At 66.4% G+C, this 113,185-nt stretch carries 106 protein-coding genes, 2 tRNA genes and 1 riboswitch (1 of these 109 cut by a window edge); of the genes, 58 read left to right on the top strand and 50 right to left on the bottom strand.

Annotated features, from left to right (window positions below):
• The 5 genes from ftsZ to MGN01_RS12085 form a co-directional block, all read left to right on the top strand.
• On the top strand, positions 1–1,198 hold the 3' portion of the coding sequence (ftsZ, locus tag MGN01_RS12105; RefSeq protein ID WP_147046871.1) for a cell division protein FtsZ. It extends 494 nt beyond the left edge of the window; the window shows 1,198 of its 1,692 coding nt (coding positions 495–1,692); its start codon lies off the left edge, out of view; it ends in the stop codon at positions 1,196–1,198.
• A 316-nt stretch (positions 1,199–1,514) separates the two neighbouring features.
• Complete coding sequence (lpxC, locus tag MGN01_RS12100; protein ID WP_147046870.1) at positions 1,515–2,462, top strand: UDP-3-O-acyl-N-acetylglucosamine deacetylase; 948 nt, start codon at positions 1,515–1,517, stop codon at positions 2,460–2,462.
• Between the two features lie 192 nt (positions 2,463–2,654).
• On the top strand, positions 2,655–3,551 hold the full coding sequence (locus MGN01_RS12095) for an outer membrane protein assembly factor BamD (RefSeq protein WP_147046869.1): 897 nt from the start codon (positions 2,655–2,657) through the stop codon (positions 3,549–3,551).
• 134 nt (positions 3,552–3,685) lie between these two features.
• Positions 3,686–5,359, top strand: a complete 1,674-nt coding sequence (gene recN / locus MGN01_RS12090; RefSeq protein ID WP_147046868.1) for a DNA repair protein RecN — start codon at positions 3,686–3,688, stop codon at positions 5,357–5,359.
• Positions 5,360–5,489: 130 nt separating this feature from the next.
• Positions 5,490–5,696 (top strand): hypothetical protein, encoded by a 207-nt coding sequence (locus MGN01_RS12085; RefSeq protein WP_147046867.1) that lies wholly within the window; start codon positions 5,490–5,492, stop codon positions 5,694–5,696.
• A 9-nt stretch (positions 5,697–5,705) separates the two neighbouring features.
• Here MGN01_RS12085 and MGN01_RS12080 read toward each other — a convergent pair whose 3' ends face one another.
• Positions 5,706–5,993 (bottom strand): hypothetical protein, encoded by a 288-nt coding sequence (locus tag MGN01_RS12080; protein WP_238257962.1) that lies wholly within the window; start codon positions 5,991–5,993, stop codon positions 5,706–5,708.
• Positions 5,994–6,302: 309 nt separating this feature from the next.
• Between MGN01_RS12080 and pstS the strand changes: the two genes are divergently transcribed.
• The 6 genes from pstS to phoB all read left to right on the top strand — a co-directional run bounded on the left by pstS (position 6,303) and on the right by phoB (position 11,861).
• Positions 6,303–7,337 carry a phosphate ABC transporter substrate-binding protein PstS gene (gene pstS / locus MGN01_RS12075; protein WP_147046866.1) on the top strand — a complete coding sequence of 345 codons (1,035 nt, stop codon included), beginning with the start codon at positions 6,303–6,305 and terminating at the stop codon, positions 7,335–7,337.
• 276 nt (positions 7,338–7,613) lie between these two features.
• On the top strand, positions 7,614–8,588 hold the full coding sequence (pstC, locus tag MGN01_RS12070; RefSeq protein WP_147046865.1) for a phosphate ABC transporter permease subunit PstC: 975 nt from the start codon (positions 7,614–7,616) through the stop codon (positions 8,586–8,588).
• A 19-nt stretch (positions 8,589–8,607) separates the two neighbouring features.
• On the top strand, positions 8,608–9,513 hold the full coding sequence (gene pstA / locus MGN01_RS12065) for a phosphate ABC transporter permease PstA (RefSeq protein ID WP_147046864.1): 906 nt from the start codon (positions 8,608–8,610) through the stop codon (positions 9,511–9,513).
• 56 nt (positions 9,514–9,569) lie between these two features.
• On the top strand, positions 9,570–10,367 hold the full coding sequence (pstB, locus tag MGN01_RS12060; RefSeq protein WP_373319182.1) for a phosphate ABC transporter ATP-binding protein PstB: 798 nt from the start codon (positions 9,570–9,572) through the stop codon (positions 10,365–10,367).
• Between the two features lie 44 nt (positions 10,368–10,411).
• The gene (gene phoU / locus MGN01_RS12055) at positions 10,412–11,125 is read left to right on the top strand and encodes a phosphate signaling complex protein PhoU (protein WP_147046862.1); all 714 of its coding nucleotides are present in this window, start codon (positions 10,412–10,414) and stop codon (positions 11,123–11,125) included.
• Between the two features lie 37 nt (positions 11,126–11,162).
• Complete coding sequence (gene phoB, locus MGN01_RS12050; protein WP_147046861.1) at positions 11,163–11,861, top strand: phosphate regulon transcriptional regulator PhoB; 699 nt, start codon at positions 11,163–11,165, stop codon at positions 11,859–11,861.
• A gap of 122 nt (positions 11,862–11,983) precedes the next feature.
• Here phoB and MGN01_RS12045 read toward each other — a convergent pair whose 3' ends face one another.
• On the bottom strand, positions 11,984–12,523 hold the full coding sequence (locus MGN01_RS12045; protein WP_147046914.1) for a GcrA family cell cycle regulator: 540 nt from the start codon (positions 12,521–12,523) through the stop codon (positions 11,984–11,986).
• Positions 12,524–13,092: 569 nt separating this feature from the next.
• On the opposite strand from MGN01_RS12045, the gene MGN01_RS12040 reads away from it, so the two are divergent.
• The 6 genes from MGN01_RS12040 to MGN01_RS12015 all read left to right on the top strand — a co-directional run bounded on the left by MGN01_RS12040 (position 13,093) and on the right by MGN01_RS12015 (position 19,576).
• Entirely contained in the window at positions 13,093–13,968 is an 876-nt protein-coding gene (locus MGN01_RS12040; RefSeq protein WP_147046860.1) for a cell envelope integrity EipB family protein, read from the top strand.
• Positions 13,969–14,073: 105 nt separating this feature from the next.
• On the top strand, positions 14,074–14,409 hold the full coding sequence (locus MGN01_RS12035) for a hypothetical protein (protein ID WP_147046859.1): 336 nt from the start codon (positions 14,074–14,076) through the stop codon (positions 14,407–14,409).
• Between the two features lie 192 nt (positions 14,410–14,601).
• Positions 14,602–15,546 carry a DHH family phosphoesterase gene (locus MGN01_RS12030; protein ID WP_147046858.1) on the top strand — a complete coding sequence of 315 codons (945 nt, stop codon included), beginning with the start codon at positions 14,602–14,604 and terminating at the stop codon, positions 15,544–15,546.
• A gap of 140 nt (positions 15,547–15,686) precedes the next feature.
• Positions 15,687–16,163: a VOC family protein gene (locus tag MGN01_RS12025; RefSeq protein WP_147046857.1), complete on the top strand. Its 477-nt coding sequence runs from the start codon at positions 15,687–15,689 to the stop codon at positions 16,161–16,163.
• A 176-nt stretch (positions 16,164–16,339) separates the two neighbouring features.
• Positions 16,340–18,607, top strand: a complete 2,268-nt coding sequence (locus tag MGN01_RS12020) for a putative bifunctional diguanylate cyclase/phosphodiesterase (protein ID WP_147046856.1) — start codon at positions 16,340–16,342, stop codon at positions 18,605–18,607.
• 171 nt (positions 18,608–18,778) lie between these two features.
• Entirely contained in the window at positions 18,779–19,576 is a 798-nt protein-coding gene (locus tag MGN01_RS12015; protein ID WP_147046855.1) for a cobalt-precorrin-6A reductase, read from the top strand.
• 54 nt (positions 19,577–19,630) lie between these two features.
• Here MGN01_RS12015 and cobJ read toward each other — a convergent pair whose 3' ends face one another.
• The 9 genes from cobJ to MGN01_RS11970 form a co-directional block, all read right to left on the bottom strand.
• A complete protein-coding gene (gene cobJ, locus MGN01_RS12010) occupies positions 19,631–20,389 on the bottom strand; it encodes a precorrin-3B C(17)-methyltransferase (RefSeq protein ID WP_147046854.1) in 759 nt (252 codons plus the stop codon).
• Complete coding sequence (locus tag MGN01_RS12005; RefSeq protein ID WP_147046853.1) at positions 20,386–21,174, bottom strand: precorrin-2 C(20)-methyltransferase; 789 nt, start codon at positions 21,172–21,174, stop codon at positions 20,386–20,388. The genes cobJ and MGN01_RS12005 overlap by 4 nt, the downstream gene beginning before the upstream one ends.
• Positions 21,174–21,806, bottom strand: coding sequence for a precorrin-8X methylmutase (locus MGN01_RS12000; RefSeq protein WP_147046852.1), 633 nt, complete (start codon positions 21,804–21,806; stop codon positions 21,174–21,176). The genes MGN01_RS12005 and MGN01_RS12000 overlap by 1 nt, the downstream gene beginning before the upstream one ends.
• Before the next feature lie 20 nt (positions 21,807–21,826).
• Positions 21,827–23,290 (bottom strand): ferredoxin-like domain-containing protein, encoded by a 1,464-nt coding sequence (locus MGN01_RS11995; protein ID WP_147046851.1) that lies wholly within the window; start codon positions 23,288–23,290, stop codon positions 21,827–21,829.
• Positions 23,287–26,679 carry a cobaltochelatase subunit CobN gene (cobN, locus tag MGN01_RS11990; protein ID WP_147046850.1) on the bottom strand — a complete coding sequence of 1,131 codons (3,393 nt, stop codon included), beginning with the start codon at positions 26,677–26,679 and terminating at the stop codon, positions 23,287–23,289. Before cobN ends, MGN01_RS11995 begins: the two co-directional genes overlap by 4 nt.
• Positions 26,680–26,687: 8 nt before the next feature.
• Positions 26,688–27,725: a cobalamin biosynthesis protein CobW gene (cobW, locus tag MGN01_RS11985; protein WP_147046849.1), complete on the bottom strand. Its 1,038-nt coding sequence runs from the start codon at positions 27,723–27,725 to the stop codon at positions 26,688–26,690.
• Complete coding sequence (locus tag MGN01_RS11980; RefSeq protein WP_174804583.1) at positions 27,722–28,114, bottom strand: DUF1636 domain-containing protein; 393 nt, start codon at positions 28,112–28,114, stop codon at positions 27,722–27,724. The genes cobW and MGN01_RS11980 overlap by 4 nt, the downstream gene beginning before the upstream one ends.
• Complete coding sequence (locus MGN01_RS11975) at positions 28,107–28,847, bottom strand: CbtA family protein (protein WP_147046847.1); 741 nt, start codon at positions 28,845–28,847, stop codon at positions 28,107–28,109. Before MGN01_RS11975 ends, MGN01_RS11980 begins: the two co-directional genes overlap by 8 nt.
• 139 nt (positions 28,848–28,986) lie before the next feature.
• Positions 28,987–29,169: a CbtB domain-containing protein gene (locus MGN01_RS11970; RefSeq protein ID WP_147046846.1), complete on the bottom strand. Its 183-nt coding sequence runs from the start codon at positions 29,167–29,169 to the stop codon at positions 28,987–28,989.
• Between the two features lie 32 nt (positions 29,170–29,201).
• Positions 29,202–29,399: riboswitch (cobalamin riboswitch) on the bottom strand.
• Between the two features lie 81 nt (positions 29,400–29,480).
• Between MGN01_RS11970 and cobU the strand changes: the two genes are divergently transcribed.
• Both cobU and cobO read left to right on the top strand, forming a co-directional pair.
• Complete coding sequence (cobU, locus tag MGN01_RS11965; RefSeq protein WP_147046845.1) at positions 29,481–30,002, top strand: bifunctional adenosylcobinamide kinase/adenosylcobinamide-phosphate guanylyltransferase; 522 nt, start codon at positions 29,481–29,483, stop codon at positions 30,000–30,002.
• Positions 29,999–30,598 carry a cob(I)yrinic acid a,c-diamide adenosyltransferase gene (gene cobO, locus MGN01_RS11960; RefSeq protein WP_147046844.1) on the top strand — a complete coding sequence of 200 codons (600 nt, stop codon included), beginning with the start codon at positions 29,999–30,001 and terminating at the stop codon, positions 30,596–30,598. The genes cobU and cobO overlap by 4 nt, the downstream gene beginning before the upstream one ends.
• Positions 30,599–30,646: 48 nt before the next feature.
• Here cobO and MGN01_RS11955 read toward each other — a convergent pair whose 3' ends face one another.
• Complete coding sequence (locus MGN01_RS11955; RefSeq protein ID WP_147046843.1) at positions 30,647–31,027, bottom strand: nuclear transport factor 2 family protein; 381 nt, start codon at positions 31,025–31,027, stop codon at positions 30,647–30,649.
• A 119-nt stretch (positions 31,028–31,146) separates the two neighbouring features.
• Here MGN01_RS11955 and MGN01_RS11950 point away from each other — a divergent pair, with 119 nt between their 5' ends.
• Positions 31,147–32,607, top strand: coding sequence for a cobyric acid synthase (locus tag MGN01_RS11950; protein ID WP_147046842.1), 1,461 nt, complete (start codon positions 31,147–31,149; stop codon positions 32,605–32,607).
• A gap of 86 nt (positions 32,608–32,693) precedes the next feature.
• Here MGN01_RS11950 and MGN01_RS11945 read toward each other — a convergent pair whose 3' ends face one another.
• The 3 genes from MGN01_RS11945 to cbiB all read right to left on the bottom strand — a co-directional run bounded on the left by MGN01_RS11945 (position 32,694) and on the right by cbiB (position 35,986).
• A complete protein-coding gene (locus tag MGN01_RS11945; RefSeq protein ID WP_170245959.1) occupies positions 32,694–33,821 on the bottom strand; it encodes an acyltransferase family protein in 1,128 nt (375 codons plus the stop codon).
• 166 nt (positions 33,822–33,987) lie between these two features.
• The gene (locus tag MGN01_RS11940) at positions 33,988–34,953 is read right to left on the bottom strand and encodes a glycoside hydrolase family 26 protein (RefSeq protein WP_147046840.1); all 966 of its coding nucleotides are present in this window, start codon (positions 34,951–34,953) and stop codon (positions 33,988–33,990) included.
• A gap of 28 nt (positions 34,954–34,981) precedes the next feature.
• Positions 34,982–35,986, bottom strand: coding sequence for an adenosylcobinamide-phosphate synthase CbiB (gene cbiB, locus MGN01_RS11935; RefSeq protein ID WP_147046839.1), 1,005 nt, complete (start codon positions 35,984–35,986; stop codon positions 34,982–34,984).
• A gap of 4 nt (positions 35,987–35,990) precedes the next feature.
• Here cbiB and cobD point away from each other — a divergent pair, with 4 nt between their 5' ends.
• On the top strand, positions 35,991–37,019 hold the full coding sequence (gene cobD, locus MGN01_RS11930; protein ID WP_238257981.1) for a threonine-phosphate decarboxylase CobD: 1,029 nt from the start codon (positions 35,991–35,993) through the stop codon (positions 37,017–37,019).
• Here the strand turns inward: cobD and MGN01_RS11925 are convergent.
• Positions 37,006–38,193: an MFS transporter gene (locus MGN01_RS11925; RefSeq protein ID WP_238257983.1), complete on the bottom strand. Its 1,188-nt coding sequence runs from the start codon at positions 38,191–38,193 to the stop codon at positions 37,006–37,008. The genes cobD and MGN01_RS11925 overlap by 14 nt on opposite strands.
• Before the next feature lie 312 nt (positions 38,194–38,505).
• Between MGN01_RS11925 and MGN01_RS11920 the strand changes: the two genes are divergently transcribed.
• From MGN01_RS11920 to MGN01_RS11845, 16 genes are all read left to right on the top strand, one after another.
• Positions 38,506–38,712, top strand: coding sequence for a hypothetical protein (locus MGN01_RS11920; RefSeq protein WP_147046838.1), 207 nt, complete (start codon positions 38,506–38,508; stop codon positions 38,710–38,712).
• Between the two features lie 131 nt (positions 38,713–38,843).
• Complete coding sequence (locus tag MGN01_RS11915) at positions 38,844–40,250, top strand: malonyl-CoA decarboxylase (protein ID WP_147046837.1); 1,407 nt, start codon at positions 38,844–38,846, stop codon at positions 40,248–40,250.
• Positions 40,251–40,482: 232 nt separating this feature from the next.
• Positions 40,483–41,055, top strand: coding sequence for a ubiquinol-cytochrome c reductase iron-sulfur subunit (gene petA / locus MGN01_RS11910; RefSeq protein WP_373319183.1), 573 nt, complete (start codon positions 40,483–40,485; stop codon positions 41,053–41,055).
• Positions 41,056–41,089: 34 nt separating this feature from the next.
• On the top strand, positions 41,090–42,415 hold the full coding sequence (locus tag MGN01_RS11905) for a cytochrome b (RefSeq protein WP_238257984.1): 1,326 nt from the start codon (positions 41,090–41,092) through the stop codon (positions 42,413–42,415).
• Positions 42,416–42,434: 19 nt separating this feature from the next.
• A complete protein-coding gene (locus MGN01_RS11900; protein WP_238257993.1) occupies positions 42,435–43,325 on the top strand; it encodes a cytochrome c1 in 891 nt (296 codons plus the stop codon).
• A gap of 120 nt (positions 43,326–43,445) precedes the next feature.
• Entirely contained in the window at positions 43,446–44,321 is an 876-nt protein-coding gene (locus MGN01_RS11895) for an S-methyl-5'-thioadenosine phosphorylase (protein ID WP_147046835.1), read from the top strand.
• Positions 44,322–44,670: 349 nt separating this feature from the next.
• Entirely contained in the window at positions 44,671–45,258 is a 588-nt protein-coding gene (gene hisB, locus MGN01_RS11890; protein ID WP_147046834.1) for an imidazoleglycerol-phosphate dehydratase HisB, read from the top strand.
• 25 nt (positions 45,259–45,283) lie between these two features.
• Positions 45,284–45,763: a DUF2628 domain-containing protein gene (locus MGN01_RS11885; RefSeq protein WP_147046910.1), complete on the top strand. Its 480-nt coding sequence runs from the start codon at positions 45,284–45,286 to the stop codon at positions 45,761–45,763.
• Positions 45,760–46,422, top strand: coding sequence for an imidazole glycerol phosphate synthase subunit HisH (hisH, locus tag MGN01_RS11880; protein WP_147046833.1), 663 nt, complete (start codon positions 45,760–45,762; stop codon positions 46,420–46,422). Before MGN01_RS11885 ends, hisH begins: the two co-directional genes overlap by 4 nt.
• Positions 46,423–46,480: 58 nt before the next feature.
• Complete coding sequence (gene hisA / locus MGN01_RS11875) at positions 46,481–47,218, top strand: 1-(5-phosphoribosyl)-5-[(5-phosphoribosylamino)methylideneamino]imidazole-4-carboxamide isomerase (protein ID WP_147046832.1); 738 nt, start codon at positions 46,481–46,483, stop codon at positions 47,216–47,218.
• 20 nt (positions 47,219–47,238) lie between these two features.
• Positions 47,239–48,012, top strand: coding sequence for an imidazole glycerol phosphate synthase subunit HisF (hisF, locus tag MGN01_RS11870; RefSeq protein WP_147046831.1), 774 nt, complete (start codon positions 47,239–47,241; stop codon positions 48,010–48,012).
• Positions 48,013–48,110: 98 nt separating this feature from the next.
• Positions 48,111–48,434, top strand: coding sequence for a phosphoribosyl-ATP diphosphatase (locus MGN01_RS11865; RefSeq protein WP_147046830.1), 324 nt, complete (start codon positions 48,111–48,113; stop codon positions 48,432–48,434).
• A complete protein-coding gene (coaA, locus tag MGN01_RS11860) occupies positions 48,431–49,444 on the top strand; it encodes a type I pantothenate kinase (RefSeq protein ID WP_147046829.1) in 1,014 nt (337 codons plus the stop codon). Before MGN01_RS11865 ends, coaA begins: the two co-directional genes overlap by 4 nt.
• Before the next feature lie 248 nt (positions 49,445–49,692).
• Positions 49,693–50,838, top strand: coding sequence for a transglycosylase SLT domain-containing protein (locus MGN01_RS11855; RefSeq protein ID WP_147046828.1), 1,146 nt, complete (start codon positions 49,693–49,695; stop codon positions 50,836–50,838).
• 199 nt (positions 50,839–51,037) lie between these two features.
• Complete coding sequence (locus tag MGN01_RS11850) at positions 51,038–51,547, top strand: response regulator (RefSeq protein ID WP_147046909.1); 510 nt, start codon at positions 51,038–51,040, stop codon at positions 51,545–51,547.
• A gap of 206 nt (positions 51,548–51,753) precedes the next feature.
• Positions 51,754–52,416, top strand: a complete 663-nt coding sequence (locus MGN01_RS11845; RefSeq protein ID WP_147046827.1) for a L,D-transpeptidase — start codon at positions 51,754–51,756, stop codon at positions 52,414–52,416.
• Between the two features lie 113 nt (positions 52,417–52,529).
• On the opposite strand, the gene MGN01_RS11840 is transcribed toward MGN01_RS11845, so the two are convergent.
• Positions 52,530–52,865: a hypothetical protein gene (locus MGN01_RS11840; protein ID WP_147046826.1), complete on the bottom strand. Its 336-nt coding sequence runs from the start codon at positions 52,863–52,865 to the stop codon at positions 52,530–52,532.
• Between the two features lie 206 nt (positions 52,866–53,071).
• The gene (locus tag MGN01_RS11835; protein ID WP_147046825.1) at positions 53,072–53,536 is read right to left on the bottom strand and encodes a phasin; all 465 of its coding nucleotides are present in this window, start codon (positions 53,534–53,536) and stop codon (positions 53,072–53,074) included.
• Between the two features lie 215 nt (positions 53,537–53,751).
• Here MGN01_RS11835 and MGN01_RS11830 point away from each other — a divergent pair, with 215 nt between their 5' ends.
• From MGN01_RS11830 to MGN01_RS11810, 5 genes are all read left to right on the top strand, one after another.
• Positions 53,752–56,421 carry a sensor histidine kinase gene (locus tag MGN01_RS11830; RefSeq protein ID WP_147046824.1) on the top strand — a complete coding sequence of 890 codons (2,670 nt, stop codon included), beginning with the start codon at positions 53,752–53,754 and terminating at the stop codon, positions 56,419–56,421.
• A gap of 131 nt (positions 56,422–56,552) precedes the next feature.
• A complete protein-coding gene (gene acs, locus MGN01_RS11825; RefSeq protein WP_147046823.1) occupies positions 56,553–58,502 on the top strand; it encodes an acetate--CoA ligase in 1,950 nt (649 codons plus the stop codon).
• A gap of 147 nt (positions 58,503–58,649) precedes the next feature.
• Positions 58,650–58,997, top strand: a complete 348-nt coding sequence (locus tag MGN01_RS11820; protein ID WP_147046822.1) for a DUF485 domain-containing protein — start codon at positions 58,650–58,652, stop codon at positions 58,995–58,997.
• A 559-nt stretch (positions 58,998–59,556) separates the two neighbouring features.
• The gene (locus MGN01_RS11815; RefSeq protein ID WP_147046821.1) at positions 59,557–61,239 is read left to right on the top strand and encodes an MFS transporter; all 1,683 of its coding nucleotides are present in this window, start codon (positions 59,557–59,559) and stop codon (positions 61,237–61,239) included.
• A gap of 176 nt (positions 61,240–61,415) precedes the next feature.
• Positions 61,416–62,507: a glycosyl transferase family 90 gene (locus MGN01_RS11810; protein ID WP_170245957.1), complete on the top strand. Its 1,092-nt coding sequence runs from the start codon at positions 61,416–61,418 to the stop codon at positions 62,505–62,507.
• Between the two features lie 48 nt (positions 62,508–62,555).
• Here MGN01_RS11810 and purH read toward each other — a convergent pair whose 3' ends face one another.
• From purH to MGN01_RS11795, 3 genes are all read right to left on the bottom strand, one after another.
• On the bottom strand, positions 62,556–64,154 hold the full coding sequence (gene purH / locus MGN01_RS11805) for a bifunctional phosphoribosylaminoimidazolecarboxamide formyltransferase/IMP cyclohydrolase (RefSeq protein WP_147046819.1): 1,599 nt from the start codon (positions 64,152–64,154) through the stop codon (positions 62,556–62,558).
• Positions 64,155–64,348: 194 nt separating this feature from the next.
• Positions 64,349–66,073, bottom strand: coding sequence for a heparinase II/III family protein (locus MGN01_RS11800; RefSeq protein WP_147046818.1), 1,725 nt, complete (start codon positions 66,071–66,073; stop codon positions 64,349–64,351).
• Between the two features lie 144 nt (positions 66,074–66,217).
• The gene (locus MGN01_RS11795; protein WP_147046817.1) at positions 66,218–67,594 is read right to left on the bottom strand and encodes an RsmB/NOP family class I SAM-dependent RNA methyltransferase; all 1,377 of its coding nucleotides are present in this window, start codon (positions 67,592–67,594) and stop codon (positions 66,218–66,220) included.
• 93 nt (positions 67,595–67,687) lie between these two features.
• Between MGN01_RS11795 and MGN01_RS11790 the strand changes: the two genes are divergently transcribed.
• The gene (locus MGN01_RS11790; RefSeq protein ID WP_147046816.1) at positions 67,688–67,900 is read left to right on the top strand and encodes a DUF1674 domain-containing protein; all 213 of its coding nucleotides are present in this window, start codon (positions 67,688–67,690) and stop codon (positions 67,898–67,900) included.
• 12 nt (positions 67,901–67,912) lie between these two features.
• Here MGN01_RS11790 and MGN01_RS11785 read toward each other — a convergent pair whose 3' ends face one another.
• The 3 genes from MGN01_RS11785 to bluB form a co-directional block, all read right to left on the bottom strand.
• Positions 67,913–68,428 (bottom strand): L,D-transpeptidase, encoded by a 516-nt coding sequence (locus MGN01_RS11785; protein ID WP_147046815.1) that lies wholly within the window; start codon positions 68,426–68,428, stop codon positions 67,913–67,915.
• A 269-nt stretch (positions 68,429–68,697) separates the two neighbouring features.
• On the bottom strand, positions 68,698–69,213 hold the full coding sequence (locus MGN01_RS11780) for a L,D-transpeptidase (RefSeq protein ID WP_147046814.1): 516 nt from the start codon (positions 69,211–69,213) through the stop codon (positions 68,698–68,700).
• Positions 69,214–69,391: 178 nt separating this feature from the next.
• Positions 69,392–70,027, bottom strand: a complete 636-nt coding sequence (gene bluB, locus MGN01_RS11775) for a 5,6-dimethylbenzimidazole synthase (RefSeq protein ID WP_147046813.1) — start codon at positions 70,025–70,027, stop codon at positions 69,392–69,394.
• Positions 70,028–70,411: 384 nt separating this feature from the next.
• On the opposite strand from bluB, the gene MGN01_RS11770 reads away from it, so the two are divergent.
• Positions 70,412–70,786, top strand: coding sequence for a DUF2794 domain-containing protein (locus MGN01_RS11770; protein ID WP_147046812.1), 375 nt, complete (start codon positions 70,412–70,414; stop codon positions 70,784–70,786).
• 59 nt (positions 70,787–70,845) lie between these two features.
• Here the strand turns inward: MGN01_RS11770 and MGN01_RS11765 are convergent, their stop codons facing one another.
• The 6 genes from MGN01_RS11765 to recQ form a co-directional block, all read right to left on the bottom strand.
• The gene (locus tag MGN01_RS11765) at positions 70,846–71,748 is read right to left on the bottom strand and encodes an NAD(P)/FAD-dependent oxidoreductase (RefSeq protein ID WP_147046811.1); all 903 of its coding nucleotides are present in this window, start codon (positions 71,746–71,748) and stop codon (positions 70,846–70,848) included.
• A gap of 119 nt (positions 71,749–71,867) precedes the next feature.
• Positions 71,868–72,209, bottom strand: coding sequence for a Grx4 family monothiol glutaredoxin (gene grxD / locus MGN01_RS11760; RefSeq protein ID WP_147046810.1), 342 nt, complete (start codon positions 72,207–72,209; stop codon positions 71,868–71,870).
• A gap of 33 nt (positions 72,210–72,242) precedes the next feature.
• On the bottom strand, positions 72,243–72,479 hold the full coding sequence (locus MGN01_RS11755) for a BolA family protein (RefSeq protein WP_147046809.1): 237 nt from the start codon (positions 72,477–72,479) through the stop codon (positions 72,243–72,245).
• A gap of 32 nt (positions 72,480–72,511) precedes the next feature.
• The gene (purL, locus tag MGN01_RS11750) at positions 72,512–74,737 is read right to left on the bottom strand and encodes a phosphoribosylformylglycinamidine synthase subunit PurL (protein ID WP_147046808.1); all 2,226 of its coding nucleotides are present in this window, start codon (positions 74,735–74,737) and stop codon (positions 72,512–72,514) included.
• 158 nt (positions 74,738–74,895) lie between these two features.
• Positions 74,896–76,086, bottom strand: a complete 1,191-nt coding sequence (locus MGN01_RS11745; RefSeq protein WP_147046908.1) for a hydrolase — start codon at positions 76,084–76,086, stop codon at positions 74,896–74,898.
• Positions 76,087–76,313: 227 nt separating this feature from the next.
• On the bottom strand, positions 76,314–78,173 hold the full coding sequence (gene recQ / locus MGN01_RS11740) for a DNA helicase RecQ (RefSeq protein ID WP_147046807.1): 1,860 nt from the start codon (positions 78,171–78,173) through the stop codon (positions 76,314–76,316).
• Between the two features lie 71 nt (positions 78,174–78,244).
• Between recQ and MGN01_RS23555 the strand changes: the two genes are divergently transcribed.
• On the top strand, positions 78,245–78,418 hold the full coding sequence (locus tag MGN01_RS23555) for a hypothetical protein (RefSeq protein WP_170245955.1): 174 nt from the start codon (positions 78,245–78,247) through the stop codon (positions 78,416–78,418).
• 160 nt (positions 78,419–78,578) lie between these two features.
• Here the strand turns inward: MGN01_RS23555 and recF are convergent, their stop codons facing one another.
• The 4 genes from recF to rpsT all read right to left on the bottom strand — a co-directional run bounded on the left by recF (position 78,579) and on the right by rpsT (position 83,717).
• Positions 78,579–79,739 carry a DNA replication/repair protein RecF gene (recF, locus tag MGN01_RS11735; RefSeq protein WP_147046806.1) on the bottom strand — a complete coding sequence of 387 codons (1,161 nt, stop codon included), beginning with the start codon at positions 79,737–79,739 and terminating at the stop codon, positions 78,579–78,581.
• Positions 79,740–79,782: 43 nt separating this feature from the next.
• Complete coding sequence (gene dnaN, locus MGN01_RS11730; protein WP_147046805.1) at positions 79,783–80,904, bottom strand: DNA polymerase III subunit beta; 1,122 nt, start codon at positions 80,902–80,904, stop codon at positions 79,783–79,785.
• Positions 80,905–81,103: 199 nt separating this feature from the next.
• Positions 81,104–82,618, bottom strand: coding sequence for a chromosomal replication initiator protein DnaA (dnaA, locus tag MGN01_RS11725; RefSeq protein ID WP_147046804.1), 1,515 nt, complete (start codon positions 82,616–82,618; stop codon positions 81,104–81,106).
• 832 nt (positions 82,619–83,450) lie between these two features.
• On the bottom strand, positions 83,451–83,717 hold the full coding sequence (rpsT, locus tag MGN01_RS11720; protein ID WP_147046803.1) for a 30S ribosomal protein S20: 267 nt from the start codon (positions 83,715–83,717) through the stop codon (positions 83,451–83,453).
• Positions 83,718–83,978: 261 nt separating this feature from the next.
• On the opposite strand from rpsT, the gene MGN01_RS11715 reads away from it, so the two are divergent.
• Positions 83,979–84,053: transfer RNA gene (locus tag MGN01_RS11715), tRNA-Thr, on the top strand.
• 232 nt (positions 84,054–84,285) lie between these two features.
• On the opposite strand, the gene MGN01_RS11710 is transcribed toward MGN01_RS11715, so the two are convergent.
• The 8 genes from MGN01_RS11710 to MGN01_RS11675 all read right to left on the bottom strand — a co-directional run bounded on the left by MGN01_RS11710 (position 84,286) and on the right by MGN01_RS11675 (position 90,665).
• The gene (locus tag MGN01_RS11710; RefSeq protein ID WP_147046802.1) at positions 84,286–84,549 is read right to left on the bottom strand and encodes a hypothetical protein; all 264 of its coding nucleotides are present in this window, start codon (positions 84,547–84,549) and stop codon (positions 84,286–84,288) included.
• A gap of 104 nt (positions 84,550–84,653) precedes the next feature.
• A complete protein-coding gene (locus tag MGN01_RS11705) occupies positions 84,654–84,962 on the bottom strand; it encodes a hypothetical protein (protein WP_147046801.1) in 309 nt (102 codons plus the stop codon).
• 103 nt (positions 84,963–85,065) lie between these two features.
• Entirely contained in the window at positions 85,066–85,299 is a 234-nt protein-coding gene (locus MGN01_RS11700) for a DUF2171 domain-containing protein (protein ID WP_147046800.1), read from the bottom strand.
• A 344-nt stretch (positions 85,300–85,643) separates the two neighbouring features.
• The gene (locus MGN01_RS11695; RefSeq protein WP_174804584.1) at positions 85,644–86,372 is read right to left on the bottom strand and encodes an amino acid ABC transporter ATP-binding protein; all 729 of its coding nucleotides are present in this window, start codon (positions 86,370–86,372) and stop codon (positions 85,644–85,646) included.
• A gap of 196 nt (positions 86,373–86,568) precedes the next feature.
• Entirely contained in the window at positions 86,569–87,261 is a 693-nt protein-coding gene (locus MGN01_RS11690) for an amino acid ABC transporter permease (protein ID WP_147046798.1), read from the bottom strand.
• The gene (locus MGN01_RS11685; protein WP_147046797.1) at positions 87,261–87,983 is read right to left on the bottom strand and encodes an amino acid ABC transporter permease; all 723 of its coding nucleotides are present in this window, start codon (positions 87,981–87,983) and stop codon (positions 87,261–87,263) included. The genes MGN01_RS11690 and MGN01_RS11685 overlap by 1 nt, the downstream gene beginning before the upstream one ends.
• Before the next feature lie 10 nt (positions 87,984–87,993).
• Positions 87,994–88,905 (bottom strand): amino acid ABC transporter substrate-binding protein, encoded by a 912-nt coding sequence (locus MGN01_RS11680; RefSeq protein ID WP_147046796.1) that lies wholly within the window; start codon positions 88,903–88,905, stop codon positions 87,994–87,996.
• A 119-nt stretch (positions 88,906–89,024) separates the two neighbouring features.
• Positions 89,025–90,665, bottom strand: coding sequence for a porin (locus MGN01_RS11675; protein WP_147046795.1), 1,641 nt, complete (start codon positions 90,663–90,665; stop codon positions 89,025–89,027).
• 525 nt (positions 90,666–91,190) lie between these two features.
• Between MGN01_RS11675 and MGN01_RS11670 the strand changes: the two genes are divergently transcribed.
• Complete coding sequence (locus MGN01_RS11670; RefSeq protein ID WP_147046794.1) at positions 91,191–92,474, top strand: dicarboxylate/amino acid:cation symporter; 1,284 nt, start codon at positions 91,191–91,193, stop codon at positions 92,472–92,474.
• Positions 92,475–92,497: 23 nt separating this feature from the next.
• The gene (locus MGN01_RS11665; protein ID WP_147046793.1) at positions 92,498–93,424 is read left to right on the top strand and encodes an amino acid ABC transporter substrate-binding protein; all 927 of its coding nucleotides are present in this window, start codon (positions 92,498–92,500) and stop codon (positions 93,422–93,424) included.
• A 10-nt stretch (positions 93,425–93,434) separates the two neighbouring features.
• Here MGN01_RS11665 and MGN01_RS11660 read toward each other — a convergent pair whose 3' ends face one another.
• Together MGN01_RS11660 and MGN01_RS23550 are read right to left on the bottom strand one after the other, a co-directional pair.
• Positions 93,435–93,752, bottom strand: coding sequence for a hypothetical protein (locus MGN01_RS11660; RefSeq protein WP_147046792.1), 318 nt, complete (start codon positions 93,750–93,752; stop codon positions 93,435–93,437).
• 39 nt (positions 93,753–93,791) lie between these two features.
• Complete coding sequence (locus MGN01_RS23550) at positions 93,792–93,941, bottom strand: hypothetical protein (protein WP_170245951.1); 150 nt, start codon at positions 93,939–93,941, stop codon at positions 93,792–93,794.
• A 167-nt stretch (positions 93,942–94,108) separates the two neighbouring features.
• On the opposite strand from MGN01_RS23550, the gene MGN01_RS11655 reads away from it, so the two are divergent.
• Positions 94,109–94,426 (top strand): hypothetical protein, encoded by a 318-nt coding sequence (locus MGN01_RS11655; protein ID WP_147046791.1) that lies wholly within the window; start codon positions 94,109–94,111, stop codon positions 94,424–94,426.
• A 136-nt stretch (positions 94,427–94,562) separates the two neighbouring features.
• Complete coding sequence (locus MGN01_RS11650; protein WP_147046790.1) at positions 94,563–95,771, top strand: GNAT family N-acetyltransferase; 1,209 nt, start codon at positions 94,563–94,565, stop codon at positions 95,769–95,771.
• Here the strand turns inward: MGN01_RS11650 and MGN01_RS11645 are convergent.
• The 6 genes from MGN01_RS11645 to MGN01_RS11615 form a co-directional block, all read right to left on the bottom strand.
• Positions 95,743–96,951 carry a glycosyltransferase family 4 protein gene (locus MGN01_RS11645; RefSeq protein WP_238257986.1) on the bottom strand — a complete coding sequence of 403 codons (1,209 nt, stop codon included), beginning with the start codon at positions 96,949–96,951 and terminating at the stop codon, positions 95,743–95,745. The genes MGN01_RS11650 and MGN01_RS11645 overlap by 29 nt on opposite strands.
• Entirely contained in the window at positions 96,948–98,198 is a 1,251-nt protein-coding gene (locus MGN01_RS11640; protein WP_147046789.1) for a glycosyltransferase family 4 protein, read from the bottom strand. Before MGN01_RS11640 ends, MGN01_RS11645 begins: the two co-directional genes overlap by 4 nt.
• A gap of 32 nt (positions 98,199–98,230) precedes the next feature.
• A complete protein-coding gene (locus tag MGN01_RS11635) occupies positions 98,231–99,040 on the bottom strand; it encodes a polysaccharide deacetylase family protein (RefSeq protein ID WP_170245949.1) in 810 nt (269 codons plus the stop codon).
• Complete coding sequence (locus MGN01_RS11630; protein WP_170245947.1) at positions 99,037–100,209, bottom strand: O-antigen ligase family protein; 1,173 nt, start codon at positions 100,207–100,209, stop codon at positions 99,037–99,039. Before MGN01_RS11630 ends, MGN01_RS11635 begins: the two co-directional genes overlap by 4 nt.
• A 311-nt stretch (positions 100,210–100,520) precedes the next feature.
• Positions 100,521–103,844: a glycosyltransferase family 2 protein gene (locus MGN01_RS11625; RefSeq protein WP_238257988.1), complete on the bottom strand. Its 3,324-nt coding sequence runs from the start codon at positions 103,842–103,844 to the stop codon at positions 100,521–100,523.
• A 226-nt stretch (positions 103,845–104,070) separates the two neighbouring features.
• Positions 104,071–104,964, bottom strand: a complete 894-nt coding sequence (locus MGN01_RS11615) for a class I SAM-dependent methyltransferase (protein ID WP_147046786.1) — start codon at positions 104,962–104,964, stop codon at positions 104,071–104,073.
• A 154-nt stretch (positions 104,965–105,118) separates the two neighbouring features.
• Between MGN01_RS11615 and MGN01_RS11610 the strand changes: the two genes are divergently transcribed.
• The 8 genes from MGN01_RS11610 (at position 105,119) to eutC (ending at position 112,910) form a co-directional block, all read left to right on the top strand.
• Positions 105,119–105,195 (top strand) — tRNA-Arg (locus MGN01_RS11610).
• 41 nt (positions 105,196–105,236) lie between these two features.
• Positions 105,237–105,836 carry a cysteine hydrolase family protein gene (locus MGN01_RS11605; protein ID WP_147046785.1) on the top strand — a complete coding sequence of 200 codons (600 nt, stop codon included), beginning with the start codon at positions 105,237–105,239 and terminating at the stop codon, positions 105,834–105,836.
• 80 nt (positions 105,837–105,916) lie between these two features.
• Positions 105,917–107,677: a ubiquinone-dependent pyruvate dehydrogenase gene (poxB, locus tag MGN01_RS11600; RefSeq protein ID WP_147046784.1), complete on the top strand. Its 1,761-nt coding sequence runs from the start codon at positions 105,917–105,919 to the stop codon at positions 107,675–107,677.
• A gap of 113 nt (positions 107,678–107,790) precedes the next feature.
• Positions 107,791–108,534: a (Fe-S)-binding protein gene (locus MGN01_RS11595; RefSeq protein WP_147046783.1), complete on the top strand. Its 744-nt coding sequence runs from the start codon at positions 107,791–107,793 to the stop codon at positions 108,532–108,534.
• Entirely contained in the window at positions 108,531–110,096 is a 1,566-nt protein-coding gene (locus MGN01_RS11590) for a lactate utilization protein B (protein ID WP_147046782.1), read from the top strand. Before MGN01_RS11595 ends, MGN01_RS11590 begins: the two co-directional genes overlap by 4 nt.
• Positions 110,093–110,683, top strand: a complete 591-nt coding sequence (locus MGN01_RS11585; RefSeq protein WP_147046781.1) for a LutC/YkgG family protein — start codon at positions 110,093–110,095, stop codon at positions 110,681–110,683. The genes MGN01_RS11590 and MGN01_RS11585 overlap by 4 nt, the downstream gene beginning before the upstream one ends.
• 68 nt (positions 110,684–110,751) lie before the next feature.
• Positions 110,752–112,134, top strand: coding sequence for an ethanolamine ammonia-lyase subunit EutB (locus tag MGN01_RS11580; protein ID WP_147046780.1), 1,383 nt, complete (start codon positions 110,752–110,754; stop codon positions 112,132–112,134).
• Positions 112,131–112,910 carry an ethanolamine ammonia-lyase subunit EutC gene (gene eutC / locus MGN01_RS11575; RefSeq protein WP_147046779.1) on the top strand — a complete coding sequence of 260 codons (780 nt, stop codon included), beginning with the start codon at positions 112,131–112,133 and terminating at the stop codon, positions 112,908–112,910. The genes MGN01_RS11580 and eutC overlap by 4 nt, the downstream gene beginning before the upstream one ends.
• The last annotated feature ends 275 nt before the right edge of the window (positions 112,911–113,185 follow it).

Genomic DNA, 113,185 nt, shown 5'->3' with positions numbered 1-113,185 from the left:
CGTGATCCCGAACCAGAACCTGTTCCGGGTCGCCAACGAGAAGACCACCTTCGCCGACGCCTTCGCGATGGCCGACCAGGTGCTCTACTCGGGCGTTGCCTGCATCACCGACCTGATGGTCAAGGAAGGCCTGATCAACCTCGACTTCGCCGACGTGCGCGCCATCATGCGCGGCATGGGCAAGGCCATGATGGGCACCGGTGAGGCGTCCGGCGAGAACCGCGCCCACCGTGCCGCCGAGGCGGCCATCGCCAACCCGCTCCTCGACGAAGTCTCGATGAAGGGCGCCCGCGGCCTGCTGATCTCGATCACCGGCGGCGCCGACCTCACCCTCTACGAACTCGACGAGGCCGCCACCCGCATCCGCGAGGAGGTTGATTCCGAGGCCAACATCATCCTCGGCGCGACCTTCGACGAGAGCCTGGAAGGCATCATCCGCGTGTCGGTGGTCGCCACCGGCATCGAGCCGGCCCTGATCTCGGCAACCTCGCCGAACAGCCAAGTCGTTGCCGAGACCGAGCAGCGTATCGCCGAAGTCGCAGAGAAGCTGCGCGCCGAGGCCCGGGCCCGCGCTGCCCAGGCTGCCCCGCAGATGGCCCCGGCTCCTCGGCCGGCCGCCGAGCTCCAGGCGCCGATGGCCTCCGCGCCGCAGCCCGTCGCCGCCGAGCCGGCGCCGGTCGCCGCTCCGGTGGTGCGCGATGACGTCGTCCTGACCCAGGCGCCCCCGCGTGCCCCGGTCGCCTACGAGCCGCCTCAGGTTCAGGCGCCCGTCGCCGAGCCGGCTCCTGCCCAGTCCGGCCCCTTCGTGCCGCCGCGCCCGCAGGTCGCCCGCGCTCCGCGCATGCCGCAGATCTCCGACCTGCCGCTCCACACGCAGGCTCAGATCCGTCAGACCCGCGGCGAGGCACCGGCCGAGCCCGAGCAGGACTCCAAGCGCATGTCGCTGCTGCGCCGTCTTGCGACGGTCGGCTTCGGCGGCCGTCGCGAGGAGGCCGAGGCCGCTCCGCTTCCGCAGATGCGCGCTCCGGCTGTCCCGGTCGCTCCGCCGGCCCCGGTCCGCGCGCCTGCCGTACAGGCGCCGCAATATCGCCCTGCTCAGGGCAATCTCGACGCGCAGGGACGAGTCGCCCCGCAGCCGCGGCTGATGGACGACGATCACCTCGAGATCCCGGCTTTCCTTCGCCGCCAGGCGAACTGAGCCGTACTCGGCGGATCGTCTGAAGCCTTTCTGCCACAGGCCCGGGACCGAAAGGTCTCGGGCTTAACCATTTTGTAAGAGCTTGAACGGGCTCGGTTTTCGGTACTTTGTGGCGGAACCGTGGCTGTAACAGAACGTAAGAAACCGTGATTTGGCCGGCCTGTGCAGCGCAGCTATAAATTTCCCCGGAACGAAAAGGCGCGACGGTTTTCGGACGGTCAGCGCTCGCAGGGGCTTCAAGCAGCGGACGGACTGAGTAGGCGCCATGCTCTCATGCGAGGGTGTGCGTGCCGGGTCCTGGCCGAGGGCTAAGGGAATGCGGACGAACCAACAAACGACGCTGAAAGCGTCCATCTCCTTGAGCGGTATCGGCGTCCATTCGGGCAACCCGGTCGAGATCACGCTCCATCCGGCTCCCGCGAATGACGGGATCTGCTTCCTCCGAACCGGAATGCCCAACGGCAACGACCGGCTCATCAAGGCTCATCACGCCTGCGTCTCCGCCACCGAACTCTGCACTGTGATCGGCGACGTCGAGAGCGGCGCGGTCGCCACCATCGAGCATCTGATGTCGGCCCTGTTCGGCCTCGGCATCGACAACTGCCTCGTCGAGATCGACGGCCCCGAGATGCCGATCCTCGACGGAAGCGCGCTTCCCTTCGTACGGGCTATCGATACCGTAGGCATCGCAGCCTGCGCCGCCCCGAAGCGCTGGATCAAGGTTCTCCGCCTCGTCCGCATCGAGGCCGGCCGCGCCTTCGCCGAGCTTCGGCCGATCGACCGTGGCTTCCGCCTCGACGTCGAGATCGATTTCGAGAGCCCCGTCATCGGCCGCAGCCGCAAGGCCATGGATCTCAGCCCGGCAGCCTACCGCCGTGAGATCGCCGGTGCCCGCACCTTCGGCATGATGAAGGACGTCGAGCGCTACTGGAAAGCCGGCTTTGCTCTCGGCGCCTCGCTCGAGAACACCGTCGCCGTGGGTGACACCGACGTGGTGAACCCCGAGGGTCTCCGCTTCGCAGACGAGTTCGTCCGCCACAAGATTCTCGATGCCGTCGGCGATCTGGCGCTGGCCGGCCTGCCGATCCAGGGCGCCTACCGCTCCTATTGCGGCGGTCACCGCATGAATGTCGGCGTCCTGTCGGCTCTGTTCGCGGACCGCGCCAATTACCGCATCGTTGAGGCCCAGAACACGCGCCGCGAGGCTTCCCTGGTGGAGCTCGGTGCCGGCCTCGGCATCGCCGCCTTCGCGGCCGATCTGTAACCTTCGCGACACATGTGGCAGCGACCGGGTATGTTGCCCCCTGGCGCCGCACCACTGCCGTTTTCACGCCCGAATCTGAAGCCACGGTTCACCGAACGTTAGGAGATGCGGTTTTCACCGCCCTCCGCAACGAGACGGTTTGAGGGACGCCGCCCGCCGCAGAGGCCGCGCCCGTACAAGGACGTGATAGGGATGCCTCTGACCTTCGCCAAGAAAGCCGCTGGCTCCGCTGCTCTCGCAGCCGTGCTCGTGTCGCTCAGCGCGTCTCCGGGCCTCTGCGCCTGGTACGACTCGCTGGACCCGAGCCAGTGGTTCGCTGAGAAGTACAAGCCGGAGGTCCAGCCGGACATCCCGGCCGACAAGCTCTACAGCGATGGCCTCGCCAACCTCGAAGATCGCAATTTCGAGATCGCGACGCAGAAGTTCGAGGATCTCGACAAGCGTTATCCGTCGACGGATTGGTCGCGCAAGGCGATCCTGATGACGGCCTACGCGAACTACGAGGGCCAGAAATACGACGACGCGATCAACGCCTCGAAGCGCTACCTGCAGCGCCATCCGGCCACCAAGGATGCGGCCTACGCGCAGTATCTGATGGCGATGTCGCAGTACAAGCAGATCCCGGACGTCACGCGCGACCAGGACCGCTCCGAGAAGGCGCTCATCGCCCTGACCGAGCTGGTCCAGAAGTATCCGACCTCGGAATACGCTGCCGACGCCAAGGCCAAGATTCAGATCACCCGCGACCAGCTCGCCGGCAAGGAAATGGAAGTCGGCCGCTTCTACCTGGAGCGCCGCAACTTCCCGGCCGCGATCAACCGCTTCCGCGACGTGGTCTCGAAGTACCAGACGACCCGGCACGCCGAAGAGGCGCTGGAGCGGCTGGCCGAGGCCTACATGGCGCTCGGCATCACCAGCGAGGCGCAGACCGCCGCCGCCGTGCTCGGCCACAACTACCCGGACAGCCAGTGGTACAAGGACGCGTACGCGCTCCTTCAGAATGGCGGCCTGCAGCCGCGCGAGGAGAAGTCCTCGTGGCTCTCCAAGATCTATCGCGGCGTGATCGGCCGCACGGCCGCTGCCGAATAAGCGGCGGGTCTCGCGAAATCGGAGAGGGTGGGAGCGGCGACGCTTCCACCCTTTCTCATTTTGGGCGTGAGTTCCGTGTTGGTTCCGCCTAAACAGCAGCAATTATCCCTCACAGCCAAGGCACGCCGCGCGGCATGCTGGTCCAGCTCGCGATCCGCGACATCGTTCTCATCGATAAGCTCACGCTGAATTTCACCGAGGGACTGAGCGTCCTCACGGGCGAGACGGGCGCGGGGAAGTCGATCCTGCTCGACGCCTTCGCCCTGGCCCTCGGCGGCCGCGGCGATGGCGGGCTCGTGCGCCATGGCGAGGCCCAGGGTGCGGTCACGGCGGTGTTCGACGCCCCCATGGACCATCCTGCGCGACGGATCGCCCAGGAAGCCGAGATCGATACCGAAGGCGACCTGATCCTGCGCCGCACGCAATTCGCGGATGGCCGCACCCGCGCCTTCGTCAACGACCAGCCGGTCGGCGTGCAGGTGCTGCGCGCCATCGGCGCAGCCCTCGTCGAGATCCATGGCCAGCACGACGACCGCGCGCTTGCCGACCCGGCGACCCACCGCGCCATCCTCGACGCCTTCGGCGGGTTGCAGAAGCCGCTAGCCGCGACCGGTCAGGCCGCCAAGCGCGTTCGCGCCGCCCGCGAGAAGCTTACGGAACATCGTGCCCGCGTCGATGCCGCGCGCAAGGAGGCAGACTTCCTGCGCCACGCCGTCGACGAACTCGCGGCTCTCGATCCGCAGGATGGCGAGGAGGCCTCGCTCGCCGAGCGCCGCACCGTGATGCAGCAGGGGGAGAAGGTCGCCCGCGAGCTGAACGAGGCGGTCGAAGCGGTAGGCGGCCCGAACTCCGCCGTGCCTCATCTCTCGGCGGCCGTACGCAAGCTCGAACGCCGCGCGGCCCAGGCCCCGGCCCTTGTCGAACCCTGCGTCGCGGCACTCGATGCCGTACTCACAGCCCTCGACGAGGCCCGCGCCGTTCTCGACGCGGCGATCCTCGAGGCGGAGTTCGATCCGCGCGAATTGGAGCGGGTCGAGGAGCGACTGTTCGCGCTGCGCGCCGCCTCACGGAAATACGACGTTCCGGCGGACGAGCTGGCGCGCCTGCGCGAGCGCTATGTGTCGGACGTCGCGGCAATCGACGCCGGCGAGCAGGCGCTTGGCGGCTTGGAGCGCGACCTCGACGAGGCCGAGGCGGCTTACGCAAAGGCCGCCAAGAATCTCAGTGACGGCCGCATCCGCGCCGCGAAGGCCCTCGATGGCGCCGTGAAGGCCGAGCTGCCACCGCTGAAGCTGGAGCGTGCCCGCTTCGTCACGCAGATCGTCACCGACCCAATTTCACGCGATGCCGCCGGCATCGATCGCGTCGAGTTCCACGCGCAGACCAATCCCGGCACCAAGCCCGGCCCGATGATGAAAGTCGCCTCGGGCGGCGAGCTCTCGCGCTTCATGCTGGCGCTGAAGGTGGTGCTCGCCGATAAGGGGTCGGCCCCAACCCTGATTTTCGACGAGATCGATACCGGCGTCGGTGGTGCCGTGGCCGATGCCATCGGCCAGCGCTTGGCCCGTCTCTCCGACCAGGTGCAGGTGGTGTCGGTCACCCATGCCCCGCAGGTCGCGGCACGTGCCAGCACCCATTTCCTGATCGCCAAGGATGCCGTGCGCGGCGCAAACCGCGTCGCCACCCGCGTCGCTTCATTGGCGAGCGAGGCAAGGCGCGAGGAGATCGCCCGTATGCTGGCCGGCGCGACGGTCACCGACGAGGCGCGTGCGGCCGCCGCCCGGTTGCTGCAGACAGCCGAGATCTGAACTGATTTCCCGTCGAAACCGAACCTTAACCATAAAACTTTGTTAACTATGTTCCGCGACCTTGATCCAGGACGAGTTTAGTCACGCGGGCCATCACCGCGCCGTCGGGAAGAAACAAGGTCACGGGTTCATGGCACAGGTTGCGCTGCAGACTGACGCCGGCATCACCGAACAGAAGCATCCCGCTCTCTGCGGAGAGGCGCGGGAGCGCCTCGGCGTCGCGCTGCGCGCCGTCTATGAGGGTGCCGTCGAGACCCAACCAATCCCCGATACACAAGTCGACCTGCTGCTTCGCCTGCGTCACAAGGAGCGGGACCGGCAGCGTTCAGCCGCCTGAGCCGGCCGGCTACCAGCGTCGGGCGCCGGGCTGCCGCTTGTACTCGGCAGCACGAATCAAGGTCATGACCCGGTCGAGATCCTTCAGCAGCGATGCTTCCTGCTGGCGCGCCTGCTGGATCTCGCCGTCATCGGTACCGTAGCGCTGCCGCTGCTGGGCCAGGGTCAATTCGCGCTCGATCATCTCCCGCTCGTTGTGAAGCGCGAGAAATGCCGCATCCTGCGGCTCGAGCCGCGGCGCGGACTTGCTCGGCGGAGGCGGATTTTCCGCCACGTCTGCCTTCTCCGATTCCCGCATCCAATGCACCGCTTCCTGCCCGGGGGTCGAGCCGGTCATCGACGCCAACGAGCCTGACCACTCTCAACGCATGGGTATGCAGACGGGTTCGGATCTTCCGTAACGCTGCGCACAAAGAGGCTTTTTCAAGCGCGTTCTTCGCGCGCTCACGAACGGACACCCCTGATGTCATCCAGCTGTCATGTCGCCGTCATATGGCGGGCAGCGTCGAGAGACGGAGGCCGCTCCCGCAAAACAGGGCTCGAGCATCCGCTGGCGAGAGTTCGGCGAGAACGCCGCGGCCCTTCGCCGACATGACACGGAGAAGCAATGAAACCCCTCGCATTCGCGCTGTCCCTCGGTCTCGCAACCGTCCAGCTCGTCTCCTCGGCTCTCGCTGCCGACATCACGGGCGCCGGCGCCACCTTCCCCTTCCCGGTCTATTCGAAGTGGGCGGAAGCCTACCGCAAGGAGACCGGAAACGGCCTGAACTACCAGTCGATCGGTTCCGGCGGTGGTATCAAGCAGATCCAGGCCAGGACTGTTGATTTCGGCGCGACCGACGCACCGCTCAAGGGTGAGCAGCTCGCCAAGGATGGCCTCCTACAGTTCCCGACCGTCATGGGCGGCGTGGTGACCGTGGTGAACATCGCCGGTCTCGAGCCGGGCAAGCTCAAGCTCACCGGTGAGATCATCGCTGACATCTACGCGGGCAAGATCTCGAAGTGGTCGGACCCCAAGATCGCCAAACTCAACGAGGGGCTGAAGCTTCCCGAGGCGAATATTACGCCGGTCTACCGCTCGGATGCCTCCGGCACGACGAACATCTTCACCACCTACCTGTCGTCAGTCTCGGAAGGCTGGAAGAAGGAGTTCGGTGCTGCGACGACGATCTCCTGGCCGGCCGGTCAGGGCGGCAAGGGTAACGAGGGCGTCACCGCCAACGTCAAGCAGATCCCCAACTCGATCGGCTACGTCGAGTCCGCCTACGCCAAGCAGAACAAGCTCGCCTACGCCCTGATCCAGAACAAGGCTGGCAAGTACCCCACGCCTGACGACAAGGCCTTTCAGGCCGCTGCTGCCAGCGCCGACTGGAAGGCCGCTCCGGGCTTCGCCATCTCTCTGACCAACCAGGCCGGCGACGAGGCTTGGCCGATCACTGCCGCGACCTTCATCCTGGTCCACAAGGAGGCCGCCGACGCCGCCAAGACCGGCGACGTGCTCAAGTTCTTCGACTGGGCCTACAAGAACGGCGGCAAGCTCGCCTCCGATCTCGACTACGTGCCGCTCCCGGCCAACGTCGTCGGCCTGATCCACGAAGAGTGGAAGACCATTACGTCCAAGGACGGCAAGCCCGTTCTGTAAGGTCGTCAAACGTCGAGCCCACCCGGCCGAAGTCGGGCCTACCTGGCTTCGGCACCTCGGTGAAGATCTCGGGCGAGCCTGAGATCTGAAGGAAAAGGGTACTTGCGAAGAAGGCGCGAGAGGGCGCGGCTCAGGATAGTCCTGACAGGTCCCTCCCTCTCCCGACCGCGCCGATGCCAGGGCCACCGTTTCCCGCAGGGGGAGAGGGAAATCCGGCCCGCACTCGCATCACGAATTCGCCCGCGCTAGACGCCCCTTACCCGAGAGCATCAGCGGATGACCGCTTTGACCGAACAGATCGCCCTGGCCAGCGAGACCCGTGTGAGCCGCACCGCACCGAGCAGGGGCCTCGACCGCGTTTTCCAGTTGGCGGCCGTGGGTTCCGCGCTTCTGGTGCTGCTGGTGCTCGCTGGCATCCTCGGCTCGATCATCCACGGCGGTTGGCCAGCCTTCCGTGAGTTCGGCTTCGGCTTCATCACCTCGAGCGCCTGGAATGTCGGCACCGAGCAATACGGCGCTCTCGTCGCCGTCCTCGGCACCCTGGCCTCGGCCGTCATCGCCCTTCTCATCGGCGTGCCGATCTCGCTCGGCATCGCCGTCTACCTGACGCAGCTCTGTCCCGGCTGGGCCCGCAAGCCGGTTGCCATGACCATCGAGCTGCTCGCCTCGGTGCCGAGCATCATCTACGGCATGTGGGGCCTGTTCATCTTCGCGCCGCTGTTCTCGCGCTTCGTGCAGATCCCGGTCTCGAACCTGGTCGAGGGCCTGCCGGTCGTCGGCACCATCCTCTACGCCCGCGTGCCATCGGGCGTCGGCGTGCTCACCGCCGGCATCATCTTGGCAATCATGATCGTGCCGTTCGTGGCCTCGATCACCCGCGACATGCTAGACCAGATCCCGACCGTGCTGCGCGAGAGTGCCTACGGCATCGGCTGCACCACCTGGGAGGTCGTGCGCCATGTGCTCGTGCCGCAAGCCTCGGTCTCGATCATCGGCGCGATCATGCTCGGCCTCGGCCGCGCACTGGGCGAGACCATGGCGGTGACCTTCGTGGTCGGCAATGCCAACCGCCTCTCGGCCTCGATCTTCGACCCGAGCTCGACCATCGCCTCGCGCATCGCCAACGAGTTCAACGAGGCCGATGGCATGCAGCTCAACGCGCTGATGGCGCTCGGCTGCCTGCTCTTCGTCATCACCTTCATCGTCCTGATCATTGCGCGGCTGCTGACGCGCCGTGCCAAGGTCGCCTGAGCGACAGGAGTCTCGACCGATGGACGCCCAGAACCCCCTCCTTGCCCCGGCACCGGCCGGCGCGCCATCGCTCCGCGCCAACCGCGTCCGCCCCGGCCGCCGCGTGGCCGACAAGATCCTGATCACAGCGAGCACCCTGGCGACGCTGCTCGGCATCGTCGTGCTCGGCTCGATCCTGCTCATGCTCATCGTCGAGGGCGTGAAGGGCTTCTCGCCCCTGCTGTTCACCCATCCGACGCCTGGACCTGGCTCGGAAGGCGGCGGTATCGCCAACGCTATCGTCGGCAGCATGGTGCTGACTTTCCTCGGCATCGTGATCGCGACACCCGTTGGTGTGATGGCGGGCACCTTTCTCGCCGAGTATGGCCGCGGCTCGCGGCTCGCGGACCTGATCCGCTTCCTCAACGACATCCTGCTCTCGGCGCCGTCGATCCTGATCGGCCTGTTCGTCTACACCCTGATGGTGCGGCCGATGGGGACCTATTCGGGATGGGCCGGCGGCGTGGCGCTCGCCATCATCGCAACCCCTGTCATCGTGCGCACCACCGAGGACATGCTGCGTCTCGTCCCGAGCCAGATGCGCGAGGCTGGTGCCGCGCTCGGCGCTCCGCCTTCCTACGTCATCAAGACAATCACCTGGCGGGCCGCTTCGGCCGGCATCGTCACCGGCATCATCCTGGCGCTCGCCCGCATCGCCGGCGAGACGGCGCCGCTGCTCTTCACGGCGCTGAACAACAACAACTGGTTCAATGCCAACCTGCTCGGCGGCATCCCGAACCTGCCGGTGATGATCTATCAGTTCGCGCTCTCGCCCTACGGCAACTGGCAGAGCCTGGCCTGGGCCGGCGCACTGCTGATCACCATTGCCATCCTGGCGCTCTCGGTCGTCGCGCGCCTCGTCATCAAGGATCAGCGGGCGCGCTGAGCCCGTCCGCCCTGCAGCCCGCCAAGGACTCCGATATCATGAGCCCGACCAATACGATGAGCAGCCAGCTCGCAGGCCGTAACCCGGCCGACGAGACTGCGCCCGTCCGCATCGCGGTCAAGGATCTGAACTTCTATTACGGCCAGTTCCACGGCCTTAAGAACGTCAACCTGAACTTCCACGATCGTCAGGTTACGGCGCTGATCGGGCCGTCGGGCTGCGGCAAGTCTACTCTGCTGCGCACCTTCAACCGGATCTACTCGCTCTATCCGGAGCAGCGCGCTACCGGCCAGATCCTGCTCGACGGCCAGAATGTGCTGGATCCGAAGGTGGACCTCAACGAGCTGCGTGCCCGCGTCGGCATGGTCTTCCAGAAGCCCACGCCTTTCCCGATGTCGATCTACGACAACGTGGCCTTCGGCCTGCGCCTCTACGAGCGTCTGCCGAAGTCCGAGCTCGACGGCCGCGTCGAGGACGCCCTGCGCAAGTCGGCGCTGTGGGACGAGGTGAAGGACAAGCTCAAGCAGCCCGGCACCGGCCTCTCCGGCGGCCAGCAGCAGCGCCTCTGTATCGCCCGCTCGGTCGCCCAGCGCCCCGAGGTCATCCTTTTCGACGAGCCGACCTCGGCCCTCGACCCGATCTCCACCAGCCGGATCGAGGAGCTGATCGAGCAGCTGCGCAGCGAGTTCACCATCGTCATCGTCACGCACAACATGCAGCAGGCCGCCCGCATCTCGCAGTTCACCGCCTTCATGTATCTCGGCGAGCTGATCGAGTTCGCGCCGACGACGAAGATGTTCATGAACCCCGAGAAACGTCAGACGCAGGACTACATCACCGGCCGCTTCGGCTGAGCCTGTCGCTTCCTCATCGAACTGGCCCGCGCCGGAGCCCGTACATGTCCGAACACATCGTCTCTTCCTACGACCAGGATCTCGAGGACCTTCGCCGTCAGATCGCCGAGATGGGCGGCGTGGCCGAGAAGATGATGGCCGACGCCACTGTCGCGCTGGTCCGCCGCGATACGGGGTTGGCCGAGAAGGTCATCGCCTCCGACAAGCGCCTCGACGTGCTGCAGCGTGAGATCGAGGAGCGCTCGGTGCTGCTCATCGCCCGTCGGCAGCCGCTCGCCATCGACCTGCGCGAGACCATCTCGGGCATCCGCGTCTCGGGCGACCTGGAGCGGATCGGCGATCTGGCCAAGAACATCGCCAAGCGCGTCGTCGCGATCGCCGATCAGACCCAGCCGCAGAAGATCGTGCTAGGAGTCGAGCACATGAGCGACCTGGTGCAGGAGCAGCTCAAGGACGTGCTCGACGCCTATGCCAGCCGCAACCTGGACGCTGCCCACGATGTCTGGGAGCGGGACGGCCAGATCGACGCGCTCTACAACTCGCTGTTTCGCGAGCTGCTCACCTACATGATGGAAGATCCGCGCAACATCTCGTTCTGCACGCACCTTCTGTTCTGCGCCAAGAACGTCGAGCGCATCGGCGATCACACCACCAACATCGCCGAGACGATCCACTACCTCGTCACCGGCGAAACTCTGGCGGGAGAACGCCCGAAGAACGATGCGTCGAACTATGCGACGGTCACGCCGGGTGCGTAACGATTAAAGCCCTCCTCTCTCCGTAGCCGGCCGGCCGATGCACGCCAGAATCCTGATCGTCGAGGACGAGGAATCCCTCACGACGCTGCTCCGTTACAACCTCGAAGCCGAAGGCTTCGAGGTGACCTGCGCCGAGCGCGGCGACGAGGCCGACTTGCTGCTGCGCGAGCAGCTTCCCGACCTGATCCTGCTCGACTGGATGGTGCCGGGCCTGTCCGGGATCGAGCTGTGCCGGCGCATCCGCGCCCGCCGCGAGACCGAGCAGCTTCCGGTCATCATGTTGACCGCACGTGGCGAAGAGGGTGACCGTGTCCGCGGTCTTGCCACCGGCGCCGACGACTACATCGTCAAGCCGTTCTCGGTACCGGAGCTGCTGGCCCGCGTCCGCGCGCTGCTACGCCGAACGAAGCCCGCCCATGTTTCCGGGACGCTCTCGGCCGGCGACATCGAGCTCGACCGGGTCAGCCACCGCATCCGCCGCTCGGGCCGCGAGATCCATCTCGGGCCGACCGAGTTCAAGCTGCTCGAATTCCTCATGCGCAGCCCCGGCCGCGTCTTCTCCCGCGAGCAGCTTCTCGACGGCGTCTGGGGCCATGACGTCTATATCGACGAGCGCACCGTCGACGTGCATGTCGGCCGCCTGCGCAAGGCGATCAACCGGCCCAAGCAGAGCGACCCGATCCGCACCGTGCGCGGCTCCGGCTACTCGTTCGACGAGATGTTTTCGGAGGCGTGAAGCCTCACGTCATCGCGGGCATAGCGAAGCAAGGACGGGTCGATCCAAGAAAAAAGCCGCCGGATCTTCACCCGACGGCCCACGAACCAGCACCGAAGCGCCGGAGCATCCCTCAGAACAAATCAGCGGATGCCGGCGACGCGGCGGTCGCGCTTGCGCTCGGCGGCCGGCTGGTAGGCGATCTGGGCGTGCTGGGTGCAGTAGGGCAGGCCGGTGATGGAGCGGCCGCCGCAGAAGCGGAAATCCGGCGAGGTCGGGTCGCCGAGCGGCCAGCGGCACATCGACTCCCGCAGATCCATGATGGTGACCCGCTCGGATACGGCGAGACCGTTCTGCTCCGGCTTCGCGGCCGGCTGCGTCAGCGGGAAGCTGGGCGCGGGCCGGTGCGAGATCACCGCCGGCGGCTCGGAGATCGTCTGCTCGCTGCCGAGCGCGATGGCGGCCTCCGACTCCGTCTCGATCTTCTTGCGGCCCGTGACCTGCCCAGCGCCGTTCGGCTTGACGCGGCCGGCGAGGCCGAGGCGGTGCACTTTGCCGATGACCGCGTTGCGGGTAACTCCACCGAGCTGCGACGCGATCTGGCTCGCGCTCAGGCCTTCTTCCCACAGGCGGCGAAGCAGCTCGACGCGCTCATCCGTCCAGCTCGGAATCGCTTCCACCATGGCCCCCTCCGATTCAATCGCGCTCATCGATGGCCCGGTGCTCCGCGCAGACGTCGTGGTTGGCGATACGCAACAAGCCCGCCACGCGCGTTCCGGCGACCTGTCGACAGCGTCCGCCGAGCCCCTCTCTGCGGATGGATGAACCCTACAGGAGCGCCCGTTCCCGGCGCAAGCGTCCCGTTCGGCGCGGTGATGGTTTTCACCGTGGAAGCTGGTTACTGCACGTGGAAACAATCAGCACAACAAGCCTTAGAGCGCGTTTTCATGCGTCAAGAGCGTCTGCGCAACGATCCACATCGGAAGTAATGTAGTTTTCGATTTACTCGAAAAAGAGCAGATAGTTCGATCGTGTGCTGCGCTTAGGTGAGAATATCGTCTTCTGTTGCGGAATAGCGCGGGCATCAGGCTCGCAGTTGTGAGCGGATAGTATTTCCGGCAGACACAACGCTGGTTTGTCGAGCGCGTTCAAGCGCCTATGTGAGGCTCGAACGACGGTTCAAGCCGGCCGCAGAATTCCCATGATCCGCCGTTTAACTGATATCACGACCCATTGTCCTCCGGGAGATGTCATGCGCCTTCGCTACGCGACCGCCCTCGTTTTCCTCGCGTCCGCGATGCCCGCCGCCGCCGCACCGGCGCAAGGTACGCCCGCTGCACCGGCCGAGGCGCCGATCCGGCTCGCCAACCATCGCGCCGTGTACGACCTGTCGCTCGCCAAGAGCGAGGGCACCCGCGCGGTCGAGGCGGCTCAGGGGCGCATCGTCATCGATTTCGCGGGCGACGCCTGCAAGGGCTACACGATCCAGACCCGGCAGGTGACGATCCTCTCCTCTGGCGAGTCCGGCGAGCGCATTTCGGACCTGCGTAACACCACTTACGAGACCGGTGACGGCAAGAGCCTGCGCTTCAAGACCGGAGCCGTCCTCAACAACGTGCCGTCCCCCGCAATCGACGGCACCGCCGAGACCTCGGCCGACGGCGTGAAGGTCAAGCTGAAGGAGCCCAAACGCGACCAGTACACGGTCGACGGCACGGTGCTTTTCCCGAGCCACCACATGCTGAGACTGATCGAGGCGGCGCGGAAGGGCGAGACCACCGTCTCCGTGAAGGTGTTCGACGGCTCGGACGACGGCCGTAAGGTCTACGACACCCTCGCGGTGATCGGCCGACCTTCCGCCACGCCTGCCGCCGCCAATGCCGATCGCGACAAGCCGCTGCGGGAGGGCGACATGGCCACGATGCGCCGCTGGCCGGTGACGTTGAGCTACTTCACGCAAGGTGATGGCGAGCGCACCCCGATCTACACGCTGAGCTTCGACCTCTACGAGAACGGCGTCAGCGGAGCGATCCACCTCGACTACGGCGATTTCGCCATCGACGGCACGGTGAGCCGCTTCGACATGGCCAAGGCCGATCCGAAAGCCGAAGGGGAGTGCGGCAAGTAGGCAATTGCAGTGCGGAGCGGTTCTCTACGCACTGGTGAGACATAGGGGAGCAATGTAAGCGCGTCAGTGAGGGGCTGGACGACGTCGACCGAAAGATCCACCGACATGACGCTGCTGAGTTCTGGTGCGCTGGCGCTCGCTGCAGCGCTCATCATCGTCTTGGTCGGCACGATGAGACCGCGGTCTCAGGGAGGCTCCGAGAGGCGCCCCTGCCTATTTCGGCTCGTGCTCCTCGTCACGCTGGCATCCGTCGTGGCGCTCGCGGCGGCTTCGCCGTCTCTCGCGCGCCGCTCGCGAAACGCGCAGGCCACCGCAGCAAATCCCACTCCGGCCAATGCCGGGGAAGCCGTCTGCCGTTCGCGGGCACGCGACTACGCCTACGAAAAGCATGCCGATACGGGCCAGGAACTCGTCTTCTTCGATAAATGCATGGGTCACTGACAAGAGATCCGGTCATGGACCGAGGATGTCGCGCCCTGTGCAGCCTTGAAGGAACCTTGCCCCAATCCTGGGAAGGCGGGGCGCGGTAGTTTCTTTTCGTTTTCCAAGTTTCCAACCCGATCGATCTTCTTACTTCGCCTTAAGACACGCCGGACAAAGTCTTTTCCACGAACGGGAAGGGACCGATCCACCATGTCCAAGCAGACCTACAGGTTGGTGACGCGCAGTGATTTCGATGGGCTCGTATGTGGCATGCTGCTGCGCGAGGCCGGCCTGATCGACGATATCAAGTTCGTTCATCCCAAGGACATGCAGGACGGCATCGTTCCGATCACCGATCGCGACATCATCACGAACCTGCCCTACGTCGCGGGCTGCCACATGGCCTTCGATCACCATTCGAGCGAGGCTAAGCGCGCCTGCGGCGAGACCCGCGCCAACCACGTCATCGACCCGAACGCCCCCTCGGCCGCGCGTGTGGTCTACGATTACTACGGTGGCGCGGCCGCCTTCCCGAAGATCGGCGCTGACCTGATGGCCGCCGTCGACAAGGCGGATTCCGCCCAGTTCAGCCGCGAAGAGATTCTCGACCCGCAAGGTTGGGTCCTCATGAACTTCCTGATGGATTCCCGCACCGGCCTCGGCCGTTTCCGCAGCTTCCGGATCTCGAACTACGAGCTGATGATGCAGCTCATCGAGAATTGCCGCGACCTCACCGTCGACCAGGTTCTCGCGCTCCCGGACGTCCAAGAGCGTGTCGAGATGTACATGGCGCACCGGGATCTCTTCCGCGCCCAGCTCCAGCGTTGCGCCAGGGCACACGGCAAGCTCGTCGTGCTCGATCTGCGCAACGAGGACGTGATCTACGCGGGCAACCGCTTCATGATCTACGCGCTGTTCCCCGACTGCGATATCTCGGCTCACGTGATCTGGGGCGTGAAGCAGCAGAACACCGTCTTCGCGATCGGCAAGTCGATCCTCGACCGGGGATCGCCGGTCGACGTCGGCTCGGTCTGCCTCAGCTACGGCGGCGGCGGTCACAAGGCGGCCGGCACCTGCCAGATCGCCAACGATCAGGCCGAACGGGTGAAGAACGAGCTGATCGCCGTGCTGAACCCGATGATGCAGGCCGCCTGAGCGCGTTTCTCCGACTGCATCGAGAACCGGTCATTCGAAGGCCGCGAGCGGACAGCGCTCGCGGCCTTGCGCTATGATTGCCGGGCGCAAGCAGGCATCCTCGGGTCGGGCCAAGAGACGATTCGAGGGGGGACGCCGCAATGGCGAAGGTCAGCACCTGCCTCTGGTTCGAACGTGACGCCGAGGAAGCAGCCCGCTTCTACACCTCGCTGATCCCGGGCTCCGCCATCGAGCATGTGCAGCGCTCGCCGGGCCCTTGGCCGGCAGGGGAGACCGGCGACGTCATCCTCGTCGTCTTCAACCTCGCCGGGCAGAGCTACCAGGGCCTGAATGGCGGCAACCGGGCCGATTACGGCACGGCCGCCTCGATCTCCGTCACGTGTCAGGATCAGGCCGAGGTCGATCGGCTCTGGGCCGCGCTCACCGCGGATGGCGGATCGGAGATTCAGTGCGGCTGGCTGCGCGATCGCTGGGGCGTGCCGTGGCAGATCGTTCCCGAGATCATGATCCGCCTGCTGGCCGATCCAGACCCGGCCGTCGCCGGCCGCGCCTTCGCTGCGATGACCACCATGGTCAAGCTCGACGTGGCGGCTTTGGAGAGGGCGGCAGCCGGCTGAGCCGGACGGCAGACCCTCTACGAACTGTTCCGGTTGAACTCTTCACGATGCAACGCAACCATCGGGGGGAATCCTCGGCAATTGTGCAGCAATGAAAATCTCAGTTCCAAGATTCGCTGTGTCTGCGCGTCCGATTAAAACCAGTTGTTTCCGGGTCATTCACATGGTTGCCGCTGATGCTCGTCTCCGGAGCTGTCACGACGGGAGCCAACGTCACTCTCATGATGCGCGCGGCATTGGCCAAACGACGACCGCTCAGTTCGGGAAAGAGTTCTGCCGTCCAGGAGATGGAGCAGCTCTACAAGCTGCTGGCCGATAACACGACCGACATCGTCGTCTGGCTGGAACTCGATGTCCGGCGTCGCTTTATCTCACCGGCCGTGAGAACTGTGCTCGGCTACGAGCCCGAGGCGCTCCTCGGCACCCACCCTCTCGACACGGTCCATCCTACCGAGAAGGACGAATTCCGGCGCATCCTCGATGATCTGGTGCAGGGCAAGCACGAGGAGGCCCTGACGGTCCAGCGCTACCGGCACAAGGCCGGACACTGGGTCTGGGTCGAGGCGTCCTTCAAGCTCACGCGCGATTCCTCTGGCCGGCCGACAGGGTATGTCGCCTCCCTGCGCGATATCTCCGCGCGCCGCGCGGCGGAGGAGGCGCTTCGCTTGAGCGAGGAACGCCTGTCGCTGGCGCTCGACAGCGGCAGCGACGGCTTGTGGGACCTCGACCTCACCACCGGGGAGATCGAGCTGTCGAGCCACTGGTTCGACATGCTCGGTTACCGGGCGAACGAGATCGTCCCGCACATCAACACGTGGCACCATCTCGTTCACCCCGAGGACGCCGAGCGTTCGCGCCGGCTGTTCTTGGATCATCTCGCCGGTCTCACGCCCGCCTACGAGTGCGAGTATCGCCTGAGGCGAAAGAGCGGCGGCTATGTCTGGACGCTGGCGCGCGGCAAGGCGGTCGCGCGCGATCAGAACGGGCGGGCGCTGCGCGTCGTCGGCACCCACATCGACATCACGCGCCGCAAGGAAGCCGAGCTGAAGATCGCGCATATGGCGAACCACGACGCGCTGACGGGCTTGCCGAACCGAGCCCTGTTCCGCGAGCGCCTCGACGATGCATTGGCAGCCGCGCGCCGGCAGGGAGGCGGATTCACGATCCTCGCCTGCGACCTCGATCGCTTCAAGACGGTCAACGACAGCCTCGGTCACCCGGCCGGCGACGAACTGCTTCGCATCATCGCGAAGCGTCTGACCTCGGCGGTGCGCGACACCGACACGGTGGCCAGGCTCAGCGGCGACGAGTTCGCGATCATCCTCAGCACGACACGGGATGCAGACTCCGCCAGGGCCACGGCGCGTCGCATCATCGATATCGTGGGTGAGCCGGTCGATCTGTGCGGACACTCCGCCTGCGTCGGGGTCAGCCTGGGGATCGTGCAGGGATGCGGAGTATCGGACGGCGCAGACGGGCTCTTCCGGCAGGCCGACATCGCGCTCTACAGGGCCAAGAAAGCGGGGCGCAACACGTTTTGCTTCTACGATGACGGCATGGGCTCCGACGTTTCGGAGCGAACCCTGCTCGAACTCGACCTGCGCGACGCGGTGATGCGCAGCGAGTTCCTGCTGCACTATCAGCCGATCGTTGATGCGGCGAGCCGAACGGTACGGGCATTCGAGGCGCTGATGCGCTGGACGCACCCTGTACGCGGCACCATCCCTCCAACCGAGTTCATTCCGTTGGCCGAGGAGACCGGGCTGATCGTGGCGCTCGGCAGCTGGGCGCTGCACGAGGCCTGCCGCGAGGCCGCCTCCTGGCCGGGCGACCTACGGGTTGCCGTGAACGTCTCGGCGGTCCAGTTCGCGCGGCCCGGCCTCGAGAAGGTCGTGGGAGATGCTCTCTCGGCATCGGGCCTGCCCGCCCACCGCCTCGAGCTCGAGATCACCGAGAGCGTGCTGATGAGCGATGCAGAGAGCGTCGTGGCCTGCCTGCATCGGCTTCGTGACCTCGGTGTGCGCATCGCCCTCGACGATTTCGGAACCGGATATTCGAGCCTGAGCTATCTGCGCCGTTTCCCCTTCGACAAGATCAAGATCGATCGCAGCTTCATCCGCGACATCAGCGACGGGAATACGGCGGCGATCGTGCGCGCCATCGTCGGCCTCGGCGAGCGAACCGGGGCGACGATCACGGCGGAGGGCGTAGAGACCGCCGAGCAGTTCGAGGGTGTCTGCCGGGAGGGCTGCAACCAGGTGCAGGGCTATCTCTTCAGCGAGCCGCTGCGCGCGTCACGCGTGATGAACTTCGTCGAGGAACTGGCGCTGCGTTCATCGACGCCGAGCTTTGTCTGCGCCAGGTCGACTGCAGCGCGGCCCCCGTCGACCCGGTCGCCGCGAGGCATCGCGGGTGTTTCGGGCGCTCGACGTCCCGCCTCGTAATTGCCCCGACCGGCTGAAACGTCAGCATGGCTGGTCGGTCAGGCCGTCGCCGCGGAACGGCGTCGCGAGCATTTGGCGTCGCCGCGGCAGAGGCAGTGGCGACGATCCGAACGTCTCGGGCTATGTGGTCGAAGGCTGGTAGGGTGCTGCCGCAAAATCAAGGCGTCGAAAATGGAGGCAAGGCAGGGTTTGCCGGTGCTGATCCTGGGCGGCACGAGCGAAGCCTCCGCGTTGCTAAGGATGCTCACCGGAAACATGATGTTCGCGCTGACGCTGTCTCTTGCCGGGCGCACCTCGAAGCCTGCCGTGAGCAGCGTTCCCACACGCATCGGAGGCTTCGGCGGCGCGGAGGGGCTGACGGCCTGGCTGATCGAGCACCGGATCGCCCGCGTGATCGACGCCACACACCCCTTCGCCGCTCGCATTTCGCGAAACGCCGCAACGGCTTGCGCGCAGTCCGGGGTGCCGCTTCTCGCGATCCGTCGCCCCGCCTGGCAGCCCATTGGGGGCGACGACTGGACTGAGGTCGCCGACATGGAGGAAGCCGCCGCCGCCCTCGGCCCCGTACCTCGCCGCGTCGTTCTCACCATAGGCCGTCAGGAACTCGCCGCCTTCGCCCGCGCGCCTCAGCACGACTACCTCGCCCGGACGATCGAACCTGTCGGCGACATTGTCTCTCTGCCAAGGTGGACCGAGGTCTCGGCGCGCGGCCCCTTCACCTTGGACGACGAGATCGCATTCCTGAGAGACGCGAAGGCGGATGTGCTGGTCACCAAAAACTCCGGCGGTGCTGCCACCTCCGCCAAGATCTCCGCAGCGCGCGCACTCGGCATCCCGGTCGTCATCGTGAAGCGACCGGAGATGCCCAACGTGCCCTCAGTGGCCGATGTCAAGGAGGCTTTGCGGTGGCTGGCCGAGCCGCTTCCCTCATCGCACGCACAACAAACCAATCCAGGACCAAATCTCTGACGGCGCAGGTCTATTCTAGATTGCTTCGTTGTGGTCGAGATGACAGTCGAAGCTTCAACCCGGTACGCTGCGCGGCGTGTAAACGAAGGGTATCCCGCTCTCCCGCGCAATGAACCGCGTACCGGACGCGCCGATGATGACCACCGTCGCCATGTCAGCGGTGGCCTCGCGCGCCTCGTCAAGGGTCATGACGCGGATCGCCTCGTCTGGGCGAGACACGGCTCGCGCGAAAATCACAGGCGTGCTGCCGGCGCGAAATTCCGCAGCAAGCCCAAGCGCGTGCCCGAGCTGCCAGGGCCGTGCCGAGGAGATCGGATTGTAGAGTGCTGCCACGAAATCCGCTTCGAACACCGCTCTCAGCCGAGCTGTAATGACGTCCCAGGGCTTGAGGTTGTCCGAGAGCGAGAGCGCGCAGAAATCGCCGCCCAAGGGGGCGCCGAGCTGCGCTGCTGCGGCTAACATCGCCGTGATGCCGGGCTCGACGGTGATGTCGAGTTCGCGCCAGCTTGGCTCGCCATGGTCGACCGCTTCGAACACCGCTGCTGCCATCGCAAAGACGCCCGGATCGCCGCCCGATACGACCGCAACCCGTCGACCCGACGCCGCAAGCTGCAGCGCGTGCCGGGCGCGGTCGACCTCGACGCGGTTATCGCTGGCATGGCGCACGAGCCCCGGCCGCTCCGGCACACGGGCGACGTAGGGAAAATAGCCGATCAGATCCTCGGCCTGGGCAAGGGCCTCGCTCGCTGCCCCGGTCAGCAGGCGCGGGTCTCCGGGGCCGAGGCCGATGATGGTGACCGAGCCTCGGCTCACGGCCGGCGGCCCTCGCCGGGCACCAGCACCATGGAAAAGTATGGCGCCCTGTCGTCGCCCTTCTCCGCGAGCGGCACGATGCTCTCGCCGGCCATGGTGCCCCGCTCGACATACACGGCACGGTCCAGGAGGCCTGTCGCGGAAAGGGCTGCGCGCACCTTGGGCAGGTGCCGTCCCAGCTTCATTATCACGGCGGCGTCGGCGTCGTGGAGGCGGGCGAGGAGCTTTTCGTTGGGCAGCGTCGCCGGAAGCACCGTGAGCACGTCGTCGCCCCAGGTGATTGGGGTGCCGGCACGCGTCCAGCAACCGGACATGCCGGTGACTCCCGGGATCACCTCGATGGGGAAGCGCCCCTTCAGGCGCCGCCACAGGTGCATGAAGGAGCCGTAGAAGAACGGGTCGCCCTCGGAGAGGATTGCCACGTCGCGGCCGGCGCCGAGATGGTCCGAGAGCCGGGCCGCAGCATCGTCGTAGAAGGCGGCGAGCGCCGACACGTACTCGGCGTCATCGGGTGCCAGCTCGGTCGTGTAGGGGTAGATCAGCGGGAATTCGCGGCCTGGATCGGTCACGACTGCGTCGGCGATCGTTCGTGAATTGCCGCGCCGGCCCTTCTTGCAGAAGTGGACGAGCACCGGCGCCCGCTCGAGCACGCGCAGGGCCTTGAGCGTCAGCAACTCCGGATCGCCGGGCCCCATGCCGACGCCGTAGAGCGTTCCGGTCGTGATCACGCGCGTCATGTTCGGCGTGTTCACCTGATCGCCTTCGATGCGCTCGCTCGCCTCCATCACTCGACCTCGCTGGCGAGTGCGTTGACCGCGGCGGCGGTCATGGCGCTGCCGCCGCGGCGGCCGTGGACGACGATGAAGGGTACGCGGCCATCGCGGGCAAGCGCCTCTTTCGACTCGGCCGCGCCGACGAAGCCGACGGGGATGCCGATCACGGCGGCGGGTGGCGCGATGCCCTCGTCGAGCAATTCGAGCAGGCGGAAGAGCGAGGTCGGCGCGTTGCCGACGGCCACGACGCTCCCCGGCAGGTGCTCCCGCCACAGCTCCATCGCGGCGGCGGAGCGGGTGGTTTGCATCTTTGCGGCGAGATCCGGCACACGCGGATCGCCGAGCGTGCAGATGACCTCGTTGCGGGCCGGAAGCCGGCTGCGGGTAACGCCGTCGGCGACCATGCGGACATCGCATAGGATCGGCGCGCCGGCCTTCAGCGCGCGCTCGCCGGCCTCAGCGAAATCGGAGGAAGCCTCCACGTCCTTCGGCAGGTCGGTCATGCCGCAGGCATGGATCATCCGCACCACGACGCGCTCGGCGGTGCCGGCGAAGCGGGAGAGATCGGATTCCGCGCGGATCATGGCGAAGGAGCGCGCATAGATCGCGCTGCCGTCGCGGATGTAGTCGTGCCGGGGCCGCATCGTCCTCGAAATCCTGGCGGTCATGACGGGAAGGCACCGGCTAAGGATCGCGCCGGAACGGCCCTCCTTACGCGGTCGAGGGCCGCCTCGAAAGTCAGGCATGGCGCCTGCCCCCCGTCGCCCGGCGTGCCGTCGAGGACGATGCGGTAGTGGCCGCCCTCGCCCACGAGCGTGAGACTGGCAGGGCGGGGATGGGCGCAGCCCTTGGCGCAGCCCGAGACATGGGCCGTGAGGCCGCGGGCGGCGAAGGGCGCGAAGGCTTGGGCGAGACGGGTGGCGTGCTCGGGAACCGGAGTCGTTCCCGAAGCGCAGGCGGGCGCACCGGGGCAGGCAGCGATGGCACGACGGGGATCGGCCGGGTCGGTGATGAAGCCGGCGGCGGCGAGGGCATCACGCGCGGCCGTGGCCATGGCTCGTGGGAGAACGAGAACCAGGCCGCGTGAGGCCGTCAGCTCGATACCGTTGCAGCCTCCGAACTCCTCGTCGTTCCAGGCCTCACCAGGGGCGGGCAATCCGTCCGAGATGCCGCACCGAGCCTCGTGCTCCGTCGTGGATGTCGGGTTCGGTTGCGCGGCCCCGGAATGACGGCTGTTGGGCTGCGAATGATGGGGCATCGTTTCCGCAGGCAGTAATCCTGCAGCGGCATCGAGGCCTTCGGCGGTAGAGCGGCCGAATGGGGCCTCCACGACAATCGCGACTGTGTCTGAAGTCAGGGGGATCGTGCCGGGAGCCGGTGCATCGATCGGCTCGTCCCAGCCATGTTCCTCGCGATGAGCGGCAGGGAGGGGCGTCAGGGCGGCACCCCGCGCTGCCCCGGCAACCCGCTCGCGCTCGGCGTCGTCGAGATCGTGCATGCGGCGGCGTCCGGTCGCCGCGAAGGCGGTCAGCGCCCGGTCCATCGCGGCGGGTGCATCGTCAGCGGCGATGTCATCGCACCAGAGCGGACCCATATCCGTCGCCAAGCCGATCACGACGCGATTCCTGCCGATCGGACGGACGAAGAGATCGGGCTCCATCGCGCCGAGTCCCCAGCGCCCACCGCTCTCGATCGCCACGAGCGTCTTCGCCGGAAGGCCGTGTATCGTCAGGCCGACGGCCTCGATCGCCTGCGCCATAGCCGTGGCGTCGATCAGCGCATCGGAATCGCAATCCGCCAGCGGGCTCGTCAGCGTCAGGCGCAGCGGGCCGCCATCGGCGCGGACGTCGCCGAGGCCGGCAGCGGTGAGATGGGCCGCCAGCGGGCAGGCGGTCTCCTCGCTCACGCCACGGATCTGCAGGTTGCCCCGCGCCGTGATGTCGATGTGGCCGTTTCCGTAACGGCGAGCGCCCTCGGCCACGGCGCGCAGCTGGGTGGCGCTCAGGATGCCGAGCGGAGGGTGGACGCGGGCGAGCAGGCCGTCGCCGGTGGGCATCGGCCGTGCGAGGCTGGGGCACCAGCCGCGACGGCTGGCCTCGGCGGGAGGTTGGCGCCGCGCGACGCTCATTCCGCGGCCTCCTGCATCAGCGCCTCGGCTGGCGCCGTGTTGCGGCGGCTCTGCCAGAGGCCGCGGTCGCGCAACTCGTCGAAGCGGTCGAGGATGGCGCGGGTCGCGTCGGGGTTGGCCGCGCGCAGGCACTCGAAGACATCGAGATCCCCGATCCAGGCAGCGTGGAGCCGGTCGAGGTCGGCACTCGAGACGGCATCGGTCGTGGCGGCAAGCACGAAGACCGCGTCGATTCCCTGCGCGAGTTCTTGCGCGCCGCGCCAGCCATGGCGGAGCTGCCCGTCGATCCAGCGCCGATGGGCGAGGCGGCCATGGATGAGCCGCGTGACGTCCTCGCGCGCCGTCCGGGCGCGGGGCTTCTCGGGGTCGGATGTGTCGAGGCTGTAGAGCGCGGGCGGCGCGTCCTGGTGGCCGGCTGCGGCGAAGAAGCCGCCCATGGCGTCGGCCGCGGCATCGCCGTCGAGCAGGTCGCGCTCGGCGACGTCGAAGGCGTGGATATAGGCGTCGGCGGCAGCCACGCGCTCGGCGAAGCCCGCATCACCGCCTTCGGCATCGCCGAAGGCGTGCGAGGTCGCCGCGAGATAGGCCTGGCCGAGATCTGCGCGGTCCTTCCACGCACCGTCGAGTGCCATTTCGGCCGCGCCGGCACCGTATCGCCCAGGGGCTGCGCCGTAGACGCGGGCAACGGACTCGCCGCGGCGGCGGGAGGCGGCGAGGGGATTTTCGCCATCCTCCTCATCCCTTGCGGCGACAGCGCGGGCTGCGCGGTCGAGCAGGGCCAGGGTGTCCGGAAACGTGTCGCGAAACGCTCCGGAGACGCGGCAGGTCACATCGATGCGGGGGCGATCCAGGACGGCGAGCGGCAGCACCTCGAAGCCGGTGACGCGGGTGGTGGCGTTGTCCCAGGTCGGCCGCACGCCCATCAGCGAGAGGGCGTGCGCAACGTCCTCGCCGCCGGTGCGGAGCGTCGGCGAGGCCCAGAGATCCATCACGATCCGGGCCGGATACTCGCCCTCGTCCTGCAGATAGCGCCGGACCACCGCATCGGCCGCCTTGGCACCGAGCATGGTCGCGGCGCGGGTCGGCAGGCTGCGCGGGTCGAGGGTGGTGAGATTGCGGCCTGTGGGCATCACGTCGCTGCGCCCGCGAGAGGGCGAGCCAGCGGGGCCGGGGGGGACGAAGCGCCCATCGAGGGCCGCGAGCAGGCCAGCGCGCTCGGCCTCGGCGCAGGCGCGCATCGCGTCGCAGGCATCCGGCGCGGCGCGACCGAAGACGTGGAGACCGTCGCGGATCGGGGTCTCGCCGAGATCGCAGAGATGCGCGTCGAGCGTGGTCAGGGCGTCGGCCATGGGCGTGTCGGGGGCGATCCCCGCACCCGCGAGCAGGCCGGCCCGCGCGGCCTCGTCGAGGATCGCGCTGGCGATCAGGCCGGCGCGGCGCGGATCGAGCACACTCGCGGACGAGTATTCCTCGACAAGCTCGCGCAAGGCCGCCGCCTCGGGCGTCAGGCCTGAGGCCTCGACGCTCGGCGTCAGATGCCCCAGCGCGATCCCGCCGAGGCGTCGCTTGGCCGGCGCCGCCTCGCCCGGGTCGTCGACGATGAAAGGATAGACCACGGGTAGCGCGCCGATGGCGCGGGCCGGCCAGCAATCGGGTGAGAGCGCCACGGCCTTGCCAGGCAGCCATTCCGTCGTGCCGTGCGTGCCGAGATGGATCAGGGCATCGAAGCGGGTGCGCAGACCGATATAGAAGGCGAGATAGGCGTGCGTCGGCGGCTCGTCGGGGTCGTGATAGCCGGCCTTCCGGTCGGCCGCGCGTCCGCGATCGGGTTGAAGGAAGACGGTGAGATGGCCTTCACCGCCGTCACTGCCAGCGCAGCGGGGCAATCCAGACGTTTCGGACGCGGAAACGTCGCCTGGATTGCCCGGCTGCGCTGGCAGTGACGGAAGGGACGAGATGGCTCGGAAGCGAAACGCGCCATCGGTGCAGGCGGGGTCGGCCTCGGGCTGTCCCCATCGCGCCACGAGTTCGTCCCGCAACTCGGGGGGCAGACCGTCGAACCACTCTTGGTAAGCTGTAAGCGGGACCGAAAAGCCGGCCTCGCCCTCTGTCAGCGCACGCATGAGGTTGCGCGCGACGGGAAGCTCGGTTGCCGGGTACCCTGCCTGCGCCAGATCCTCGGCGATTGCGCGCGCGCTTTCCGGCGTGTCCAGCCCGACAGCGTAGCCGGCACGCCCGCCGCGTGCGGGATAGTCCGACATCACCAGCGCGATCCGGCGCTCCGCGCGCGGCGTCGCTGCGAGGTGGATCCAAGCGGCAGCGCGGTCGGCGAGGGCGGCGATGCCCTCCGCGTCGGCCATGGCGCGTCGACCGACGAAACCGTCGACGACGTCGGTCTCTTCCTTGAAGGAAACCGGGAAGCCGGACAGGCGGCCATCGAATTCCGGCAGGGCGATCTGCATGGCGAGGTCAGCCGCGTTCATGCCGCGGGTGGAAGCCGCCCAGGCCTCGCGGGAGGCGCCGATCGTGTAGGCCTGCAGCACCGGGCAATCCGCCACGTCGAGGACGAAGCCGGCATCCTCGCGTGCCGAGAAGGCGGTGGCGGCGACGATGACGTCCGGCCGCCTCGCGCCGATCGCGGCCCGCACCACGGCGACGGCTTCCGGGTCCTTGAGGCTCGAGACCGCGAGTGTCACGCAGCCGATGCCGCGCTCGCGGAGGGCCGCGACGACCGCCGTGGCAGGCCCGGTCTCGCCGGAAAGGACGGCCGAACGGTAGACCAGCAGCAGCGCGCGCGGTCCAGGACCGGCGGCAGCCTCGGCGGCTTCGAGCGAGCAGGGCCCGCTTGCGGGATGCCACGGAAAGCCCCGGGGCAGCGCTTGCGGCGGCTCGAAGGGGAGCGCGTGCCCGGCCTCGGCCGCGAGGCGGCGCAGGAGGTTGCGCAGGTTGCCAATGCCGCCCGCGCGAAAATACGCGTCGAGGGTCTCCGACAGTTCGGACGGCACGGTCGAGAACGCGTCGAGCCGTGCATCCGGCCGGTCATCGCCCGGCAGCACCGCAAGCCGCACGCCATGAGCGCGGGCGGCGGCCGCGGCACGCTCGATGCCGTAGCGCCAGTAATCGAGGCCGCCGAGGCAGCGGATCAGGCAGACCTTTGCCTGCGCGATCACCGCATCGACGTAGAGATCCACGGACATCGGGTGACGCAGGGTAGCGAGCTTGGCGAGCCGCAGCGAGGGCAGTTCGGGCTCGGCGGCGTAGGCATCCGCGATCGAGGACAGGTCGCTGTCGGTGAAGGACAGCACGACGAGGTCGCCCGGGCTCTGCCCGAGATCGACCGCCGCTTCGCCCTCGTCGAGGGAGACCGTGTCGACGCGCAGTAGGTGCATGAGCCCCTCTATCCCCCGGCCAGGGCGGCAGCGACGGCCTTCTGGTCGAAGTCCTTGAGGCCGATCACCACGAGGCGGCCGTCGCGGTGCTCGCCTGCCTTCCACGGGCGGTCGTAGTGATGGGCGATGCGGCGGCCGACGCCCTGGACGACGAGGCGCATCGGCTTGGCCTTCACCTCGGCGAAGCCCTTGATGCGTAGCACACCGCTGACCTCGGCGGCCTTGGCGACGCGGGCGGCGAGATCCTCGGCCGTCGTGACGGTGCCGACCAGCATGGCGACCGACTCGAAATCGTCGTGGTCGTGGTCCTCACCTTCGCCGTGATGAGAAGGTCGGGCGTCGAGATCGTCCTCGGCCGCGGCCTTGATGCCGAGGAGCAGGCGCGGATCGATGCGGCCGTGCTCTGTCTCGACGATCTCGACGGCGCGGGGCAGGTGCTCCTCGATCTCGGCGCGCACCCTGTCGCGGGCACCCTCGTCGATGAGATCCGCCTTGTTCAGCACGACGAGGTCGGCGCAGAGGATCTGGTCCTCGAACACCTCCTCCAAGGGGTTGTCATGGTCGACCGCCTGATCGGCGGCGCGCTGGTTGGCGAGGGCGTTCGGATCATCGGCGAAGAAGCCGCTTGCCACGGCCGGTCCATCGACCACCGCGATCACGCCGTCGACGGTGACGCGCGAGCGGATCGCCGGCCACTGGAAGGCCTGGACCAGCGGTTTCGGGAGGGCGAGGCCCGAGGTTTCGATCAGGATATGCTCGGGCGGGTCGGCGCGGTCGAGCAGCGTGTTCAGCGCCGGCACGAAATCGTCGGCGACGGTGCAGCAGATGCAGCCGTTCGGCAGCTCGACCACCGAATCCTCGTTGCAGCCCTCGATGCCACACGAGGAGAGGAAGGAGCCGTCGAAGCCGAGGTCGCCGAACTCGTTGACGATGATCGCCAGCCGGCGACCGGGCGAGCGCTCCATGACGTGGCGCACCAGCGTGGTCTTCCCCGCGCCGAGGAAGCCGGTGACGATCGTGCAGGGGATCTTGTCCACGATGCTCATGGCGTGTCCGTCGGGTTGGTGAAGGAGGGGATGCGGGCGACGACGCCCTTCCGGAAGGCTTCCGGCCGCTCGCGCCAGGGCACGATGCCGTCGCTCGTGCCGGCATAGAGGCCGATGCCGGTGAGGATGGTCCGGGCCGAGGCCTCGGCGTCGAGGTCGCCATAGACGTAGGTCCAACGGCCGGGCGAGGCGACGGCGACGGTGCAGGGCCGCTTGCAGACCGAGAGGCACTCGACGCCCTCGATGCGCGGCGCCCCCGCGCCGGTTGCCTGCTCCCTCAGCGCTGCCAGAAGGCGGGTGCCGGCGCGGGTCTCGGAGGTGTCGCCCTCCGCGCGGCAGGTCGTGCAGACGTAGAGAATGGTGTCGTTCAAGCCGGCCTCGTCAGGCATGGGAACGCCTGGCCACGGCCCTCTCGCCGAACAGGTGCCAGGCCCAGCCATAGGCCAGGCCGATCACCGCCCAGAATACGAGGCTGATCCCGAGGGAGCGCGCGGCGAACTGCGCGGCAAGGGCTGCCGGCAGCCGAGATTCCTCGACCACGAAGGGCGCGCCGACGAGATGCGGTGCCACGATCAGCACGAGCCCGCCGACGATGGTCAGCGCCACGCGCCGGACCGCGATCAGATAGATGCCGACGGCCGTGGCGAGCGCCGTCATCAGCCACCAGACTTGCCGTACCGCGAGGGCGGCCGAGCCCATGCCGGGCAATTCGGGTGGCAGGCCCATGGCCGGCGCCAGGGCGACGCAGAGGAACCCGGCGACGCCGAAGGCGAGGCCGGTCTCGGGCGTCGGCTGGCGCTGCAGGGCGAGCATCACCGCACCGAGCAGCAGGGCGTAGCCGACGCCGCCGACCAGGGTCGCGAGGCCGGTATAGGCCATGCGCTCGAAGCCGGGTGCCGGCTGCCACTCCGCGGCCGCTCCAGGCTCATGATGCTCGCCGCCATGGGCGTGAATGATCACCCCGGCGAAAGGGGAGGCCAGTGCGGCCTGCTTGCCGGCCTGCTCCTCATAGACCTCGGCCTTGAGGATCAGCGGCGAGGTCAGCGCGAATTGCAGGCCCGTCGCGACGACGGCCGCGAGAAAGCCGGCGACGAGGGCCGCCGACAGGAGTCGAATGATCATGGTGCTCTGTCCGGCGCTGGATCATGCCGCGTCTCGACCGGTCCGGTCGAAAGACGGAAAACATGACCGGTTCTGAAGTGTGAGAGCAGGCTTCGCGCGTAAGACCGTGGCGGCTCTTCCGCCGCCTGCTCCTGCGCCGTCAGTGGCAGGGAAAGTTCTGCGTGTGCCGGAAGTCGTGCGCGGCGTTGTGCAGGGCCGTCGCCGGGGCGAAGCCCGTCATGAACACCAGGCCGAGGCCGAGCAGGGCAGCGATGGCGACTGCGCGGGTGCGCTCGCTGGTGCCGGTGGTCGCGGCGGTCTGAAGGGTGGCGCTGGTCGACATCGCAATTCACTCCGGCCGCCCCGCCGGCGGCATCGAGAACACGGGGGACGGCAGGTCTCCTGGCTCGCGGGTCGATGCGCCTGCCGCCTTCCCGGATGGCTCCGGTGGCCGATGGCAGAAACTCGCCGCTCACAGTTGCGGGGGCAGCCACGGGATCGAGATCCTTTCGGTTCTCTCACCGCATTCCCTTTTCACCCCGTCTCCAGGGCACCGTCGGCATTGCTTCTAGCCTGCTCACGGGATGGTTGCAAAGCGCCATTGCGCCTGTGCTGCGCCTTCTGGCACAGGGTCGGTTCATGCAGCCTGCGCGCATGACCCTGGTCCTCGGAGGAGGCCGCTCCGGCAAGAGCCGCCATGCCGAGCGGCTGATCGAGGCGTGCCCCGCCCCCTGGACCTACATCGCCACCGCCCAGGCCTGGGACGACGAGATGCGTGAGCGGATCGCCCTTCACCGAGAGCGGCGCTCCGGTGACTGGATCACGCAGGACGTGCCGATCGCTCTGCCCCAGGCGGTTCGGGAGGCCCCTGGGCCCGTCCTCGTCGACTGCCTGACGCTGTGGCTCACCAACGTGATGCTCGCCGAGGCCGATCTGCCCGCAGCTGCGAGCGCGCTCACCGATGCCTGCGCCGCCGCGCGCGGCCCCCTCGTGCTGGTCGGCAACGAGGTCGGCCTCGGCATCGTGCCGGACAATGCGCTGGCCCGGCGCTTCCGCGACGAGGCGGGACGCCTTCATCAGCGGCTGGCGGCGCAGTCCGACCGCGTCGTCTTCATGGTCGCGGGGCTGCCGATGACCGTGAAGCCTTCGTCAGAGAATCCGGGAAACCCCTCATGACCGACGACGATCGTCACCGCGAGAAGATGGCCAAGCGCAAAGCCGTGCAGGACGCCGAGGTCGCGCAGAAGACCATCGAGAAGGGGCTGCTGATCGTCCATACCGGCCCGGGCAAGGGCAAGTCGACGGCGGCCTGGGGGCTGATGCTGCGCGCCCTCGGCCGCGGCTGGCGAGTCGGCGTCGTGCAGTTCATCAAGGGCGCCTGGGACACCGGCGAGAAGCACGCCCTGAAAGCGTTCGGCGACCGGATCGACTGGCACACCCTCGGCGAGGGGTTCACCTGGGAGACACAGGACAAGGCCCGCGACATCGCCGCTGCCAAGGCAGCCTGGTCGGAGGCGGAGCGGCTTCTCGCCGACAACAGCATCCGCCTCGTCATCCTCGACGAGCTCAACATCGCCCTGCGTTACGACTATCTCGACATCGATGCCGTCGTGGCCGCTCTGCAGGCGCGCCGGCCCGACCTTCACGTCGTCGTCACGGGCCGCAACGCCAAGCCGGCGCTGATCGAGGCCGCCGACCTCGTCACCGAGATGGGCAATGTGAAGCATCACTTCTCGGCCGGTGTGAAGGCGCAGGAGGGAATCGAGTTTTGAGAGCTGCCGTTTCGGCTGGGTGTCAGGCTCCCTGAACCGCGGCGAGCTTCAATTAATCTGCTCGACCCACCGAGCGCGCGAAGCCCCTGGCTTAAACGGATCCCCGAAATATTGCGTCTCGCGGACAACCTGCGCGTCGAGGAACTCCATGATGCTCACGGTGTAGGACGGCCGGCCGTCATACGTCAGGACGTACTCGGTGACCCAAAGGTCGCCCGCGCCCGTGATTCGGCGAATGGCGAAGCGTTTCTGGTTTGGCTGCGCTGCACGGGACGACTGGATGTTCCGCCGGCCGCGAATACGCTCGCCTGACTGTGGGTAATCCAGCACAGCGTCATCCCTGTAAATCTTGTGCTCCTCCTCGAAGTCGTTCACGTCGGAAGCTGCCCAGTGGTGATCCAGAGCCGCTCGAATCTCCTGATCGCTCATGTGGACCTCGCTGACCTTGGTCGCGGAGCTGCGGCTGACCATGCGGTTGGCGACCGTGACGCGTCGCAGCGGCTGCTGAGATGAGGCGCGAGTGTGTCGGTTGGGAGCACTGATTGGCAATGACCCGCGCCCTCATGATCCAGGGCACCGGCTCCGACGTCGGCAAGTCGCTGATCGTCGCCGGGCTGGCGCGCGTGTTCACGCGGCGCGGCCTGCGCGTGCGCCCGTTCAAGCCGCAGAACATGTCGAACAACGCCGCCGTGACCGCCGATGGCGGTGAGATCGGGCGTGCGCAGGCGCTTCAGGCCAGGGCCGCCCGTGTGCCGCCCTCGGTCCATATGAACCCGGTCCTGCTGAAGCCGCAGAGTGATGTCGGGGCACAGGTCATCGTGCAGGGGCGCATGGTCGGCACGGCCAAGGCACGGGAGTACCAGTCCTGGAAGCCGCGCCTGCTCGCGTCGGTGATCGAGAGCTTCGATCACCTCAAAGGCGAGGCCGACATCGTTCTCGTCGAGGGTGCCGGCTCGCCGGCCGAGATCAATCTGCGCAAGGGCGATATCGCCAATATGGGCTTTGCTCGGGCGACGAGCACGCCTGTGGTGCTCGTCGGCGACATTGATCGCGGCGGCGTCATCGCCAGCCTCGTCGGCACCAAGACGGTGATCGAGCCGGATGACGCCGCGATGATTCGCGGCTTCATCGTGAACCGCTTCAGAGGCGATCCGACGCTCTTCGCCGAGGGCATGGCGATGATTGCGGAGGCGACGGGCTGGACGGCTTTCGGACTCGTCCCGCATTTCAACGCCGCCGCCCGGCTTCCGGCAGAGGATGCCATGGCGCTCGGGCCGCTGGTCGCACGGACGGGGCAGGGGGCCGTCGTTGCCGTGCCGATGCTGCCGCATATCGCGAATTTCGACGATCTCGACCCGCTCCGGCAGGAGCCGGGTGTCGAGGTGGTTTGGGTTCGGCCCGGCCAGGCTTTTCCAGGCAACGCCGATCTGATCCTGCTGCCGGGCTCGAAGACGACGATCGACGACTTCCTGTTCCTGCAGGGGCAGGGCTGGGACATCGACATCCGCGCGCATGTGCGCCGCGGCGGACGGGTGCTCGGCCTCTGTGGCGGCTTCCAGATGCTGGGCCGGCGCATCTCCGATCCCGACGGGATCGAGGGCGAGCCGCGGAGCATCGCAGGCCTCGGCCTGCTCGACATCGAGACCGTGATGACCTCGGCCAAACGTGTCGTTGCGGTGACGGGTTCGAGCGTCGCGGACGACGTGAGCTTCGCGGGCTACGAGATGCATGTCGGCGATACGGCCGGCCCCGATGCCGCCCGGCCGCTCCTGCGATTTGCGGACGGTCGGTCCGACGGCGCCGTGTCGGCCGATGGACTTGTCTGCGGGACCTACGTCCACGGGCTGTTCGCAGACGATTCCCAGCGCGCAGCTTGGCTCATGCGCCTCGGCGCACCTCCTGGGAGCGCATCCTATGAGGCGGGCATCGAGACGGTGCTCGATGCCTTCGCCGACCATCTCGAGACGCACCTCGATTGCCACGGGCTTCTGGCCTTGGCGGGAGGTTGATACGGTCTTCGCCGAGGTAGTTATTCCGCCTTAGCCCTCTGTCCGAGGCGGTTTCGCTGCGCGGACGACAATTGCCAGGAACGCGCTTAGAGCAGCCGCGCGCCCTGCACGGCCGGGACGATGGGTGCCTCGGGCGGTTGTGGCTCAGACCCATCGCGACGCTCGGCATAGAACCGACGGATGGCGCGCTGCGCGGGACGCTCGACGCCAAAACAGACGGCCGCAGCCAGCGTGAGCACGACGGTCAAGGCAAGCACGATCGCTACGTTCGCATGAACCCCGCGCTCGACGAGAACGCTGATGACGTACACCCCGATGACCTGATGCAGCAGGTACAGGCTGTATGAGATCGCCCCCAGGAAAATCATTGGCCGGTTGCGCAGGATCCGTACCCGTCCGGACGCGGCGATGCCGACCAGGCCGACATAGAGTGCGGCTTTGACCGCGAACATTGGCTGGAAGCCCTGGACTGGCCAGAATGAGACGCTGCCGGCCAAGATCGCGGTTACGAGCGTAATTTTCACCAGAGCCGAGCGATCGCCTGCATGGAGCCGGTGGAGCATCGCTCCCGCCGCGAAAAGATAGGCGAAGGTGGCGTTGAGAAGGATTGCCCCGCAGCTGGCGCCGCTGCGGCATCCATAGACGTTCTGGTCCATGACGAGGACGTTGTAGGCCGACGTCGCCAGCACCCAGCCCAAGATGATGGCGGTGAGTCGACGCGAGCCCGCACCGTAAAAAGCCGCGGCCATGAAGGCGTAGAAGAGGAGCTCGCGCGTCAGCGTCCAATAGGATGGATCGACGAACGGTTGGTCGATGAGGCCGTTCGCCATCGTCAGGGTGGCAAGAAAGCCCGATGCGGTCAGGTGGAACGGGTTGAAGCCGGTGACCGCGATCAGAGCCGTCGTCATCAGCGCGCAGGTCCAGAACGGCGGGTAAAGCCTCGCAAACCGGCTGAGCGCGAAGTCGGACACCGTTTTCGATCGCTCGAGCGTCATCGCGATGACGAATCCGCTTATCACGAAGAAGATCGAGACACCGATCTGCGCCGAGGAGAACATCAGGCTCGGAGGCGAGCCGGGCCAGCCGAACTCGGCGCCATAGCCCACCGTGAAGTGGTAGAGGACAACGAGCATGGCAGCGAGGCCGCGCAGCGCGTCGATCTCCAGCAGACGCGGCTGGCGAGCCGGAACCGTCGAGGCTTGGGCTAGGGGCACAGGTTCGCTCCGGACGGCTGACTCGTCAGCGGCCATCATGCGACGAGCGCAGGTTGTGGCGGCTTCGCCAAGAAATTAGCAGAGGTTCGGAGCGGCTTCGACGGATCGAGCCGAAGTTTCGCTTAGTACCGTTAACCGCGAAGTCGCCGTGGACTTGTGCTGATCTTCAGCCTCTACCTGAGAAGCGCTCCCGTAAGGTGTCCGCGGATCGCGGAAAACGGCCATTATCGATCCGCGTCGGCCAGGCGCCGTCGACGTTGAAATACAGCGCGTAGGCGATCTCGTCCGAATGCTGGAGGAGCCAGTCGGCCATCCGCTGAACGAAGACGGGGTTGTCGCCGGACTGACCCACGCCCCACTCGGGATAGCTCATCAATTTGCGGTGACGGCGTGCGAAGGCCTGGTGCCAGGTCAAGCCGAATGGGCCTTCCAGATCCTCGGCTTTCCAGCGTGCCTCGGCCTCTCGCTCGCTGCCAAAATCATAGATGTCGAGGCCGACGACATCGACGACGTCGTCGCCGGGATAGGCTTGGTCGGCCGGCATTGCTTGCGCTCCCCAGCCGGGACACCAATCGAACCGAAAACGGGAGGAGGCCTGCCGGAAGAGTTGCACGACGTGCCGGTAGGCGCGGATGTAATCGCGCTCGCGGTTGGCCGCGAGCCACAGGCTCCCCGCCACATTCATCTCCCAGCCGATGCGGATGGCCGCCTCGGGCTGCGACTCGGCAATGGCCTGTACCGCGACGCGGAACGGCTCGTCGTGCAGGCCCTCTCCAACTGCGATCAGATCCGTCCCCGCCACCGTCAGCGGGATCGACCACACCAGCTTTCGTCGGGGATTGGCCTTGGCCCAGAAGGCGGGAAGCCAGGCGAACTGCCGGAAATCGTCCCAGGTGGCCTGCCCATAGAAATCGATCGCGGGCACAGAGGAGGCCGGCTGCCTCAGCGAGGCTTCCCAAAGCCGAAGGTTGGTCTCCCGCCCGCCCGTTCCCCAATCGACGAACGCGCCCGCGCATTTCGCCGGCATCGCCGGTGACAGCGGGCGCGCCAGCGAGGGTCCACTCGCCAGCACGCTGCCCATCCCGAGAAGAGCTTGGCGGCGGGTTCGGTACGAGGGAGTGGCTGCAGCCATGGGTGCAGGGTCTATCTGCAGCCTGGCTTCAGAGTCGATCGGCAAGAAATGCTGCAGCCGCCAGAAGACCGGCCATGGTTGCCAGCAGCAGACAGCTCGTACGGTACAGGGTCAGCGCACGCTCGATGTCACTGGGCTGGGCCTCAGCCCGCCCATCGCCCATCCAGGCATCCTCGACTCGCGTGTCGCCGTAGATTCGCGGCCCGGCCAGACGCAGGTCGAGCGCGCCGGCCATGGCCGCCTCCGGCCAGCCGGCATTGGGTGAGCGGTGGAGGCCAGCGTCGCGGCGTACGGCGCGCCAGGCGCCGGACGCCGAGGCGTCACGGTGGATTGCCGCCGCCGCGATCAGCAGCAGCGCCGTAAGCCGCGACGCCGGCAGATTGACGAGATCGTCGAGGCGGGCCGAGACCCAGCCGAAGGCCTCGTGGCGCGGGGTGCGGTGACCGATCATGCTGTCGGCGGTGTTGATTGCCTTGTAGAGCACGCCCCCCGGCAACCCGCCGAGCCCGAGCCAGAAGGCCGGTGCGACGACGCCGTCCGAGAAGTTCTCGGACAGGCTCTCGATGGCCGCGCGGCAGACCGCGGCCTCGTCTAGCGCATCGGGATTGCGGCCGACGATCATCGAGACGGCGGTACGGCCCCCGGCGAGGCCCTCGGTGCGAAGGCCGCGGGCAACGCGAGCGACGTGATCGTGCAGGCTGCGCTGGGCCGGCAGGCTCGCGGCGAGGATCGCGAGAACCAGCAGCGATATCCCTCGGCCGAAAGCCGCCGCGAGCATCGTCGCCATGAACGCTGCGAGCGCGCAGAGCAGGATCAGCGCCAAAAGCGCCGCGACGCCGCCCACCCGCCGCCGCGCCTCGCTGCCGCGGTTCAGCCTGGCCTCGAGGGCCGCGATCAGCCGGCCGATCCAGGTGACAGGGTGGCCAAGCGCCCTGTAGAGCCGGTCCGGATAGCCGGCCGCCGCCTCGATCACCAGCGCGAGGCACAGGATCGCGAGGGTGTCCGGCGGGTGCGTGAGGCTGGTCCAAGGCATCGAAGTGTCTGCGATTCCCGCAAACGAGACGGATGAGAACGATCCGCTCCCGGTGTTCCACGGCGGCGATCTCGACGCGGCGCGGAAGGACTTTCCGGACGCGCCGGAGCCCTGGATCGACCTGTCCACCGGGATCAATCCGGTCCCCTATCTGCTGCCGCCCTTCGAGGCCAGCGCGCTCCAGCGACTGCCGTCAGCCGGCGACCTGCTCGCCCTGAAGCGTGTGGCGGCCGAGGCCTACGGCGCAGGGGGGGCGGAGAACGTCGCCGCCGCCCCCGGCTCGCAGATCCTGATCGAAACACTGCCCCGCTTGCGGGCGAGAGCCCGTGTCGCCGTGGTCGGGCCGACCTATGCGGAGCATGCCGCAGCCTGGGGGAGGGCAGGACACGCCGTCGAGACGGTCAGGGATCTGCCGGCCGGCGGGCACTTCGAGATCGTGGTCGTGGTCAACCCGAACAACCCGGACGGGCGTGTTCACGATGCGGCGAGGCTCGCGGACGTGGCGCGCGACCTAGCGACCCGCGGCGGCCTGCTCATCGTCGACGAGGCCTTCGCCGATTTCGAGCCGGGCTTATGCGAGCCGTGCGATCTCGGCCCTGCGGCCGTGCGGCTGCGCTCCTTCGGCAAAAGCTACGGCTTGGCCGGCCTGCGTCTGGGTTTCGCGCTGGCGGCGCCCGCCCTGGCGCGACAGGTCGAGACGGCCCTCGGCCCCTGGGCAGTATCGGGCCCGGCGCTGGCCGCCGGTCTCGCGGCTCTTCCCGATCGGGCGTGGCGCCGAGAGGCGGCGCTGGCGCGGGCGCATGACGCGGCGCGGCTCGATCGCATGATCCGGCGCGGCAGCGGGCTGGTCGTCGGCGGGACGGCTTTGTTCAGAACCGCCACGTTCGACGACGGGCCGGCCCTGTTCCGGCGGCTCGGCGAGGCGGGCATCTACGTGCGTCGGTTTCCCGATACGCCGGCTCAGCTCCGCTTCGGCCTTCCGCCCGATAAGGCCGCGTGGTGCCGGCTCTCTCGCGTGCTCAAGCCGGCCTGACCCGGCCACCGAGCCACGAGACGGCGAGCGCGCCGAGGGCACAGGTGCCGCCGACGGCGCAGACGCCAGGCCAGCCCGCCATCAGGAAGGCCCGCGAACCGGCGAGCGCACCGAACGCGCCGCCGAGGAAGACCGACGTGAACAGGACCGTGTTGATCCGTCCCCGCGCGCCGGGGACCAGCGCGTAGGCCCGCGTCTGGTTCGCGATGAGCGCGGCATTGATGCCGAGATCGATCAGCAGCACGCCGACGACGATGGCGGCGAGCGACCAGGTGCCGGCGGCCGCGAGCACAATGAACGCCGCGAGCATGGCAGCGCTGCCGGCGATGACGACGGGACGCGCACCGCGCCGGTCGCTGTACCGGCCGGACACCGGTGCGGCCAGTGCACCGCACACGCCGATCACCCCGAACAGGCCGGCTCCGGCCGGAGACAGGTTGAAGGGCGGGGCCGTGACCAGCAGGGCCAGCGTGGCCCAGAACGCATTGAAGCTCGCGAAGAGCAGCCCTTGCGAGAGGCTGGCATTCCGCAGGACCGGCTGCGAGCGCAGGAGATGCAGCAATGACAGCATGAGGGCGCGATAGCGGACCCGTTTGGCGGCACCGCCCCCGGGCAGGGTCGCTGCCGCGATGCCGGCCATGGCGATGGCGACGCCTGCTGCCGCGACGAACACGGAGCGCCAGCCGAACTGGGCGCCAACGAAGCCGCTCACGGTTCTCGCCAGCAGGATGCCGGAGAGCAGCCCGGTCATCACCTGGCCGACCATGCGGCCGCGCGTGGCGTCGGGCGCCAGCTCGGCGGCGAAGGGCACGGCCTGCTGGGCCGCGGAGGCGAGCACGCCGATGGCGAAACTGGCGAGGCCGAGCACGGCGAGGTTCGCGCTCAAGGCCGCCGCGACGAGCGCGACCGAGAGGCCGAGCAGCTGGCCGATGATGAGGCTTCGTCGCGACAGCGCGTCGCCCAGCGGGACGAGACAGAGGATGCCGAGGCCGTATCCGACGAGGCATGCGGTCGGCACGACCAGGGCCGCGCGCTCACCGAACTCCGCCACCATCAGCGCGAGCAAGGGCTGGTTGTAGTAGATGTTCGCGACCGCCCCACCGGCGATCAGGGTGAGGCCGAGCCGGGTCTTCACCGTGAAGCCGTGCGAGGCCGCGTCTCGCGCGTCCGTCACGAGCGTGCCGCCGTGGATGGCCGGGGCCGCGATCCGGCCTGGCCGGCGAAGTCGAGCTTGGGCATCCGTTCCGGCTAGACGTGTGGATGAGCCTTCGCAAGCCGGCCGTTACTTTCGATCTAGCTCGGACGGCTTTTGTGGACACCGGCTCTCAGAAGGCACCTCTCCGTAAAAACACTGTCGAATCAGGCAGTCATCCCCATATCCTCTGATCTGTGGCATGGGGGCTGCTCGTATTGGCATCGTTCAGGTCCAGGATGCGAAGCCTTCATCACCGCAGCAAAGGTCCTGTTTGCAGGAATGGAGTCGTGCGTGGCCAATTACCGCATACACTTCGCCAAGGAGATCTTGGGAGTTCCTTTCACGGTCGGTTCCGTCGAGATCGCCAAGGCGCGTGATCCGGGCCGGGCATTGCGCGCCGCCGAGATACGCTTCGCGCGCCAGCATCGTTTGAGCGATTGGCGCGAGCGCGCCGACACGGTCGACATCGCCGCGTCGGAGGGCGCCGCGCAGGGCTGAGCGATCCAGCATTGAGCGAAGCGCTGGCCTGGAGCGCCGGTCGGCCCTAGAATCTCAAGCTGGGCAGCGAGGTCCCGCCAGCGCTCTGCCCGGAGTGTTGCGGTCAGGGCTGGGGAGTCGGACGGCGTTCCATGGCGACGATCTCATTCCTCGGTGACCTCCTTCAGACGATCGGGGATCGCGGGCGCGAGCTGATCAATTTCGGTCGGGGCGATATCGCCCGGGCAGCGAGCGCAACCGATCTGCTGAAGCTTTGCGAGGACCTGATCTCGCGGCGCGGCGAGGCGTCCGGGGTGGCCCTGGCTCGCTTGATCCTCGAACGTTACGCAGCGCTTCCCCGTGAGGAACGCCTCGCTTTCCTGAGGCTCGTCGCCGCCGAGTTCGACGCCGACCATGAGGCCGTCGACGAGGCGATCGCTGCCTACCACGCCAATCCGACCCGTGCGCAGCTCGGGCTCCTGCACGAAGCCGCCGAGCCGCGCGCCCAGGAACTCATCCGCCGGCTGAACCTCGCTCGCGGCGCCACCCTCGCGCTGGTTCGCATGCGGGAGGACCTGTTCGAGCTTCGCAAGCAGCTCAAGAGGGAGGGTGCGGATCCCGATCTGATCGACGCTGCCGGCAGTCTCGACAACGACTTCCAGCACCTGTTCGCGTCATGGTTCAACCGCGGCTTCCTGGTGCTGCGCCATATCGACTGGAATTCGCCGGCCGGCATCCTCGAAAAGATCATCCGCTACGAGGCCGTCCACGAGATCCGGGACTGGGACGACCTGCGCCGTCGGATCGAGCCGCCGGATCGCCGCTGCTTCGCTTTCTTCCACCCGGCTCTGCTCGACGAGCCCCTGATCTTCGTCGAGGTGGCGCTGACCTCGGGAATCGCATCCTCGATCCAGCCGATCCTGGCCGACGAGCGTGAACCCCTGCCGGTTCGTGCGGCGACCAGCGCGATCTTCTACTCGATCTCGAACTGCCAGGCCGGGCTCGCCGGGGTCACGTTCGGCAATTTCCTGATCAAGCAGGTGGTCGAGGACCTCGCCCGCGAGATTCCGACCTTGAAGAACTTCGTGACGCTCTCGCCGGTGCCTGGATTCCGCTCCTGGCTCGACCGCGAACGCGCCTCCGACGCGCCGCAGGGACTGACCCGCGAGGATGTCGAGACGCTGCGCATGCTCGACACGGAGGATTGGCAGTCCGACAAGGCCAAGTGCGAGGCGGTGCGCCGGGCGATGCTGCCGGCGGCGGCAGCCTATTTCCTGCGCGCCAAGAATCCCAAGGGCCGTCCGCTCGATCCGGTGGCGCGGTTCCATCTCGGCAACGGCGCCAGGCTGGAACGCATGAACTTCCTTGGCGACGTCTCGCGCAAGGGCCTCGGGCAATCCTACGGCCTGATGGTCAACTATCTCTACGACCTCTCGGCTATCGAGAAGAACCACGAGACCTACGCCAATCTCGGCACCGTCGCCGCCTCGTCGGCCGTCAGCCGGGAGCTGCGCGCGAACCTGCCGCCGCCGCGCAACCTCGTGCTTGCGGATGCGTGAGCGCGCAACGGCGCGACACTTCCGTCAAACTGCGGGAAGCGGTGCTTTGCCAGTCTAGACACGTTCGCATCTGTCATGTCACAGAGCCCCGCGATAGGTGTGCGATCCGGCCGAGGCCGACCGCCCGCCGCGCTGATCATCACGCGCAGGGTTTCGCTAGGCGCCGCCCCGGCAAGAGGCCGGAGGGAATCTCGCCGAGACGGTTGCGCCTCCTCCGTTCGGAGCTTGAGTCTTGGCGAACATCCCGGCCACCACCGCTGGCGCACAGGATCAACACGGTAACCGCCGCGACTTTCTGTTCCTCGCCACGGGCGCCGGTCTCGCCGTTGGCGCGGGGTTCACGGCGTGGCCGTTCGTCTCGTCGATGAAACCCGACGCGGCGACCGTCGCCGCCGGCGCTCCCCTCGAAGTCGACCTCTCGCCGATCACCGACGGCCAGATCGTCAACGTGTTCTGGCGCGGGAAGCTGATCTTCGTCCGCAAGCTCACGGAGAAGGAGATCACGGACATGAAGGCGGTCCCGCAATCCGATCTCTCCGACAAGGCGACCTTCGACTCGCGCGTGAAGTCGGGCCACGACAACTGGCTCGTGGTCTACGGCAACTGCACGCATCTCGGCTGTGTGCCGATCGGCCATTCCGGCAACTTCGAGGGCTGGGCCTGCCCCTGCCACGGCTCGCAGTTCGACGCGGTCGGCCGCGTGCGCCGGGGTCCCGCGCCGATCAACCTGCCGATCCCGCCCTACACCTTCGCCTCCGATACCAAGATCAAGATCGGCGAAGAGGGCGGCAAGGCCGCAGCCTGACCATAACGATAAGCGGAGCCGAGCGGGTCACCTCATGAGCGCGCACGCCACCTCGACCTACGTTCCCAAGAGCCGCATCGCGAAGTGGTTCGAGTCGCGCCTGCCGCTTGTCGGCTTGGTGCACTCCTCCTTCATCGCCTATCCGGTCCCGCGTAACCTCAACTACTTCTGGACCTTCGGCGCGATCCTGTCGGCCTTCCTCGGCATCCAGATCATCACCGGCGTCTGGCTGGCGATGCACTACGATCCGTCGGCGGCGAACGCCTTCGAGAGCGTCGAGCACATCATGCGCGACGTGAACTACGGCTGGCTGCTGCGCTACGCGCACGCCAACGGCGCCTCGATGTTCTTCCTCGCCGTCTACATGCACATTTTCCGCAACCTCTATTACGGGTCGTACAAGGCCCCGCGTGAGGTGCTCTACCTGCTCGGCGTGATCATCTACCTGTTGATGATGGCCACCGCCTTCCTCGGCTACACCCTGCCGTGGGGCCAGATGAGCTTCTGGGGCGCCACCGTCATCACCAACATCCTGGCCGCGATCCCGATCGTCGGCGACTCGATCCAGAGCCTGCTCTGGGGCGGCTACTCGGTGGGCAACCCGACCATCAACCGCTTCTTCTCGCTGCACTACCTGCTGCCGTGGATGATCGCGGGCGTCGTCGTACTCCACGTCTGGGCGCTGCACGTCACGGGTCAGAACAACCCGGCCGGCATCCCGATCAAGTCCAGCAAGGATGCGGTTCCGTTCACGCCCTACGCGACGATCAAGGACGTGTTCGCCACCGTGGCGTTCATGATCATCTTCGCCTGGTTCATCTTCTACCAGCCGAACTATCTCGGACACGCCGACAACTACGTGCCGGCCAACGCCTCGGTGACGCCCGCGCATATCGTGCCGGAATGGTACTTCCTGCCGTTCTACGCGATCCTGCGCGCAGTGCCGGACAAGCTCGGCGGCGTGGTGCTGATGTTCGGCGCCGTGGCGATCCTCGCCTTCGCGCCGTGGCTCGACACCTCGCGGGTCCGCTCGACGAACTACCGCCCGGTCTACAAGGTGTTCTTCTGGCTCTTCGTCGCCAACGCCATCCTGCTCGGCTGGCTCGGTGCCAAGCCTCCGGAAGGCGGCTACGTGATCGTCGGGCGCATCTGCACGATCTACTACTTCGCCCACTTCCTTCTGGTGATGCCGCTCTGCGGCCTGTTCGAGACGCCGAAGCCCCTGCCGGGCTCGATCCTCGAGACGGTCACCGGTCCGCGCCACACCGCGAACGAGGGACTGACCGCGGGCGTGCCCGTCGAGAACGCGAACAAGAACATTCCGGGTGGGGCCAAGCCCGATGCAGTCAAGAGTCACTGAGCGGCGGGAACACAAGATGATGCGTTACCCGACACTCCTCGCGGCAGCCTTCGTTGCCGTCCTCGGTATCGGCCCCGTGGCCGCAGAAGAGCACGGCACCAACCCGCCGCGCCAGCACTGGAGCTTTGCCGGCGTATTCGGCAAGTTCGACGAGGCGCAGCTCCAGCGCGGCTTCCAGGTCTATAAGGAGGTCTGTTCAAGCTGCCACTCGATGAAGCTCGTCCGGTTCCGCAACCTCTCGGAGGAGGGCGGTCCGGGCTTCAGCGCGGCGCAGGTCAAGGCGCTGGCCGAGAGCTATCAGATCAAGGACGAGAACGATAAGGGCGACGTCATCGAGCGCCCCGGCCGTCCGGCCGATGCGTTCCCGCCGCTGCATCCGAACGAGAAGGCTGCTGCCGCAGCCCATGGCGGCAAGGCGCCGCCGGACTTCTCGGTGCTCGCCAAGGCCCGCACCTACGAGCGCGGCTTCCCGGCCTTCGTCTTCGATGCCCTGCCGTTTACCGGATATTCCGAGCAGGGCGTGGACTACATCCATGCCCTGATGATCGGCTACGGCGATCCGCCGGAAGGCAAGGAAGTGCCGGACGGGGTGTACTACAACAAGTACTATCCGCAGGGTCAGGTCATCGCGATGCCGCCGCCCCTGAGCGACGGCGCCGTGACCTACGCCAAGAACGACAAGGGTGAGCCGGTCGTGCCGGAGACGGTGGACCAGTATGCGCGCGACGTCGCGGCCTTCATGGCCTGGGCGGCCGAGCCGCACATGATGGCCCGCAAGGCCCTCGGCTTCCAGGTGATCCTGTTCCTGATCGTGCTGTCCGGCCTGCTCTATTACGTGAAAAAGCAGATCTGGAAGCGGATCGGCGGCGAGGTGCACGGCCTGCAGCCCGAGCTTCACAAGACCTCGTGAGGCGGCGCCTCATCTTCTGATCCATGTGTCAGACGGGCCCTTCGCGGGCCCGTTTGCTTGCGCGAAGCCGGGCGCCGCGGCAGAACGGCCGCTTATCAATCCAGCGAACGGAAATCGGCCATGACCGCAGCGGTTCTCGGCGTGATCGGTGGCTCGGGCGTCTACGACTTGCCCGGACTCGAAGACATCCGCGAAGAGGCGATCAGCTCGCCGTGGGGCGAGCCCTCGGATGCGCTCAGATTCGGCCGGATCGGCAAGACGCAGGTGGTATTCCTGGCCCGGCACGGGCGCGGCCACCGGCTCTCGCCTTCGGGCATCAACTACCGGGCCAACATCGATGTGCTGAAGCGCGCCGGGGTTACCGATCTCGTCGCGATCTCCGCCTGCGGCTCGTTCCGCAACGAGCTGCATCCCGGCCTGTTCGTCCTGGTCGATCAGTTCGTCGACCGCACGCATGGCCGCGCCTCGTCGTTCTTCGGCAATGGCTGCGTCGCGCACGTGCCCTTCGCTCATCCCGTCGGCCCGGTCCTCCAGCGGCGCATCGTCGACGCCGCCGTCGCCGAGCAGATCGCAGTCCACAAGGGCGGCACCTATGTCTGCATGGAGGGGCCGCAATTCTCCACGCTCGCCGAGTCCAAGGGCTACAAAGCCGCCGGCTACGACGTGATCGGCATGACCAACCTGCCGGAGGCCAAGCTCGCCCGCGAGGCCGAGATCACCTTCGCCACAATCGCCATGGTCACGGATTTCGATTGCTGGCACCCGAACCACGATGACGTGGACGTTGCCTCGGTCGTGGCCGTGGCCCGCGCCAATGCGGACAAGGCCGCCCGCCTCGTCGCGCGGCTCGCCCGCGATTTCCCCGCTGAGCGCGAGGAATGCCCTGCCGGCTCGCACCGCGCCCTCGACGGCGCGATCATGACCGCCGAGAGCCACCGCGACCCCGAACTCGTCGCCAAGCTCGATGCCGTCGCCGGACGCGTGCTGAAGGCCTAGGCCTTTCGAAGGGGAAGCGACCGGCTCGGCTCCCGACTAGAACCGCGGAGGTCGAGCCGATCGCCAGAGAGCCCGACGATGGCGGAGGCGTTATCGGCCCGCGGCGCCCCCGGCGAGAACGGTCGTTCGGGACGGCATGACGTGCTTCTCAGTGGCCGCAAACAGCACAACCGAGCTGCACACGGCCGGAAGGCTTCAGCCGAGGTGAGGCGCGGGCAGACCCAACTTCCTGAAGCCCTGCCGCGTTTTCGCAGGGCAGGAGCGTTTGAAACCCTTCCCCCCGCAACCGGAACCGCTCTAAAAGGCAGCCCCGGCCGCGTACGGCCTCTTTCGAAAGCCTTCACCAGCGATGCGCGCCGCGAGCATCAGCCGCCGGACGGCGGAGACCGACGTCAACGTTTCGATCGGCCTCGACGGAACCGGCAAGGCGACCGTCGCCACCGGCGTGGGGTTCCTCGACCACATGCTGGAGCTCTTCGCCCGCCATGGCTTGTTCGACCTCGACGTGCAGGTCACGGGCGATCTGCATGTCGATCAGCATCACACCACCGAGGATGCCGGTATCGCGCTCGGCCAAGCCTTCGCCCAGGCGCTTGGCGACAAGCGCGGCATCCGGCGCTACGCGGACCTGCACCTGCCGATGGACGAGGCACTGACCCGCGTCGCCGTCGACATTTCCGGCCGCCCGTTCCTGGTCTTCAAGACCGCGTTTCACGTCGAGAAGATCGGACAGTTCGACACCGAGCTGGTGCGCGAGTGGTTCCAGGCCTTCGCCATGAATGCCGGCATCACGTTGCACGTCGAGACGCTGTACGGCGACAACGCCCACCACATCGCCGAGAGCTGCTTCAAGGGATTGGCCCGGGCTTTGCGCGAGGCAGTCGCGGTCGATCCGCGCGAGGATGGTCGCGTGCCGTCGACCAAGGGGTCGCTCTAGAGCGCGGAAGGGGAACAGGATGCGTCTGCGAAACTACACCCTCCATCTGCCTGATGGGGCCCTGCGCGGTGACGCCCGCGCCTTCGACGACGCCGTGATCGTACCGGACGGCTTCTCCTGGGCCGCCTTCGCCTTCTCGGTGCTGTGGTTCCTGTATCATCGGCTCTGGCTGGCGGCGCTGATTGTCCTGGCCCTGCTGGCCGGACTGGTCCTCGGTGGCCGTCTGCTCGGATTGTCGCCGTTCGCAGGCGCGGCGATCGCGTTCCTGGGTTCGCTGCTGATCGGTCTCGAAGCGTCGAGCCTGCGGCGCTGGACCTATGCCCGCAATGGCCGCCCGGCACGTGATGCCGTTGTCGCCGGCTCCTGCGACGAGGCGGAGGCGAAGGCCGTCACGCGTTGGCTCGACCCATCATCGGCCCCACGCACGACGGTCGCACCGACAGCGGTTCGGCGCTTCGACGACTCGGTGATCGGGCTGTTTCCGCTCAGCGAAGGACACCGGTGACGCCCGTGACCGTAGCGATCATTGATTATGGGTCCGGCAACCTGCACTCGGCGGCCAAAGCCTTCGAGCGCGCCGCTCGCGAGAGCGGCCTCGATGGCACGCGGATCCTCGTTACCGACAAGCCCGATGACATCGCCCGCGCGGAGCGCATCGTGTTGCCGGGCGTCGGTGCCTATGCCGATTGCCGGCGTGGTCTCGATGCGGTGCCCGGCATGGTCGAGGCGATGACCGAGGCCGTGCGCGGTCGCGGAAGGCCGTTTCTCGGCATCTGCGTCGGCATGCAGCTGATGGCGAGCCGCGGACTCGAATACGAGACGACGGCGGGGCTCGACTGGATTGCGGGCGACGTCACGCCGATCACGCCGGCCGACCCGTCGCTCAAGATCCCGCATATGGGTTGGAACACGCTGACGATCCATCGGCCTTCGCCCTTGCTCGACGGCATCCCAACGGGCGAGGCCGGCCTGCATGCCTATTTCGTGCACAGCTATGCACTGAAGCCGCTCGACCGGGCCGATGTCGTCGCGCACAGCGACTATGGCGGGGAGGTCACCGCGATGGTGGCGCGGGACAACATCGCCGGCACACAGTTTCACCCCGAGAAGAGCCAGCGTCTCGGCCTGGCTCTGATCGCCAATTTCCTGCGGTGGACGCCGTGATGTCCGGGCGACGGACCGTCACGACCTCCACCTCCGCAATTGATCGACGAGCGCTTCCTTGATCCTCTTCCCGGCAATCGACCTCAAGGAAGGACGCTGCGTCCGCCTGGTCCAGGGCGACATGGCGCAGGCCAAGGTGTTCAACGACGACCCGGCGGCGCAGGCAGCCGAGTTTGAGCAGCAGGGCTTCGCCTGGATTCACGTGGTGGATCTCGACGGTGCCTTCGCAGGCGCCCCCCAGAACGCCTCGGCTGTCGAGGCCATCCTGGCGCGGGTGCAGGTGCCTGTTCAACTCGGTGGCGGCATCCGGGAAATGCGCACGCTGGAGGGTTGGCTCGACAAGGGTGTGAGCCGGGTGATCATCGGCACGGCCGCCGTGCGCGATCCGACCTTCGTCCGTGAGGCCGCGCGCCGGCATCCGGGCAAGATCGCCGTCGGGATCGACGCCAAGGACGGCCGCGTCGCGGTCGAGGGCTGGGCGCAGACATCGAGCATGACGGCCGAGGAACTCGGCCAGCGCTTCGAGGATGCCGGCGTCGCCGCGATCATCTACACGGACATCGCACGCGACGGCATCCTCAAGGGCCTCAACATCGAGATGACTCTGGCGCTTGCCAACGCCGTGACCATCCCCGTCATCGCCTCGGGTGGCCTCGCCTCGATCGACGATGTCCACCGTATCCTGCAGCCGGACTGCGCCGTGCTCGCCGGTGCGATTACCGGCCGTGCCCTCTACGATGGCCGCATCGACCCGCGGGAGGCGCTCGACGCCATCCGGCAGGCGCGGCAGGCCTGAACGAGATCCGAAAGCGCGCCGTGCTCAAGACCCGCATCATTCCCTGTCTCGACGTCAAGGACGGTCGCGTCGTCAAAGGCGTGCAGTTCCTCGAGCTGCGCGATGCCGGCGATCCGGTGGAGTCTGCGAAGGCCTATGACGCGGCCGGTGCCGACGAACTCTGCTTCCTCGACATCGCCGCGAGCCATGAGAACCGTGGCACGCTGCTCGACGTGGTCAGCCGCACGGCCGAGGCCTGCTTCATGCCGCTCACAGTTGGGGGCGGCGTGCGCACGGTCGCGGACGTCCGCACGCTCCTGCTGGCCGGCGCCGACAAGGTCGGCATCAACACGGCCGCCGTGAAGAATCCCGATGTGGTCGCGGCGGCGGCAGAGAAGTTTGGCGATCAGTGCATCGTCGTGGCGATCGACGCCAAGCGCGTCTCCGGCCCTGGCGAGACCCTTCGCTGGGAAATCTTCACCCACGGTGGCCGTACGCCCACCGGAATCGACGCCATTGCTTTCGCACAAACGGTCGCGAAGCGCGGCGCGGGCGAGTTGCTGGTGACGTCGATGGACAAGGACGGCACGCGGTCGGGCTACGACATCGAGTTGACGCGCGCGATCACCGACGCCGTTACGGTCCCCGTGATCGCCTCGGGCGGTGTGGGTGGCCTCGACGATCTGGTCGCCGGGGTTCGCGACGGGCACGCGAGCGCTGTGCTGGCAGCCTCGATCTTCCATTTCGGCCAGCACACGATCGGGGAAGCCAAGGCCCACATGGCTGCAGCCGGCCTCGACATGCGCCTTTCATGAATTTTCGCCCAAGTCTCGGCTCCCTTGACCGTAATCCTCGCCCTAGACCAGGGTCCGAAGCCGGCGCTCTTTCGCAATCAAGCCGCTCCACGGACCGAATGACCTCCTTCTCCCTTCAAGATCTGGCCGATCTGGTCGACGCGCGCGCCGACGCGCCGGCCGAGACGTCCTACACGGCCAAGCTCTTGTCCGGAGGTCCGGCCAGACCCGCCAAGAAGCTCGGCGAGGAAGCCGTCGAGGCCGCGATCGCTGCGGTCCAGGGCGACCGCGCGGGTCTCGTCGGCGAGGCAGCGGACGTGCTCTACCACCTGCTGGTGGTGCTGAAGGCAGGCGGTGTTCCCCTCCAGGAGGTGATGGCGGAACTCGAGCGTCGGACGGCGCAGAGCGGGATCGCCGAAAAAGCATCGCGGAGGCATACGTGATCGGGGCGCCGATTCCCGCCAGCGGCATCGCCGATGACGAGCGCCAGAATCCGGTGACGGGCGAGGGGCCGGATCGTTTCTCGCCCTATCGCCTCTTCAGCCGAGCCGAGTGGGCGCAACTGCGCGCCGATGCCCCGCTGACTCTCGACGTCGACGACATCACCCGTCTGCAATCGCTCAACGACCCCATCTCCATCGAGGAGGTGGTCGAAATCTACCTGCCGCTCTCGCGCCTGCTCTCGCTCTACGTCGCGGCGACGCAGGGGTTATTCAAGGCGACGCAGCGCTTCCTGATGGCCGAGCGAGAGGCGAAGGCTCCCTACATCATCGGCCTCGCGGGCTCGGTGGCGGTCGGCAAGTCGACGACCGCGCGCGTGCTGAAGGCCCTGCTGGCGCGTTGGCCGAATACGCCGAAGGTTGATCTGATCACCACCGACGGCTTCCTGCACCCCAATGCCGAACTGACGCGCATGGGTGCGATGGAGCGCAAGGGCTTCCCGGAGAGCTACGACACTGCGGCGCTGCTGCGTTTCCTCACCGACATCAAGGCCGGCAAGAAGCGCGTTGCGGCTCCCGTCTACTCCCACCTCGTCTACGACGTGGTGCCCGGCGAGGAGCAGGTCATCGAGCAGCCGGATATCCTGATCGTCGAAGGGCTGAACGTATTGCAGCCGGCGCGCCTGCCGCGCGACGGCACGGCGATCCCGTTCGTGTCGGACTTCTTCGACTTCTCGATCTACCTCGACGGGCACGAGGACGACCTGCACCGCTGGTACGTCAACCGCTTCATGCGGCTGCGGCAGACCGCGTTCCGCAACCCGCTCTCCTACTTCCGCAAGTACGCTGAGGGCAGCGAGGCCGAGGCACTCGAGAATGCCGATCGGCTCTGGATGACGATCAACCTGCCCAACCTGCGCGACAACATCCTGCCCACGCGCCAGCGTGCCAGCCTGATTCTCGCCAAGGGCGCCAGCCACCGAATCGAGAGCGTCGCCCTGCGCCGCCTCTGACCGGATCGGCTGCCGCGAACGGCCCCTAAAGCGTGGCCGTTGTGCCACGCTTGTCCGCAAACGTCGCGCTTCGGCTCAGCTGTCCCGCCCAAAGCGTGGTCGTACGGCTGGTCTCGCCGGTGAATTTTCTCTGCACTGCCTTCGGTCTGCCACAAGCACAGCCGTGTTGTCGCCACACCGGTCAAGAAAAGATCAGCCATCGACATGAGGCCGTGAACAGCGGCAATTCAGGGGATAAGCGACCGATCATGCAGGGCCGCGCGAACCGTTCGCAGACGACCACTCCCGTGCGCCGCTTCGGTGCTGGCGCTCAGCACGATGTCATCGCTCTCTCGACCAAGGTCGGCCGTAACCATGGCAGCCGCACCGCGCTGATCCGTTCCGTGCTCTCGGTGTCTCTGGTTGCGGGCGGCCTCGGTGCCGTGCTGCTCAATGCCGGTACCGATTTCGGCCGCGCCGAGGCATCGACCAAGGTCGGTCACGAACTCGCCATGCCCAAGCCCCGCGTGCAGGCCTTGGCGCCCGAGGCGCCCCAGCCGCCGATCGCCCTGGCCGCTGCGTCGAGCTTCGCTCCTGTCCACGATCTCGACACCGAACTCGGCGGCAACAGCGTCGACCGCGTCTCCTACGACTTCCTGCTCTCGCAGACCGCCACCGGCGACCCGAACGACATCCTCGAATTTGGGCCGATGAAGATCCGCCGCCATATCGTTCAGACGATCGTCAAAGCGGCTCAGGCGGTCCAGACCGATCCCGTCCTGCTGATGGCGATTGCGGACAAGGAATCGAGCTTCATCACGGCCGTGCAGGCCAAGACCTCGTCGGCCACCGGTCTCTACCAGTTCATCGAGCGCACCTGGCTCGGCGTGATCCGCGATTTCGGTCCGAAATACGGGCTTGCCCAGGAGGCGGCGCTCGTCACGAACGATGCCAACGACAAGCCGGTCATCACCAACCAGGCCGACCGCAACCGGGTCCTGGAACTCCGCCGTGACCCATACCTGTCGGCCCTGATGGCTGGCGAGATGCTGAAGCGCGATGCAGGGCGCATCGCACAGACCATCGGCCGCGAGCTCTCCCTCGGCGAAGTCTACCTCGCGCACTTCCTCGGCCCGAACGACGCCGAGAGCTTCCTCTCGAAGGTGGTCGACAAGCCGGATGCCGCCGCTGCCGCACTTCTCCCCGGTCCGGCCCGCGCCAATCGCTCCATCTTCTTCGCTGCCCATGCCGGCCGCACCGGTCGCGGGCGCCACGCCAAGAAGAAGGCAACGAGCCTTTCCGTCGCCCAGGTGCACGAGAAGTTCGAAGCGATGATGAGCACGCGCGGCGACCGCTACCGCGATGTGACCTCGGTGGCAGGTGTGATGGCCTATGCCGACGCGGCGGGTCAGTAACGTCATCCTTTTCGGGCCAATGAAAACGGCTGGCGGACGCAACTGACGGCCTGCTGGCGACATTCACATCAGAATCGCCGCGCCATTCCGCGGTAGCGAGATGTGAGGACATCACGTGCAGAAGCCGAACTCAGCGTCGCTCGATGGATCGCGCCGGAGGGCCGGCCATAGTCATACGCTCGATCCGCTCCTGCCCGGTATGCCGCTCGACCAGATTGGGCAGGCCCTTGCCTCGGCCTACGACGCGCTCGTCGCCGAAGGTGTCCCGGAACACCTCGCCGCGCTCGTGCGGCAGGTCAAACACAGCGATCTCGACAGCGTGTCCAAGTGTGGCCGACTGGCCCTCGTGGTCGAGGATGATCCGGACGTGCGCGGCCTCGCCGAGACGCTGCTCGAGGAGACCGAGCTCTCGGTCGTGGGCTGCGACAGCGCCGAGGAAGCGCTCTCAGTTCTCCGGGAGTCTGGGGGCGACGTCGCGCTGGTCTTCGCCGACATCCGCCTTGCTGGCCAGATGGACGGGATCCAGCTTGCCAATGCCGTCGCCACGCTTTGGCCGAAGGCACGGCTCGTTGTCACCTCCGGTGTCGCTCCGGAGCGCTGCGACGAAATTCCGGACCGGGCCGTGTTCATCCCGAAGCCCTGGCGCCCGATCGACGTGCTCGTCGAGGCAGGACGGGCAGCGAGCGAGGCCCCACCCGCCGTCGCGTGACGATGCTGAGGTGCCGGCTACGACCGTCGGCTAAGGCTGCTATCCTGCTGCTCTATCCGTAACAGCAAAGTGATCGCGGAAGCTTGCCGGTAAGCGTCGTGTGAGTTCGCACGGCGTTACGCACAAATTCATCCAACAAGCGTGGAACCGCGTGGCCACGGTCACGCTTGTAAAGTCAAGATAAATGCACAGGTAGGCATCAACCCATGAAGACCCTGGCCTCTGCCCTCGCCGGCGTCATCGGCGTCTGTGTTCTTGCAACAGCACCCGCGATGTCTGCGCCCTACGACCCGTTCGGGACGAACGACGCCGACGAGTACTATTCCGGTCAGACCTATGGTCGCTCCGGAGCTCAGCAATATGATCCGTACGGCAGCCAATACGGCTACGGCCAGGGCGCTCAGGCCGCTCCCCAGGCACAGGTCGCGCCGATCCCGCGCGAGATGGTTCGTTTCGATTCGCGGTACCCGGCCGGGACCATCGTGGTCTCTACCTCCGAGCGTCGCCTCTACTTCGTGACTGCGCCCGGCGAGGCCATCCGCTACGGCGTTGGCGTCGGCCGCCCCGGCTTCGAGTGGTCAGGCGTGAAGAAGGTCGTCGCCAAGAAGGAATGGCCCTCGTGGGTGCCGCCGAAGGCGATGCTTGCCCGCCGTCCCGACCTGCCGCGCTACATGGCCGGCGGTGTCGAGAACCCGCTCGGCGCCCGCGCCATGTATATCGGCGGCACGGAGTATCGCATCCACGGCTCCAACGAGCCAGACACGATTGGCCAAGCCGTTTCCTCGGGCTGCATCCGCATGACGAACGAAGATGTCACCGATCTGTACGAGCGCGTCCGCGTCGGCGCCAAGGTCGTCGTGCTGAACTGATCTCCCTGATTCGAACAACAAGAAGCCCGCTCCGGTCCAGACCGGGGCGGGCTTTTCGATTCCGTCGGGCTGTCGATGCGCTCTTCGACGAATGAGCTGTCGGGGCGGTGTCGTTACGGAACGACGCGGCCTGCAACGGTATCGCCGCCGCTCAGGGGGGCCACCGGGGTATCACAGAAGCAGCGGGCGCCGAGCGGGCGCGGACCGGGGAGGGGGCACGAGAACGGCTTCGGCCCGAACATGCCGGGCTGGATCGCATCGCAGTTCAGGCCGACGGCTCGACGCGATGGCGGCGGCGGGCGGCGCTCGTAGCGGGACTCGTAACGGCCACGGGGCGGAGGCGGCGCATCATAGTAGCCGTCATCGTCGTACTGCGCGCGAGCACCTTGAGAGCCGAGCGCACCGAGGACGATCGCGGCCGCGACGCTGAGACGATAGGCAGGGCGCATGGAGGTCGATCTCTCTCAATGGCGTGAGCCCGCGCCGGGTCGCGGCACAGGATACGCTTCGCTAAGAGCCGGGATCGGCCGAAAGAAGGCAGCCTACCGCCAAAGCGGATAGGGCTTGGCCGCAGGAAATCGGCCCGCCTGCACGGGGGCGAGCCGATCTCGTTGACCTGAATGGCCGCTCATTGGAGAGCGAGCGACCTGTACCGTCAGGCGGTGGGCTTTTCCTTGGCTGCCGCGGCGCCCTGTTCGAAGGCCTGGCGCGCCTCGTTCTGGCCTTGCTGCACGGCGCTCTTGGCGTTCTCGGCACCCTGCTGAAGCGCGCTCTGCGCGAGGCCACCGAACTCCTTGGCCTGCGCCTGAATGTTGGCGAACTGCGAACGCACGAACTCGGCCTGGTGCTGCATCGCCTCTTGGACGTCCTTGGACCGGACGAGCTTCTGCGCGAGATCGAATGCCGCGTTTACGTTCTGCTCGGCGAACTCGAAAGACCGCGAGGACAGTGTGGACGTATTGGTTCGGGCGAGCTCAGCAGAGCCCTTCACGGTGTCGGCGGTGCGGCGCGCGGCGCCCAAGAACGAATCGAACGCCTTACGCGCCTGATCGACACTCTTCTCGGCGAATTCGCGCATTTCGGCCGGCACTTCGTAGTTAGGATTCGGGCTGCTGCTCATGGTCGTTTCCTTTCTAGATGCCCACGATTTCATCATTGTGCGGTGCACAATAACATATAATTCATGCGGCGCCAGCCCTGCTGCGGCTGCAGGCCGCGTGTTAGGGTTAAGCATTGATTAACGTGTGTCAGATCGCCTTCGTGTCTATGACAGCCTCGCTGGAAGTTTAAGACTGCAGCCTGTTTCCCACCTTGTGATGGACCTCTAGGCTCTCGATGTCCGACCGCGCACAGCAGTCCGATGGCGACGACGTGACGCTCGCCGCTGACATCGCGCGCTGGTCTGCCGATGCACGTCTCGCCCCTCTCTTCGCGGTGCGCGGCGGCGCGATCCTGATCCTCGATCGAGCCGCGCAAAGAGTGCTCGGCTCCCATGGCGACGCGGTGCCTGTACGGGCAGCGATCGCGCGCCCGGACGGCACCGTCGACCCCGGATTGAGGCTACCGCAACAGGTTCGGTCCGTCGGCGAGCCGGGCACTGGTCCACGCCTCGTCCGGCTTCGCCTCGATACGCGGGGCATACGTCGGCCGATCACCTGCCTGATCATGTTGGTGGTGAGCGCGAAGGGCGAAACCCTCCTGCTTCTCGCGCCGACCGAAGCCCTGCCGGCGCGGCGCAGTGCGGGCGAGCGCCCGCCGACCAAACCGGCACCCGTTGCGGAGGTCGTTCCTCAACAGACGGTTCCGGGGCCGCCCGTCTCGAAGCGGTTCGTCTGGCGCAGCGACGAGAACCACCTCGTCACGCAGCTATCGGGCGGATCCTCCGAGATTGCCGCGCATCTCCTTGGCAAGTCCTGGACAACGCTCGGCGAAACTGGAGCCATCCTAGGGCCGAGCCTGCTGGAAGCGCTGGGGGCCCATCGCACTTTTCGCGCCCTTTCCGTCGTCCTTCGCCCGTCCGGAACCGACCAGGAGATCGAGGTCGAATTGTCCGGAACGCCCTCCGGGCGCGCATCGCAGCCGTTTTCCGGCTTCTCGGGGTTCGGCGTCCTGCGCGGGATTCGCACCGCTCAGCATGACGTGGCTCCCGTACCGGTTATCACTGCGGACGACTCGTCGTTGCCATCGACCAACGAAGGAAACGATGAAGTCCTGACACAGACAGCCGGCGAAGAGGCGGACGTGGAAGCTGCGGTGCCGGCCACGGGCGACGTCGCCACAGCCGCCTCGCCGAATGACACGGATGCGGGCGCTTCGCCCGATCGGCAGGCCGGTTTCACTGTGGACGTCGCCGTCGACGACGAGGACGTGCGTGAGGAACGCGCGCCGCCGCAGCCGAATTCGGATCTCTCGACGCACGAGCATGCGGCCTTTCGCGAGATCGCGCGTGCGCTAGGAGCTCGCTTCGCGGGAGACGACGACGCCGAACGGACTGAGCCGCAGCGCGGCGGCTCGGTAATGGCCTTCCCGGTGAGTGCGCCAGCAAGCGTAGCCTCGTCCATCGACGTGGCGATCGTCGCCGCGCTCGATCGGCTGCCGGTGGGCGTTCTTGTCCATCGCGGCAGCGCGATCCTCTACGCGAACGGCAGGTTCCTCGGTCTCACCGGATATCAGGACCGCGAAACTCTCCAGGCGTCCGGGTGCGTCGTGCAATTGTTGGCGGAGTTGCCTCCCCTGAGAGACGGTATCCTCCCCGATACGCTTGTCACAATGACCACTGCGAGCGGCCTGCCGCTGTCGTTGCTGATCGAGCGCTCGCGGGTCGATTGGGATGGCAGCTCGGCCGAACTGCTTCTGGCCCGGGTCGCAGTCCAAGCCGATCATGCGCGCGAGCAGATCGCGCGAGGGCTTTTGGAGGCGCGCGACACGGTGCGCGAGCGCGACGCCCAGCATCTTCTCGACCATATCGAGCAGGGCGTCGCCTCGCTCGACGTTGGCGGTCGCATCCTGAGCCTCAACGCGAGTGCACGCGCCATGCTGTCGAGCGAGGCGCGAGAGGTGGTCGGCGGTCGGCTCGCGGACCTGTTCACGGCCGATAGCGAGCCGGCCATCACTGCCTGCCTCGAAGAGGCGCGAGAGTCCGGCACCGGCGCGACCTGCAAAGCGACCCCGCGCACGGGGCCGCAGGACGGCGCGCTTCGCCTGCGCGTTGCACAGCTCCCGGCAACTGCGACGGCCCGATTCTGCGTGACCTTGAGCGAACCGGCTTCGTTACCGTCGGCCGGCACGCCGAGCCTTGAGCCGGAGAGGCGTTTCCGGACGGACTTCGCTGCAATCGTATCCGATCAGATCCGTGCGCCGATCGTGCGGATTGCCGACCGCACGGAGATCCTTCTCTCCGAGCCGTTCGGGCAGCCCGGAAGCGGGCGCAGCAGCGACTACCTTCACGAGATCCATCACTCCAGCCAGCACGTCGTCGGCGTGATCGACGACCTCCTTGATCTCGTCCGGATCGAAGCAGGACGGGATGCACTGACCTTCACCGATATCGCCCTCAACGACGTGGTGTCGGGTTGCATCGCGCTGATGCAGCCGCAGGCAGCGCGCGACCGCATCGTCGTGCGCACCAGCCTCTCGCCCAATCTGCGGCCGCTCGTTGCCGACGAGCGCTCCATGCGTCAGGCCACCCTCAACGTGATCGCCAACGCGATCCGCCTCACCGAGGCCGGCGGACAGGTGATCGTCTCGACGACCGACGAGCGCGGTGAAATAGCCTTCCGCGTGCGCGATACCGGCGTCGGCATGACGCAGGAGGAGATCGAACGGGCGCTGATGGCGAGCGGCAGCGGGGACATCTTGGGCGGACGCGCCAGCATCGGCCTCGGACTGACAGTGACCAAGGCGCTCGTCGAAGCCAATCGCGGCCGCTTCCGGATCTCCAGTCGCAAGAACGAGGGCACACTCGTCGAGATGCTGTTTCCGCTGCTGCAGGCCCGGAGCGCTTGATGGTCACCCACGGTTCTAGACCTTTTGGTGCTTGTCCCGGCGTTTGGGGCGGTGCAACTAGTTAGCGATTGGAAGTCCCGGCTGCGCGAACCTTTGCGATACGATCGGGCGCCTCGAAGGGAAGAAACGGCATGACTGAACGGGTGGTGGACGTTCAAAGCGCGTGGCGCGAGCGCGGGCTCGTGGACGATGCCAAGTACCAGGAAATGTACAAGGCCTCCGTCGCCGACCCCAATGCATTCTGGGCCGAGCACGGTAAGCGCATCGACTGGTCGACACCCTTCACGAAGGTCAAGAATACCAGCTTCGCGCCGGGCAACGTCTCGATCAAATGGTTCGAGGACGGGAAAACCAACGTTTCGCACAACTGCATCGACCGCCATCTCAAGAAGCGCGGCGATCAGGTCGCCATCATCTGGGAAGGCGACGACCCGAACGAGCAGAAGCACATCACTTACCGCGAGCTGCACCGCGAGGTGTGCCGCTGGGCGAACGTCCTGAAGAACCGTGGCGTCGAGAAGGGCTCACGGGTCATCCTCTACCTGCCCATGGTGCCGGAGGCGGCCTATGCGATGCTCGCCTGCGCGCGTCTCGGCGCGATCCACGCCATCGTCTTCGGCGGCTTTTCCCCGGACTCGCTGGCGCAGCGCATTAAGGGCTGCGAGGCCAAGGTCGTGATCACGGCCGACGAAGGCCTGCGCGGCGGCCGCAAGGTGCCGCTCAAGGCCAATGTCGACGAGGCGATCAAGCGGCTCGACGATGCTTCTGTCGATCACGTTATCGTCGTGCGCCGCACCGGAGGCAGCGTAGCCATGGAGCCCGGTCGCGACGTCTATTATGACGAAGCTGCCAAGCAGGTGACCGACGATTGCCCGGCGGTGGCCGTCGAGGCCGAGCATCCGCTCTTCATCCTCTACACCTCCGGCTCGACTGGCCAGCCGAAGGGCGTGGTCCACACCACCGGCGGCTATCTCGTCTACGCATCGATGACGCATGAATACGTCTTCGATTACCACGAGGGCGACATCTACTGGTGCACGGCCGATGTGGGTTGGGTCACCGGCCACAGCTACATCGTCTACGGCCCGCTCGCGAACGGCGCGACGACGCTGATGTTCGAGGGCATCCCGACCTATCCGTCGAATTCCCGATTCTGGGAGGTCGTCGACAAGCACAAGGTCAACATCTTCTACACCGCTCCGACCGCGATCCGCTCCCTCATGGGTGGCGGTGAAGGGCCTGTGAAGAAGACCTCGCGCAAGTCCCTGCGCGTGCTCGGTTCGGTCGGCGAGCCGATCAACCCGGAGGCCTGGGAATGGTATTACAAGGTGGTGGGCGACGAGCGCTGCTCGATCGTCGATACCTGGTGGCAGACAGAGACCGGCGGCATCCTGATCACCCCACTGCCGGGCGCCACCAAGCTCAAGCCCGGCTCGGCCACCCGGCCATTCTTCGGGGTGCAGCCCGTGATGGTCGATGCCGAGGGCAAGCAACTCGAGGGCAAGTGCGAGGGCAACCTCTGCATCGCCGATTCTTGGCCGGGCCAGATGCGCACGGTCTACGGCGACCATGAGCGTTTCGAGCAGACCTATTTTTCGACCTACAAGAACCTCTACTTCACCGGCGACGGCGCCCGCCGCGACGAGGACGGCTATTACTGGATCACCGGGCGCGTCGACGACGTCATCAACGTCTCGGGGCACCGCATGGGCACGGCCGAGGTCGAATCCTCTCTCGTGGCACATCCCAAGGTCGCCGAGGCGGCAGTCGTCGGCTACCCGCACAATGTCAAGGGCCAGGGCATCTACGCCTACGTCACTCTCAACCAGGGCGAGGAGGGCGACGACGCTCTGCGCAAGGAACTCGTGGCCTGGGTCCGCAAGGATATCGGCCCGATTGCCTCGCCGGACCTGATCCAGTTCGCGCCGGGCCTGCCCAAAACCCGTTCGGGCAAGATCATGCGCCGCATTCTGCGTAAGATTGCCGAGGACGATTTCGGTTCGTTGGGCGATACTTCGACGCTCGCCGAGCCGGCGGTTGTCGATGATCTCATCGAGAACCGTCAAAACCGCGCCAAGTAAACGCAACTCGGGCTGGATGGGCGCGCGGTCCATCCGCCCAGCTCTCCTGAACGTGGCACGACACGAGACGGGAAATCGGCGGGCACGTTCGACGAGGCTGAAGCCGCTGGATGCCGCGAAGAGCGTCCATGTCGGCGGGAGGAATTCATGAGCGTCACACAGGCGGCGGGTACCGCCGCGACATCCAAACGTGCCGCGGCCGCCAATACACCCGATCCCAGGCTCGACCGCGTCACCACCAATTCAGTAGTCCAGACGCTGGTCCGCGAACGCACCAGCTTTGGCTGGCTCCTGACGATTCTGATGCTGACCGTCTATTTCGGCTTCATCGGCCTGATCGCCTTCGACAAGCAGCTGCTCGCCACTAACTTCTCTGGCGCGACGTCGCTCGACCTGTTCATGGGGTTCGGCGTCATCGTCTTCGCCTTCATCCTCACCGGCATCTACGTCACGCGAGCCAATTCCCGCTTCGATCGTCGGTCGGCTGAATTCTGACGAAGCTTGGTCCGATGACCCGCCCGCACATCCTGGGTTGTCTCGGCACCGCGCGCATCACCGGGCTCACGACGGCGGCTTTGTCGACCTTCTAACGGCGGTGCTCCCGAAGTTGGTCTGGATGACAACCTTTGGCATACCGGGGCGGTGTTCCAGTACTGCCGCCTGACGCTGTTCTCGGTGCCTCGCGTCTTCCTGACCATTTTCGTTGTGTCGAAGCCCGGCAATACGCGGCCGACCGACGAGAGCGGGCGGCCTTCGACGCGCAGTTCCAGCGCTCGGAGACTGGTGTCGGCGCCAGCGGCCTCCATGCCCTCTGAAAAAGAATCTTGCTTCGAGAGGAATTAAAACGGTCCGGCGGGAGTCGCGCTTTTTCTATTGTAAATGTGTGTTTAAGCGCGTTCGCGCCGTTGTTGTTGCTGTTTTGTCCTTGGCATCGCGCGACACTAAAGTAACAATGGAAGGCACGCTCGTTTGCCGGTTGAGCAATCACGAGCGTCGGGAACGATAAAAGCGAGCGGGCTTGCGCAAGACGCCCCGCCGAGTGGAGGAATATGTAATGGCTGTGGCAGCAGCAGCGTCGCAAGCGGGAGGCGCCGCGCGACCGATGACGGCGTCCGAGAAGAAGGTCATTTTGGCCTCTTCACTCGGTACCGTATTCGAATGGTATGACTTCTATCTCTACGGATCGCTTGCTGCGATCATCGGTGCGCAGTTCTTCTCAGCGTATCCCGAATCGACCCGCAACATCTTCGCTCTGCTCGCCTTCGCAGCAGGCTTCCTCGTGCGTCCCTTCGGCGCCCTGGTCTTTGGCCGGGTTGGTGACCTTGTCGGCCGCAAATATACCTTCCTCGTCACCATCCTGATCATGGGCTTGTCGACCTTCATCGTCGGCATTCTGCCCAATGCCGAGAGCATCGGGATCGCGGCCCCGATCATCCTCATCACGCTGCGACTGCTCCAGGGCCTCGCGCTCGGTGGTGAATATGGCGGTGCGGCGACCTACGTCGCTGAGCACGCTCCGCAGGGCCGTCGCGGCTTCTACACGAGCTGGATTCAGACGACGGCCACCATGGGCCTGTTTTTGTCTCTGATCGTGATCCTGGCCACCCGCACCTTCACCGGCGAGGACGCGTTCAAAGCCTGGGGCTGGCGCATTCCGTTCCTGGTGTCGGTCCTGCTGCTCGCCGTTTCGGTCTGGATCCGGACGAAGCTCAACGAATCTCCGGCCTTCCAGAAGATGAAGGAAGAGGGCACGACGTCGAAGGCGCCGCTGACCGAAGCCTTCGGTCAATGGAAGAACGCCAAGTTCGCGTTGATCGCGCTGCTCGGCCTCACCGCCGGCCAGGGCGTCGTCTGGTACACTGGCCAGTTCTATGCGCTGTTCTTCCTGCAATCGATCCTGAAGGTTGACGGCTATACGTCGAACCTGCTGGTCGCTTGGTCGCTCCTGCTGGGCACCGGGTTCTTCGTGTTCTTCGGCTGGCTCTCGGACAAGATCGGCCGCAAGCCGATCATCCTGGCCGGCTGCCTGATCGCTGCAGTCTCCTACTTCACGGTCTTCCAGCAGATCACGACGGTCGCCAATCCGAACCTGGAGAAGGCCGTCGAATCCGTGAAGGTCAGCGTGATCGCTGACCCGAAGGAATGCGGCAGCCTGTTCAACCCGGTGGGTACCCGCAAGTTCGAGACGCCGTGCGACCTCGCCCGTGACTATCTTGCCAAGTCGTCGGTGAAATACACGACCGAGAACGGCCCGGCCGGTCAGCCGACCAAGATCAAGGTGAACGACACCGAGGTGGTCTACACCGCTGGCATGCCGGCAGCGGATTTCGCCAAGTCTGCGGCGGCTGCACTCCAGGGTGCTGGCTATCCGAAGGCGGGTGACCCCGCGATCGTGAAGATGTCGAGTCCCTTCGACATCTTCAGGCCGCAGGTTGCCAAGGTCATCGGCCTGCTCTTCGTGCTCGTGCTCTTCGTGACCATGGTCTACGGCCCGATCGCTGCCGCCCTCGTGGAGTTGTTCCCAACCCGGATCCGCTACACGGCGATGTCGCTGCCCTACCACATCGGCAACGGCTGGTTCGGTGGCCTTCTGCCTGCCACCGCCTTCGCGATGGTGGCCGCCACTGGCGATATCTACTACGGCCTCTGGTACCCGATCGTGATCGCGGTGATGACTTTCATCATCGGCCTCATCTTCGTGCCGGAGACGAAGGACCGGGACATCTTCGCCGAGTGATGACCGGCGCGAGCATGTAACAGAAGCCGAGAAGGCGCCCTTTCGGGGCGCCTTCTTCATTTTAGACGCTGTGCTTGCCGCCGTTTGCTCGCGATCCTCTCACCGATTGTGCGGCCGATGGGCGGTGCCGCGATCGGCGTGTGTGAATAGGGCCTCGAATGCAGGACGTGAAACGGTTGTGGCAATCGTTCGGTGCGGCTGCGCGCAAGCGTAAGGCCACCGCACTGGAACGGGATCCCGCCTATGTCGAAGCGGAAACTCGACGCCTCCTCACCACCTTCGTGGACGGTGACCCGCGGCCGTTCAGCGCCACGCTGTCCGCCTATTTCGGCAGACCGGCGACGATCACCTACGACGAGACCGAACGCTTCGGCAGACTGAGCTTCCGGCTGCGCTACGAGAACGACCAGCTGGAATTCGTGTTCTTGCCCCAGCCGAGTCTCGACGACGTCGCCAAATGTCTATTCGAGCGTTTCAAGGGATCGATCGCGCTCTTCGCTGCGCTTGCGAATACGAGGCTGCCGCTGCCGATCGATGCTGTCTTCAACATGAACGATGACGGCTGCGACGATGGCTTCGCCTTCTGCGCCAACCACGAGACCTTCACGCTGATCCCCGACAACTTCTTCCTCGATTCGCGAGGCTATGCCGATGCGCGCGAGCATTTCCAGGCCCGCGCCGTTGCCTGGGATGACCGGCGCGACGCGGTGGTGTGGCGGGGCATCTCATCAGGGCAACTCGTCGGCACGAACCCGGAGCTGCCGCGGGTCGCCCTCTGTCGGATGTGCCGGGCCGACACGTCCGGCGTCTTCGACGTCGGGTTGACTGCGATCGCAGCGCAGGGGGAGGCGGATCGCGAGCGCATCGAGCAGTTAGGGCTCATGGTCCCGCCCATGCCGTGGACCGAGTTTGGGCAGTACCGCTACCATATCGACATCGACGGCCATACGAATTCGTGGCCGGGTTTGATGCTCAAGCTCCTGACCGGCGGCCTCGTGTTCAAGGTCGATCCGCCCTTCGGTCATCGGCAGTGGTTTTACGATCGCCTGCGCCCGTTCGAGAACTACGTCCCCGTTCGCAGCGATCTCGGCGACCTGTTCGAACTGGTCGCGTACTTCAGATCGCGCCCCGAACTTGCCCACGAAATCGGGCGCCAGGGACAGCAATTGGCGCTGTCCATGACGATGGAGGCGGAACTCGACTACGGCGTCCGAGCGATCATCGGGCGGCAGATCCGAGACGCCGTCCGATCAGGAGCGGCTTGCTGACGAAACACAACGGGCGATCCACCGACCGGCTTTGCGTCGATCGGGTCTTCAATGCCGGAAATGGCGCGTCCCCGTGAAAACCATCGCCAGCCCGGCCTCGTCGGCAGCGCGGATGACCTCGTCGTCGCGCATCGAGCCGCCAGGCTGGATCACGGCAGTGGCGCCGGCCTCTGCGGCAGCGATCAGGCCGTCGGCGAAGGGGAAGAAGGCGTCGGAGGCCACCACCGAGCCTTTGGCGAGGCTTTCCGCGGCGCCGATGCGCTTGGCGCCCTCGGCAGCCTTCCAGGCGGCAATGCGAGAGGAGTCGACGCGCGACATCTGCCCGGCACCGATGCCGACCGTGGCCCCGGCGCGAGCATAGACGATGGCGTTCGACTTGACGTGCTTAGCCACCTTGTAAGCGAAGCGCATGTCCGCGAACTCAGCCTCGCTCGGCTCCCGCCGCGTCACGACACGCAGCGGCATGTCGTCGACCACTGCGCTGTCGCGGCCCTGGATCAGGAGGCCGCCCGCGAGCGTGCGCACGATCTCACCCGCCGCGCGAGGATCGGGGAGGGCACCGGCCAACAGGAGCCGGAGGTTCTTTTTCGTGCCGACGATTGCCATGGCCTCGTCCGAGGCGTCCGGAGCGATGATCACTTCCGTGAAGATCTCGACGATCTTCTTCGCAGCCTCGACGTCGAGCGTCCGGTTGAGCGCGACGATGCCGCCAAAGGCTGATGTCGGATCGCAGGCCAAGGCCTGCTCGTAGGCTTCCAGCAGGCTCGACGCCTCCGCGACACCGCAGGGGTTGGCGTGCTTGATGATCGCCACGGCCGCCGAGCATGCCGGGTCGAACTCGGCAACGCATTCATAGGCGGCGTCGGTGTCGTTGAGGTTGTTGTAGGACAACGCCTTGCCCCGGATCTGGCGTGCGGTGGCGATGCCGGGACGCGCGATGCCGGGCGAGCGATAGAAGGCCGCCGACTGGTGCGGGTTCTCGCCGTAGCGCAGGCTCTGGCCGAGGTTTCCGCCGAAGGCCCGGAAGGCGGGAGCGTCCTCTTTGCCGATCTCTCCGGCGAACCAGTTGGCGATCGCGGCGTCGTAGGACGCGGTGCGCGAGAACGCCTTCTGAGCGAGCCTGCGGCGCATCTCGGAGCCGATGGCGCCGTCATGTGTCTGCAACTCGGCGAGAACGGTAGCGTAATCCGCCACGTCGACCACTACAGCGACGTCGGCGTGGTTCTTGGCTGCGGCGCGGATCATCGCGGGGCCACCGACGTCGATGTTCTCGATGCACTCGTCGAAGGGCCGTCCGGCCTCCAGGGTCGCCTCGAATGGGTACAGGTTGACCACGAGCAGGTCGATTGCCTGCAGACCATGAGCGGCAAGCGCGGCCTGATGCTCGGGATTGTCTCGGATCGCCAGCAGTCCGCCATGCACGGCCGGATGCAGCGTCTTGACCCGCCCGTCCATCATCTCGGGGAAGCGGGTGAGCTCGGAGACTTCGGTGACGGGCAGGCCGGCTTCGGCCAGCGCCTTATGCGTTCCGCCAGTCGAGACGAGGGCGATGCCACGTTCGGACAAGGAGCGAGCGAAGTCGACGAGCCCGGTCTTGTCCGAGACCGAGAGGAGGGCGCGGGTAACGGGGGTTGTGTCGCGCGGCATCGGGCGTGTCCGGTCGTCGGTCCATCGGTGATGCGCGCCGGTAACACGAAACCCACCGGCGGAACCAGCGCGTGCGACGCAACATGAGCGGCGTCCTGTCATTATGGGGCCAAGTGACGGCCTGATTCGTCACTTCAGAGTGCGTTCGGCCTTCCTTTTTCTATCTGCGCAGAGGAGGTGGTGCCTTCGCGAGATCAGGCGGCTACCGGCTCCCTGTGTTCGAATGCCCAGTGCACGCGAGCCTCGTTCGCCAATCCCAGGTGCAAAACGATCTGCTTGCTGCGTTGAGGGCCGGCGACGCCGGCAAAGAAGACGCTGCTCTCAATCGCAACCTCCGCGCCTTCCGACGAGAACATCCAGGTCCCGCCGAGCGGCGTCGTCAGCACCAGACGCCCGTTCTCGCCACCCTCGACGCTGACCGTCGGATGCAGATGGAAACGGATGGCGACGTCGCGCGCTCGGGGTCTACCCCGACCTTCGCGCAAAAAGGAGTCCTCGCCTTGGAGGCGGTTGCCGTCGGTCGACAGCTCCCAGCGCCGCTCGTGGACCACCCCGAACGGATATTGATAGCCATCGTGGCGGCCCGCGAGGATGGAGCGCCCGGGCTCATTGCGTCGGTCGATCGCTACGGGGCTTGGCCCGCGCAGGATAATCGGCCCCCAACGCCTCAGAAGCCACCGTCCGACCAGCCGGCGACCCCACCAGCCGTCTTCGTCGGTGAGGAAGCGACAGGAGGAGGTCCCCGCGACAGTGGCCGTGGAGTGGGCCGCCGTGCTCCGTGACATGCGACGCTGTTCGCCTCCGCTGGCTGGTGCGCCGCAATTGACAACGATCCGTTGCAGGCCGCTCGACATCTCAAAGGAGAGGCAGCCCGCGCAGGCCAACTTGGAATAGGATTGTCGGGGCGGCCCGCCGACGTCGGCCACGAGCACGACCCGGCCACCTTCCAGCCGCTCGTAGCCGGAGAAGGGCGCGTGCCGCATGGTTTCGACCATGGCGCCGTCGTAGATGAGCAGCGTGGTGAGATGGTCGGCATCCGTGGTGCCCATGCCGTTGAAATGGCTGAGCGACGCGTCGGGATGCCGCATCAGGCGCAGCATCGGCAGCATCCGGTCAATGGCGCGCAGCAGCGCCTCCGGCGGCTCCAGACTGCGGCTGAGGTAGCTCTGGCGCAATGGCAACAAGTCGAGCAGCAGCTCGACCGCGAAGCGCGCATTGCGGCTGCGGTGGCCGCCATCGGGCAGGATCTGGCGGTCGAGCTCCCGTGACAGCACGCGCGTCGCCCGCCGCAGGATCGGTTGTAGCCCTTCGCAGCACAGGCCAGCATAGCAGAGAGCCACCGCCGCCAGCAGGCGCGATGGCCGCTCGGTGCCGCGCCGTATGGCGCGCTCCAAGTCGCGCGCGCTGCGCCCGATCGCCTTCAGGAAGGCCTGGTAGAAGGTGTGGTCGGCCCCCTCCAGCACCAACGGGGACTGGCACAGGAATGAGATCAGCCGCCGCGCGGCGATCGGAACCGGCCGGGCGAGGGCGGGATCGCCGCGGTTGGCGAGGAAGTCTGAGACAAAGGCGCGGGCATTTGCGCGAGCGAGCGCGGTGTCGGCGGCGCGCAGGTGGCGTAGCCATCCGAAGCCGTAGAGAACCTCGGCCCATTCGGGAGAGGGCGGGTCGTAATCGAAGGGCGAGCGGCCGCTGACCGAGAGCGAGCGACCGGCAAAGACGAACAGGCCGGAATAGATGTCGTCGGCGAAAGTCGCGTCGCTGGTGCGCAGGTCGTGCGGCGCGATGACGAGCGCCGTGACGCGTGCGCCCGCGAGCAGGTCTGGAGGAGCGGTAAGGCGCGCAATGGCGCCGCGCATCGTGCGTACCGCCTCGCGCATGGCGAGCCGATACAACACCCAGCGCTCATGGCCGCGCGCCACGTCGTACCCTCTCTCTGGTGTGTCGGGATTGCCCCGTCGGGACGCTGACGACCGGCCTTCCGGCCTTTCCCTCAAACTAGCGCCTGCCTCTTAACCATCGGCTAACGCTGTGTCTTCCCAGGGGCGCCCCTCGGAAGACGACCATCATGCAATCCGCCGGAGACGTGTCGCGAAGAAGCCGTCGAGGCCACCGCGGCGCGCAACGGTCTCGCCGCTGGACAAGAGCGGAAGATGGCAGGGGAGAGTGCGCAGATCGCCGTGCCTGCCGACCATCTCGGTCTGTCCCGCGACCTCATTCGCGGTCACGGGGATCCGCTCGAAACCGGGGTGCCGGCTCAGGAAGGCGTCTGCCTGGGCTTCACCCTCCTCAGGCTCCAGCGAGCAGGTGCAGTAGACCAGCCGCCCGCCTGGCTTCACCAGGGCGGCGGCCTTGTCGAGGAGGCGGCGCTGCAGGTCGGCGAGGCGGCCGAGATCGGCTTCGGTCTTGGTCCAGGCAACGTCGGGGTGACGGCGGATCGTGCCGGTGGCCGAGCAGGGCGCGTCAAGCAGTACGGCGTCGAACGCGCCATCCTCGTTGAGAGCGAGAGCATCCCCGACGCGGACCTCCGCGCTCAGGCCGAGGCGTTGGAGGTTCTTTCGCAGACGGTCGAGGCGCGCGCCCGAGCGATCGACGGCGACGACTGTAGCGCCGGCGGCAGCGAGCTGCGCGGTCTTGCCGCCCGGCGCGGCACAGAGATCGGCAATCGTCTCTCCCGATACCGCCCCGAGCAGACGGGCCGGCAGTGCCGCGGCGGCATCCTGCACCCACCAGGCGCCCTCGTCGTATCCGGGCAGTGAGACGACCGGCGCATCGACATCGGTGAGCCGGACGCTGCCGAGGCCGAGCGCCACTCCGCCGACCCGCTCTGCCCAGGCGGCCGTATCGGCCCGGATGGTGAGATCTACCGCTGCGCCTTCGAGATGAGCGGCCGCGATTCGGCGGGCGGCATCTTCGCCGTAGGCCGCTCGCCAGCGGGCGGCGAGCCAATCCGGCGTGTTGGTGTCGAGCGGGTCGCCGCCGGCCGCGAGGATAGCATTACGCTCGCGCGTAAGGCGCCGGAGGATTGCGTTCACAAGGCCCGCCAGATGGCCGAGATCCGGATCGGCCTTGGCGAGCCGCACCGAGAGATCGACCGCAGCGTGGTCGGCCACGGCGAGATCGAGGATTTGAGCGGCGCCGGTGGCAAGGAGTGCCAGGAGGCGTGGCTGATCCTCCGGCAATCCCTGGCTCATGCGCTCGGCGAGCACGCTCCGCAGGAGGCCGAAGCGCCGGAACGTTGCCGTCGCGATAGCGCGTGCGAGCGCCGCCTCGCCCGGATCAAGCCTCCCGCCGGCCTGGGCAAGCGCGTCCTCTAGGGCGAAGGCGCGTCCCTTCCCGAGCAAAGCAGCGACGGCCTCGTGGGCGGTGCGACGCGCTGCGAGTCCGGCCACGGCCCCGTCCGATGTGTCGCTCGACGAGGCCGCGTTGCGGCGAGGGGTCATGAATGCCACTTTCGGGGTGCGTGCTGCGATGTCTTGCCGGACGCACTCCCATCCGCAGCCGCGCGATGCAAGGGATCGATGACGAGGACTTCGATGAATGACGAGACCTTGCCCCGCGAGGAGGCCGCGCCGCGCAAGCTGAGCCCGGCGGCGCAGCGCGCCCTTGCCGAGGCAGCCGAGCGGCGCGCGGCGATCGATGCCCGCGCGGCTGAGATCGCTGCCAAGCGCGAGACCAGCGGCCGCGGCGGCCTTGAACCGGTCCGCTACGAGGATTGGGAGGTCAAAGGCATCGCCGTCGACTTCTGACGGTGATGGTTCTCAGCGCACCACGGTAACCTGTGTGCCCACCGAGACCCGCTCGAACAAGTCGGTGATGTCCTGGTTCAGCATGCGGATGCAGCCGTAGGATGCGAAGCGACCGATGGATTCCGGTCGGTTGGTGCCGTGGATCGCATATTGGCCACCGCGCAGGGTCATCGCAGCGACGCCCATCGGGTTGCCCGGCGTTCCGCCGCGGATCAGGTTCGGTAGATGGGGATGGTCGCGCTTCACCACGGCCGGCGGCGACCAGTCGGGCTGGTAGTACTTGCCGTCGATCATGGTCTGACCCGCCCATTGCTTGCCCGGCTTGCCCACGGCGACGGGATAGCGGATTGCGGTGCCGTCACCGTTGACGAGGTAGAGCCGCCTCTCCGAAGTCCGCACCACCACAGTACCGGGCATGCCGCTGCCCGTGAACGGAACGACTTCTCGTGCCTGCGCCGGAGCGGCTACGAACATCCCGGACCACAGAGCGGCAACCAGGCCCGCGGCCGGCAAAGACTTCCCAAACATCGAACTCAACCCTTCGAACACAGTGTCATTCGTAGAATTGTGTTCGATCAAGTTTGAGATTTGCTTGCTAGCGATTTGTTCGACAGCAAGGACTCGCTATTTTTTGTTCATTGATAAGGCGATGCGCGCAATTTTTGTCGATCAATACAGTTTAGTGAAAGGCATTGTTAATACTAGTGGATTGATTTTCTATTGATGTCCCAAAAGCAAAAACACCGCGAGCGAGGTATCGCCCTCGACCGCGGTGCCAATGTTAAAAACCGTGAAATCTAACGAGTGACGTAGACCTGCGTGCCGACAGAAACGCGCTGGTAGAGATCCGTGATGTCCTGGTTGTACATACGGATACAGCCGTAGGACGCAAAAGTGCCGATCGAGTTCGGACGGTTGGTGCCGTGGATGGCGTATTCACCCCCACGCAGCGTCATGGCGGCGACGCCCATCGGGTTGCCGCGCGTTCCACCGCGGATGATGTTCGGCAGGCCAGGATGGTCGCGCTTCACGTCAGCGGGCGGTGACCAATCCGGCTGAAAATACTTGCCGTCGATCTCCGTGCGTCCGGCCCATTGCTTGCCGGGCTTGCCGACGGCGACGGGGTAGCGGATCGCCGTGCCGTCCCAGTTCACGAGGTAGAGCCGGCGCTCGGAGGTCCGCACGACCAGCGATCCAGCCAGTCCCGGCTCGTTGAACGGAACAATCTCGCGCGCCTGGACCGGCGCGGTTGCAAAAAAGCCGGCAGTCATCGCGCCGGCGACACAAACGGCCAATCTCCCTGTCCCGAACATCGGATTTCGTCCTTCAAGCGTGACCTTACGCGACGGGACAATTCGCAGCGAAGCTTGTCGTTCCTGTTACCCGGCATGGTTACGCGTCGGCGAATTACGTAATTCCAGGTGGAGGGCTAACAAGCCGTAGTCGAACTCAGTCGAGTCCGGCCAAACCTGAGTCGAAGACTCGTAAGATTCAGCGTTCGGTCAGTCGAGCAGAACCCGGCAGCCGCTCCTGCCACCCATGCCGGACGAGCTCAGGGTCGCAATGCTCCTCCACCGGATAGCCGACGCAAAGATAGGCGACGAGCCGCCAGGAGCGGGGTAGGTCGAGGAGCTGCGTCACCGCCTCGGGCTCGAGGATCGAGACCCAACCGACCCCAATGCCGTGCGCCCGGCTGGCGAGCCAGAAGCTGTGGACGGCAGTCACCACCGAGTAGCGCAGCATCTCCGGCATCGTGTCCCGACCGAGGCGATGGCCCGCCTCCGTCGCCTCGTCGCAGAACACCGCCAGATGCACGGGCGCCTCGCGCAGACCTTCGAGCTTCAGGCTGGCATAGAGGTCGCGCCGCTCATCCGCGTAGGAGGCGCAGGCCGCCGCATTGCAACGGGCAAAAGTCTCGACGACGGCCGCGCGGCGACCGGGATCTGAAACCCGCACGAAACGCCAGGGCTGGCTGTTTCCCACCGAAGGAGCGAGGCTCGCCAGAGCGAGGCAGGTTGCGAGCGTGCCCTCGTCGATCGGATCGCTGCGGAAGCGGCGCACGTCCCGGCGCCACGCGAACAGGTCGGCGAGACGGTCGCGAAAGGCGGCGTCGAATTCGGGAGGCAAGGTCTTTGGTTCCGACGGGCGGGATGTCCGACGGTTCAGTCTAACGAATTCGTGAGCGGTACGTCGGACAAAAAAGAGGCGGCGCTCCGGAGAGGCCGCCTGAAGTCCTTGGGTCTCGAAACCTCGGAGTGTCGGACGCGAGCCGTATCCTCGGCGACCGCCGCGGGCTGGGGAGCTGGGGTGCGGGGCCGCCTCGGGGCCCGAGGCCGACGAGGTTCCAAGTGACAGTCAATCGTTTCAGCAAGGCGCTGCGAGGGCGAGAACGCGGCGACACGATGGCCGAGTGTTTCGCCTCGTTGCGGGCGCCCGACGGGCTTGCGAGCCAGCAAAGGTAGCCCCATCATCCCGGTCCGGCCGCTGCGGCGGCCTCGCACGGGAGAGACGATGAGCGAGTGGCACAGCGTCGATACGCAGAGCGAGGACCCGAGTTCTCGCGTGATCCCGTTCCCGTCCGGTGCGTCAACTCCGCAAATCGCCTTCGATCGTACAGAGTTGAGAACCATCTTCAATCTTTACGGCCGCCGCGTGGCCGAGGGCGAATGGCGCGACTATGCCCTCGACTTTCGTAGGGACAAGGCGGTCTTCTCGATCTACCGGCGCAGCTCCGAGATGCCACTCTACCGGATCGAGAAGGATCCGAAGCTTGCCCGCCGGCAGGGTGCCTATGCCGTGATCGCCGCGAGCGGACTGGTGCTGAAGCGCGGGCACGACCTAGCCCGCGTGATCGCCGCGCTGGAGAAGCCGCTGCGGGCGGTGTGAGACGGGTTTGTCGGTTAGGCGCGCATCTCGGATGACGCCAGCCGCATCGCTATCGGCCTTTATGCCGTATCCTCCGCAATCAGCTCCATGTTGATCGCGAACGCCGCCATGGCGCCCTCGGCCGCCGCGACGACCGCGAACTGGACCCGGCGTGAGGCATCGCCGGCCACGAACAGGCCAGGCACGTTGGTCTTCTCGTAGTCGTTCTTAGTCGGCACCACGCCGGTCTCTTTGATGTCGCAGCCGAGCTGCCTTAGGAGATGCGAGGGCTCACAATCGACCGGCATGAGGAAGACACCCGAGCAGGGGATCGTCTGTCCGTCCTGGAATGTCAGCCTCTCCGCCTGCTGCCCGTCGCCCGATAGCCGTGCGATCGGCGTCTCGACAATCCGTATGCCGTTGCGCGCGAGCCGTTCACGATCCTTCGCGTCGAGGCTCTCGTCAGCGCCGTCCGTGCAGAGCGTGACGTTACGGCTCCAGCAGCTCAGCTCCAGAGCGAGCCCGCAGCTGGCATGGCCACGGCCATAGGCGACGATGGCCTGATCGCGGTTCTCGTAGCCGTCGCAATATGGGCAGGAATGGACCCCGGTGCCCCAGTAGGTCTCGAACCCCTCGACTTTGGGCAGATCCTGCCGAAGTCCTGTGGCGAGGATCAGCCGCCGCGCGCTCTCGCGGGTGGCGTCCGCAAGCTCGACCTCGAAGCCTCGTTCTCCACGCCGTGCCGCGACCACTTCGATCTCGCGGCGCTCGACCGTGTCGTAGCGGTCGAGGTCGGCATGCGCCTGTTCGCGCAGGGTGAAGGGTGGCGTGCCGTCACGCGTGAAGACGCCCCATGTCAGCGGGGTCGCCGCATTGCGCGGGTTTCCTGCATCGCAGAGCAGCACGTCGCGGCGGCAGCGGCCGAGGATCAGCGCCGCATTGAGCCCAGCCGGGCCTCCACCCACGATGATGACATCGCGCATTGCTCAGTCCTCCCTCGCGCAAGGGACGCCGGAGGAGCCTGTTTCGTTGCCTCGTAACCTGATCCTCGCACGAAAAAAGGCGCCGAAGCGCCCTTCTCGTTCTTGCTGATGCTCTTCGATCAAGCGGCGGCGCTGTTCTTCACCGGGATGCCCTTCTCGGCAAGAAAGCTCTGCAACTCGCCGGACTGGAACATCTCGCGGGCAATGTCGCAGCCGCCGACGAACTCGCCCTTCACATAGATCTGCGGGATGGTCGGCCAGTTGGAATAGGCTTTGATGCCCTCGCGGATGCTCATGTCATCGAGCACGTTCACGCTCTTGAACGGCACTTCCAGGTAATTGAGGATCTGCACGACCTGACCTGAGAAGCCGCACATCGGGAACTGCGCGGTGCCCTTCATGAACACGACCACGTCCTGTGACTTGATCTCGTTCTCGATCGCGGTGTTGACGTCGCTCATCGTCTTGTCCTCGTGTGCAGCTCGGTTTCTGACCTAATCCTGGGGTACGCCTGTGGTCAGCGCAAGGGCGTGAAGTACGCCGCCCATGCGCCCCTGCAGTGCGCCGTACACCATCTGGTGCTGCGCCACCCGTGTCTTGCCCTTGAAGGCCGAGGAGATGACCGTGGCGGCGTAGTGATCGCCATCGCCGGCGAGATCCTTGATCTCGACCTGCGCGTCGGGCAGCGCCTCGCGGATCATTGTCTCGATCTCGCGCGCATCCATCGGCATCGGGGTGTCTCCAGGGTCGAAGTCGGTTCGGATCAGGTGGCGGGCGGGGCCGGCTGACTCGCCATGTAGGCCGGGAACCAGCTCTCATTGGCCGCGCGAAGCTCAGCGACCGGTATGGTCTCGCCGTCGGGCAGCGTCAAACCGCTCCCGCCCGTCGTTCCGATACGGGTGGCAGCGATGCCCTGCGCTTGCGCACTGTAGAGCAAGTCGTCGGCTGCGGCTGCCGGGACCGAGAGCAGGTATCGGCCCTGGTCCTCACCGAACAGCCACGCATGGGGCACCGGGCCGGCATCGGCTCCGGCCAGGGTTGCCCCGCGATCGCCGGCCATCGCCATCTCGGCGAGCGCCACGGCGAGGCCGCCGTCGGAGAGGTCGTGGACCGTGTCCGCGATGCCGCCCAGGATCAGGCTGCGTACGAAGTCGCCGGTCTTACGCTCGGTCGCCAGATCGACCGGGGGAGGAGCGCCTTCTTCGCGTCCCGCGATCTCGGAGAGGTAGAGCGACTGGCCAAGCCAGCCTTCGGTCTCGCCGAGCAGGACGAGCACGTCGCTGTCGCGCTTCAACGCGAGGGTCGCGTGGACGGCCACATCGTCGAGCACGCCGACGCCGCCGATGGTCGGGGTGGGCAGAATGCCGACGCCGTTGGTCTCGTTGTAGAGCGAGACGTTGCCTGAGACGACGGGGAAGTCGAGGGCGAGGCAGGCCTCGCCGATGCCCTTCAGGCAGCCGACGAGCTGGCCCATCACTTCGGGCTTCTCCGGATTGCCGAAGTTGAGATTGTCGGTGATGGCGAGCGGCTGGCCGCCGACAGCGGTGATGTTGCGCCATGCCTCCACCACAGCCTGTCGGCCGCCCTCGACAGGGTCGGCCTCGCAGTATCGCGGCGTCACGTCGGTGGAGATGGCGAGCCCCTTGGGGCCGTCCTCGACGCGTACGATCGCTGCGTCGCCGCCGGGCTTCTGGACCGTGTTGCCGAGAATGTAGTGATCGTACTGCTCGTACACCCAACGCTTCGAGGCGAGCTCGGGCGAGCCGATCAGCTTGCGCAGGGCCTCGCCGTTCGAGACAGGCGCGGCGACATCCGTCGCCTTCACCACGGGCTGATGCGTGTTGGCAATATGCGGGCGGTCGTAGAGCGGGGCCTCGTCGCCGAGTTCCTTGATCGGCAGGTCCGCGACAGTCTCGCCGTTCCACTTGATGACGAAGCGCAGCGTGTCGGTGGTGTGGCCGATCACTGCGAAGTCGAGACCCCATTTCACGAAGATCGCCTCGGCCTCGGCCTCCATGCCAGGCTTGAGCACCATGAGCATGCGCTCCTGGCTCTCCGAGAGCATCATCTCGTAGGGTGTCATGCCGGCTTCGCGCACCGGCACGGCGTTGAGGTCCAACTCGACGCCAAGATCGCCCTTGGCCCCCATCTCCACGGCCGAGCAGGTGAGGCCAGCCGCGCCCATGTCCTGAATCGCGATGACGGCGCCAGAGGCCATCAGCTCGAGGCAGGCCTCGAGCAACAGCTTCTCGGCGAAGGGGTCACCGACCTGCACGGTCGGACGCTTTGCCTCCGTCTCCTCGTCGAACTCGGCCGAGGCCATGGTCGCGCCGTGAATGCCGTCGCGGCCGGTCTTGGAGCCGAGATAGACGATCGGGTTTCCGACACCGGTGGCCGCCGCGTAGAAGATGCCATCCGTCTTCGCGAGGCCGACGGCCATGGCGTTGACCAGGATGTTGCCGTCGTAGCGCTTGTGGAAGCCGACGAGGCCGCCAACCGTTGGCACGCCGAAGGAATTGCCGTAGCCGCCGACGCCCGCGACGACACCCGAGACAAGGTGGCGGGTGCGCGGATGATCCGGCGAGCCGAAGCGCAGGGCGTTCAGCGCCGCGATCGGCCGCGCGCCCATCGTAAAGACGTCTCGGAGAATACCGCCGACGCCGGTCGCTGCACCCTGGTAAGGCTCGATGAAGCTCGGATGGTTGTGGCTCTCCATCTTGAAGACGCAGGCCAGCCCGTCGCCGATATCGATGACGCCCGCGTTCTCGCCCGGCCCCTGGATCACCCATGGCGCCTTGGTCGGCAGCCCGCGAAGATGCTTGCGCGAGGACTTATACGAGCAGTGCTCGTTCCACATGGCGGAGACGATGCCGAGTTCGGTCAGCGTCGGGTCGCGACCGATCAAGCCGCGAAAGCGGTCGTACTCGTCGGGCGTCAGGCCGTGCTGGCGCACGAGCTCCGGCGTGATCGGGACGTCGTTGCGAAACATTCGGTCTCTCGCCTGGGACTGGCGTCGCGGTCGGCTCGCCATGGGAAGGCACCGGCTTCGGACCTCCCTGCATCGCGGCAGGGATTAGATCGGCAGCGGCTCTACTGCAAACCCCGCTGCACCGCTGTCCGCAAAGATCGCCGCGCACGTCGCGACGCTCAGGCAGCCGGCGGCGGCCCAGAGGCCACATGAACAGGCGATTCCTCGATCGCCTCCACCGCGCGATGCACCGGCTCGGCTCCGGAGATCAGCGCGATGTAGTCGAAGGCCGTGCGCTCGCGGCTCGACATGAGCAGCTGGAAATGCATGCGGAAGAAATTCCAGCGAAGGGTGGCGACGGTACTCGGCTCGATGAGATCGGCGATCCTGATGCTGCGGATCATTGGCCGGTTCGGTTTCACGCTAGCCGGGTCGACCGATGCAACCGGGCTGCGCAGATGGATCGAGAGCCAGTCCCAAGGCGCGCGCAGATCCAACCAGCCGATGGTCTCGGTGCTGGCGATCCGGAGCACGGCATGGCGCGTCGCCTCGGCCTGGGGGTCGAGCGTGATCCATGGGATCACTCCGCCGAGCGTCACCAGGGTGACCGGAACGCCCCGGCTGCCGAAGCCTGGATCATGCGTCAGAACCCGATCGAGCGCTTCGAGCGCGAGGAAGCTCGACGAAGAATGCCCGATGATGACAATCTCAGAGGCTTCCGACTCGGCCGCATGGATGCGCTCCGCCCAGGCATCGAGCCGCGCCTGCATGTCCTGGTCGTCGCCAGACGCGTGCTCGTGCGTGAAAGCGGCATCGTCGACAAGGTGGGTGATGAAGAACGGTCGCCCCTTCGTGAACCGCGTCAGTAGGCCGAGGATGCCGTAGGCGGCGGGTAGCAGCAGAACCCATCGCAGCAGCGCGGCACCGTCTCCAAGCGGGAGCGCCGCCACCAGGAGCCCGGCCAGGGCGAGGCTAAGGCCGACCAGGCCGGCATAGAGAAGGTGGACGACAAAGATGACCGTCGAGAATTGCCACGCCTCCGACCGGAAGGCCCGGAGATAGCCACTCTTCCAGAGACGCCACCACAGCCTCGGGATCGCAATCAGCCGTCTGAGATCCGATCGGGGAAAGCGCGTGCGCACGATGTCGTCCCAGCGCAACAGGGCGTAGCGGATCCGGGTCGCGGCGCCGTCCTCGATTCTCTCGATCGTCCAGTCGAGGCTGAGGCCGTCTGCGGAGCGGACAGGGTCACCGACGGCGAGGGTCATGCCGCGCCGGCCGGCCGTCAGCCTGCTCTCGCGCCGCAGCAGGCCCCAATAGGCCTCGGGCTCGCGGGGATCGAAGCCTGGCAGGTAGAAGACCTGACGCAGCTTCGGCATATCGCGGATTGTCGAAATGGCGCAGGTACTCGGTTGGAGCGGTCCGGGGGGCGAGCGGATCTATGAACGGCTCAGCTATCTGGCAGTTTTGAGCACGCTCGTGCAGGGCGCGAGCGAGACTAGGCTGCGAAAAGGTCGAAACGATTCTCGCGCAAACTCTGCTCCCACTCCCTACGTCGATCACGTCGCTCGCGTTTCGACCGTTCTGGTCGTTTCACTCAATCTGCTGCAACCCGACCACGTCGCCCATCATCGGCTAAGAATTCTGCGATCGCTTCGACGAAACGCTGCCCGTAGGCTTCACGCTTGCGCTCGCCGACGCCGTGTACGCTGCGCAGGGCCCAAAGGTCGACCGGCTTCGCCCGTGCCATCTCGATCAGCGTGCGGTCCGGAAAGACGATAAAGGCGGCCACGTTCTCGGCGCGGGCGATCGAGGCGCGAAGGCCGCGCAGATGTTGGAACAGGGCCTCGTCCGCCTCGCCGAGCTGCAACGCTTCGTCGTCCCGCGCCGCCGCGCGGCGGCTACGGGGCTCTGCCTTGCGTGGCTCAGGATCGGGCCGGACCTGCACTGTCTCGCGGCCGAACAGGATCGCCTCGCCCTTCTCGGTCATGGTGAGGCCGCCAAAGCCGTCGGCATTCTCGGCCACTGCACCCGCAGCGAAGAGCTGGCGCAGGATGGCGCGCCAGGCGGTCACGGGCTTATCCGCACCGACGCCGAAGGTCTTGAGCTGGCTATGGCCGTTGCGGCGGACCTGCTCGGATTCTTTGCCATGCACCACATCACAGACATAGGCTGCGCCGAAGCGCTGCCCGGTGCGCACGATGGCGGACAGAAGCTTCTGCGCCTCCACGGTACCATCGATCAGCGAGACGCCACCGCGGCAGAGGTCGCAGCGTCCACAGGGCTCGCTCGCCTCGCCGAAATACGAGAGCAGCGACTGGCGCCGGCAGGCGGCGCCCTCGCAAAGCGAAATCATCGCCTCAAGCTTGCGGCGCTCGACGCGACGGCGCTCGTCCGGCACCTCCTTCTCGTCGATCTGGCGGCGCCTCAGGGCCATGTCGTCGAGACCGTAGAGCGTGAGCGTGTCGGCCGGCAGCCCGTCGCGGCCCGCACGGCCTATCTCCTGGTAATAGCCCTCGACATTGGTCGGCATGTCGGCATGGCAGACAAAGCGTACGTCCGGCTTGTTGATGCCCATGCCGAAGGCGACCGTCGCAGTCATCACGACACCATCCTCCTGCAGGAAGGTGTCCTGGTTGCGCATCCGCGTGCCCTGGTCGAGCCCGGCATGATAGGGCAGGGCGTTGAAGCCGTCGGCCTTCAGGGTGTCGGCGAGCTGTTCAACGCGCTTGCGCGACGAGCAGTAGATGATGCCGCTCTCCGCCCGCCGGTTGCGCAGGAAGCGCTCCAACTGCCGGGTCGGGTTGTCTTTGGCGGCGAAGGTCAGACGGATGTTCGGCCGATCGAAAGAATGGACGAAGGTCCGGACCCCGCGCCCGGCCGGAAACAGGCGCTCGGCGATGTCGGTGCGGGTCGCCGCATCGGCGGTAGCCGTCAGCGCCAGCGTCTGCACGTTCCCGAGCGCCTCGCGGGCACGGGCGATCTCTCGGTATTCCGGCCGGAAATCGTGGCCCCATTGTGAGACGCAGTGGGCCTCGTCCACCGCAAGCCGCTGTACGCCGGCGTTCCGCAGCGCCTCCATGCAGCCGTCCATCAGCAGACGCTCGGGCGAGACGAACAGCAGGCGCAGATCGCGCGAACGGATCTTGCGCCAGGTCTCACGCGACGCGGCCTCCGCAACCGTCGAGTTCAGCGTTGCCGCCTCGACGCCGAAGCCGACCATCTGCTGAACCTGATCGTGCATCAGCGCGATGAGCGGCGAGATCACCACGGTGAGCCCGTCATCGACGAGGGCCGGCAACTGATAGGTCATCGACTTGCCGGAGCCCGTCGGCATCACCGCGAACACGTCGGACCCGTCGAGCACCGCTCCGATGACCTCGTCCTGCCCTGGCCGGAAATCATCGTAGCCGAACGTCTTGCGGAGGGCGGCGCGGGCCTCGTCGAGGCGGGTCATCCGATGTCTTTCGCGGGGGCTGGGATGTGCTCGAAGATCGGCTGTGTAGACGCCGTCATCGTGATGTCTACATGCGGGCAACGAAGCCGCTGAACCGACGCGGCGAAGAGGAGAACTGGCTCCCCGACAAGCTGGCGTCGCTGCAGCAGCGTCTCAAGCCGATCTACAATGGAATTGTGGCCTCCCTTCGGACGTGTTTGCAGGCTGATCAGGCATCGCTCGACGAGATGAGCGGGGGGCTATGATTTTCGTCGACGCCTCGGCCATTGCTGCGGTGATCGCTTGCCAGTCCGGCCACCCTGATTCTTCGTCGATGCCTGTGCCCTCGCTCACAACGTGCGGATGACCTTCGTAGACAACAGCTTCTCGCAGACGGATATGCGGTCAGCGATGACCTGACCGCGCTCAGGCCGTTTCGGGCGATACGATCCGTCCATCAACGACCTTCACAATGTCGGCGCGCTCGCCCAACTCGGCGAACAGCGCCGGATCGGCCCCTGTCATCCAGACTTGGCCCGAGAGCGCGTCGAGCGCGTCGTAAAGCCCGGCGCGGCGGCGTGGATCGAGATGGGCGGCGACTTCGTCGAGCAGGATGACCGGGGCGAGCCCGCTCATCGCCTGGACCAGCCGCGCATGAGCAAGCACCAGCCCGATCAGCAGCGCCTTCTGCTCGCCCGTGGAGGCGGTGGCGGCGGGTACGTCCTTGGGACCGTGGCGTACGACGAGGTCCGAGCTTTGTGCCCCGATAAGCGAACGTCCGGCTGCTCGGTCGCGATGTCGGCCTTGGCGGAGAGCGGATCGGTAGCGGTCCTCTGCCTCAAGCGCCGGCCAGACGGCAACGAGATCGTCGAGTTCGCCTTCGAGCCGTATGGCCGCCCACGGAAAGGGCTGGTTGTCGTCGCGGCTCTCGCCGATCAGCCGGTCGAGCCGCTCGACAGTCTCGCGGCGAGCCAACGCGACGGCAACGCCGAGCTCGGCCACCTCGCGCTCGATTGCATCGAGCCAGCGACCATCATCGGGGCGCTCCTCCAGCAGCCTGTTGCGCGAGCGTAGCGCCCGTTCCATCGCGCTGACCCGGCCGCCATGGGTCGCATCGACCGCGAGGACGAGACGGTCGAGGAAGCGGCGACGGTCTCCGGCTGGACCACGAAACAGGCCGTCGAGATCCGGCGTCAGCCAGACGACGCGCAGGAACTCGGCGAATGCGACCGGTGAGCCGACGCCGGCTCCGTCGATGCGGCAGAGGCGGCTCGCGCGGCCGTCGAAGCCCGGCGGTTCGCAGCCTGTGCCGAGGCGGTGGCCATCCTCACGCTCGCCGAGTGTCAGCGAAATGGCAAAACCGCCGGGACCGCCGATCCGCGCCATGCCGGAGAGGTCCGCCCGGCGCAATCCGCGCCCGGGCGAGAACAGCGAGAGCGCTTCGAGCAGATTGGTCTTGCCCGCGCCGTTCTCACCGACGAGCGCCACGAAGCGGCGGCCGATCGGCAGGTCGAGCTCGGTGTGATTGCGGAAATCGCGGGCGATCAGGCGAGTGGGGCGAGCGCCCCCGCCCGGCATCGTATCCATGCCACGCGATGTAGGATGCCAGGCGTGTCCTGAATAGCCCGTCTCAGACGCGCATCGGCATCAGAACATAGAGGGCCGGCGCGCCCTCGCGGTCCTGGATCACGGTAGGCGAGCCCGGGTCGGCGAGCCGGAACTGAGCTGTGTCACCCTCGAGCTGCCCGGTGATGTCGAGGAGGTAGCGGGCGTTGAAGCCGATATCGAGCCCGGCCGCGTCGTAATCGACGTCGAGCTCCTCGGTTGCCGACCCGGAATCCGGGTTGTTGACGGACAAAGCGAGGCGCCCGTCCGACATGGCGAGCTTCACGGCGCGGCCACGTTCGGATGAGATCGTCGAGACGCGGTCGACGGCGCGGGCGAAAGCGTCGCGCTCCACCGTCAGGCGCTTGTCGTTCCCTGTCGGGATGACACGCTGATAGTCAGGGAAGGTGCCGTCGATCAGCTTCGAGATCAGCATCACGCCGCTTCCGAAGGACAGGCGGATCTTGGCTGGCGAAATCTCGATAGAGACGCTGTCGCCGCCATCGTCGACGAGCTTTTGAATCTCGGCGACGGCCTTTCGCGGCACGATGATGCCCGGCATGCCGCGGCTGCCCTCGGGGGCGTCCATCTCGACGCGTGCGAGGCGGTGGCCGTCGGTGGCCACGGCGCGAAGCTTGAGGGCGCCGTCGACCTCGATCGTGTGCAGGTAGATGCCGTTGAGGTAGTAGCGCGTTTCCTCCGTCGAAATCGCGAACTGCGTCTTGTCGATCAGGCGCTTGAGGTCGAGCGAGGCGATCGAGAAGGCATGCGGTAGCTCGCCCGCGGCGAGATCCGGAAAATCGGCCTCCGGCAACGCGCCGAGAGCAAAGCGCGAGCGGCCGGAGCGGATGGTCATCTGGCCGGTCTCCTCGCTAGTCTCCAGCGAGACCTGGGAGCCGTCTGGCAGCTTGCGGACGATGTCGTAGATCACGTGAGCCGGCACCGTCGTTGCGCCGGCCGTGGCAACGTCGGCAGCAATCGTCTCGGTCACCTCGATGTCGAGGTCGGTGGCCTTGAGCTGGAGACCCTCGGCCGAGCCGCGCAGGAGCACGTTCGACAGGATCGGGATCGTGTTGCGCCGCTCGACGACGCGGTGCACGTGGCCGAGCGACCGTAGGAGGGCCGCGCGCTCGACAGTCACTCTCATCGCAACAAACTCTGAACTTCGGAAGAACGCGAGCCGCCACCGCATATGCGGATCGGGGCTGCGAGCTTGGCGAAGGCGCACGCTCAAGGCAAGAGAGACAAGGGCGCCTTCCCGCGCGTATTGGCGCGGATGCGCATCAGGCGCAGCGTAATGTGCTGCGCCTGATGACGTTCTCGGGCCGTGAAGCGCTCAGCCGAGGCTAGTCCTGCAGCATCCGCTTCAGGAGCTCGACCTCGTCGCCGAGCACCGGATCGTCGCCGATCAGCTTCTCGATCTTGCGAACCGCATGGAGCACGGTGGTGTGGTCGCGGCCGCCGAAGCGCCGGCCGATCTCGGGCAGCGAGCGCAGCGTCAGCACCTTTGAGAGGTACATCGCGATCTGGCGCGGCTTCACCACGGCGGCGGTGCGGCGCTCGGAGAGAATGTCCGAGCGAGAGACGTTGTAGCGGGAGGCCACCAGCTTCTGGATGTCCTCGATCTTGATCCGCTTCGGCTCGCGGTTCTTCACGAGGTCGCGGATCGCGGCCTCGGCCGTCTCCACTGTCACCGGGGCGCCGGTAAGCGTGGAATGGGCCAGAAGGCGATTGACGGCGCCTTCCAAGTCGCGGCCGTTGGCGGTGATCGCCTTGGCAACATAGGCGGCGACGGCCGGGGCGACATCGAAGCCGGGATGCGTCACCCGCACGGCGGCGAGGCGCGCCTGCAGGATCGAGGCGCGAAGGCCTTCGTCCAGGGTGCCGATCTCGACGACGAGGCCACCGGCGAGGCGCGAGCGAACGCGCTCGTCGAGGGCTTCGAGCTCGGTCGGCGGACGGTCGGAGGCGACCACCACCTGCTTGCCGGCATCGATCAGGGCGTTCAGCGTGTGGCCGAACTCGGCCTGGATCGACTTGCCCTGGATGAACTGCACGTCGTCGAGGATGAGCAGGTCGATGGCGCGCAGGCGCTCCTTGAAGGCGAGGGCGTTCTGGGTCTTCAGCGCGTTGACGAAGCCGTACATGAAGCGGTCGGCAGTGAGATAGATCACCCGGCGGCCTGCCTCGCGGGCAGCGTGGCCGACGCCGTGCAGCAGGTGGGTCTTGCCGAGGCCGACGCCGGCATGGACGTAGAGCGGGTTGTAGAGCGCGCCCTCACCATCATGCCGCGAGACGCGTTCGCCGGCGGCATGGGCTAGGGCGTTCGAGCGTCCGACCACGAAGCTCGCGAAGGTGAGGCGGGGATCGAGCGGCGCGCTGCTCAGATCGCCTGCCGCTCCATCGGCGGCTCGGGACGCTGCCGCAGCATCAGAAGATGTGCTGGCGTTGGTGCTTTGGACGGGGGCGGGTGCCCCGGCAGACTGATAGCGTGCCAGCGGGCCGGCGGGGGCGGCCGGTTTGGCGAGCCCGGCCACGGGACGCGGCGATGAGGACGGTCCGCGCACGCCGACATCGAGGCGTACGACGTCGTCGAGCTCGGCTTTGAACGTGTTCAGCACCCGGTCGAGATAGTGCGACTCGATCCAGCTCTTGAGGAAACGCGTGGGAACGGTGAGCCGTGCGACGCCGGCGGTTACGTCCTCGAGTTCGAGTCGAGCGAACCAACTCGCGAAGACGTCCTCGCCGAGCTCGGCGCGCAGGCGCCGCTTCACGCGGGTCCAGGCTGCTTGGATAGTGCCGGCGCCATTGCCGTTGCTGCCGTCGCCGCTGCCGTCCGTCCTGCTGCCGTCGAGCTGCATAACCTGACTCTCCTCGCATCCTGGGTGGGGTGGCCCGCCGGGGATGCGTACGCTCACGCTACTTGAACGAGACCTCCGCGAGTCGCGAGGCCCCTGTATCGACTTGCCCTGTCAAGCCCAAGAACGGGCCCAACGACCGGCAGAACCGGTCTATCAACAATCCTCTATCGTTCTCCTAACACCGGGAAGTGCGGGGATAGTTTCTGCGCACCTGCAACCGCGTCTGACACGCCTTGACCGGTCTATCCCACAGTGAGGATCTTGGGGACGACTCGAGCGCAAGCCGTTGACACTTCGAACTTGATCCGCCTCGGCAAGGTTTTGTTAAGCTACAGGTGGAGGCGGGCTAAACGCAACTAGAACGATTCAGTTTAGCGTTAACGCGGTCTGAACCGGTCCTTGCTGCCAGGGTTCAAGGGGCGGATTGGGACAACTTCCACGAAGCTGTGAACAACTCTGGCAAGGCCGTGGAAGACCGGGAAAATTCCAGTCGACCGCCTGCAGAGGGCCAAGCGGTCAGCAGATCCGCTCCCGGTTGCCTGCTGCACACGTTGTATTCTGCGCGTGGCGCCTCGATCGCAGGCCGCCAGACGCTGGCCCTCAGCCGCGACAGCGTCGTCGCCACTCGGCCATTCGGCCAGTCGGCAGGGAAGAGCGTTAGGTCTTCTCGTCGCCGGCGGAGAGAGCCGCGCAGTCCGCTTGTCGCAAGACAGGGAGGCAGGCGCGGTGTCTCGCCGTAGCCGCCTCAGCTGAGCTGAGGAGCGACATCGCGCACGAAAAAGCCCAGCGCGAGGGCCGGGCTCTTTTCGTCAGCGATGCCGGGTACGGCGTCTTAGGCGGCGAGCGCCTTCACGCGGGCGGCGAGGCGCGAGACCTTCCGCGAAGCGTTGTTCTTATGAACGATGCCGTTCTGAGCGGCCTTCATCAGCTCGGGCTCGGCAGCGCGGAGCGCAGCGGCGGCCTGGGTCTGATCACCGGAGGCGATGGCCTCCTCGACCTTGCGGACGAAGGTACGCATCCGCGAGCGGCGCGAGCGGTTGATCGCCGTGCGCTTGGCGATCTTGCGGGTCATTTTCTTGGCCGACACGGTGTTGGCCATGGGGCATCCTCGTCTCTATGGGCGCTCCCGCCGCGGCCTTGTGACAGGCACGCATTCGGTCGACGCGTCAGGTGTGATCAGGCAAAAGCGACGCAGCCGGTCCGCGAAGCGCGTCCGGAGGCAGAGGCTGCTCTATAGACAGGGCTTAGGATCGCGTCAACGGAATCGATGCGAAACGTGTCGCCTAGGCCGTTGCCAAGCCCGATCCGATCCGTTAGAGCCGCCACCTGCCGGACGGAGCCGCTTCGCTCGTCCCCGCATGCTGCGGTAGCTCAGTGGTAGAGCACTTCATTGGTAATGAAGAGGTCGAGAGTTCAATCCTCTCTCGCAGCACCAGTATTTCCTCAATAATTTGAGTAGGTTACCTCGGGGGCGGTGCTCATTCGGGAGCGCTGCCGCATAGCTGGCTGGCACTTGGATAGCGTGTATCTATCGGCAAGCCGCAATCAAACGTAGGTGCCGCCCACGAATAAAGGTCGGCTGCAGCATGAGTTGCTGTGGCAGGGAGTTGCCATCTGCGCTCGAGCGCAGGTCTTCTGACTGCTCGTTTCGATGATGAGCGCGAAACTTACGGCTTGCTGCATTTCGGTGGCCTATCGCCCGAAACCGAGCGGTATACGAGCTTCCCGCCGGCCGCCGCGCATTCGGCCCTTAGCGCGTCCTCAGGTCGGTGAAAGCTCCATATCGCGATCATCGGTGCCACCAGGATGAAGGTTAGCGCGGCCATCAGAAAGCCCGGAAGCCAGCCTGGAGGCGTCCGTTCGGGCTCGGGCCGCATCGGCGGGATCGGAGCCAGGAAGGCCAGTAGCGGCAGCCACGTCGAAGTGCTCATGGAGAAGCCTCAGGTAGTGGCGCTCATGATCTTCGCCCGACCGAGTGCGTCGAGCGTGCATTCCTCGGACTCGGTGAGCATGTCGTCAACGCGAGTGGCCGCCTTCAGCAGGGGGCGAGCTTGAACTGGATCGCCGCCATATCGCGTGCGCTCGCCACGACAATCACTTCAGCCAGAAGCATCCCGGCGATGGGCAGAAACAGGTGGAAGACCGGCATCCCATAATCGTTGAGGCTGACAAAGGCGCCGACTCCTAGGCCGACCGCAATCGTGAAGCCTGTCACGACGAAGCCGATCGGCTTTGACAACCTGACGACCGGCCCAAAGCTGGGACGATCAATCATGTTCGACCTGTGCCTCATCGGCTGGCGGTTTTGGTTGGCGCAGCCTGCAGAACGAGCCGCCGAGGCCAAGGGCGATTGTGACGAGGGCCCTCCGGTCGATGCTCCCGTGCGTCAGCCGCGCCAACCGGCAAGTCACAGACTGTTTGGGATACTGCCCGCGATCGCCTGTCGACTATGAGGTGGACCACTCGCGCTTCACCTCCTCGGCCGGCCGATCGAGGCGCACCGTGTTGCCGTCGACACTCTGCACGAAGTCGACTGGGATGAAGTGGTGCAAGCCGCCCGCGTCGGCATCCTTCTTGGTGAGCTTGATCTCTCCCTTGTCGATGTGATCGACCGTACCGACGTGGGCGCCGTCAGACCCGATGACCTCTGCGTGTTCCCTGATCTGTGCAACGTCGACCATGCTTGGATCTCCCTGATTGAGCCGATGTAACGGTCTCTCAGGGAGCGCTGTTCCTCGGCGAGCCGAGGCAACCGAGTGATGGGGCGATCAACGGTATCGATGACCAGGTCGGCGAGCCGACCGGCCTCTGCCCCGTCAGAGAGTGGGCACTTGGAAGTGGTCTTGCGGCCACCGGTCGAGCTCCGCCCAAGGTTGCAGGGGCAGCCGAATTCTTACATCGGCTTTCGCAGCATTCCGTCCGTGATGGGCGGCACCTGATCGTGTCGCCCGACGATCAAACGTGTCGACTGGCCTCGTGCGGATTCGCCCAGCTGCGGCATCCCGGGCAGATGCGGACGCCCCTGCTAGTGCTGGAGGATCTTCGAGAGGAAGTGCTGTGCGCGCTCGCTGCGCGGCTGGCCGAAGAAGTCGTCCTTCCGCGCGTCCTCGACGATCTCACCCTTGTCCATGAAGATCACCCGGTCCGCGACCTTGCGGGCAAAACCCATCTCATGGGTAACGACCATCATGGTCATGCCGTCACGGGCAAGCTCGACCATGACGTCGAGGACTTCGCCGACCATTTCCGGGTCGAGCGCTGAGGTCGGCTCGTCGAACAGCATCACGATCGGGTTCATGGCGAGCGCCCGTGCGATTGCCACACGTTGCTGCTGACCGCCCGAGAGCTGACCCGGATACTTGTCCGCGTGCGCGCTCAGGCCGACGCGTGCCAGCAGGTCGCGGCCGCGCTTGCCCGCATCCTCCGCGCTGCGCCCAAGCACCTTGCGCTGGGCGAGCGAGAGGTTGTCGATGATCGACAGGTGCGGAAACAGCTCGAAATGCTGGAACACCATGCCGACACGGGAGCGCAGCTTCGGCAGGTTTGTGGCCCTGTCCTTGACCCTAGTGCCATCGACCGTGATCTGGCCTTCTTGAAACGGCTCGAGCGCGTTCACGCACTTGATCAGGGTCGACTTACCCGAGCCGGATGGGCCGCAGACCACCACGACCTCGCCTTTCGCGACCTGCGTCGTACAGTTGGTCAGCACCTGGAAGCTGCCGTACCACTTGCTGATGCCGTCTATGGCGATCATCGGCACGCCCGTTGCCGTGGCGGGCGAAGGGGTAACCAGCGGACCCTTCTGCAGACCCTGATCCTCGATCGCCTCGGATCCGGTCGCAACGGGAGCGCCGCTGCCCGGAGCCGGCATCGGTGTGGAGGTCATCGGCCAGACTCCTTTGCCGCTCTGTCTTCACGCGATCCGGCGGCCACTTCGCTCGGCAATGCTCTCATCGAATGATCGCCACGCGGCTGTGCAGGCGTCGCACCAGGAAGGAGGCGGTGAAGCAGACCGCGAAATAGACGACCGCTGCGAACAGATACATCTCGACGAGCCGCCCGTCGCGCTGGGCAACCTTGGACGCCGCGCCGAGAAAGTCGGTCAGCGAGAGCACGTAGACGAGCGAGGTGTCCTGGAAGAGCACGATCGTCTGGGTCAGCAGCAACGGCAGCATGTTGCGGAAGGCCTGTGGCAGCACCACCGTCGCCATGGTCTGCCAGTAGGTCATGCCGAGCGCCTGGGCTGCTGCGGTCTGCCCTTTCGGAATCGATTGGATGCCCGCGCGCATGATCTCCGAGAAGAAGGCCGCCTCGAACAGCGTGAAGGTGATCAGCGCCGAGGAGAAGGCGCCGACCTGGATCGGCGTCGGCGAGCGCGTCGCCCAGGCGCCGATATACGGCACCAGGAAGTAGAACCAGAAGATCACCAGCACGAGCGGCAGCGAGCGCATCAGCTCGACGTAACCCTTCGCGAGATGGGAGATGCCAGGGATGCCGGAGAGCCGCATCATCGCGATCAGGGTGCCGAACACAACGCCCATCGCCGCTGCCAGCGCCGTCAGCGTTACGGTGAACACCATGCCCTGTCCGAACAGGTAGGGCAGGGACGAGGCGATGACCCCGAAGTCAAAATTCGAGAACATCAGCGGGTTCCCGGCACGGCGACGGCGCGTTCGAGCAGCGTCGCCGCTACGATCACGACGAGGTTGATCGCGATGTAGAGCACCGTCGCCGCCGTAAAGGCTTCGAAGACCTGGAACGAGAATTCCTGCATGGCGCGGGCCCGCGCCGTGAGTTCGAGCAGCCCGATCGTCAGCGCGACGGAGGTGTTCTTGAGGTTGTTCAGGAATTCCGAGGTCAGCGGCGGCAGGATGATGCGGTAGGCGTTCGGGAGCAGGACGTAGCGGTAGCTCTGAGCAACCGTCAGACCCAGAGCCGTTGCCGCCATGCGCTGTCCGCGCGGCAGTGCGAGGATGCCGGCCCGCACCTGCTCGGCGACGCGGGCGGCGGTGAACAGACCAAGGCAGACGACCGCCGTGTAGAAAGGCGCGTTCGGCAGCTGCTTGATCGCCGAGCCGAGCTTTTCCGGAAGAAGCTCGGGCGCGACGAAGTACCAGAGGAACATCTGCACCAGCAGCGGGATGTTGCGGAACAGCTCGACATAGGCCGTGCCGATCGCCTGCGCGGCCTTCGACGGCAGCGTGCGCATCACGCCGACCACCGAGCCGAGGCAGAACGCGATCACCCAGGAGGAGAGGGCGGTCGCGATCGTCCAGACGAGGCCGGACAGGAGCATGTCCGCGTAGGTGCCGACACCTTCGGGCGACGGCTCGAAGAAGATGCTCCAGTTCCAGTTGTAGTTCATCGAGGCGAGGTCAGTACGCGGCCGGATCGGCGCTATCGCTCGGGCTCGCGAACTGCTTCTGCATCGCCTCGCTCATCGGCAGCTTGAGATTGATGCCACGCGGCGGGATCGGCTGCGTGAACCACTTCTCGTAGAGCGCCTTGCCCTCCGGGCTCTTGTAGAGAGCGCTGGTGGCGGCATCGACCACGGCCTTGAACGGCGCGTCGTCCTTGCGCAGCATGATGCCGTAGGGCTCGGGCTTGGAGAGCGCCTCGCTCGAAATCGCGTAGGCATCCGGCGTCTTCGAACTCGCGGCGAGCGAGGCGAGCAGCACGTCATCCATCACGAACGCGTCGGCACGGCCGGTCTCGACCATCAGGAATGCCTCGGCATGATCCTTGGCGGGCAGGATGGTGAGGCCGAGCGAGCGGGCGGTGTTGGCCTCGTTGATCATCTTGATGTTGGTGGTGCCTGACGTCGAAACGACGGTGCGGCCCTTCAGGTCCTCGATCTTGTCGAGCTTCTTGTCCTTCTTCGCGAGGTAGCGCGTCGCGGTGAGGAAGTGCGTGTTGGTGAAGCTCGCCTGCTTCTGGCGATCGGCATTGTTGGTGGTCGAGCCGCATTCGAGGTCGATCGTGCCGTTGGCGATCAGCGGGATGCGGGTCGCGGAGGTCACCGGGTTGAGCTTCACTTCGAGCTTGTCGAGCTTGAGATGCGTCTTCACCGCGTCCGCCACCTTGCGGCAGATCTCGTAGGCGTAGCCCACCGGCTTCTGGTCGCCGTCGAGATAGGAGAAGGGCACGGACGAGTCGCGGTAGCCGATCGTGATCGCTCCCGAATCCTTGACCTTCTTGAGCGTGCCCGTGAGCTCCTCGGCCCGCGCAGGCGCATTTACCGCCATGGCCGCGAGCGAGGTCAGGAACAGCACGTGTCTCAGGCGCATTGCGCATCCTTCTCGCGTGAAAGGTCCGGTTCGGGGGAGCCGACGACCGGGACTGGTACGGGCATAGTGTGCCCGCAGCCCGGACTTGTCATCCGGGTCCGCGCAAGGCGCGTGCCGTGTCAGAAGTCGCGCTGCACGCGCATGCGGATCTGAGTGGCGTCGTAGCGCTTGACCGTATGGATCGGAACGCCGTTGGCGTCGTTGCCCGGCCTCGTCGCGTCGGCCACGCGCCCTTCGAGAACGCTGGTGCCGATATACGTGCCCTCGACGCCGATATCGAGATCCTTGACCGGCGACCAGATGATGCTCGCACCGGCGGTGATCTGGCCGTTATCCCTGAGGACCGGGCTGAGCGCGAAGGCCGCTGGATTGGTAAAGGCGTTCGGCGGCGTGCCGGTGGGGAAATTGGTGCCGAGTAGGCTGAAGGCCTGGCGGGTGCCCTTGCTGAAGTTCACATGGCCGTAGCTGCCGAAGAATGCCGAGCGCCATTGCGGCGTCCAGTAATGCAGGTAGGCGGCCGAGACCGTGAAGGCCTTCGTCAGGTCGAGCTTGCCGGTCAGAGGATTGATGACCGCGTCGGGCACGTATTGGTTGAACGAGGCGCCCTGAACAGGGGTCAGGTTCGTCGAGTAGCTGCCGGTCAGGTAGGTGTAGCCGGTATAGAGGATGGCGCCCTCCGCGTAGGCGCCCTGCAGGTAGAAGCCGTCGCCCGGCGCGATCATCGGCAGGTTCACTTTGACGCCGCCCTGGACGGCCCAACCGTCGGCGGTCTGCGCGCCGGAGCGGATGCCCCGCGCGGCGAGGAGGGCCTGGGTGGCGGCGGGGCCCGGTCCCGCCGCACCGCCCACGCCGGCCGTCGTCAGGAATCCGCCGACATTGGTCTCGTGCAGAGCAGCCGAGAGCTGTGCCGAACCCCAGGGCGCGTCGTAGCGAAGGGCTCCGACGAAGTCGGGCAGGCGGCTGCGCTGGACCGCATCGAGATAGGCGGCGTTCGTCGCGTCGAAGCCGTTCATGGTCAGGATGATCGGTGCCGGCGCATTCGATCCGATGCCGAGGAACGTCGAGGCGCCTACGGTGGCCCCCGTCGTGGTGAAGGAAGGCGAGTAGACCGGCTGCCGGCGGAAAGCCGGGTCTTCCATCGAGATGGTGGCGGAGAGCCCGCCGTCGAAAGTCTTCGTATAGGCAAGCAGGTTGGTCGAGGAGATGTCGGAGCCGCCGGTCGTGCCGATGAGCTCGTAGTCGTGAGCATAGAAATCGAAGAACGAGGAGGCGCGGCCCGCCGTCAGACCGGCGAACTGGATGAAGGCCTTCTCCGTCACCACGAAATTCTGCACGCGGCTGAAGGCATCCTGGCCGGTGGCATAGAACGAGTTGGCGATGCGAAGCTGCGTCGCAGACGAGAGCAGCGTTCCCGAACGGCTCGCCATTTCCGCGCGAACGAAGGCGCGCAGCGTACCGTAATCGGTCTGGGTCCGTGCATCGAGCGCGATGCGCAGAAGTCCGCGGAACTGCGATGCGTCACCCGAGCCACGGCTGCGGTCGGGATTGGGGATGGTGCCGGCCTCGAACCGCGCCCGGCCCGAGATGCGAAGGCAGGTGTCGGTGCCCGGGATATAGAAGAATCCCGCTCCGTATGCGCCGCAAACGCGGACGTATTCGATCGGCGCCCCTTTCTTGACGGGCAGATCCGCTGCGTGGGCGGTTCCCAGCGCAGCAATGCCTGCGGTTCCGCCGAGCAGTACCGATCGAATCCCGTACATCCCGCCATCCCCCGGCCCGATGCCCACGGTCCATTGATCGAATGCAATGGATCCCGCAGCGTAATACTGTCAGTGTCGGGAGCGAAACGTTCCGTGACCAATCGGTCTTGTTGTCGAAATGTTTAGTGCCCCCGATGCGGCAATCGATCACGCATTCCACGTATTTCGAAGGTCGATGATCAGTTCTTGTGCGCCGTTGTGCTTTTTGTAAGCAGCGTCTGTTCATCAGGCCCGAGAGGAATTCGAACGACGTTCAAGCGTGGACACAAGTCCATTTCCGCATCGCCGGCGGGATTAAGAGCATGTGCCGCGCGTGTGTGTCCTTTTGCGCACAATGCCAGAACGGCCACGCGACAACGGCCGGCACAGACGGGGCTGCCCTTCGTCGATCATTGCGGCGATGAAAGAATTCGATGCCGGTCAGCTGATTTCGCGGCAAAGCGTGCTCTGCCACTTGCGCTTGGCTCAAATCGTGCTTCAAACTCAGTTGCAATAAAAAGCAGAGCGATGGGCCGAGGAGCGATCATGAGCGGCAGTCGGCTGACCACGATGATTTTCATCGGCATGGTACTCGGCATCGCCGTTGGATACCTCTGCAGTATCACTTGGCCTGACCCACAAACTGCCAAGGAAATCTCGGGCTACATCGCGCTGATCAGCGATGTCTTTCTGCGTTTGATCAAAATGATCATCGCGCCGCTGGTATTCTCGACGCTCGTGGTCGGTATCGCGCATATGGGCGACACCGCATCAGTCGGTCGCGTCGGCGGAAAAGCCTTGGTCTGGTTCGTTGGTGCCTCCTTCTGCTCGCTGATGCTGGGGCTGATCCTCGTCAACCTGCTGCAGCCCGGACACAACCTGAACCTGCCGCTGCCGGATGTCGGAGCCGGGACCGGTCTGAAAGCTGCCTCTCTCTCCTTGAAGGAGTTCGTGACGCATCTCGTGCCGAAGAGCGCCGTCGAGGCGATGGCGAACAACGAGATCCTGCAGATCGTCGTGTTCTCGATCTTCTTCGGCGTCGGTCTCGCCGCGCTCGGCGAGAAGGGTCACGCCCTGGCTCAGGGCATTGAGCAACTCGCCGAGGTGATGCTCAAGGTCACGGGCTACGTCATGATGTTCGCGCCCGTCGCCGTGTTCGCCGCCATCGCGGCGACGATTACGACACAGGGCATCGGTGTGCTCATCACCTACGGCAAGTTCCTCGTCGAGTTCTACCTGAGCCTGGGCGTGCTCTGGTGTGCGCTGGCTTTTGCCGGCTTCCTGCTCCTGGGTGCCGGCGGCCTGATGCGGCTGCTCAACTTGATCAAGGAGCCGTTCGTCCTCGCCTTCTCCACGGCATCGAGCGAGGCGGCCTATCCGAAGACGCTGTCGAACCTCGAGAAGTTCGGCGTCCCCAACCGGATCACCTCGTTCGTCCTGCCGATGGGTTACTCGTTCAACCTCGACGGCTCGATGATGTACTGCACCTTCGCGGTGATGTTCATCGCGCAGGCCTACAACATCCCCCTGACCTGGGGGCAGCAACTCACCATGCTGTTTCTGCTGATGGTGACCTCGAAGGGCATGGCCGGCGTACCGCGCGCCTCGCTCGTCGTCATCTCGGCGACGCTGTCGCAGTTCAATATTCCCGAGGCCGGCCTGCTGCTGATCATCGGCATCGACCAGTTCCTCGATATGGGGCGCTCGGCGACCAACGTGCTCGGCAACAGCGTTGCGACGGTAGCGGTTGCCAAATGGGAGGGGCAGCTCGCCACGACCGATCAGAGCCTCGACCGAGACACGGCACCGTTGCCGTCGCCTGCCGAGTAGTGAGACGGGGCCGGAGCTGCGCCATGACGCTTGCCGGAACACGCGGTTCGGCGTGGCTCTCGGGGGCACTCGCCGCCGTGCTGATGGTTGTGGCCGCTACGCCGGGCCAAGCCGTCGAGATCCTCACGGGCACCATCAAGAAGGCTGCCGAGCGGGGAGAAGTCGTGATCGGGGTCCGCGCGAGCTCGGTGCCGTTCTCCTTCGTGGAGAAGCTGGGCCAGAGCGAGCGCCCGGTCGGCTACGCCGTCGACATCTGCCAGGAGATCGCGGACGACATTGCCAGGGCGAGCGGCCGCGCAGGACTCAAGATCCGTTACGAGCCGGTCACGTCCGAGACGCGCATCGCAGCGGTGACGTCGGGCAAGATCGACCTCGAATGCGGCTCGACCACCACCAATGCCGAGCGGCGCAAGAGCGTGGGCTTCTCGCCGGTGATGTTCATCAGCGCGACGAAGCTGCTGGTGAAGCGCAATGCCGGAATTGCCTCGTACCGCGACCTCGGGGGCAGGAAGGTCGTCGTCACGGCTGGCACGACCAACGAGGCCGCGTTGCGCGACATTCTCGCAAAGTCCAAGATTCAGGCCGAGATCCTGGTCGGCAAGGACCACGCGGAATCCTTTGCCATGGTCAAGGACGGCCGCGCCGACGCCTTCGCCACCGACGACGTCCTGCTCTATGGGCTCAAGGCTGACGCCGGGGCCGAAGGGTCCACCTATACGGTGCTGCCCGAGAAGCTCTCCTTCGAGCCCTACGCGATCATGTTCCGCAAGGACGACCCGGCGCTGTCGGCGCTGGTGACCAGCACCTTCGAACGCCTCGCCGAGACACGTGAGCTGCGCTGGACCTACGAGAAATGGTTCATCAAGCGGCTTCCGAACGGAGAACGGCTCGACATCCCGATGTCCGAGGAACTGAAGACGGCCTTCGCGGTGATGGGCCTGCGCGATTGAGGCCGGACAGTCAGCTGAGGCCAGCGTACCACGCGGCGTAGGGCGTATTCTTGACCAGGTGCCTGTTGAGGTCAGGTGATCCGTCGGTCCACCAGACTGGCCCGCGTTCACCGAGCCCGTGCTTCGCCGCATCGACGGCACTTCGGGCCTCGGCGAGGGCACTGGCGTCACCGCTTTGTTTGGCTGCGCGGACAGAACGGCGGCCATTCATGAGTTGCCGCACGAGGCGGTCGCGCTCGGGCGGCGTGAGATCCGGCCGCTGGCGGCGCCAGAGCCGGCCGCGTACGACGATGTAGCGGCCATCCGGGGTTGCCAGAACGCTTGCCATGGCGCTTCCGCGGCGAGGACCGAGGGTCGCGGGCGCGGATCAGCCAGCGCCGTAGCCGCCTTTCCTGTTGTCAGCAGGCTTTCGGTCGTCCGGCTCCTTCTTGCCCACGGACGACGGCGCGGTCGGGCCGCCGGTATCCGGCACCTTCGGGGTATCCTTCGTCGGTTGGGCGGGCTTCGTTGTCGCCATGGCGGGCTCCTCGGGATGCTCCTCGGGATACCGAAGAGAGCGCAGGCCGGCCTCGAAGGTTCCGTATTCCCTGCCTCTGCCGCATCGTGCCGAGCTGGCGCATGGGGGAAGGCTCTGACGGACCTGAGACCGGCTGCCTTTGTCGCCCGGTGAGGTTATAAAGCTGAATGAACAACGTGATCCGACCGACCTTCGGCACGCGCCCGAAGACCGACGCCCCGTCACCGCCGGCGGCTGAACACCGTGCCTTGCGCATCTTCGGTCAGGCTGCGGGCTACACCGTCGCGCTCATCCAGGATGACGACGACCGTACCGGCCCTGCGCTCAAGGTCGTGGTCGGCCCGACCACGGGCAATGAGGTCGAGGCCGTTGCGATTCTGCCGGCTTTGCCGGAAGGCGAGGCGGATGCCGACGTGGTCGGCATGGCGATTCTCAGGACGTTGGAAGTGATCGAGGCCGCCGGGCACGATCCGGAGATTGCGTGAGCTGTCAGGTTTTGCGTCGCGCCATCTTCACCATGCGGTGCAATCTTCTTGCGGCGGGCGAGAACGCTTGTCCCACGCCGGGCTTGAGCCTCACATCATCCGGCGAGCAGTGCTGTACCGAGCCTAAGGAATCGACGTGCTCCGGTTGGATCCCGAAGCTGTGAACACGGCCTCGACCGGGCTCGGCCCGATCGACGATCTGCAGGTGCGCGTGGCCGATGCGCCCTCGGCCTTCCCGGACTGGCCGCGCACCGGCGAGCCCAGACAGGCGCGCTGCCACGTCTTCCAATGCGCCGACGTCCTGGAGGTCTGGCTCGACACGATCGGCCGGGCGCGGCGCATTCGCCCGCTTTTCGTGGGTGTCTCGACCGCGGCCGGAGCCACGGTGATGCTGCTGCCGCTCGGGATCGAGCGCGTGCGCGGGATCCGCGTGCTCGGTTTCCTCGACGGAACGGTGGTCGATTACAGTCAGCCGGTGCTGTTCCCCTCCGCGGCGCAGATCGACGGCGCGGCGATGACGCGGCTCTGGCAGCGCATCCGATCCGCCTTGCCCGGATTCGACGTCGCACTGCTCGACAAGATGCCGGTCGAGATCGGCGGCCAAGCCAACCCACTGATGCATCTCGGTGCCGAGGCCATGCCCGTCTCGGGCCACGTCATGAGCCTGTCCGGCAGTCGCGAAGAGCTCGAGGCACGCATTCCAGTCTCGAAGCGTCACCAGCGCTACATGCGCCAGCTCACCAAGGATCAGTCGGTCGCGCTGGAGGTGGCCGAGACGGCCGAGCGGGCTCGGGTCTTCCTCGACGACATGATCGAGAACAAGACGCGCAAGTTTCACGAGACCCGCGTTCCGGGCTTCGAGGTTCCAGGCAAGCGCGCCTTCTACGACGAGGCGACGCGGCGGCTGCCGAACCTCGCTCCGATCCACCTTTCGGCAGTGAGGGCGGGCGAGACGGTGGTGGCGAGCCACTGGGGCCTCATCTTCGGCGACCGGTTCTACTTCCTGATGACCGCCTATGCCGGGGGCGAGTGGCGCAAATACTCACCCGGCCGCATCCTCAACGACGAGCTGATCCGCTGGTGTCATGCCAACGGCTACCGCTGGTTCGACTTCGGCATCGGCGATGAGGTCTACAAGGACGAGTATTGCGACATCGTCGTGCCGCTTCACGTCGCGGTGATCCCGGTGACCCTGCGGGGCCGGCTCTATGTCCGGTCCGGTGCGGTGCTCGAGCGCCTTCGCGCGTCGCAACTCTGGCAGCGGCTGCGGCCCTATAAGTGGGTGATCCTGCGCACGCTGAGGCGTAGCCCGGCGCCTACGGTGAAGGGCGGGGAATCGGAATGAGGCCGTCGGTGTCGGGCTCGCGGTCCTCGTTCTGGTGCAGACTCTCGTAGATCCGGCGGATCTCCCCGGCGATCGTGTCCCAGTCGTAGGCGTGGCTCACCCGCGCCCGTGCCGCATCTCGCTCGGCCTCGGTGAGCGGCCGCGCGCAGGAGCGGGCAATGGCGGCCGCCAGCGCTGGAATGTCGCCCACCGGCACGTAGCACTCCTCCGGCAGTCCGACCTCGCGGTTGGCGGGGATGTCGCTGGCGATCACGGGCAGGCCATCGGCCAGCGCCTCGAGCAGGGCGATCGGCAGGCCCTCATGGCTCGATGGCAGCACGAACAGCCCCGCATGCGCCCTCAACTCGCGCAGCGCGAGGCCGCTCTGGAAACCTGTGGCGACGACGCCCGGCGTCGCCTCGGCCGCCGAGAGCACGAGGCGCGAATAGGTGTCCTCGTGATCGGCCGCGCCGACGATGGCGAGTTGCCAGCCCTCGGGCGCGCCCTGGGCAAAGGCCTCGATCAGGTCGAAATGCCGCTTCTCCGGTACAAGGCGGCTGACGATGACGACGTAGCGCCCGGGCGTCAGGCCGAAACGCTCCAGGGCGCCCGTGCTGGTGGGCCGAGCCTGCGGCGTCACGCCGTTCGGCACGGTGGCGACGGGCACGCCGTAGCGCTCCGTCATGGTGCCCGCGATGGCGTGCGAGACCGCGATGCGCCGGTCGGCGAAGCGCATGCCGGCCCACTCGCCGAGCCGGAGCGCCGTCTTCGCGACACGCCCCCACTTGGCGCGGTCGTAGTCGAAGCCGTGGTGGGTGACGACGACGCGCAGGCCGAGTGCGCGGGCGACCGGAACGAGCAGCGAGGGACCGACGGCGTGGATGTGCAGGATGTCCGGCCCGCGCCGCGCCGCATGGATGACGCCGACGAAGGTGTGCACCACGGCCTCCAGCGACCGGACCCGGGGCGCCGGCAGCGGCATGACGAGAAGGCCGGACCAGCGATGCGGCCCCTTCCGCTCGACATAGGGCTGCCGCGCCAGGATCTCGACGGAGCAGCCGGCCCTGGCGAGGCGCGAGGCCAGCTCCTCGACATGGCGCTCGACGCCGCCCTGCAAGCGCGGCAAGCCGCGAAGCCCGAGCATCATGACCTTGAGCGGCCGGCCGGGCGCCCGCCGGCGCGGTTTGATCGGAGGCTTCATCGACGGCCCCCGCGCAGAGAGGCGTAGAGCGCGAGAAGACGATCCCGGTAGGCCTCGCGCGAGAAGTCGGTCTCGACCCAGAGCCGCCCGGCCCGGCCCATGGCGGAGAGCGACTCCGACGGAAGCGCGGCGAAGCGCGTGAGCGCGGCCGCGAGAGCCTCGGCGTCTCCGGGCGGCACGATGGCGCCAGTCTCGCCTTCGCGGATCATCTCCGGCAATCCGCCGATGCGGGTGCCGATCACGGGGCGCCCGAGGGCGTAGGCCTCGAGCACGCTGATCGGGGCGTTCTCGTACCAGGTTGCCGGTAGCACGACGGCACGGCAGCCGCGTATCGCCTCGTGCAGCGCCTCGCCAGTGCGGAAGCCGAGGAAGCGCACATCAGCGCCGGTCTCGGCGGCGAGCGCGCGCAGCGTCTCCTCCATCGGGCCGGTTCCGACAATCGTCACCGGCTGGCGCGACAGGGCGCCGGCCCGCACGAGTGTGTCGAGGCCCTTTTCCGGGCTGAGCCGGCCGACATAGAGGAAGCCGTCGCCCGCCTGGGTTTCCGGCCGCAGGGCTGCGGCGTCGACGAAGTTCGGCACGTGGACGAAGCGCTCGCGCGGCCAGCCCCATTCCACCAGCTTGTCGATGTAGAAACGGCTCGGGACGGCGAAGGCGTCGACGGTATCGCGATAGAGCCCGAGCGTCCGGTGGACGGTGGTTTCCAGCATGACCAGCCCGCTCAGGGGCAGCGATCCCTTGATGCAGCGGTTCACGACGACGTTATGAACGCGCCCGCCCTTGCAGCTCTCGCAGACATGGCCGTCGCGCAGCATCGTGTAGGCGGGGCAGGCGAGCTTCAGGTCGTGCACCGTCATCACAACCGGTACGCCAGCCTGGCGCAGCAGCGGCAGGAAGGACGGAGAGAGGTGGTGATAGACGTTATGCAGATGCGCCACGTCCGGCCGCGCCTCGGCCAGGATATCGCGAAGCCGGGCGCGGGCCTCGCGCGAGTAGATGATGCTCGCGGCATGCCGTAGCCGCGTCAGCGGCCCGTAGGCGTGGCCGAACTCGATCTCCTCAACGAAGTGGCGCTCGTGGGCCGAGGGCAGGTTGCGTGGGTGACGCATGGCGAAGGGCACCACGTCCCAGCCAATCTCCTCGAACAGGCGGTTCTGTTCGAGGAAGACCACCTCCGCGCCGCCGCGGCGGTAATGGTAGTTGTTGATCGACAAGAGCCGTCCGCCCGACGGCGAAGCCGCAGGCATGTCTTCGAGACCGGTCCTTTGGGCGAGGGCCATCATGCCGTGCCCGCCGCGTTACCGCCGATCACCTGCCGCAGGGCCTCGCGCATGGTGACGATGGTTGCGCCCTCGGCGCGCGCCTCGGCGACGGCAAGGCGCAGCAGGTCCGGGTGGCAGCCATAGGGCTCCGGGTACTCGCTGACGCCGTGGCTGAAGAAGATCAGCCAGCCGCGCGTCGCGACCGTCCGGGCGATCCAGCCGCGCATCATCGCCTCATCGCAGTACCCGTCGGCGAGCTCGACCGCGCGCAGGAAGCCGAGATCGATCCGCCCGGTATTGATCCCCGGCACACCGCCGCGGCAGCTCGCGAAATGCCGCTCGAGCTGCCGCTTGGCCCTCAGCGAGGTCGTGTTGAACGGGTAGGCGAAGTTCGTCGGCGCGATCTGCGGCGCCACCCCGGCGAGGAAGGCGGCGTTGCGCGCGAGATCGTCGGCGAGCGCCGGCCTCGACAGGCCTGAGACGGCCCGGTGCGAGAAGGTGTGGCAGCCAATCTCGTGGCCGCGGCGATGCAGGTCGCCGCACTGCTCCGCCGTAACGAGGCGCCGCCCCGGCTCGACCGTCCCGACAAGACCGCCGGCGATGTAAAACGTGCCGCGCGCGCCGCTCTGTTCGAGGATCGCGGCACCGCGCTCCGCGGCTGTCGCCGGGATATCGTCGAAGGTGAAGCTGACCAGCGGCGGATGTGGCCGCGCCTGCACCGTCCGCGTGCGGATCGTGCGCGCGGCGAGCCGCGCAAGACGAAGCCGCAGCGGCTCACGGTCGGCCTGGCTGACAACGCGCCCGAGTTCTGCGCTTCGCGAACTCATGGCGTGGACACCGATCGGCTGCGATGGCGCGCTTTGGCTTGGAACTGCAGGCCGAGAATGGCCATCAGGAACATGAACCAGACCGGACCGCCATTCGTGAAGAAAAACGTCTCCAGTCCGGCAAAGAACACGCCGTAGATCCACAGTTGTGTGAAGAACAAAGCCGTCACCGGATCGCTCTGGGCGTCTTCGATGATCTTCAAATTTCGAATCGGCTCGACGATGAAGAGCCATACGACGATGCAAAGACCAGGAAAGCCGGTGCCGAGGAGGACGTCCAGGTAGCCGTCATGTGAGTTCGCTGCGCGGTTGGCCCAACTCGTGCTCTCGCCGAAGAAGACATCCTCGGAGCCCCAGAATGCCTCGAAGCCGCTCCCGAAGATCGGTCGCGCGGCGACGGCCGAGAAGGCGAAGCGCCAGATGTCGGTGCGGTTCGTGAAGGACGGGTCGGCCATGACGCTCGCATTGAACGAGGCGACCACTGGCACCAGCACCGAACCGACGGTGAGAAGAAGGAGAAGGCTGAGAAGGCCGCCGACGACGAGGAGGCGCCGGGAGGTCGAGCGCAGCTTCGATATCACCCAGGCGAGGAGAAGGCTCGGCAACAGGAGCGCGATCGAGGTCTTCGCCATGGAGCATACGAGAAAGAGCGCCGCGGCCGCCGTAATGAACCAACCGACAAAGGCGCTTCGCCTGCGGGCGACATAGAGGCCCATGAAGACGCACATCACCATGGCCGCGCCCGCACCGTTCTTATGCGTGAACGGGCCGCGCCAATGGCCGGCATGTTCCGGCTCCAGAAGCTCACCGGCTTGGTGAACCGCATAGTGCGGCGCCAGCATCACGCCGCCATACGAAATCACCAGAACGATCAGTGCCGCCGCTGCGATCAGGTCTGCGAAGCGCTCGACGTCCTTGGGCAATAGCAGGGTGACGGCGACAATCACGAAGACGATCGCCGTCAACACGACGCGGCGGCCGGACAGGCTGGGATCGATGGATGTGGCCGTCGAGACCACGAGCCAGGCGAAGAGAAGGATCAGCGGTGTGTTGAGGACCGGGGTGAACCAACGCTTCTGCGCGTAGACGGCGTAGAGAACGAGACTTCCGGCGAGGCCGATCACGACAGCCTGATTGGCGGTATTGGAACCCGTCTGCGGAAGGAGCACGGCGGGGTCCGTCAAATCGACGAACGGCGTGATCGAGATCCAGAAGAAGAGGAAAACCGCCAGGAACAGCGTCGTCGCGACGACGTCGTCTGCCGTGATCGACGAACCGAATGGGAGACCCGGCGACTGCGCGGTCGCGGAAAGACCATCGGAAGCGGGTGCCCGCGATGGGGACGACTGCGACGATGGCGCATCATCGGGTTGCAAGCCGGAAGGCAGGCGCGCGCGGCCGTCCTCCAACGGAGCTAGAGCAGCTCCATCGCCGCATGTTCCGCCGGCCGGCCGCGCTGTAATGAAGGCGCGTGATCGCCTCATCGCAGCGCCTCAAGCAAGAAGAAGGTCGTGGGGCCGTGACTCGTCGCGGCGTTGTCGAGATCGAGCACGACGTCGTGCCCGCCCGTCGTCAGATGCAGCGCGCTTCCGGGTGATCCGTCGAGGTGCAGCGATCGACCCTGCCAGCGGGTCGTCGTCTCGGATGCGAGCCTGATGCGGGCCGTCTGCCGGGCCAGGAGCACCGGCATTCTGCCGAAATCCTCGACGACCCGGCGCTCGGTGTCGCGGAAGCGCATCCTGGTATTCATGGCGTCGGTCGCGAAGATCAGCAGTACGCGCCGCGACCTCGCCAGATCGCGCCCATCGAGCGCGCTCGCGGCGAGGAGGGCCGGACCGCTCGCGGCCTCGATCGTCAAGGGGCCGAGCTGCAGCGGAACGGGTGCGGCGGCATAGCTTGCCGCGACCGTCCGCGGAGTGACGACGCGCGCGAGACGATTCTGCGTATCGAGACGGATCTCACGGCCCGCGCTTTCGAAGACGCCGCTGGATGCACTCGTCGCGTTGTTGCTCTCGATCCCGCCGTCACGGCGCAACGCGTCGACGCGATCGGCGAAGCTGTCTGCAGCGGTGTGTGCGCGGCGAGGAAGAATCGCGACGCCATCGGGTGCAGGGCCCGATAGGAGGCCGAAGCGCGTCAGCAAGCCGAGTTCGGTCATCGCGTCCGGCAGCCGACCCTGACCGTCTTCGGTGACGTCGGCAAAAGACTGGAAGGGAAGCGCGACGCCGGTTCTGGCTTGGGCTACGTCGCCCCGGCGATACAGCAGTGCAGCCAGCGTCTCGCCGGCTCGCGCCACGGGATCGAGCGAGATGCCGTAAGGCAGCATGGCTCGCTTGTGCGGCCAGGGCTGATCGAAACTCAGGTCGATCGGACCCGATCCATGGCGACAGATGGCATCCCAACCCTGCAATGCTGCGTAGGCAGGACCCACGAGGCCGGCTTCACGGCGGAACTGGTTCCAGAAGAGGTGGTCGTATTCCGTTACGACGAAGGGCCGGCCGTAGCGACGGCGCGCGATGAGCTCCCGCAGATAATCCGCCCTTGTGTCGAGGGAGCTCTGCTGCGTGATCGTCGTGCCCGGATCGAGCGAGGGCACCTCGTCGAAATAGGCGTTCATGCTGACGACCGGCAGGCCGATCCGGCTGACATCCGTCTCGGTCGTGAACCAGTTGTTGTAGGCGGTGACGAGGCCGCCATAGCCGAGTTTCGCAATCTCGGCCTTCATCCAGGCCAGGGTGTCCGCTTCCAGCGACACGAAGAAACGCTGGAGGTCCCGCATGCGCGGACCCCGCTCGGTCCGACTGCTCGGCAGGCTCACATTGCGCGTTTCAATGGACTCACCGGGGGGGAGGCTCTTCCACTCAGCGCGCAGGGCAGCCGTGTTTCCGTAGGTCTTCTCGAGCCAGGCGTTGAAGGGCTGGCGAAGCTTGTCGGGGTAGGGCTTGCCCGCCGACGGCTCGGCGAGGATCGTCGTGAACTCGACGGTATTCTCGTTGACGAGAACGACGAGGGCCAAGGCTGGATCGGCCAAGGTCGTCAATCCCGTATAGGGATTCACGCCGCCATAAATCGCCTCCACGAGCCGCCGCCAGTGAAGGCGGGCTGTCTTGTCGACATGGACGGCGAGCTTCAGATCCTTCTCGTTGCCCCAGCGATCGTCGACGCCGCCGAGGCCGCCGGCCTTGGACGTCATGCCGTCGATCATCCAGTAGATGCCGTTCCGCTTCAATGCGGCCAGCAAGTAGTGGAACCGGTCGAACTGCTCGGGATCGAGATCGAAGTCGTTTGCCCGCCCGTTCATCAGGATGGCGTCGGCGAAGTGCAGCCGGGCGATGTTGTAGCCGTGGATGCGCAGCTGGCGCGCGTAACGGTCGGCGGTGGGCTTGTCGGGGTAGCTGCCGGAGGCGGGGCTCCAGGCGAGCGAGGCGCACAGGAACCGGATGCGGGCATCCGGCCTGTCGGCGAGCGCGAGCTGGCCGGCCGGGTTGGCGATCACGCGGCCGCTTCCACCGGCGGGGCCGGGCGGCGAGAGGGCAGAAAAATCGAGCGGGCTGCCCTCGGCGATGGCGAGGTTGCGGTCCTTGACCGGAACCCATCGCGTCTCTGCCTGCCTGGCATCGGCGGGTCTCCCGGCAAGAGCCGAGGCGGCCGCAGCGATCGCCAGACAGACCACAACGGCTTGGGCCGGCCGGAGTGACGGCGATGGGCTGCGCGCCGTCGCGGCGACGCTGCCCGATTCGGCCATCGTGCTCGCGATCCACTCCCCCGGCGGGATTCTCGATCGAAGGAAGCCTCGGGCCATGCCGAAGGCGTGGGCGTTCCAGGCGACGAAGGCGTAGAGCCCGAGCGCAGCCGAGCGGTAGCGCAGGCCCAGGACCGCGATCGGCAGGGCCATCAGACCAGCAAGCGAGGCAAATTTCGCCCAGCCGGGAACCGCCACGGCGATGCCGGCCGCGATGAGCCAGCCGCAATAGACGCCAAGCCAGAGCCGAATTTCGGGAAGGTCCCGCAGGGTCGTCCCCAGATGCAGTTGACCGAGTGCGGCCCTCAACAGCTCGCCGATCCCGTCGAGGTATCGGCTGCGGATACGCCGCCGCAGCAAGGCGTAGCCGCCGATCACATGGCCATGATGGTCGACGAAGGGAGCGTCCAGACGGTGGAGCGACCATCCCGCCGCGCGAAGCCGCACGGCAAGATCGAATTCCTCGTAGCCGTGCAGGTTCCGGTCGCTGAAATGGCCGACACCCGCGATGGCCTCCCGGCGGTAGAGACCGCCGCCGTTCAATCGGTCGACCGGCCCGGCCCGAAGGTCGGCCGCACCGCGGATGGCCCGGCGCTTGAACTCGAGGTTCACGACATTGACGTCGCGCACCCCGCCGCCGACGCCGGCTGCGCGCGGATGCTCCTCGAGGTACCGCATCCCGGCATTCAGGAAGTCCCGGTCGAGCACCATGTCGCCGTCGATGAGGCAGACGAACTGGCCGCGGGCATACTGATAGCCGAGCTGAGGCCCGACCCCACAACCGCGCGGTACATCGTCCGCCAGCCGGGCGACACGCGCGCCGCCGGCCAGGGCAATCTCGACGGTGCGGTCCGTCGACCGGCTGTCGGCCAGCACCACCTCGCCCGCGCCCCAACCGGCCGTTTCGGCGACGCGCAGGGCTTCCCACGCGCTCTCCACCGCGCGGCGGATATGCGCCTCCTCGTTGAGGGCTTTGATGATCACAGTGATCATGTTCTCAGCGCGCACAGTGCCCGGGGCGCCATGCAGGTTCAGATGCCCGTCCGTCGGAATGCCGTCCATGCCTCTCATCCCGCCGCCGGCGATGTCGGAAGCCGTGCCAGATAAGTCGACATGCCCAGCTCTTTCACCCCCGGGCAGGCCGCGATACCCGATCTTCGTACTTAAGCAGTTCTTACTTCCATCTGAGAGTTCGACGTATCGGTCTGACGAGATTTAACAAACCGACAGAACCAATCGTGGTCTTTCATAGCATATCTAACTAAATGCTGTGGAAGATTCCCGCGATTTATCGTTTCACGGCGCGGACGAAGCCGGTCAGGACGTGCATGTCCGCGGAAGAACTCTGGAAATTCGCGTCGAGGCCCGATGTGCTCCAGGCGATGTAGCCCGGATCGGCGACGTCGACGGGACGGATTTCGGCATCCGCCCAGCCGAACTTTTCCAGAATCCGGAGGTAGTCGGCCGGTCGCTGCCGGTTCGGCTGGCCCGGGAAGGACAGGCTCCGATAGAGGCCCGGCGAGAACCGATAGATGCTGTTAGGATCGCGCCCGCGAACCCCCCGCGTATGCGTCTGAAAATCGATGCCTGCCAGGAAGATAGCACCCGATCGGGCGACTTCGCTCACTTGGCCGAGTACACGCTCGATATCATCGAAATGCTCGAAGGCCGCTGAGCTCAAGATGAGGTCGAACGAACGACCAGCGGCCCCGTGCACGATATCGAAGCTGGGATCGACAACGTATGTGATCGGGTCCGATCGCCCGCTGACCAGCCCATCGACGGCATCACGAAGCCGCGCCTGATCGAGTTCAGGACCCTGCACGGTCTGCGTCAGCACCCAATAGAACTCGGACGGTGTGCGTTTTGCGAGGGCGAATGCGTCGATGGCGCGGTAGGAGCGGGCGCCGAGGCCTACGAGCAGAACGCCCGTGCCGAGGGTGGCGCCAGGACCAAGCTCTAAGATGTCGAGGCCTGTCAGACCGTATGGTTGGCCGTCCTGGCCCGCGAGATGACGGCGCCAATCCTCGACGATCTCGTGCACATGCGTGACGGCCGTCGGCCAGTCATCCGGTGAGAAGTCCGTCGGACGCGTATAGCCGCCGATGCGATGACGCAGGCTCGCCGCAGCGAGCGCCGCGAGGCCGAGAGCGTAGTGGAAGCCGTTCCGTAGCGAGGTCACACGCTGCTGGTACAGCGTGCCCCAAGCTTGAGTAAGACGTGCGCGGACATATCAACATCTGTGCGGAGCGATGCTCTCGCAGGCAGGCAGGCGCGGCCGCTCGGAGGGTTGACCGAGAAAGCCCCGCGTGGCTTCTGCCCTTTCGGGCATGTCAGACTCCGTAGCTCAGCTGGATAGAGCAGCCGCCTTCTAAGCGGCAGGTCGTTGGTTCGAACCCAACCGGGGTCGCCATTGCCTCTCAAGCCAAGACAACGCCGCAAGGAAGGCCGCCGATGTCGGATCTCAAGACTCTTCGCGATGTCTCCGGTCTCGGCCCGAACCCGGCGCCGTTGCGCGGCTCGGCGCTGCTGATGATTGATCTGCAGAACACCTATCGCGAAGGCTTGATGCAGCTCTCGGGCGTCGAGCCGGCGATCATTGAGGCTAAGGCGCTGCTCGATCGCGCCCGCAAGGCCGGCATTCCGATCTTTCACATCCGCCACAATGCCGGGGCCGGCTCGCCCTACGATGTCGAGACGCGGATCGGTCAGATCAGTGATGAGGTCGCACCGCAGGGCGACGAGCCGGTAATCACCAAAGGCTATCCGAGTTCCTTTGTCGGCACCGACCTACAGGCGCGGCTGGAGACGGCCAGCGTAAAGAACCTGATCATCACCGGGTTCATGACGCATATGTGCGTGAACTCGACCGCGCGTGGGGCCTTCAATCTTGGTTTCTCGCCAACCGTCGTGGCCGCCGCTACGGCGACACGGGATCTGCCTTCGGCCGACGGATCCGTCGTGAAGGCTGAAGCTCTGCAGGCAGCAAGCCTCGCAGCGCTCGGCGACCTCTTCGCGGTGGTGGCGCCGCGGCATACTGATATTCCGGACTGATCCCGCGCCCATCGCATCAGTTGGCGCGGAACACCCCGGCGCCTCGGCTGTTCAGGCTCCAAGCAGCAGGAGCCGGACCGATGGCCATCAACAACGTCGCCGACTTCTTCGTCGAGACTCTCGTTCAGGCCGGCATCGAACGAGTCTATGGCCTCGTCGGCGACAGCCTGAATGCGATCACGGAGTCGATCCGGACCCGCGAGGGCATCGACTGGGTCCATGTCAGGCACGAGGAAGTCGCGGCATTCGCTGCCGGTGCCGAAAGCCAGGTCACCGGCAAACTGGCGGTTTGTGCAGGGTCGTGTGGCCCGGGCAACCTCCACCTGATCAACGGACTTTTCGACTGCCATCGCACCCGGGTGCCGGTGCTTGCCATCGCGGCGCATATCCCCTCGGCAGAGATCGGCTCAGGCTATTTCCAAGAGACACACCCGCAGAATCTGTTCCGCGAGTGCAGCCACTATTGCGAGCTGGTTTCCGACGCATCCCAGCTTCCGCAAGTGATCGAAGCCGCGATCCGCGCCGCCGTCGGCCAGAGCGGCGTCGCGGTCATCGTCATCCCCGGCGACGTGGCCATGGCCGACGCGCCTGCACGCGGTGTCGCGTCTGTTGCCGGCCTGATCCCACGCAAGCCGGTGGTTCGTCCGGCCGAGCCAGATCTCGATGCTCTGGCCGAGCTTCTGAACGGTTCGTCGCGCGTGACGCTGCTGTGTGGGCGCGGATGCGCGGGGGTGCATGGCGGTCTGCTGCGCCTCGCCGAGAGGCTGAAAAGCCCGATCGTGCACGCGCTCGGCGGCAAGGAGCACGTGGAATACGACAATCCCTACGATGTCGGCATGACCGGGCTGATCGGGTTCTCCTCAGGCTACGCCGCGATGATGAGCTGCGACGTACTTCTGATGCTCGGCACTGACTTTCCCTACCGTCAGTTCTACCCGGGCGACGCCAAGATTGCGCAGGTCGACATCCGGCCAGAAAATCTCGGGCGGCGCTGCAAGCTCGATCTCGCCCTCGTCGGCGATGTCGGCGCCACGATCAACGCGTTGCTGCCGAAGCTGCGCGGAAAGACCGATCGCTCATTCCTCGACGATAGTCTGAGGCACTACGAGAAGGCCCGCGAAGGACTCGACGAGCTCGCGACGCCGAAGCCCGTGCGCGGCTGGCTTGGGTTGAAGCGCGACAAGCCGATCATCCATCCGCAATATGTCGCAAAGGTCGTCAGCGATGTCGCGGCGGATGATGCGGTGTTCACGGCTGATGTCGGCACGCCGACGATTTGGGCAGCGCGCTATCTCAAGATGAATGGACGGCGCCGCCTGCTAGGCTCCTGGGTGCATGGCTCGATGGCGAACGCCATGGCGCAGTCGATTGGCGCGCAGGCGGCTGACCGCAATCGGCAGGTGGTCTCGCTCTCGGGCGATGGCGGCTTCGCCATGCTGATGGGTGACCTGCTGACGCTGCGCCAGGAGGAGCTTCCGGCCAAGATCGTCGTGTTCAACAATGGCTCGCTCGGCTTCGTCGAAATGGAGATGAAGGCTGCCGGCTACATCGAGACAGGCGTCGGGCTCGAGAACCCGGATTTCGCGGCGGTGGCGCGAGCCGTCGGCGTCCACGGCGTGCGGGTCGAAGAACCTGGCGAACTCGAAGCTGCAGCACGCGACGTGTTCGCGCATGACGGGCCAGCCCTACTGGATGTGGTCGTGGCCCGGAACGAACTGTCGATGCCTCCCAAAATCGATGGGCAACAGGTAAGGGGGTTCAGCCTCTATGTCCTGCGCGCCGTGATGAGTGGCCGCGGCGATTCCGTTCTCGATCTCGCCAAGACGAACCTGCTGCGCTAGATCGCCCAGGTTACAAAGGTTCCAGTCTACCGCACGCGACGTCGTTCCGGGCTCCGCTGTGCGGCTCGGGATGACGACGCTGAGCCTCGGACCACAATCGAGCCGGAAAACCCATGCGCGTCGGGCTGTTCGTCCCCTGTTACGTCGATGCTTTCGAGCCCGAGGTAGGTATCGCCGCGCTGGAGTTGCTGGAGCGCCTCGGCCTCAAGGTCGAATACCCCTACGACCAGACCTGCTGCGGCCAGCCTATGACGAACACTGGATGTCATGCCGAGGCCGCTGCGACCGAAGCCCTGTTCGTGAAGAATTTTTCGGCGTTCGACTATATCGTAGCGCCGTCTGGCTCCTGCGTGCATCAGGTCCGTGAGCACCTCACCGCTATACCGCAGACGGACGAGGTGAAGGCAGTTCGGGCCAGGACCTTCGAACTGGTCGAGTTCCTGCACGACATCCTGAAAATTGAGGAATTACCCTGGGCCGAGTTTCCGCACAGGGTCGCGTATCACAACAACTGCAATGCATTGCGCGGCATCCACCACGCCCGCCCGTCCGAGCTGAACAAACCGTTCTTTTCCAAGCCTCTCGACCTCCTGAAGAAGGTGAAAGGCATCGAGATCGTGGATCTCGCCCGGCCCGACGAGTGCTGTGGCTTCGGTGGAACCTTCTCGGTGTTTGAGCCCGCCGTCTCGGCCAAGATGGGATACGACAAGGTCACCGATCAGTCCAAAGCCGGCGCAGACTACGTCGTCTCCGCCGATTCCTCCTGCCTGATGCACCAGAAGGGCTGCGCTGAGCGGCTTGGCCTGCCGACGAAGTATATTCACATCGCACAGGTGCTGAACGGAGCCGCCGCATGAGCGCCGAAGGCATGCGTTCCCAGGATGACCCGCTCCACCCGCAGGTCCGGCCGCCCGACGACGAGAGTGAACGTGGCCAGGATGGTCAGCGTTTGCACCACGCAGAGGGCGCCTCGAAGCCTGTGCGTGCGCCGGCTGTTCGGGAGGCCCAGCCCCGCGGCGCCAAGATACGCGGCAACAAGCCGATCGACCAGGCCGAGGCAGCCGAGCGCTTCATCGCCGCGCCGCTGCACCAGGCCGCGCACGACGCTCGACTCTGGGACGTCCGTAAGAAGCGTGACGCCGCCACTCAGGCGATTCCGGAATGGGAAGAACTTCGCGAACTCGCCTCGCAGATCAAGACGCACACGCTGGCCAACCTCGACGCCTACCTCGAACAGTTCGAGGCGGCAGCTAAGGCGAACGGCGTCCATGTCCACTGGGCGGCGGACGGGGCCGAGCACAACCGCATCGTCCACGGCATCCTGCTAGACCACGGCGCCAAGACGCTGATCAAGTCGAAGTCGATGCTCACCGAAGAGTGCGGTTTTCGCCACTATATGGCGGCCAACGGCATCGACATCATCGAGACCGATCTCGGCGAGCGCATTCAGCAGCTCGACGAGGAGGAGCCGAGCCACGTGGTGATGCCTGCAGTCCACAAGACTCGCATCGACGTCGCCGAGGTCTTCGCCCGCACCCTCGGCACCGACCCGACCAACGACGACGCGCATTACCTCGCTGAGAGCCAGCGCGTGACGACGCGCCCGCTGATTTTGCAAGCCGATGCCGGCATGACCGGCTGCAACTTCGCCATCGCCGAGACCGGCACCGTCGTCACCTGCACCAACGAGGGCAATGCCGATCTCTCCGGCAATGTCCCGAAGCTGCAGATTCACTCCATCGGCATCGAGAAGCTGATTCCGCGGATCGAGCATCTCGGCGTGTTCATCCGCGTGCTGGCGCGGTCGGCGCTCGGCTCGACCATCACCCAGTACACCTCGCATTTCCGTGCGCCACGAAAGGGCACCGAGATGCATATGGTCCTGGTCGATAACGGCCGCTCCGCCCGGCTCGGGATGGAAGAATTCTGGACCTCGCTGAAATGCATCCGCTGCGGCGCCTGCATGAACACGTGCCCGGTCTACCGGCGCTCGGGCGGGCTCTCCTACGGCGCGACCTATTCCGGGCCGATCGGGCTGATCATCGACCCAACCTTCAACAAGCGAAAGTATTCAACCCTGCCGTTCTCCTCAACGATGAACGGCTCCTGCACCAATGTCTGCCCAGTGAAGATCAACATCCACGAGCAGATCTTCGCTTGGCGCAAGGTGCTGGCGGAGGAGCACCAGATCCCGCTGCTCAAGCAGGGCATGATGAAGGCTGCCGGCGCCGTGCTGAGCCGCCCGGCCGCCTACCGCGCCGCAATCGGCGCCGCGGATTCCGCGCTGAAGGCGCTGCCGCGCTTCGCCGTCTACAACCCGGTCAACACCTGGGGGAAGAAGCGCGAGATGCCAGAGGCGCCCAAGCAGAGCTTTCACGCCTGGTACAAGCAAAACCGCATGAAGGATGGCGCGAAATGACGAGCCGCGAGGCGACGCTTACCGCCATCCGGGCAAACCGGCCGAAGGGCGATTTTCCGCTGCCGCCGATCCCGGCCTTCGCGCCGCTGGTCGGCGAGGATCTCGTCGCCGAGTTCGGCGAGCGGCTGAAGCGCATGGGCGGCCGGATCGAACCGGTTGCCGAGGGCAACGACCCGCTGGCCGGCATCCGCGAGCGTCTTGCCGGCGCGAAAATCTTCGCCTCGGCGGTGCCCGAGGTCGCGGGCAACCGCGACCTCACGTCGGTCGCAAAGCCCGGCGATCTCGAGGACGTCGACATCGCCGTAGTGCGCGCCGCCTTCGGGATCGCGGAGTCGGGCTCCGTGCTGTTCACGCAGGCCGAGCTAATCGTGAACTCAGTCGCCTATCTCGCCCAGCACCTCATCGTACTGCTCGACCCGGCCGATCTCGTCGACACGGTGCAGTCCGCCTACCGCCGGCCGGAATTCGGTCGCTCCGCCTATGCCGTGCTCCATACCGGGCCGTCGGCCACGGCGGATATCGAGGGCGTGCTGATCCATGGCGCGCAGGGCGTGCGCTCGCTGACCGTGGTGATGCTGCCGCGCTGAGGCGGGCGAGGCTCGACAGCTGGCCCAATCCTGGCATCCTGCCGGCCGGTGATGTCAGGAGACACCGGATGGTTTTTCGCCACGTCGTCGGCCCGCGCACGCATGTCTTCGGCGACCTCGCCACGCTCATGGCCAAGGCGACGCCCGTTCGTTCCGGCGACAGGCTGGCCGGCATCGCGGCGGAGTCGGCGGAAGAAAACATGGCGGCGCGCTGGTGCCTCGCCGAGGTACCGCTCTCACAGATCCTGGCGCAGCCGCTGATCGCGTACGAGGACGACGACGTCACCCGGCTGATCCTCGACACGCACAATCAGGCTGCCTTCGCCGAGATCGCCCATCTCACCGTCGGCGATTTCCGGGAGTTCCTGCTCACGGCCTCGCCCGAGACGCTCGCCCGCATCGCGCCGGCCGTGACGCCGGAGATCGCGGCGGCGGTCTCCAAGATCATGCGCAACCAGGATCTGATCCTCGTCGCGCGCAAATGCCGGGTCGTCACCAAGTTCCGCAACACGATCGGCCTGCCAGGCACGCTGGCGGTGCGGCTGCAGCCGAACCATCCGACGGACGATCCGAAAGGCATCACCGCATCGATCCTCGACGGGCTGTCCTATGGCTGTGGCGATGCGGTCATCGGCATCAACCCGGCCTCGGATTCGATCCGCACGCTGTCAGATCTGCTGCGCCTGCTCGACGATGTGATCCAGCGGCTCGCCATCCCGACGCAGTGCTGCGTGCTCACCCACGTCACCACCACCCTCGACGCGATGAATCGCGGCCTGCCGGTGGACCTCGTCTTCCAGTCGATCGCAGGCACGCAGGCCGCCAATGCGAGTTTCGGCGTGACGCTGCCGCTCCTCAAGGAGGCGCACGAGGCGGCCCTAGCATTGAAGCGCGGGACGCTCGGCGACAACGTCATGTATTTCGAGACCGGCCAGGGCTCGGCGCTCTCGGCCGATGCGCATCACGGCATCGACCAGCAGACACTGGAGGCGCGGGCCTATGCCGTGGCTCGCGTCTACCGGCCGCTTCTGGTCAACACCGTCGTCGGCTTCATCGGCCCCGAATATCTCTACGATGGCAAGGAGATCATCCGAGCTGGGCTGGAAGACCATTTCTGCGGCAAGCTCATGGGCGTGCCTCTCGGCGTTGACGTCTGCTACACCAACCACGCCGAGGCCGATCAGGACGACATGGACACGCTGCTGACACTGCTTGGTGCGGCTGGCTGCACCTACATCATGGGCGTGCCCGGCGCCGACGACGTGATGCTGAACTATCAGTCCACCTCGTTCCACGATGCACTCTATGTGCGCGAAGTTCTTGGTCTCAAACGCGCTCCCGAATTCGAGGCCTGGCTCCAAAGCATCGGCCTGACGGACGGGCAGGGCACCTTGCTGCCTGGTGGGGCAGGCACCGCGCTGCTCACTGCTGCACCGGATCTTGCCGCGTGAGCGACGAGGATCTCTGGAGGCGGTTGTCCCGGCTGACGCCGGCCCGGATCGGCCTCGGTCGCGCCGGCGCGGGGCTTCCGACACGTGAAGTCCTGAGCTTCGGTCTCGCCCATGCCCAAGCCCGCGACGCCGTCCACGCGCCGCTCGATGCCGTCGCCGTCGTCGCCGCGATCGAGGGATTGGGGTTCTCCTCGCTCACCGTCGCATCACAGGCCGCCGACCGTGCGGCTTATCTGCGGCGTCCCGATCACGGCCGCCGGCTCTCTGAGGTAAGCGAGGCCGCGCTGAAGCAGGCCGCAGGCGAGCCTGTTGATCTCGCCATCGTGGTGGCGGATGGCCTCTCGGCTCGCGCGGTCCATGAGGGGGCGGCGGCGCTGCTGGTGGCTCTGAAGCCGCTCGTCCAGAAATCTGGCTGGAGCCTCGCGCCGGTCGTGATCGCGCTTCAGGCGCGGGTCGCTCTGGGCGATGCCGTCGGCGAATTCTTGAAGGCACGTGCCGTGGCCGTGTTGATCGGAGAGCGGCCGGGGCTCTCGTCGCCCGACAGCCTCGGCGTTTACCTCACCTTCGCTCCGCGTCACGGGCGCTCGGATGCGGAGCGCAATTGCATCTCGAACATTCGTCCGGCCGGACTCTCTTACGAGCTGGCCGCGTTCAAGCTCCACTGGCTGATCGAGCAGGCCCTGACGCGCGGGCTGACCGGCGTAAACCTCAAAGACGAGAGCGACGCGGCGCTTGAGGCGCCCGAGATGCAGGCAGAAATTGACAGTCCCCGTTGAGGCGACCTGCATGTGGCGTCTGGTTGACGCCGATGCGAGACATCATCGGTGACGTCGCGGTGATCTAGGCTGGCAAAGCAGGCTTCACGGTAAAGGGCCACCTCGGTACCGGCGCGAGATCGACCTGATTAAGCGGGGGCCAAGGGGGCACGAACTGCGCCCGCGGCAACTGCATGCTGTCGAAGCTGCTGATTACGGCGGCCTATATTGCGGAGGCAGCACACGAGGCTCACAGATTCGGCGCCCGTGTCTAGAGGCTGTTATGGACCTGTGGC

It is taken from the genome of Methylobacterium gnaphalii (assembly GCF_007992215.1).
Taxonomy (GTDB): Bacteria; Pseudomonadota; Alphaproteobacteria; order Rhizobiales; family Beijerinckiaceae; genus Methylobacterium; species Methylobacterium gnaphalii.
This window is presented reverse-complemented; position numbering and strand designations above follow the sequence as displayed.

Bases quoted from the DNA above. Each gene is read 5' to 3' on its own strand.
- lpxC (WP_147046870.1), top strand. From the start codon at position 1,515: ATGCGGACGAACCAACAAACGACGCTGAAAGCGTCCATCTCCTTGAGC.
- MGN01_RS12095 (WP_147046869.1), top strand. From the start codon at position 2,655: ATGCCTCTGACCTTCGCCAAGAAAGCCGCTGGCTCCGCTGCTCTCGCA.
- recN (WP_147046868.1), top strand. From the start codon at position 3,686: ATGCTGGTCCAGCTCGCGATCCGCGACATCGTTCTCATCGATAAGCTC.
- MGN01_RS12085 (WP_147046867.1), top strand. From the start codon at position 5,490: ATGGCACAGGTTGCGCTGCAGACTGACGCCGGCATCACCGAACAGAAG.
- MGN01_RS12080 (WP_238257962.1), bottom strand. From the start codon at position 5,993: ATGCGGGAATCGGAGAAGGCAGACGTGGCGGAAAATCCGCCTCCGCCG.
- pstS (WP_147046866.1), top strand. From the start codon at position 6,303: ATGAAACCCCTCGCATTCGCGCTGTCCCTCGGTCTCGCAACCGTCCAG.
- pstC (WP_147046865.1), top strand. From the start codon at position 7,614: ATGACCGCTTTGACCGAACAGATCGCCCTGGCCAGCGAGACCCGTGTG.
- pstA (WP_147046864.1), top strand. From the start codon at position 8,608: ATGGACGCCCAGAACCCCCTCCTTGCCCCGGCACCGGCCGGCGCGCCA.
- pstB (WP_373319182.1), top strand. From the start codon at position 9,570: ATGAGCAGCCAGCTCGCAGGCCGTAACCCGGCCGACGAGACTGCGCCC.
- phoU (WP_147046862.1), top strand. From the start codon at position 10,412: ATGTCCGAACACATCGTCTCTTCCTACGACCAGGATCTCGAGGACCTT.
- phoB (WP_147046861.1), top strand. From the start codon at position 11,163: ATGCACGCCAGAATCCTGATCGTCGAGGACGAGGAATCCCTCACGACG.
- MGN01_RS12045 (WP_147046914.1), bottom strand. From the start codon at position 12,523: ATGGTGGAAGCGATTCCGAGCTGGACGGATGAGCGCGTCGAGCTGCTT.
- MGN01_RS12040 (WP_147046860.1), top strand. From the start codon at position 13,093: ATGCGCCTTCGCTACGCGACCGCCCTCGTTTTCCTCGCGTCCGCGATG.
- MGN01_RS12035 (WP_147046859.1), top strand. From the start codon at position 14,074: ATGACGCTGCTGAGTTCTGGTGCGCTGGCGCTCGCTGCAGCGCTCATC.
- MGN01_RS12030 (WP_147046858.1), top strand. From the start codon at position 14,602: ATGTCCAAGCAGACCTACAGGTTGGTGACGCGCAGTGATTTCGATGGG.
- MGN01_RS12025 (WP_147046857.1), top strand. From the start codon at position 15,687: ATGGCGAAGGTCAGCACCTGCCTCTGGTTCGAACGTGACGCCGAGGAA.
- MGN01_RS12020 (WP_147046856.1), top strand. From the start codon at position 16,340: ATGCTCGTCTCCGGAGCTGTCACGACGGGAGCCAACGTCACTCTCATG.
- MGN01_RS12015 (WP_147046855.1), top strand. From the start codon at position 18,779: ATGGAGGCAAGGCAGGGTTTGCCGGTGCTGATCCTGGGCGGCACGAGC.
- MGN01_RS12005 (WP_147046853.1), bottom strand. From the start codon at position 21,174: ATGGAGGCGAGCGAGCGCATCGAAGGCGATCAGGTGAACACGCCGAAC.
- MGN01_RS12000 (WP_147046852.1), bottom strand. From the start codon at position 21,806: ATGCGGCCCCGGCACGACTACATCCGCGACGGCAGCGCGATCTATGCG.
- MGN01_RS11995 (WP_147046851.1), bottom strand. From the start codon at position 23,290: ATGAGCGTCGCGCGGCGCCAACCTCCCGCCGAGGCCAGCCGTCGCGGC.
- cobN (WP_147046850.1), bottom strand. From the start codon at position 26,679: ATGCACCTACTGCGCGTCGACACGGTCTCCCTCGACGAGGGCGAAGCG.
- cobW (WP_147046849.1), bottom strand. From the start codon at position 27,725: ATGAGCATCGTGGACAAGATCCCCTGCACGATCGTCACCGGCTTCCTC.
- MGN01_RS11980 (WP_174804583.1), bottom strand. From the start codon at position 28,114: ATGCCTGACGAGGCCGGCTTGAACGACACCATTCTCTACGTCTGCACG.
- MGN01_RS11975 (WP_147046847.1), bottom strand. From the start codon at position 28,847: ATGATCATTCGACTCCTGTCGGCGGCCCTCGTCGCCGGCTTTCTCGCG.
- MGN01_RS11970 (WP_147046846.1), bottom strand. From the start codon at position 29,169: ATGTCGACCAGCGCCACCCTTCAGACCGCCGCGACCACCGGCACCAGC.
- cobU (WP_147046845.1), top strand. From the start codon at position 29,481: ATGACCCTGGTCCTCGGAGGAGGCCGCTCCGGCAAGAGCCGCCATGCC.
- cobO (WP_147046844.1), top strand. From the start codon at position 29,999: ATGACCGACGACGATCGTCACCGCGAGAAGATGGCCAAGCGCAAAGCC.
- MGN01_RS11955 (WP_147046843.1), bottom strand. From the start codon at position 31,027: ATGAGCGATCAGGAGATTCGAGCGGCTCTGGATCACCACTGGGCAGCT.
- MGN01_RS11950 (WP_147046842.1), top strand. From the start codon at position 31,147: ATGACCCGCGCCCTCATGATCCAGGGCACCGGCTCCGACGTCGGCAAG.
- MGN01_RS11940 (WP_147046840.1), bottom strand. From the start codon at position 34,953: ATGGCTGCAGCCACTCCCTCGTACCGAACCCGCCGCCAAGCTCTTCTC.
- cbiB (WP_147046839.1), bottom strand. From the start codon at position 35,986: ATGCCTTGGACCAGCCTCACGCACCCGCCGGACACCCTCGCGATCCTG.
- MGN01_RS11915 (WP_147046837.1), top strand. From the start codon at position 38,844: ATGGCGACGATCTCATTCCTCGGTGACCTCCTTCAGACGATCGGGGAT.
- MGN01_RS11905 (WP_238257984.1), top strand. From the start codon at position 41,090: ATGAGCGCGCACGCCACCTCGACCTACGTTCCCAAGAGCCGCATCGCG.
- MGN01_RS11900 (WP_238257993.1), top strand. From the start codon at position 42,435: ATGCGTTACCCGACACTCCTCGCGGCAGCCTTCGTTGCCGTCCTCGGT.
- MGN01_RS11895 (WP_147046835.1), top strand. From the start codon at position 43,446: ATGACCGCAGCGGTTCTCGGCGTGATCGGTGGCTCGGGCGTCTACGAC.
- hisB (WP_147046834.1), top strand. From the start codon at position 44,671: ATGCGCGCCGCGAGCATCAGCCGCCGGACGGCGGAGACCGACGTCAAC.
- MGN01_RS11865 (WP_147046830.1), top strand. From the start codon at position 48,111: ATGACCTCCTTCTCCCTTCAAGATCTGGCCGATCTGGTCGACGCGCGC.
- MGN01_RS11855 (WP_147046828.1), top strand. From the start codon at position 49,693: ATGCAGGGCCGCGCGAACCGTTCGCAGACGACCACTCCCGTGCGCCGC.
- MGN01_RS11850 (WP_147046909.1), top strand. From the start codon at position 51,038: ATGCCGCTCGACCAGATTGGGCAGGCCCTTGCCTCGGCCTACGACGCG.
- MGN01_RS11845 (WP_147046827.1), top strand. From the start codon at position 51,754: ATGAAGACCCTGGCCTCTGCCCTCGCCGGCGTCATCGGCGTCTGTGTT.
- MGN01_RS11840 (WP_147046826.1), bottom strand. From the start codon at position 52,865: ATGCGCCCTGCCTATCGTCTCAGCGTCGCGGCCGCGATCGTCCTCGGT.
- MGN01_RS11835 (WP_147046825.1), bottom strand. From the start codon at position 53,536: ATGAGCAGCAGCCCGAATCCTAACTACGAAGTGCCGGCCGAAATGCGC.
- MGN01_RS11830 (WP_147046824.1), top strand. From the start codon at position 53,752: ATGTCCGACCGCGCACAGCAGTCCGATGGCGACGACGTGACGCTCGCC.
- acs (WP_147046823.1), top strand. From the start codon at position 56,553: ATGACTGAACGGGTGGTGGACGTTCAAAGCGCGTGGCGCGAGCGCGGG.
- MGN01_RS11820 (WP_147046822.1), top strand. From the start codon at position 58,650: ATGAGCGTCACACAGGCGGCGGGTACCGCCGCGACATCCAAACGTGCC.
- MGN01_RS11815 (WP_147046821.1), top strand. From the start codon at position 59,557: ATGGCTGTGGCAGCAGCAGCGTCGCAAGCGGGAGGCGCCGCGCGACCG.
- purH (WP_147046819.1), bottom strand. From the start codon at position 64,154: ATGCCGCGCGACACAACCCCCGTTACCCGCGCCCTCCTCTCGGTCTCG.
- MGN01_RS11795 (WP_147046817.1), bottom strand. From the start codon at position 67,594: ATGACCCCTCGCCGCAACGCGGCCTCGTCGAGCGACACATCGGACGGG.
- MGN01_RS11790 (WP_147046816.1), top strand. From the start codon at position 67,688: ATGAATGACGAGACCTTGCCCCGCGAGGAGGCCGCGCCGCGCAAGCTG.
- MGN01_RS11785 (WP_147046815.1), bottom strand. From the start codon at position 68,428: ATGTTTGGGAAGTCTTTGCCGGCCGCGGGCCTGGTTGCCGCTCTGTGG.
- MGN01_RS11780 (WP_147046814.1), bottom strand. From the start codon at position 69,213: ATGTTCGGGACAGGGAGATTGGCCGTTTGTGTCGCCGGCGCGATGACT.
- MGN01_RS11770 (WP_147046812.1), top strand. From the start codon at position 70,412: ATGAGCGAGTGGCACAGCGTCGATACGCAGAGCGAGGACCCGAGTTCT.
- MGN01_RS11765 (WP_147046811.1), bottom strand. From the start codon at position 71,748: ATGCGCGATGTCATCATCGTGGGTGGAGGCCCGGCTGGGCTCAATGCG.
- grxD (WP_147046810.1), bottom strand. From the start codon at position 72,209: ATGAGCGACGTCAACACCGCGATCGAGAACGAGATCAAGTCACAGGAC.
- MGN01_RS11755 (WP_147046809.1), bottom strand. From the start codon at position 72,479: ATGCCGATGGATGCGCGCGAGATCGAGACAATGATCCGCGAGGCGCTG.
- purL (WP_147046808.1), bottom strand. From the start codon at position 74,737: ATGTTTCGCAACGACGTCCCGATCACGCCGGAGCTCGTGCGCCAGCAC.
- recQ (WP_147046807.1), bottom strand. From the start codon at position 78,173: ATGACCCGCCTCGACGAGGCCCGCGCCGCCCTCCGCAAGACGTTCGGC.
- MGN01_RS23555 (WP_170245955.1), top strand. From the start codon at position 78,245: ATGCGGGCAACGAAGCCGCTGAACCGACGCGGCGAAGAGGAGAACTGG.
- recF (WP_147046806.1), bottom strand. From the start codon at position 79,739: ATGGATACGATGCCGGGCGGGGGCGCTCGCCCCACTCGCCTGATCGCC.
- dnaN (WP_147046805.1), bottom strand. From the start codon at position 80,904: ATGAGAGTGACTGTCGAGCGCGCGGCCCTCCTACGGTCGCTCGGCCAC.
- dnaA (WP_147046804.1), bottom strand. From the start codon at position 82,618: ATGCAGCTCGACGGCAGCAGGACGGACGGCAGCGGCGACGGCAGCAAC.
- rpsT (WP_147046803.1), bottom strand. From the start codon at position 83,717: ATGGCCAACACCGTGTCGGCCAAGAAAATGACCCGCAAGATCGCCAAG.
- MGN01_RS11710 (WP_147046802.1), bottom strand. From the start codon at position 84,549: ATGAGCACTTCGACGTGGCTGCCGCTACTGGCCTTCCTGGCTCCGATC.
- MGN01_RS11700 (WP_147046800.1), bottom strand. From the start codon at position 85,299: ATGGTCGACGTTGCACAGATCAGGGAACACGCAGAGGTCATCGGGTCT.
- MGN01_RS11695 (WP_174804584.1), bottom strand. From the start codon at position 86,372: ATGATCGCCATAGACGGCATCAGCAAGTGGTACGGCAGCTTCCAGGTG.
- MGN01_RS11690 (WP_147046798.1), bottom strand. From the start codon at position 87,261: ATGTTCTCGAATTTTGACTTCGGGGTCATCGCCTCGTCCCTGCCCTAC.
- MGN01_RS11685 (WP_147046797.1), bottom strand. From the start codon at position 87,983: ATGAACTACAACTGGAACTGGAGCATCTTCTTCGAGCCGTCGCCCGAA.
- MGN01_RS11680 (WP_147046796.1), bottom strand. From the start codon at position 88,905: ATGCGCCTGAGACACGTGCTGTTCCTGACCTCGCTCGCGGCCATGGCG.
- MGN01_RS11675 (WP_147046795.1), bottom strand. From the start codon at position 90,665: ATGTACGGGATTCGATCGGTACTGCTCGGCGGAACCGCAGGCATTGCT.
- MGN01_RS11670 (WP_147046794.1), top strand. From the start codon at position 91,191: ATGAGCGGCAGTCGGCTGACCACGATGATTTTCATCGGCATGGTACTC.
- MGN01_RS11665 (WP_147046793.1), top strand. From the start codon at position 92,498: ATGACGCTTGCCGGAACACGCGGTTCGGCGTGGCTCTCGGGGGCACTC.
- MGN01_RS11660 (WP_147046792.1), bottom strand. From the start codon at position 93,752: ATGGCAAGCGTTCTGGCAACCCCGGATGGCCGCTACATCGTCGTACGC.
- MGN01_RS23550 (WP_170245951.1), bottom strand. From the start codon at position 93,941: ATGGCGACAACGAAGCCCGCCCAACCGACGAAGGATACCCCGAAGGTG.
- MGN01_RS11655 (WP_147046791.1), top strand. From the start codon at position 94,109: ATGAACAACGTGATCCGACCGACCTTCGGCACGCGCCCGAAGACCGAC.
- MGN01_RS11645 (WP_238257986.1), bottom strand. From the start codon at position 96,951: ATGAAGCCTCCGATCAAACCGCGCCGGCGGGCGCCCGGCCGGCCGCTC.
- MGN01_RS11640 (WP_147046789.1), bottom strand. From the start codon at position 98,198: ATGCCTGCGGCTTCGCCGTCGGGCGGACGGCTCTTGTCGATCAACAAC.
- MGN01_RS11635 (WP_170245949.1), bottom strand. From the start codon at position 99,040: ATGAGTTCGCGAAGCGCAGAACTCGGGCGCGTTGTCAGCCAGGCCGAC.
- MGN01_RS11625 (WP_238257988.1), bottom strand. From the start codon at position 103,844: ATGGACGGCATTCCGACGGACGGGCATCTGAACCTGCATGGCGCCCCG.
- MGN01_RS11605 (WP_147046785.1), top strand. From the start codon at position 105,237: ATGTCGGATCTCAAGACTCTTCGCGATGTCTCCGGTCTCGGCCCGAAC.
- poxB (WP_147046784.1), top strand. From the start codon at position 105,917: ATGGCCATCAACAACGTCGCCGACTTCTTCGTCGAGACTCTCGTTCAG.
- MGN01_RS11595 (WP_147046783.1), top strand. From the start codon at position 107,791: ATGCGCGTCGGGCTGTTCGTCCCCTGTTACGTCGATGCTTTCGAGCCC.
- MGN01_RS11590 (WP_147046782.1), top strand. From the start codon at position 108,531: ATGAGCGCCGAAGGCATGCGTTCCCAGGATGACCCGCTCCACCCGCAG.
- MGN01_RS11585 (WP_147046781.1), top strand. From the start codon at position 110,093: ATGACGAGCCGCGAGGCGACGCTTACCGCCATCCGGGCAAACCGGCCG.
- MGN01_RS11580 (WP_147046780.1), top strand. From the start codon at position 110,752: ATGGTTTTTCGCCACGTCGTCGGCCCGCGCACGCATGTCTTCGGCGAC.